Here is a 113,782-nt window from a genome sequence, read left to right on the forward strand (position 1 = left end):
GGCGGCATGGGCGGCTATGCGGAATATGCGTTCGGCAAGTCCGGCAACTTTATGGCGAACTACACCTATGGTGTGTCGCTGCTGATTGCTAACGTCGCCATCGCCATTTCCGCCGTCGGCTACGGCAGCGAGCTGCTCGGGGCCACGCTCAGCCCGATCCAGATCGGTATCGCCACCATTTGCGTGCTGTGGATCTGCACCGTGGCGAACTTTGGCGGCGCGCGCATTACCGGGCAGCTCAGCAGTATCACCATCTGGGGGGTGATTATTCCGGTGATCGGCCTGTCGGTGATCGGCTGGTTCTGGTTCAGCCCGGAGATGTACGCTCAGTCCTGGAATCCACATCAGGTGCCGTTCTTTGATGCGGTTGGCTCGTCGATTGCCATGACGCTGTGGGCCTTTCTGGGGCTGGAATCCGCCTGCGCCAACACCGACGTGGTGGAAAACCCGGAACGCAATGTCCCCATCGCGGTGATGGGCGGTACGCTGGGGGCGGCAGTGATTTACGTGGTATCGACTAACGTGATCGCGGGCATTGTGCCGAACATGGATCTGGCAAACTCCACCGCGCCTTTCGGGCTGGCGTTCTCGCAGATGTTCACGCCAGGCGTCGGGAAAGTGATTATGGGGCTGATGGTGATGTCCTGCTGCGGTTCGTTGCTCGGCTGGCAGTTCACTATCGCGCAGGTGTTCAAATCTTCCGCCGACGAAGGCTACTTCCCGAAAATTTTCTCGAAGGTGAGTAAAGCGGATGCGCCGGTGAAAGGGATGCTGACGATTGTCATCATTCAGAGCGGGTTATCGCTGATGACCATCAGCCCGTCACTGAACAAACAGTTCAACGTGCTGGTTAACCTGGCGGTAGTGACTAACATCATTCCGTATATTCTGTCGATGGCGGCGCTGGTGATCATTCAGAAGGTGGCGAAGGTGGATCCGCGTAAAGCGAAGATTGCCAACGTGGTGGCGCTGCTGGGGGCGCTGTACAGCTTCTATGCGCTCTACTCCTCCGGGCCGGAAGCGATGCTGTATGGCGCGATGGTAACGTTCATGGGCTGGACGCTGTACGGGCTGGTGTCGCCGCGCTTTGAGCTGAAAGATAAGCACGGCTGATAAAAAAAGCCTCCCGGTGTGGGAGGCTTTTTTTTCGCCCGGCGGCGCTGCGCTTGCCGGGCCTACAGGATGTTGCCATTCCGTAGGTCGGGTAAGGCGAAGCCGCCACCCGGCAAATCCTGAATCACAGGTCGGGTAAGGCGTAGCCGCCACCCGACAATACCATTACGCGTTTTTCAGCACTTCGCTGACAATCTCTACCGCTTCTTTCTCGATCAGCTTACGGTGATCTTCGCCGAGGAAGCTTTCGCAGTAAATCTTGTACGCATCTTCCGTACCGGACGGACGCGCCGCAAACCAGCCGTTTTCGGTCATCACTTTCAGCCCGCCAATGGACGCGCCGTTACCCGGTGCTGCGGTCAGACGTGCCGTGATCGGATCGCCTGCCAGGGTGTCTGCGCTGACCATTTCCGGTGACAGCTTGGAGAGCGCGGCTTTTTGCGCCGACGACGCAGATGCCTGCAAACGGTTGTAGCTCGGCGCACCAAAGCGCGCGGCCAGCTCGTCATAATGCTGCTGCGGTTTTTTGCCGGTCACCGCGGTGATTTCTGCGGCCAGCAGGCACATGATGATGCCGTCTTTATCGGTCGACCACGGCGTGCCGTCGAAACGCAGGAAGGACGCGCCCGCGCTCTCTTCGCCACCGAAGCCAAAGCTGCCGTCATACAGACCATCCACGAACCACTTAAAGCCCACCGGCACTTCCACCAGCTTACGGCCCAGCGCATCAACCACGCGGTCAATCATCGCCGAAGACACCAGCGTTTTACCTACCGCCACATCCTTGCCCCACTGTGGACGATGCTGGAACAGGTAGTTGATGGCAACCGCAAGATAATGGTTCGGATTCATCAGGCCCGCAGGGGTGACGATACCGTGACGGTCGTAATCCGGGTCATTGGCAAACGCCAGATCGAACTTATCGCGCAGTGCCAACAAGCCCGCCATCGCGCACTCGGAGGAGCAGTCCATGCGGATCGCACCGTCTTTATCGAGGTGCATAAAGCGGAAGGTCTGATCGACGTGATCGTTGACGATGGTCAGGTTCAGGTTGTAGTGGCTGGCGATACGTTTCCAGTATTCGATACCGGAGCCGCCCAGCGGATCGACGCCCAGCGTCAGGCCCGCTTTCTGGATCGCCGCCATATCCACGATCTCCGCCAGCCCTTCGATAAACGGCTGCACCAGATCCTGTTCGTTAATATGGCCCGATGCCAGCGCGGCATCCAGCGGGAGGCGCTTCACGTCTTTCAGGCCATCGGCCAGCAGCTGGTTGGCGCGATCTTCCACCACTTTGGTGACGTTGGTATCGGCCGGACCGCCGTTAGGCGGATTGTATTTGATACCGCCATCTTCCGGCGGGTTATGCGACGGGGTGATGACGATGCCATCGGCCTGAGCGCCACCCTTTTTGTTGTGCTCAAGGATCGCATTCGATACGGCAGGCGTCGGCGTGTAGCCGTTATTTTCCTGCACCACCACGTCCACGCCGTTAGCGGCCAGCACTTCCAGCACGGAGATAAACGCAGGCTCTGACAGCGCATGGGTGTCTTTACCCACAAAGCACGGCCCGGTAATGCCGTTTTTCGCGCGGTTTTCCGCGATCGCCTGGGCGATAGCCAGAATGTGCGGTTCGTTAAAACTGTGACGGGCAGCGCTGCCACGATGGCCTGATGTGCCGAATTTGACCGCATGTTCTGCATGACCCACTTCCGGCTTCAGCACGTAGTACTGCGAGGTAAGTTGGGCGACGTTAATCAGATCGCTCTGCTGTGCAGGTTGTCCCGCACGTGGGTGGTTAGCCATTGCCTGGTCCTTCTTATGCAAGGATTAAATTGTGCCGCAAACCTTTTCGATCAGTTCCGCCGGGAACTGCATCGACTGCATGATGTGTTCGATCATGCCGCATTTACGGCCCGTATTTGTGTTGGTGATAACCCAGTAAGGTGTGCCTGGCACTTGTTTGGGTTTGGTCTGGTTTCCGCTTTGCAGCAGCGTTTTCGAATCTGCGGCAAAGTAGACGCGCGTACGGCCATGTAATGACTCGGTGGCGTCGGCGAAGCCTTTTGCGTCCAGTGAATAGAGTGTAGACAGCACCAGCATAAAACGATTAACCGCGCGCTTCTGATCGGCATATTCGTCAGACAGCAGCAGTTCACGCATCGCGCGGACTTTATCTTTTACCGGGTTTGATGCGACGCCAGGTGCTGGGCTGACAGCGGTAGCCGGTGCGGCTTTGGTCGCGGGAGCCGCAGACTGCGCGGCGGCAGAAAACTTCAGCATGCGCCGTAAAATGTCGGATGCACTCTCGCCAATGTGTTTCGTGTGGCTGGCAATATAGGTATAGAGTTCATCATCAACTTCGATCGTTTTCATCTTAATCCAGTGAGGTCACTTTTCTGAATACAAGTCATTGAGATTATAGGGTCAAATCTCAACAGCGGATAGCGGCCAGGCTTCTCTGACGCAAAAGTCAGATAAAGATGATCCCTTGCAGCCGGGCGGCAGAATGGTCAACATGATACCCTAACCTGAGAGAGCGAAAAAAAGAACTTTGCCATGAAATTGAATAGCCGCGCGCAAACTGCACAACAATCGCACAACAATTCTCCCATCGTCCTCGTTCACGGTCTATTTGGCAGCCTCGACAACCTCGGGGTGCTGGCCCGCGATCTGGTGACTGACCACGACGTCATTCAGGTTGATATGCGTAATCACGGGCTTTCCCCGCGTTCGCCGGAGATGACCTACCCGGCGATGGCGCAGGATCTGCTGGATACGCTGGACGACTTGCAGATCGAAAAAGCCACCTTTATCGGCCACTCGATGGGCGGAAAAGCCGTGATGGCGTTGACCGCGCTGGCGCCTGAGCGCATCAATCAACTGGTGGCGATTGATATTGCCCCGGTGGATTACCAGGTGCGCCGCCACGACGAGATTTTCACCGCCATTAATGCGGTGACACAGGCGCAGGTGAGCACGCGCCAGCAGGCCGCCGCCGTGATGCGCGAGCATCTGGATGAAGAAGGCGTGATCCAGTTTTTACTCAAATCCTGGGCCGACGGCGAGTGGCGATTTAACGTACCGGTGCTGTGGGATCAATACGAGAACATCGTCGGCTGGACCACCGTGCCGGCTTTCCATACACCGTCGCTGTTCATTCGTGGCGACAATTCTCCCTATGTCACCGATGCGTATCGCGATGCGCTGCTTGCGCAGTTCCCGCAGGCGCGGGCGCATGTGGTGGCCGGTGCCGGGCACTGGGTACATGCGGAAAAACCCGATGCCGTGCTGCGGGCGATCCGCCGCTACCTGACTGACCGCGCTCATTGATTAAAAACCCGGCGACCGAGCGCCACGATGCGCCCGGTCGTTGGCGTGCCCCTCTCCCTGATGTATGATGGCGCGCTTATTGCGCAGGGCCTCCACCAGGCAGCTTGTTTTTCCCCCGACGTCACTCAAAATCATGGCTAAAGAACAAACGGACCGCACGACACTCGATCTGTTCGCGAATGATCGTCGCCCAGGACGACCGAAAACGAATCCGCATTCGCGTGACGAACAGTTGCGCATTAATAAGCGGAATCAGCTGAAACGCGACAAGGTTCGTGGCCTTAAACGCGTCGAGTTAAAACTGAACGCGGACGCCGTCGAAGCCTTGAACGAACTGGCCGATGCCCGCGATATTAGCCGCAGCGAACTCATTGAGGAGCTGTTGCTGGCCCAGCTACAGCTGCTGCATCGCCAGGGGATAGTCTGAAAATCCCGCTGAAAATGACTTTCATGTAGCACAGAGTGCAGTCTGAGGCGTTTGCTGTTTCCGCGTCCTTCTCAGTTCTGCTATGATTGCCCTTATCCGTGGGCATTGCGCCACCACCATATCATTAAGTTTCAAGAGGTTATTTTACTCATGGCAATCACAGGCATTTTTTTCGGCAGCGACACGGGTAATACCGAAAATATCGCGAAGATGATCCAAAAGCAGCTTGGTAAAGATATTGCGGACGTGCATGACATCGCCAAGAGCAGCAAAGAAGACCTCGAAGGTTACGACATTCTGCTGCTGGGTATTCCTACCTGGTATTATGGTGAAGCGCAGTGTGACTGGGATGATTTCTTCCCGACGCTGGAAGAAGTCGATTTCAACGGCAAATTAGTTGCCCTCTTCGGCTGTGGCGATCAGGAAGACTACGCAGAATATTTCTGTGACGCGCTGGGTACCATTCGCGACATCATTGAGCCGCGTGGCGCAACCATCGTCGGCCACTGGCCAACCGCTGGCTACCATTTTGAAGCTTCAAAAGGTCTGGCAGATGACGACCACTTTGTCGGTCTGGCCATCGATGAAGACCGTCAGCCGGAACAGACCGCTGAGCGCGTTGAAAAATGGGTGAAACAGATTTCTGAAGAACTTCATTTAGATGAGATCGTCAACGCCTGATTTTTGTGCGGCGTAAGCTGTTGGCTGCGCCGCATTAATAGATAATACCAATCGAAATAATTGCTACAATTTTTTAACTTTTTCACGCTTACCTGTACAATATCCCCTGTTCGAAGATGACCGCATTACGGGTTTGTTAGTGATACCACGTTTTATACGCATACTTTGCTTGAGGACTTGCAGTTTTCATTTAGACATGGCAGTTCTATAATGATACGCATTGCCTCAACGTCACTCTCATTAACTTCCATTTTGGAAGTGAATCGTTTAGCTACAGGACAGATTCCGCATGACTGACAATAACACCGCACTAAAGAAGGCTGGCCTGAAAGTCACGCTTCCTCGGTTAAAGATCCTTGAAGTATTGCAGGGACCTGACAACCACCATGTCAGTGCGGAAGATTTATACAAACGACTGATCGACATGGGCGAAGAAATTGGCCTGGCGACGGTCTACCGTGTGCTTAACCAGTTCGATGACGCCGGCATTGTGACCCGTCATAATTTCGAAGGCGGTAAATCCGTTTTTGAACTGACACAGCAGCATCATCACGATCACCTGATCTGTCTTGACTGTGGCAAGGTTATTGAATTCAGCGATGATTCCATTGAATTACGCCAGCGTGAGATCGCGGCGCAGCATGGCATCCGTCTGACTAACCATAGCCTTTATCTCTACGGCCACTGCGCCGCAGGTGATTGCCGCGAAGACGACACCGCGCACGATATTCGCAAGTAACGGTTTATTTGCCGGGTGGCGCTCACGCTTACCCGGCCTACCCAACGTCTTCAGGCCCGCCAGTTTCAAATCTCGATCAACCCACGCCCACGGATTACTCGCCAGACGTAGCATCACCCGTTAACCGTAGGCCCGGCAAGCCTGCGCCGCCGGGCAACGCCACCAGATTTAAATCTCGATCAACCCACGCCCACGGATTTACGCGCCAGACGTAGCATCGTCCGCTAACCGTAGGCCCGGCAAGCCTGCGCCGCCGGGCAACGCCACCAGATTTAAATCTTGATCACCGCACGGCCACGGATCTGTCCGTTCAGCAGTTTTTCCGCCACCCCAATCGCCTCATTCAGCGGATAGACGGCGCTCAGTTTTTCCAGCGCCGCAGGCGTTAAATACTGGCAGGCTTTCTCCCAGATCGCCGGGCGTTTTGCGCTGCTGACCATCACACTGTCGATACCGCGCAACGTAACCCCGCGCAGGATGAACGGTGCGACGGTTGCTGGCAGATCCATGCCCTGCGCCATCCCGCACGCCGCCACGATGCCGTCATAACGCACGCTCGCGCAGACATTGCTCAGCGTATGGCTGCCGACGGTATCAATCGCCGCCACCCAACGCTCTTTCTGCAACGGTTTACCCGGCGCGCTCAGTTCATCACGGTTAATGATGTCGCTGGCACCCAGCTGTTCACGCATCCACCCGGCTTCCTGGGGACGCCCGGTCGACGCCACTACCTGATACCCCATCGCGGCCAGAATGATCACCGCACAGCTGCCGACGCCGCCGCCCGCCCCGGTCACCAGCACCGGGCCATCTTCCGGCTTCACGCCGTGATCAAGCACCGCCTGCACGCACAGCATGGCGGTAAAACCCGCCGTACCGATGGCCATCACCTGTTTAGCATCCGCGCCCGCGGGCATTTTGGTCAGCCATTCGCTTTTCACCCGCGCCTTGCCTGCCAGCCCGCCCCAGTGACGCTCACCCACGCCCCAGCCGGTCAGCAGCACGCGGTCGCCCACCGCGTAGTCGGCGCTGTCGCTTGCCATCACGGTGCCGGCGAAATCGATGCCCGGCACCATCGGGAACTGGCGCACAATCGGGCCGCGACCGGTGATCGCCAGCGCATCTTTATAGTTAATAGAGGAATATTCCACCGCGACGGTCACGTCTCCTTCCGGCAACGCCTGTTCGTCCAGCGCCACCAGAGATGCCGTATAGTGTCCTTCCGGTTTATCAATCTGAATCGCTTTAAACATAATGGCCTCATTGCATTAATCAAACTTGCCCGTAGTGACGGTCCTCACAGACCATTCATCTACAATTATCAGCGACGTTAATCTTCACAGGCGCTGACGGCAAGCTTTATCAATCCGTTAGCCTGGAAATTAATTAATTATTAATTCATTAGCTGAGACTATTCTTAGATTGATGGGGTAATGATCATTCGCTACATTACCCTCCCAGTGGCGTAGCGGAACTCATATTGTGAAAAATAAATTAATACTCAGCAACTTATTAACAAATCACTTATGCAGATAATCATTAATAACTGGAAGGTCGAGCCATCCTTAAACGGCCTCGTACACCAGGAAACGGGAGAGATCCGTCGCCTGGGTGAATTCCATTTTGTGATGCTCGAAACGCTGGTCAATCATGCCGGGGAAGTGGTGTCGCGTGATTTTTTGATGAGAGAAGTGTGGAAGAATCGCGTCGTCGGAAATAACAGCCTGTTGACGGCCGTATATGCCCTGCGCGTCGCGCTGGGCGATGATGGCCGGGTGCAGGAGATCATCAAAACCATCCCCAAAAAAGGCTATCTGCTGAATAAAGACTTTCTTGTCCAGTTGCCGGATGCACCGTCGGATGCCGTGCAACCCCTTCCCCTGCCTGATACGCCGCCGGTTATCACCCCGAAAGAAACCCCGCAGGACAGCGCCCCTGCCGCCCCGCTAAACCGGGCGAAAGGGCGACATAAAAAGTGGTTTATCGCCCTCGCCACGCTTTTACTGCTGATGGGTGCAGGCCTGCTCTGGCAGCAATATCATATGGGTCAGACAATACCTGGGTCGCTGGATAAATCACGTTTATCGATTACAGAAGAGCTGTCGCCGCAAAACGATAAAATAAGTGTTTTCCGCCTGGTTCGCACCGGCGTGAATACCTCGAATCAGATATTGTCGTCCCATATTGCGGAGTCGCTCGACAGCATTAATACGCTGCTCACTGAGCATCAGTCACATCTGACGATTTATTATTATGGCGCGGTACAAAAAATGTCGGTGATCCTGCTGGTGCAAAATCAGTGCGGTAAAGAGTATCAGTTGTTAATGGAAATATTCAGTTGGCAACACGATGTTAAAAAATTAGGTCAGTTAATTCATCAGGAAACGGAGCGCACTCTTAATGACATGCCTGTCTGCCCGTAATATTGCCGTAGCACTGTTACTGCTCTGCGTAAATGCCGTTGCCGCGCCGACGGCACCGGTCGTTGGACGCACTCAGCTGGGCCTCTACGATCTGGCGAGGGAAAGTCAGGCAGTGTACGACCTCACCATGACGGCGGCTGAAGACGGCACCCACATCGACCTGACGCGGGCAGACGACCCGTCATTTGCTTTACAGCTGCAGCTTATCGCCTGCGCGTTACCGGACGGGATAAATAATGATGAAGGGTTACTGCGCGTCCAGAATACGCATGTTCGCGGAACGGATCCCCTGTTGCTTCCGGCGCTGGAGTTTATCAGCGCCAGCGATCTGCTCAGCGTCAACGTGCCGCTGCCGGACGGACGTCATCTGTTGTTCAATCATGACAGCACCACGCTGCTGATCGCCGATCGCGCCCTGCTGCAAAACAACGGGCAGCCCTGCCCGAAACGTTAATCCAGCAGGCTGCGCACCGTCAGTTTTGACAGATTCGCCTGACCGTTAATCGCCTGGGCCAGCACATCATAATTGTGGCTGGCCTCATCCAGGGTGCCCGCCAGCCGGGCAGAGGCGTCCACCGCGCTCTGTGACTGCGCAAAACGCGACATATCATCAATACGCTGACGAACTTTTTCCTGCTGCGCCGCCAGTTGCTGCCGCTGCCCGCTTATCTGGCTAAGCGTCTCCTGCACCACGCGCTGCGTCTGCTGACCGGTGGTCAGCGCCGTGGCGAGGGTATCGGCCTGCGCCGGATGTGCGGTCACTGACATCGCGATCTTCTGCCCCGCGCCGTCCCGCTGCACAGTGAAGCTGCTTTGCAACTGCGCCCAGTGCTGCTCGCTGGTAATAAAACCCTCCTGCCCTTTTAGCGGCTGCACCCCGACGCGGCGTAGCGCGGTGCTGATTTTCGTCGCCGCCTGCCCGGCATCGGCCTCTTCATCGATATTCAGCCCGGAGAGCATCGTTTTACGTCCGTTTTGCACGCTGAACAGCAGTTTCTGCGGGCCGCCCGCCGCCAGCGCCTGGCTCAGTTGCGGTGCCTGAAAGCTCACCTGCGCCTGCCCCTGCAACACCGGTTGCAACTGTCGGTCTACCGCGCCGCCGCTCAGGGCCAGACGCTTATCCAGCAGGGACTGCACGGTTGCGGCGGGATCCTCGCTGCTCGCCGCGTCCCGCCGCCCGGCATGGCGATAATCCACCAGCGCGCGCTCCAGTTGCCCCAGCCAGTGATCGGCCTGCTGTAACGTGGTGAGCTGATCGTTAAGCTGTACGCTGTAACGCTGGGGGCGCGTGGCGATCAGCGGTGACGCCGGATATTCACCGACGGCGGCTTTATCGCCGACGGGCGCGGTACGCTCGACGCCGGGCTGGCGAACGGTGGGCGACACCAGCCCGGCGGAGGTGGAACGTGTAGAAGTCTGTAAACCAACCTGCATGATGATCCTGGGACGACAATAAGTTAGATGACGCTAAAAAGACTCAGCTCACTCACTTTGGAGTAAGTTTTCATGGTCGCTTCCATCGCCATTTCCAGTCCGGTGAAGGTAATGCTGGCCGGGCCATAATCCAGATCGCCCAGTTGCCCAATCAGATCGGCATTAGAATCCGCAACGCCGGTCTGCGCCTCGCTCAACATGCTCATGGTATTTTGCCGCTCGCCGAGGCTGGCGATGGCGCTGTTAAGCGAATCGGCACTGTTATCAATCAGGTTGATGGCGCGGGTCATTTCATCCTGCATCGCCACCGGATCGACGGCCGGATCCTGCATCGCTTTGGCAAGATCATCCAGCGTGTTAAACATCTCCAGCCCCTGACCGAAAATCTCGCCCACCGACACATTGGTGTCCATGACCACGCCGTTTGATACCGTGGCGGTGCGGTGATTCATGTTGCCGTGGTAGACATACTCATCGCCTTCCCCGTCGCCGTCGGTGTCGTCATAGCTGATGGGCGGCGTGTCATTGATGGTGCCGCCGAAAATATAATGGCCGTCCTCATCCTGATAGTTGAGCGCCGCCACCATCGATTCGGTCATTGACTGGATCTCCTGGCCGTAGCTGGCCAGCGATTCCGCGGTATTGGTGCCGTTCGCCGCTTCCAGCAAATCGTCGCGGATCGCCAGCATACTGTTGTTAACGCCGTCGAGAACGCTCTCCTGCTGGCTCATGCTGGATGAGACAGTGTTGATATTGCTCTGATACTGCTCAATGGCGCTCTGCTGGCGATCGAGCTGGGTGATCCGCGCCGCGGCAATGGGATCGTCCGATGGCAAAAGAATGCGTTGCCCGGTCGCCATCTGCGTCACCACATGTTCCATCTGCGCCGACAGGTTCGTGAAGCGGGTGGTCATGGTGCTGTAGGATTGTTGAGTGCTTACGCGCATGGGTCTGTTTTCCGGTTAATCAGAAGATTTCCAGCATGGAATCAAAAATTTCCGCGCCGGTAGAAATCACTTTCAGGTTGGCCTGATAAATCTGCGTATAGGTGATGAGATTGACGGCTTCTTCGTCCATGCTCACCCCGCTGACGCTCATCTGCTGGTTTTGCGCTTCGTTGTAGACGTTGCTGGCAGATTGCGCTTCCGTCTGATTCTGGCGGCTGTAAATGCCGATATTGCTGATCAGCGTCGAACAGGCATTGCCGACGGTGACGCAGCCGAGGCCGGCAATGTCCATCGGCTCGGTCGAAATATCGATCAGCGCCTGTAAGTTATCGCTGTTGCCGGATTCGTCCGGGGAACTAGAGAACGCCAGCTCGTCCTCCGTGATGTCCGGGTTCACCAGCAGCGGGCCGTCGGGGCTGGTGGGATCGTAAATAAACAGCGGCGCGCCAGGGTTGCCGTTGAGATCGTAGCCCGCCGCCAGCTGGCCGTTGACCGCGTTCGTAAACTGTTCAGCGATGCTGTTAATTGAGGCGGTCATTGGATCCAGCACGTCACTCTGGTAGGTAAACAGCGCCCCCAGCGAGCCGCCGGTCTCTTCGCTCATGGTGTAGGTGGTGCCCGCAAAGCTCAGTTCCATGCTGGGGGAGCCATCGGCAGTGCTGCTCATGGCGATGGTCGAATAGTCCTGACCGCTGACCAGCGGCTGGCCATTCGGCAGGGAAATATTGTAATTACCCCGGTCGTCGATCTGCACCTGCACATCCACCATGCCGCTTAACTGCTGCACCATCTGATCGCGGGCGTCGTACAGCGCCGCAGCGTTATCGCCGTTGGCTTCCGCTTCGGCGATCTGCTGGTTATAGCCAGCGATACCGGCGGTCAGGCTGTTGATCTGCGAAATGGTCGCCTGCTCCTGGCTGACCAGTTCATCGCTCTGGGACTGGATGTAGTCGCAGGTATTGTTAAAACGCAGCGCCAGCGCACTGGATTCGCTGATCACCTGCTGGCGCAGGGCGGAGTCGTCCGGGTTGGCCGACGCCTCATTGAGCGCGGCAAAAAAGTTATCAAAACCGGCACTCAGGCTACTGTTGGGATCGCTTAACACGGTTTCCAGCTGCGTCAGATACTGCTGCTGGGTGCTGTAAAAGCCGTTGTCGCTGGCGGCATACCACACCTGATTCACCAGATACTGATTCGAGACGCGGCAGATGCTGTCCACCTGTACACCGTTGCCCGCGCTGTTGGCCGCCCCGCCACTCGCGCCGATGGTGCTGGTCATCGCCATCTGCCGGGTATAGCCCGGCGTCATGGCGTTGGCCGTATTCTGCGCCGTGACGTTCAGCTGCACCTGGGCGGCAGACGCCCCGCTGTAACCAATATTAATCATGTCCATCTGGTACTCCTCGTCGGGTCAGGCCCGGCTAAAAAATTCACCTTTGAGAGGTAAAGCGACCGGGCCGCGCCGTTTCTTAAACGTTAATCGTGATGCGGTGTCGACAACTGCCTGACCAGCATTTCGGCGATGCCGATCCCCTGGTGTTTCGTCAGCTCATCGCACAGGGCGTCGTCGTAAAAACCCTGCATCATGCGTACCGACTCGCTGTTAAACGGATTGTCTTTCGAATCGAACAGTTCATTCACTTTGCGCATCTCTTTCATCAGGCTGCGCATGAAAATCGCCTCAAACTGCGATGCCGCTTTTTGCACATCACTGGCGCGCACGGCGGCGGCATCCGGTTTTTCGGGGGTCCGTAGCGCCCCGCTTAACGCGGCGAGTTTATTCATTTAGATCACCTCCAGATCGGCATCCAGCGCCCCGGCTTCATGCAGCGCCTGCAAAATCGACATCACATCGTCCGGCGACGCGCCGAGGCCATTAAGCACGCTGACCAGCGTTTTCAGACTGGTGGACTCCGGCAGGGCGATCATCTGTGGACGCGCATGATCAACATTCACATTGCTGTCCGGCGATGCCACGGTGCGGCCACCGCCAAAGGCGTTCGGCTGGCTGACGCGGGTGGTTTCGGAAATCGACACCGTGAGATTTCCGTGAGACACCGCCGCCGCATGCAGCGCCACGCCGTCACCCATCACCACTGTGCCGGTACGGGCGTTAAACACCACTTTGGCGCGCACCCGCTCCGCCTGCACCTGCACATCTTCCAGCTGCGACATAAACGCCACCCGCGAACCGGCATCGGTAGGGGCGATGACTTCAACGTTAGTGGAGCTTTTCGCCGTCGCCCGACCGCCGCCAAAGGCGTTATTGATCGCCGCAGCAATGTTATTGGCATCTTTAAAGCTTGGCCGCTTGAGGTTGAGCATCACCGCATTGCTCATGCCGAAATCACTGGGGATTTCCCGCTCCACCGAGGCGCCGTTCGGGATGCGCCCGCTGGTCGGCGTATTGACCGTAACGCTGGATCCGCTGGCCCCGCTGGCGTTCATGCCGCCGACCACCACGCTGCCCTGCGCCAGCGCATACACCTCGCCGTCCGCGCCGTGCAGCTGCGTCAGTAGCAGCGTGCCACCGCGCAGGCTTTTTGCATCGCCAATAGACGACACCGTGACATCAATATTCTGCCCGCGCGCATACATCGGCGGCAGCGTGGCGCTGACCGCCACGGCGGCGACGTTTTTCACCTTTGGATCGATTTTCGACGGCAGCTGCACGCCGAACTGGCGCAGCATATTGGTGATGGTTTGATTGGTGAACTTCACCTGATTTTTATCGCCGGTGCCGTCAAGACCCACCACCAGGCTATAGCCGATAAGCTGGTTGCCGCGCACGCCCTGAATATCCACCAGCGACTCCAGCGACTGGGCCTGCGCGGTAAACCGCGCCAGCAACAGGGCGATCAGCAGTAAAGCGCGACCATAAAAACGGCCACGTCCTGTAAAACAATGCATAAAAAACTCCGGGTTACAGCGGGAACAGGGGGTGGTTGAACAGCCGCGTCAGCCAGCCTGCGGCATTGGCATCGCTGAGCGCCCCGCGCCCGGCGTAGGAAATGCGTGCGTTGCCAATACGCTGTGAGGACACGGTGTTGTCGTTCTGCACATCGTCGGCACGCACCAGACCGCTGAGGCGGATATATTCATCGCCCTGATTGAGGGTGAGCCACTTCTCGCCGCGGATCTCCATCACGCCATTTGGCAAAACCTGATGAACCGACACGGTGATCGAACCGTGCAGACTGTTTTGCTGCTGCGAACTGGCTCCGCCGTCAAAGCTACGGTCAGCGTCAGCAGAGGTTTCCAGATTGTCTTTGGTTTTGCCAAAAATCGTGGGGGCGGCCATGTTAATACTGCTGCTTTTGTCGAAATTAGTTTTCGCCTGTTTGCTCGACTGGGTGGATTCGTCGAGGATCACCGTCAGAATATCGCCCACCCGATAGGCGCGCCGATCGGCGGTCAGCGACCAGTTATACCCCGCCTGAAACACCCCACCCGCGCGCCCTTCCGGCGTCGGAGGCGCTGCCGCGGTGGGCGGCGCAAACGCGGCATCGTCTTTATTGACCAGCATCGCCTGCGACTCGCAGCCGCTTAACAGCGGCAATGCCATGATTAACCACAAATATTTTTTCACTGTCTTTCCTGTTACTTCACTCTGGCCGCGCGGTACGCGGCCCGTTAGCCCTACAAGTTCTGATTGATGTACTGCAACATCTCATCGGCGGCGGTGACCATTTTGGCGTTCATCTCATAGGCGCGCTGTACGGTGATCATCGCCACCATTTCGTTAACGATGTCGACGTTGGAGCCTTCCAGCGCCCCGGCTTTCAGCGTGCCGAGCGCCTCTTCTCCCGGCGTGCCCTCCGTCGGCTGACCGCTGGCGGCGGTTTCCAGATAGAGGTTGTCCCCTTCCGCCATCAGCCCCGCCGGATTGGTGAAATTCACCAGCGTGATCTGCCCAAGCTCGGTGGCTTCGGCGTCCCCCGGCATCATCGCCATCACCGTGCCGTCTTCGGCGATGGTGATGTCAGTGGCATTGGCGGGCACGTCGATTTCCGGCTGGATCGGCAGCCCCTGCGCGTTGGTCAGCACGCCGTCGGCGTTAACCTGCAAATTACCGTCGCGGCTGTAGGCGCTGTCGCCGTTGGCTTTCTGCACCTGGAAAAATCCCTGCCCCATAATGGCGACGTCCAGCGGGTTTTCCGTGGTCTGAATATTGCCTTCGGTGAAGGTTTTCTGCGTGCCGACCACGCGCACGCCGCTGCCGAACTGAATACCCGTCGGCGCAACGTTGTTCTGATCGAGCATCGCCCCCGGCGCGCGCTGATTCTGATAGAACAGATCCTGAAACATCACCCGGTCGCGCTTAAACCCGTTGGTGTTAACGTTGGCAATGTTGTTGGCGATAGCGCTCATTTCGGCGTCTTCCGCCGACAGACCGGTTTTACTGATCCATAAAGCTGCGTTCATTTTTTATCCTGATTACGCGGCCCCTCAGGAGCCACGGAGTAAACGGTTGCCGGATTCGCTCAGTTCTTCCGCCGCCTTCATCATTTTGATTTGCGCTTCGAACTGACGGTTTAACGACACGGAAGCCAGCATTTCCGAGATAGCGGAGACATTACTGCCCTCCAGAAAGCCGCCGCTGACCTTGATGTTTTCATCAGGCGCCGCAGGCTGGCCGTCGCGGGTGATCATCATGCCGCGCGCGTTCTTGCTGAGGTTGTTTTGCGCAATCGTCACCAGCTTCAGACGGTCAATATCCATGGTGGCGGTGACATCGCCATCGTCCGGGGTGATCGACAAGGTGCCGTCGCTGCCAAACGACGCCATGGCATTCGGCGGCAGCACAATCGGGCCGCCATCGCCGAGCACCGGATGCCCGTCGATGGTCAGTTCCCCCTGATCGTTCTGCTGAATATTGCCGTTGCGGGTGTAAACCTCCTGGCCGTCGTCATCCAGTACGGCGATAAACCCCTCGCCCTGAATAGCCACGTCCAGCGGTCGCCCGGTTTCCTGCGCATCGGCGGTGGCGCTGTTTACCCCGCCTGCCGTCTCCTCGCTCAGCACCCGCGTGGCAAAGCCACCACCGGTGACCGGCAGGCTTTGCGACAGCTCCAGATCGGCGCGAAAACCGTTGGTGTTGGCGTTTGCCAGGTTATTGGCGCTGATCTGCTGCCCCTGCAACGCATGGGTTGCTCCGCTCATGGCGGTGAAAAGTAAACGGTCCATGTCTTACATCGCCTGGAACAGCGCCTGATCCAGCTGGGTGCTGGTGGAGATCACTTTGGTGTTGGCCTGGTAATTACGCTGCGCCGACATCAGTGCCACCAGCTCGCTGGTAATGTCGACGTTAGAGTTTTCCAGCATCCCGGTGCTCAGAGTGCCGCAGGCGCCGGAGCCGGGAACGCCGAGCAGTGGCGTGCCGGACTCGCCGGTCTGTACCCAGGAGGTGCCGCTGACGGCTTCCAGCCCGTCTTCATTCGGGAAGGTCGCCAGCACCACCTGCCCCTGCAACATGCGCTCGCCGTTACTGTAGGTGGCGTAAACTTTGCCGTCGCTGTCCACCTGCACGCCGTTCTGTTCCGCCGAGGCGTAACCGTTGGCGCTGTTGGTGCTGACCGCAAATTCTGAGCCGAACTGGGTGCAACTGCTGTAATCCATCGTCATGGTGAGCGGATCGGCCCCCGGCACGTCAAAGCTCAGATCCACCGGCGTGGTCGGGCTGGTGAGCTGACCGGCGCTGTCAAAGGCCAGCTCGGTGGTGGTGCTTTGCGTTTCACCATCAAAGCTGTAATGCACCTGCCAGGTGTTATCGGCGGTTTTGGTGAAGTACTGGCTGACGGTGTGCTCGTTACCGAGCGAGTCATAGACCGTGGTGGTGTAAGTGTCGTTGTAAGACGCGGCATTGGTGGCATCGAACGGCATCGCGGCGGTGTCGATAGCCTCGTCGCTGGCGTCAAAGTTCGCGCCAAAACTCACGCCATCGGTGGCTTTCGCCGGAATATTGCCGGTCTGGATCTGCAAATCCGTCACGCTACCGGTTTGCAGCGTACCGCTGTCGTCAACCGGATAGCCCTGCAAATAGTCGCCGGAGGTGTTAACAAGGTAACCGTCTTTATCGGTGGTAAATGAACCGGCACGGGTATAGCAGACGTTGCCCGCGCTGTCGCAGGTGACGAAGAAGCCATCATTGTTGATCGCCAGATCCAGCGCGTTGCCGGTGGTGACCATCGAGCCACCACGGGAAATGCTCTGCGCGGTACCGCTGACGCTGACGCCCATCGCCTGGCTGCCGGCATACATGGCCGAAAACTCGGTGGTCATCGATTTGTAGCCTACCGTACCGGCGTTGGCGATATTGTTACTGATGCCGTCCAGCTGTTCGTTAACCGCGTTCAGGCCGGTCGCTGCAATTTCGTAACTCATAAAATAGTCCTGTGATCCTTGTAATCATTAAAATCAAACGTTGTCAGCAGGCGCGCTATCATCGTGCACGCCGAACTGGCTGATCATGGTGAACGGCACTTCGCCAATCCCCGCGACGTTGAGCACCGGGGTACTGCCATCGAGCGGAATACGCACATCGTTAACCACGCCCGCCACTTCAACCGGCACTTCTTCTTCGCCGGTATTGGTGACCACAGATACCTCGTAATCACCGGGCGGAATGTCGTAATCTGCCGGATCAATATCAAAGCTCACCTGACCTGGCGACTGCGTACCCAGCGGCACCACGTAGTCATTCCCCACGTCGTCGGTGAAGTGCAGATCAACGGTGGTACAGGCGTCATCAATGGTGACGCGGCCATGAATGGCGTTGTCGTCGACGCTGATGGTGGAGGTCTGCACCATGATCGGATCGCCCACCAGATTGCCGAGCGCCATCACCTGGATATTGCTCATCAGCACTGAATTGGTGTTCATCTGTACCGACATCTCTTCCGACATCGCCACCTGCGCCATCGACGACAACTGGGTGATGTATTCGGTCGGATCGGTCGGGCTTGTCGGATCCTGGTTCTGGATCTCCGCCACCAGCAGGGTCAGAAAGGTGTCGGACATGGAGGTGCTGGTCGACGTCGTGGTGGCTGGCGCGCTGACCGTATTGCTGGCGCTGACCGGCGGGGCGCTGTTTACCGCACTGTTTACCGCAGGCGTACTCATGCGTTTTCTCCCAGTCGCAGCAGGCTTTGCTGCATGCTTTTCACGTTATTGAGCACATCGACGTTGGTTTCAAAATCCCGCGACGCCGACATCATGTCTGCCATCTGTTCGACGACGTTGACGTCCGGATACCAGACGTAGCCGTCGCCGTCTGCCAGCGGATGATGCGGCTCATAGCGGCGTACCGCCGTGCCGGTTTCCACCACGTCTTCCAGCCGCACGCTGGCACCGGTCATCTCATGATGCCCTGCCGCCAGCTGGCTGTTGTGGTAGACCGCCGCAAACACCGGGCTGCGGGCTTTGTAGGTTGCAGCCTCGCTGGCGGCGGGTGATTCGGCGTTGGCGATGTTGCTGGCGACGGTATTCAGACGCACCGTCTGGGCGCTCATCGCGGAACCCGAAATCTGATAAATGTCAGCAAAAGACATGTTTACTTCCCTTCAATAGCGGCTTTCAGGCCGCTGATTTGCAGATTTAAAAAGGTCAGGCTGCTCTGATAATCCATACTGTTTTGCGAAAACCGCGCCTGCTCCGCGTCCAGATCGACGGTATTACCGTCCTGGCTCGGTTGCAGGGGCACGCGGTACATCGCCACCGCCCTTTCCGAAGGTTGGTGAAAATTTGCCCGTTGCATCTCGGCGGCAAAATCAATATCTTTAGCCTTGAAATTTGGCGTATCCACGTTTGCCAGGTTGGCGGTGATTAGCTCGGTCCTCTCAAGACGTAACGCCACTGCCTGCGGATGTACTCCAAACGCTTGCTGAAAACTGATCCCCATTCTTCTGCAACACTCCTTCAATAAATTCTGACGTGCTGGCCCTTTAAGCAATTGGCGTGCCAGTTTTTTAACTTATTGAAAGGTAGAGTTTTTATGAAGAATGATCGGTCACACCGGAAAGCCCTTTTCCGCCCTGCTTTTCCGCTGGCGGAAACCCTCGCGGTCACGTTATTGCTGCTGGCTTTTCCCGCATGCGCGGCGAAAACCGACAGCGCGCGCCAGCAAATCAACACGGGTGTGCTTAAACTTGCCGATCGGGCGGTAGAGGCGCAGGCCGCGCAGCGGCAGTGGCCCGATGTCCACTCCCATTTCACGGTTTTCATGCCCGCCGCCGTCGCCAGCGCCGCCCCCTGCCCACAAACCCCCGTCTTTACCGCCAGCGCGAAAACGCTGCCACGGCTCGGCTACAGCGTGCAGTGCCCCGCCGCCGGAGGCTGGCGCTTTACCGTCACCGTAAAAGCGGATGTATATGTGCCGGTGGTGATGCCCGCGCGGGATATTGAACGTGGCGAGGCGATCACCGCCGAGGCGCTGGTGCTGAAAAAATTCAATATCAGCAATCAGCGCGGCGACGTGGCGCTGAAAACAGATGAGGTGATCGGACTGACTGCCCGCCGGACGTTGCGGGCGTATGCGCCGGTGAAAGCGAACGATGTGGTGCGTCCGTTGTGGGTGAAGCGGGATCAGGCGGTGACGCTGGTGTCGCGCAACGGGGAGATCAGTGCGCAGACCAGTGGGCTGGCGCTGAAAAACGGGCATCAGGGCGAGGTGATTAAGGTGCAGAATGCGAGCAGTCAGCGGGTGGTGAGTGCGACGGTGGAGGCACCAGGGGTGGTGGTGGCGGTGCAGTAGCATTGGTTTTTATTTGTGCGGTGGTAAGTTCCGTTCACTTTGGGTTTCGCGTCAGGCGTGACGCCACTGACGGTGAACGTGCTAAGGGAGCCGCCGCGGCCCCCTTAGCAATCCCCGCGGCCCCGCAAAGAAACCGGTGCTGCGCACTGCGCTCCCCTCCCGCCCGTCTGCCCGCGGTCGGCTCGATTCGGCCTCCTGCCTCATGTCGCCTCTGGCCGCCATCCATGGCGGCCAGCCCTTGTCATCCGGCCTCCGGCTCGCCGGTTTCAGCGGGGACTCAACCCCTCGCGTTAATTACGATGACGGTTTGTTACGACTGAGTGGCTTTAGTTTTTTATGAACTTACAGGAACCTGTGAGTGGTGTTTTTTTAGAAATCTGGAAGTGTGTGGGGGTCGGCTGAAAATCGCTGAGGCGTTCACTTACGGCCGGGGCAGCCCGCATGGATGCGGGCTGAGGGCGCGAGTTGCAGGGACGCTGCATCGCGCCCGACCCGAAGCCGGAAGGGATAAGCCGAAGGCACCGCGCAGCGGCGATTTTCTTGCCGGAAGCCCGGGGGTGCAGGGGGCGGCGGCGACTGGCCGCCCCCTGCGCGCTCTGTGCCCAGGAAGCTAACGTTATTCCGCAACGTTAATAAGAGCGCAACCCACCCGTTACCAAACGAAATAGCCACAAGCGCGCAACCGCCTCAGAAAAAAATCCCCTCCCCCCATTTAAGTTTTCCCCGCTCCGCGCCGCTTTACACCAGTATCCAGGGCCATATACCGCCCGCCGTCAGGACAAAACCCTGCTTAATCAACGAGTAAAAACCATGACCATCACCAACGAGTCAGGTATGAAAATCAGACAGCTGCCGCTGGCATCACGCCCCGCGACCACGCCGTCGCAAAAAAAAACCGCCGACACGGCGGCGAACAGGCTCACCGCCCTGTCAGATGCCGATGACATCACCCAGCAAGGCCTGCACACCGCGCAGTCCAGCCTTGACGGTGATGACAGCGACAGCGTCGATACCACGCACGTCGCGCAGATGCAGGCGCTGCTGGCCGCCGACGATTTTACCGTTGACACCGACGCGCTGGCCGCCTCGATGCTGACCTTTTTCCAGTCGTAAGAGACACGCCCATGAGCACCCGACTTGAGCAGGTCAAAAACCTGCTGCGCGGCATTCGCCAGGATGAAGAAGATTACCGCCAGCTGCGCGCGCAGCTCGACGCCCAGCGGCTGTGCATGATCCGCCGCGACAGCGACGCCCTGCTCGCCGTCAACGACAGCATCCACCAGCGCTATCAGCGCCTGAGCGACAGCGCCCGCGCGCGCCGCGAGACGCTGATCAACCTTGGCGTCACCGCCGATCGCGACGGTATCGCCCAGGTGTTCAGCTGGCTGCCTGCCTTACAGAAAACCGCGGCGCAACACAGCTGGCAACAACTGGAGCGCCAGGCCACCTCCTGTCAGGCCTGTAACGAAAAAAACGGCGAACTGCTCACCATGCAGTACGAATTTGTCCAGACCTTCCTCGGCACCGGCCCCGATTTTATCTACCGGGGCTAGCTACAGCGTAAGAGAACCTTATGAGCAAGATTGAGTGTTACGAACCGGCGTTTATCCGCCACTACCAGGCGCAGCATCCTGCCGCCATCCGCCAGCCGCTGGTGATCAACTGGCAGCATGAAGTGCGCTGTAGCCTGCTGTTAGACGATCCCGCGTGCTGCGAAGCGGTGCTCGGCTCGCCGGAAGCGTTCGTCTTGCAGGTCAAAATGATCGAGGCGGTGCCGGACGTGGCGGCGCTGCCGGAAGAGGTGCAGGTGCTCAATCAGGCGGCGCTGGACATTGTCACCCTGCCGGATCTGAGCATTGACCTGCGCCTCTACGCCCTTGGCGTGATGCTCTCTTACGCGCAAAAACTGCCCGCCGGCAGTGAAGATACGCTGGAAACGCTGAAATCCCTGCCGCAGACGCTGGCCGGCTACGCCGCCAACGGGACGTTGCAGCAGATGTTTGCCCAGTTGCCGGAGGTGAGCGGGCCGCAACGCCAGCTGATCGTCGGGCTGGGGCGTCTGCCGTTCGACTGGGATCGCCTTATCGACTGCACGCGCAAAATGAGCCTGCCGTTGCAGCTCAGCCTGCTGGCGCTGGCAGACAGCAACAGCGAGGCATTGATGCAGCAACAGTTGCTGGATGTGTGGACCAGCAAAGGCCAGCAGGCGTTTGCCGGGCAGCCGTGGATGTGGACCAACTATCTGGTTTACCGCCTCTATCACGAGACGTTCCCGCGCCATGAACAGCACGACATGCAGACCTGCTATCTGCAACTGGTGAGCGACTATTTCCTGCTGCGTTCGCTGTTCAGCCTGTGGCTGATGGACGGCTCGCCCCTCAGCCATACGCAGGCCATCAGTCTGTTCAGCGTGTTTGAAGCCTGGCGTATTGATCCGGCAAACGCCGCAGCGCGCGAGGCGCTGCTGCCCTCAGGCCAGGATCCTTTGCTGTCGGCGATCGCGCTGCTGGTGGGCTGAGGTCGTGATGTCGAACCACAAACCGAGCCTTATCACTACGCTGCTCAACAACGCCGCCCCCCGTGCGGGGCGCGAGAAACCTTTTGTCAGCGTGGTGACGCCCACCTGGAACCGTGGGGCGTTTCTGCCTTATCTGCTGTATATGTTTCGCTATCAGGATTACCCGGCAGATCGGCGTGAGCTGATCATTCTGGATGACTCCGAAAACAGCCATCTCGCCATTATTAATACCCTGACGCACCAGGATCCGGAACGCTTTAACATCCGCTATATCCATCATCCTGAGCGGCTGGCGCTGGGCAAAAAACGCAATATGCTCAATGAACTGGCGCGCGGGGAATACATTGTCTGCATGGATGACGATGATTTTTATCCGGCGGATAAGCTGTCGTATACCGTAGAGATGATGCAGCGCCACGGCGCGCTGATTTCCGGCTCCGATCAGATCCCCATCTGGTACAGCCACATCAACCGCATCTTTAAAACCCACGCTTTCGGCGAGCAGCATATCCTTAACGGCACGTTCGCCTGGCACCGTAACTACCTGAAAAAACACCGTTACGACGATACCTGCAACCTCGGCGAAGAGCAGGCGTTTACCGATAATTTCACCGTCAGGCCGTTGCAGCTGCCGTGCGAACGCACCATTTTGTGTATTTCCCACAGCCACAACACCTTCGATAAAGATTTTATCCTCGGCAGCAACCAGCCGGTCGCACAGACGCTGGAAGCGGTGGTCAGCGATCCGCTGCTGCTGGCGTGGTATCAGAGCCTGCACAACGCCACCGCCAGCCAGCCGGTGCAGTGGCAGCAGGTGGATAAAATCGTGGTCATCAACCGCGATGCCCGCCCCGACCGCTGGCAGCAGATGCAACAGGAGCTGGCGGCGTTACAGGTTCCGGTCGAAAAAATCGTGCGCGTTGCCGCCTGCGAAGACGACACGCCCGCGCTGGGCCGGACACGCTCGCATCAGCGGGTGTTACAGATGGCGCAGGATCAGGGCTGGGAAAATATGCTGGTGCTGGAAGATGACGCTGTACTGCTCAAGCAGGAAAAACACGTCAGCGGGTTTAACGCGCTGCTGGCCGGGCTTGCGCATATCGCCTGGGAAGTGGTGCTGCTCGGCGCGCAGGTCAGACACGGGCAGCCGATGAAAAGCCTGCCGGGAATAATCCGCGCTGGCGACAGCGAAAAAGTCTGCGCGTATCTGGTTAACCGCCCCTATTACCCGGCGCTGCTCGCCCGGCTGCGCGAGGATCCTTCCATTGAACTGGAAGCACGCTGGCAGCCGTTGCAGGCACGCGGAAAGTGGCTTTCCTTTTATCCGTGCATCAGCTATCAGCGTCCTGGTTTTAGCGACATTGAGCAGCAGGAAACCGACCACATTCGCTTCTATTTCAACAAAGTGGGCACAAATCACGTGGCGGAAAAACGTAAAGCGCAACAGCCGCCGCTGGCGAACCGGCTCGAAAAAACCATCGGCTTTTTTATGGAAACCGCCTTCCATTATCAGCTTTACCAACCGATGATTACCCCGCTGCTGGAAGCCGGTTACCGCTGCGATCTGCTGATTAGCGATCAGGTGCCGGATGCCCTGCTTGAGGAAATGTGCCAACTGCTGGCGACGCTGGATGAGCCGCGTCTGAGCGGCAGCCGCCTGAGTGAAGCGAAAAATCGCCAACAGCAGTATGCCTGTCTGGTCAGCCCTTATTACACGCCCATGCTGAACTCGCTGGCAAAAGTCCAGGTCCGGGCGATGTATGGCCTGGCAAAAGAGTCGTGGAATCATGCATGGTGGAACGCTTTTTATCACACCATTCTCTGCTTCAGCCATCACAGCCAGCAGGCGCTGGACATCGGTGGCAGTGCAACGGTGGTCGGGAATCCGCGCTTCGATAAATGGCATCGGGGAGAGGTCGATGTTGCCGGGCTGGAGAGCCTGCGACTGGATGCGAGAAAACCGACGCTGCTGTATGCCCCCACGTTTGGGGCGCTAAGCTCGATCCCACACTGGGCGGCAGCGCTGTCACGTCTGAGCCGCGAGTACAACCTGGTCGTGAAGTTGCATCATGGTACGCAACACCACGCCGAAGAAGCGCCGATGCTGGCGCTACTTGAACATCATTTCAAAAAACGGGTGACCCGCCACGATTTAACCCTGCCGCTGCTCCAGTGTGCCGACTACGTGCTGACCGATAATAGCGGTTTTGTCTTCGACGCCATCCACGCCGGGAAGCGGGTCATTTTGCTCGACTGGGAGGGGATGGACGAACTGCTCATTCAGGACGCTACCTACAGTAATCCGCACAGCGCCGAGCAACAAATTCGCTCGCTGTTGCCAACCGCCCGCGATATGGCACAGTTGCGACAGCGACTGTCTGCACAGGACGACTGGTCAACGCGGGACGCGGCGCTGGCTGAGGTTCGCCATCATTATTGCGATCCGTTCCAGGATGGCCTTGCCGGACAACGCGCCGCCGAGTGTCTGATGGCCGCCGTTGATACGCCTGCTGATCCGCACGCCAACAGCCTGTTGCACAGTCTACAAAAGAAACTGTTCTGAGAATGCCGGGCGGCAATGCGCGCCCGGTTTTTTTTCGGCGTTATTGCGCCGCCAGGAAGGTTTGTATCCGTGCAAACACCGTTGCGGCGGATAAGGTTTGCAGGCAGTGATAGGGTGATGACGCCGGACACCAGTTGGCGAAATAGTCGCTGGTGATCAAGGGCATCGGGCGGTGCAGTTTGTCATGGTAAAAATCCACGTCCTGAATATATTGCCCGCAACCGGCATAGTCACAGTCCAGATTGATACCCAGCGCCTTCCACCCCGCTTCCCCGTGCCGGTAAGGCAAACGGTATGCCGCCTTGATTTGCGAATAGAGGCCGCAAATGGCAATGTCCGTTGCGCCAGCCAGCGCGATCGGCCCGGAGTCGCAGGAAACCAGCAGGTGGCTTTGGCGCATCAGGTACAGCGTTTCCATCACCGTAAACGTATCAACCGCATTGATAATCCCCGGCGTGGAAAGCGAAAACATCCCATAGTGATGTTTATTGGTGCCGTGCCCGATCACCACCACCGCCCATCCTTGCGCGATAAACCGCGCGGCTAAATCGGACCATGCCGCTGCTGTCCAGCGGCGGTTCGCCGCCCCACGGTTAGGATGCAGCAAGACGATCTTCTGCCCCGTTAGCTGATGCCTGCGCAAAAATTTATCCACGGCGTGACCATCGGCCTTGTTACTGGTCAGCTCGATATTTTTATGCGCAGCGGGCGCAGCAAGCGCAAACTCGCGTAAAAAAGCATCGGTCATATGCAGGGGATCGATAATATTTTTCCAGTCGGAAAAGTCGTGCGCCCTGCCCCACTCCAGCGCAACCGCGATCTGTTGCTGATCGGTGCTGGTCAGGGTTTCGATACTTAACACCTCATCCACCCACGGGCAGCGGCGGGCAATATCACGGTAAATATCATGTACCACCAGGGTAACAAACTGTGGCTGATGCTGTTTGAGGGCTTTGATTGCGCCGAGCGCATACAGCATGTCGCCCATAGACGCACTGGAATAGATAATGCGTTTACCGACGGCTTTTCTGGATTCGCCAAGAAACAGAATATCGCGCGGGTTGATCCTCAGGCTGTCGGCGATAAGCGCAACATAGTCGCGGGTTTGCGGGTGCGTGTCGTCTTCATTGAGCAATAAGAAGGGCACCTGTTTGTGGCGTAACGTCAGAAAAGAGACGCCGAAGCTCCCGGCGATCTGCTGCGGCAACAGGCCCAGGGACTCCAGAAACTCCACCGGAATATCCTCCGGGATCGTCGTCACCTCCTCCCCCAGAGCGGCGGCGATCTGCGCGTTATAGAGGCGGTTTTCCGGATGCCCTTTAAAGAGGATCAACGCCGGGGGCGGTAATTTCCCGGCGGCTTTCAGCTCGCTAATTTTTCGCAGTAGCGCCCGCTGGTGCAGCTCACTAAAGCAGCGGGGATAGCGGAAGGTCCCTAAAAACAGCAGCGCCTGCGGATGCTGTGCCAGCGGCGTGAGCCTGTCGCGCAGCGTCTCAGGCAGGGCAACAAGCTTTTGATAAAATGCAAACTGTCCGGCGTTGAGCCGGTCACTCACCTGGAAACGCATGGCGACGCAATGGCGCGCCACATTGGGGAACAGGCGATAAAACAGCGCGGGCGTCAGCGCCGGGCAAAGCAGATGCCAGGTGGTTGCCACCACCTCAGACCACAGATAGTTGAGAAACAGGTTCCCGCGCTGTGGCGTAATACTGTTCACCGGGGTCGTCAGCGTGTCGATAAGCATGGCCCGCATCGCATGTTTATCTTTTTGCAGGGTGTCATAAGGCTGTCCGACCAGGCGGCGTCGCTCCATGATGCCGGTTAAGCCGTCGTCCCAGAGATGCAGTTTTACCCGCGCTACATCGATGTGCTTAACCAGCTGACACAGTAGCGGTAAAACGATCTCCCCGGAGCGAAAGAGATTACTGTGGATCTCTATCCCTTCAGGTTGCAGGCGGGCGATAAACTGACCTATTTTTTCGATTTTTTGCGGCAGATTCAGGTTAACGCCCTTTGAAAAAAGCGTCTGAAAAGGCTGCAACGCCGCCCCGTCCAGCGTCATCCGCTCAAACATAATGATCTTAAAGGTGTCGGCGTGATCAAAGCAGGCGGCATAGTCTGCAAGCTGGTTAGTCAGCGGCAGCGACGCAGGTTCGATATAGATTTTTATTTTCATGACTCATCCCAGCCATAATTATTCAGTGCCAGCTGGCACAAGGGTTGCAGATAATTAACGCAGGGCGCGGTTTCAATATTTTTCAGCGCCTGCTCAAACGCCGGTTGCGTTTTTACCGCCAGCGGCAAACCTAAATCCCAGGCGACGGCATCAATTTTTAAGGTGTTGGACGGAAAATAAATTTGCCGGGTCGCCAGACACAGTGCCGCAATAAAATAGTGATAGCGTCCTGACACCAGCAATTCCGCATGCTGAATAACCGATAAAAAGTTGGCAAAGGTTTTTGCATCGTAAAGTTCGAGGGTCGGTAAATACTGTTTCAGATGATGAAATACCGCAGGCTCCTCACGATTCATGCCCTCTTTATATGAACCGACCAGATAGATAAAGCGGTAGCCGGGGTACTTCGCCAGCAGCCCGCGGGCAATATAGGGCGAGCGCGCCGGATCATAATTAACCGCCCCGGAAAGACAGATATACTGACTCTTAAAGAGATTGCCTGGCAGGCTGTTGCACAGAGGCAAGATGGACAGCGGCAGACTATCAAAGGCGCGCGTGCAGGGCTTACCCAGCAGGTTTTCAATGATTTTCTGCGAGGTGGATTCCCGTGCCGCGACAAAATCGCAGCAGTGATAAGCGGCCTTATAAAAATCGATAACCTCAGGCTGTTGCGAGCCGGGATAACAGGCATGATTAATTAAGTAGACGCGCTTATTAAACCAGGTTTTAGCCGCATACATAATATACAGCAGCGCACGCGGGCCATTCTTAAAATCATGCAGCGTCCCTTCACCGTTAACCACCACGTAATCGCAAAGCGCCAGGGCTTTTGACAGCGGAGGAAAGTGGGCGATGAAGTTCTCTTTTGTCGAAAATTCAGCGAGCGACTGCGGAACAGGAGTGAGGCGATGAATCACATTCACCGATAACGGAACAATATGCGCAATACCTTTACGCCGGAGCTGCTCTCTGATGGCATGGGAAGTCCCATAACAGCCCCAGTGATATACATCCATCGTATCGTTAAGTAATACGACCATTTTATTCGTCATACCTGATTTATCCTGAAATATACGCTTTATTTCAGTAAGCTCCCGGCTACTTCAATAAAGTAAGTGGTGGATACCGAAGGGGTACGCGGCAGGTAAATTACCTGACACATATCGCTGAGATCGTCAAAACGGCCTTGCCAGTCATCACCCATCACCAGAGTGCTGGCCTGATGCTGCTGAATGTAGGCACGTTTTAATTCAAGAGCCTGTTCGAGAAAGACCGCATCGACGCATTTTAACGCGGCCACGATGTGTAGCCGCGCCTGCTCGTGATAGATCGGCGTGCGCGCTTTTTTTTGCTGATTCAGCCGATCGGACGACACGCCAACCACCAGCCGATCGCCGAGCGTTCTGGCGCGGTTAAGCAGATTCAGATGACCGATGTGAAAGACATCGAAGGTGCCAAACGTGATGACGGTGCCCATGCTTTTACTCCGGCTGCTTACGCTGGCGCAGCCAGCACTGGCTGGCGATCTCGTCGAGGGTTTTTTGGGCATGGGTTTGCTGTTCCTGCTTCAGCGTCTGGCGCTGGTCGTCGAGGGTCAGCGCGACGATTTTTTCCTCGCAGGCGGCGCGCACGAGGTTCTTCTGGATGCGGTTGGCTTTGATTTTCGCCAGCGTTTTTTCCTGCTCCTGCCAGGCGATCACCCGTTGCAGGCTGCCTTTGTAGCCGTTGACGTTTTTCAGCACCTCCACCGACGGCGCGGCCTGAACATTAACCTGCGTTTTATCGAACAGGTAACCGAGCGCTTTGATATTGCTGTCGTAGCGGGCGCACAACTGCTGCTGTTCGGCGAGCTGCACGGTGATGTCTTTCACTTTGCGATCGCGCAGCCGCTGGAGCTGCGCGAGGGTGGCGATCATCGGATTCATTTTTTCACCTCTGGCGATGTAGCTGCGGGAAACAGCGCGTTCAGCTGCGTCTGTACGGCCTCAAGCGGCGCAGGCTCGTGCATCTCCTGGCGCAGAAAACGCTCAATGGCCGGGAACAACTTCACCGCTTTATCGACGGTGGCATCTGCTCCGGCAACGTAACCGCCGAGCGGGATCAGCGGTTTGATTTCCATATAGGCGGCGTAATGCTGCTTGAGCAGGCGGGCGGCGCGCTGGTGAGCGGCGGGGATAATCTGCGTCATACAGCGGCTGATGGACTGGCTGATGTCGATAGCCGGATAGTGCCCGGCTTCCGCCAGTTTTCGCGTCAGCACGATATGCCCGTCGAGCACCGCGCGGGCGCAGTCAACGATCGGATCCTGCTGATCGTCCCCTTCCGCCAGCACGGTATAGATCGCCGTCATCGATCCGCCGCTGTCGCTGTTACCGGCGCTCTCCACCAGGCGCGGAATAATGCCGAACGCCGACGGCGGGTAGCCTTTGGTGGCGGGCGGTTCGCCAAGCGAGAGGGCGATTTCCCGCTGCGCCATGGCGTAACGGGTTAGCGAATCCACCAGCAGCAGGACGTCATAACCCTGGTCGCGAAAAAAGGCGGCGATGGCGTGGCACAGCTCGGTGGCTTTCAGACGCATCAGCGGCGAAGCATCCGCCGGTGCCGCCACGACGATGGATTTCGCCAGCCCTTCGTCGCCCAGCGCGTGTTCAATAAACTCTTTCACTTCGCGGCCACGCTCGCCGATCAGCCCCACTACCACAATCTGCGCCTGTGTCTGGCGGGTGATCATACCGAGCAGCACGCTTTTGCCGACGCCGCTGCCCGCCATCAGGCCAACGCGCTGGCCTTTGCCGATGGTGAGCATACCGTTGATGGCTTTGACGCCCACATCCAGCGGTTGGGCCACCGACTGGCGCGTTAACGGATTGATCGCCGGGGCGAGCGGCGCTAACAGATGCGTGCCGCCGGTTTTGCCTTTGCCGTCGATCGGCTCGCCAAGACCGTTAACCACTCGTCCCAGCCAGCTTTCACCGATCAGGATCTCCTGCGCTTTCTCTTCGGGAAAAACCCGCGCTCCGGCCATCAGACCGGTGGGCGAGTTGAAGGGCATCAGGTAGGTGATGTCGCGGTCAAAGCCCACCGCCTGGGCGTCGATCAAGGTGTGATTGGCGCTCTCCACCCGGCAGAACTGGCCGGTGGCCAGCGGGCAGCCGACGCTCTCCAGCAGCAGGCCGTTCATGCGTACCAGTCGCCCGGCCACGCGGGCGAACGAGATGGATTCGATGGAGCGCAGAGCGCTGTCAAACAACGGATCGTCACGCATCCGGCGCATCCGGCACCAGCGTGTCGGTCAACACGCTCATGCACTGTTCAAGACGGTGTTCACAGCCGACGTCCAGTTCAGAGGTCGGCGTCACCACGCGGCACTCCCCTGGCGGAAGATCCGCTGACGGGGCAAGCCCCCACTCTTTCACTTTCGCCGGGGCGACGCGCTGAATGCGGGTAAACTCGTCGCTGTTTAAATAGACCTGGAGCGACTCAGGCACGCCAGGCAGCGCGGTGATCGCCTCCTCCACCAGCGCCAGCAATTGCGTGGGTTGCAGCGCCAGTTCGCAGCGGATCACCTGGCGGGTGACTTTTTCCACCAGCTGTAGCAGGTCGTCCCGCTGTTTGCGCTCGCTGTGCGCCAGATAGTCGTTCAGACGGCCGGCAATCGTCTCCAGCGGCGCGGCGGCCTGGGTAAACTGGCTTAGCCCCTCTTGTTGTCCGGCGAGGCTGCCTTCGGCAAAACCCTGCCGGTAGCCTTCCTGCTGCCCCTGTTGCCGCCCTTCGGCGTGCCCTTCTGCCTGGCCTTCACTGAGGCCCTGGGCAAAGCCTTTTTCCAGCCCTTCCTGAAAACCGTCCATCAGCTGACGCTGAAAGTCGGCGGCAGAAAGCCCGGTGGCGGCGGGTGCCGCACTGGAGAGCGTGTGGCGCGGCGGGAAACGGTGTACCCGGTAGCGGCCACGAAGCGTATCCATTGGCGTGGCTCCTATTCTGCGGTCTGTTCGGCGAACAGCTGAAGCTGGATGTCGCCCGCTTCTTCCATTTCGCGCGCCACCGCCATGATCTCCCGGCGTACCTGATCGATACGGCTGACCGGCACCGGGCCAAGGCGGGAAGTGATGGTTTCCAGCTGTTGCGCCTGGCGTTTTGGCATCACGGCGAAAATCGACCGTCGCAGCGCCGTTTCGGTGCCTTTCAGCGCCACCGCCCAGTCTTCCATCGGGATCTCTTCCAGCAGGCGGCGACGTACTTCTTCGCTCTGGCGGCTGAGGATAAAGAAGTCGTACATCTCATCCTGCAACTGCTCCAGCACCTCTGCATCCAGATCGCGAAGCTGTTCGAGGATCTGCTGCTGGTTGCCCTGGATACGGTTGACGATGTCGGCGGCCTGTTTGATGCCTTTGACCTTCGAGCCGTGCTCCGCCAGCACCGACAGGCCGCGCTCGATCAGCCGATCCAGCTCGTCCACCACGTCGCGGTTAACGTCGCTTAAACGGGCGATGCGGTAGAGGATCTCGTTCTGCACCGCGTCAGGCATAAAGGCGAGTACGGTGGCGGCGATCTCCGGCGTCAGAAAGGCGAGGAATACCGCCTGCAACTGTAAATGTTCTTCGGCAATCAGCGCCGCCAGCTGGCGCGGCTCCACCCATTGCAGGCGCGCCATCCGCGAGCGGATCTCATCGCCATAAATACCGTTGATCACGCTGCTGGCGATTTCGCCCCCCAGCGCTTTATTGAGAATGCCCTGCAACAGGCTACGGGATGCGCCGTTGATGCCGCTCTGCTCGCGGAATTCATCAAAAAAGTTGTTGATCACCCGCCGGGCGTGGCTGGTTTTCACGCCGGACAGACGCGCCATGTTTTCACTTAAGCGCACCACTTCTTCGCGGCTGAGTTTTTGCATCACCGTGGCGGCGGCTTCTTCCCCGAGGCACAGCAGCAAAATCGCCGCCTGCTCCAGATAGCTGCTGGCGCTGCCAGGCTTATTTATTGTCAATTCGCTCATTACTGGTAATCCACTGTCTGATCACTTCGGCAACGCGATCGGTGTCGCTGATCGCCAGTTTCTGGAGAAACTCCAGCTTGATTTCGAGGCCGGAACTCTGGGCCGGTAAGGCGTCGTCGCCGCTGAAGGTCGGCAGCTCAATGCTTTTACGCTCCTCTTCGCCGCTGGCGGTTAATACCGGCAAGGCGGCGTCCTCGTCCGGCTCGCTGACCGGATGCGCCGCCAGCTCGGCACGGCGTTTCTGGCTGGCGATGGCCTGACCCACCAGCGGGCGTACGCCGATCATCAGCAGTAACAGGCCGAGCAGTACCAGGCCGCCAAGTTTCGCCCAGCCGAGAATGCTGTCGTTCTGCCACCATTTTTCCGGCGTGATGACCGGCGCGGTCTGCGGGATAAAGCTCAGCATCGACAGCGACAGTTTGTCGCCGCGCGCGGGGTCGATCCCGGCGGCGTTATTGAGCATGGTGGTGACCTGGGCTATCTGTTGCGGCGTCCAGCTTTTAATGCTGGCGGCGTTCTGGTTGAGCACCACCGCCACGTCCAGGTGCTTCACGGTAAAGCCCGGATGCTGAATGTGCTGGATGGTGCGATCCCAGCCGTAATCGCGCTGGCTTTCGCTGCGCTCGGAACTTGCGCTGCTGCTTTTACTGGCGTCGGCACCCGGCGCGGCTGGCAGCGGCGGACGGTTGCTCAGCGAACCGGGAATGCCCACCGCCTGCGGATCGAGGGTTTTGTCGGATTCGATCCGTTCATGGCTGACTTTCGGCGTATCCCCCAGCCGTTCCTGGGTTTCATCCACGGTGCTCAGATCCAGCTCCGGCATCACGCTGATGCGGAAGTTATCTTTACCCACCAGCGAGGTCAGCACATTGGCGAGGCTGGCGTGGGTTTTATCCTGAATGTTTTTCAGCAGTTCGTTGTTTTTGCGCGTCATCGCCCCGGTGCGCGAGTCTTCCCCGACACCTTCCGACAGCAGCGTTCCCGCCTGATCGACCACGCTCACCTGCGAGGCTTTCAGCCCCGGCACGCTGCCGCTCACCAGATGCAGAATGGCGTTCACCTGCTCAGGCGTGAGCGTGCTGCCGTAATGCAGACGCAGCACCACCGAGGCGCTGTTTTGCGGTTCAGCGCTGACCACAAACGAACTTTCTTCGTTAAGCGCCAGATGCACGCGGGCGGTTTCCACCGCGTCGAGGGTCATGATGCTCTGCGCCATTTCCCCTTCGAGGCTGCGCTTGTAGCGGATGTTCTGCACGAACTGGCTGCTGCCCAGCACTTCGTCTTTGTCCATCAGCTCATAGCCGGTGGGACTTAGCGCCTGCACGCCCTTTCCGGCCAGCGTCATGCGAATTTTTGAGAGCTGCGTTTCCGGCACCAGAATTTGTCCGGAGCCGGGATCGATGCGGTAATCCACTTTTTCGCCGTCGAGCACGGTGATGATCTGCGACAGCGGCAGGTGTTCCTGCGCGCCATACAGCGCGGTGTAACCTGACTGGCTGTGCCACAACGTGCCGACGATCACCGCGGTCAGCAGCACCGCCGCGCCGCCGAGCAGCGGCCATTTTTTATTGCCGCCCGCCAGCGCCGCAAGCGCGGATAACGGGCCGGACAAACGCTCTGAGAGAGTGAGTTTCATCGGCTTATACAGACATGTTCATCAGATCGTTGACGCCGCTCGCCACTTTATTGCGCACCTGTACCAGCGCGGAAAAAGAGAGGGAGGCCTGCTGGCTGGCGATCATCGCGCCGACCAGATCGTCGCTGTCGCCCATTTCCACCGCGTTCTGCCGGATTTCGGCGTCCTGTTGCAGGTTATCCACGCGGGATAACGCCTGACTGAAAATTTGATGGAAGGAGACCTCGCTGCCCGGCTGCATGTCGCCTGCGGCGGCGGGAAGCACCGAGGCACCCGCCAGCGGGCCGCTCGCGAGATCCTTCATCCGGTTCATCTCCTGCATCATGGTGAGCGATGCGGCGTTCGGGGTGAGGCTGCTGATCGTATTCATTTCCTACTCTTGTTAATAAAAGGGAGGGGCTAAGGCGGTTAAAAGCAGAGGTCGATGCCCTGCTTACGCATGGAGGCGAGCCGGTAGCGTAATGCCCGTGGGGTGATGCCGAGAAAATCCGCGATTTTGCTGCGATTGCCCTGATACTGGCGCATCAGATCGGCGATGTACTGGTATTGCGCGTGGCGGCCATGCTGTTGCAGATTGTCCTGATTGAGACTGATGGCGTCGCCTGCCGCGCGCGGCATGGCGTGTTCAAACGCATGGTCGTCTGCCAGCGGAATACCCAGCGTGCCGGCATCGATCACCCCGTCGTGGCTCAAAATCATGCCGCGCTGAATGGTGTTCTCCAGCTGGCGCACGTTGCCCGGCCAGCGGTACTGCAACAGCGCGGTTTTCGCCCCTTCGGACAGGCGGATCGATTTTCCCACCATGCGGGAATATTTTGCGATAAACGCCTGCGCCAGCGGCAAGATGTCGCTGACGCGTTCCCGCAGCGCGGGCACGCTGATCGGCACCACCGAAATACGGTAAAACAGATCTTCGCGAAAACGCCCGGCGGCGACTTCCGCTTCAAGGCTTTTATTGGTGCAGGCGATCAGGCGGAAATTGAGTTTAATGGCGCGGTTACTGCCGAGGCGTTCCACCTGATGCTCCTGCAATACACGTAATAGTTTGGCCTGTAAGGCCAGCGGCATATCGCCAATTTCATCTAACAGCAGAGTGCCATTATTGGCCATTTCCAGTTTACCCGGCACGGCATTGACCGCCCCGGTAAAGGCGCCTTTTTCATAACCGAATAAAGTGGATTCGAGCATGGTTTCCGGGATCGCGGCGCAGTTAATACCAATAAAAGGTGCGTCTTTATCTTCACCAAAAGCCTGCGAGTGAATATATTTGGCGACACATTCTTTACCCGCGCCGGTTTCTCCCTGGATCAATACCGGGATATTAAAACTGGCTACGCGCTTTGCTAATGAAAAGGCTTTTATGCTTGCGGAGGCTTCAGCAATAAGAGTCTGCATATTTTCTCTCACAGTTACGGGTAAAGGGCGATAACGGAAGTCATATAAATGACGAATGAATAATAACATTGAGAGGAGTAAAAAGACTGATATTAATGAATGAAAAAAAGATTAAACAAGTTAAAACAACAAGTTAATTAAAAATAACCTGCCAGAGGCGGTACGACCAGTGCGGGTCAATAATAAGCGGCGCTGATTAATAATAGATTAATCATAATAATCCCTCTGGCGGCTATTGTGCTCCCTGATGCATTCCGGTTAAATGCAGCTTCTCTTTTATTCGCTGGCTGATAAATAAAGGCGGCCATCATAAAGAGAAAATTAAACGTCAGACTGTTTTTATTACCAGAGTGTGAGTTTGTTCTCAAAAACAGTTTTTCCAGTGCACCGATCTTTATCAAGAGATATAACACCAATGTTGAAGTACAGCCAAACCCGTGGAATATTCGCGCTGGAAGGAAACCGTCTGGGTCGCCCCTGGCATCGCCTGCCGAATATCTTCACCCGCCGCTTTGACATTATTGAGTCGCGCATCGGCAGCTACTTTCTGAAAAAACATCGCTCCAGCGTCAGTCTGAAAAAGATCGCCTGCAAAATGGATGTGAAAAATAAGCACGCGGATTTGCTGGCGTCGCCGGTGGGCAATCTGGCGTTTGATATTGATCGTCCGTTACTGCTCACCTTGCTGAATAATTTTTATGGGTTAGAGACGCAGCTGGAAAACGCCGACGGCGGCGAGCGGCTGCCGACCAAAACCGAAATTCGCCTGCGTAACCGGCTGGCACTGGATATTTGCCAGTTGCTGTTCAGCGATGACACCCTCGGGCTGCCGCTGGCCATAAAAGCTGATAACAGCAATATTTGCAGCCAGTGGGCGTGGCAAATCAGCTTCCAGCTGGATGATGAGGGGAAACGCAGTTTTCACCTGCTGCTGGATAACGCGCACACCGATTACCTGCTCAATATGCTGCGCAAGACCGAAACGCCGCCGCACGCCGACACCGTCACTGAGCGCCAGACCGCGCAGAAAGCGCTGATGCGCCAGGTGATCGACACCCTGCCGCTGTGCCTGAACGTGCGGGTGGTGGAGTTAACCCTCAACGTGGCGGATCTGACGACCCTCAAAGCCGGTGATATTTTGCCGGTTTCCTTGCCTGAAAAATTCCCGGTCTTCATCGGTCAGTCGCCGCTGTTTAACGCGCTGATCGTCGAAGATCACGACAAGCTTCTCTTATCTGACCTTCGTGAAACCCTCGCCGGAAAATCTTATGACTAACGAGATCGATTTACTTGAACAAGGCTTCGAGCTGGCTGACGACGCCGCTGAAACCGTCCCTGCACCGCTTGCCGCCGCGTCTTCTGCGCCGCTCAATGATTCCATCGGCCTGCTAAAACGCATCCCCGTCACCCTGACGCTGGAAGTGTCGTCGGTGGAAGTGATGCTGGCTGACCTGCTGAACATTGACGATGACACGGTGATTGAGCTGAACAAGCTGGCGGGCGAGCCGCTGGACATCAAAGTGAATAATATTCTGCTGGGAAAAGCAGAAGTGGTGGTGGTGAACGAGAAATACGGGTTGCGGGTGCTGGAGTTCAATACCCGCGACATCAACGATCTGACGCCATGAAAAAACCGTCCCTCTTTTTGCTGCTCGGCGGCGCGCTGCTGATGCTGGCCCCCAGTGCCTTTGCGCAGGGGGGCGACATTGCGCTGTTGCAGGTCGCCACCCACGGCGCGACCCAGGAGTTAAGCGTAAAAGTTCAGGTCCTGATCCTGATGACGCTGGTCGGGCTGCTGCCGACGCTGCTGCTGATGATGACCTGCTTCACCCGCTTTATCATTGTGCTGTCGCTGCTGCGCCAGGCGCTGGGCCTGCAACAGACGCCGCCAAACCGCATTCTGATCGGCATCGCCCTGTCGCTGACCCTGCTGGTGATGCGCCCGGTGTGGCTGAATATTTATGACCATGCGGTGGTGCCCTTTGAAAACGATCAGATCACCCTGCCGCAGGCGCTCTCCACCGCCGCCTCGCCGTTAAAACGTTTTATGCTCGCGCAGACCAACAAAAAGGCGATGGCGCAGATCATGACCATCGGCGGCGCAAAAGGCGACGCGGCGGATCAGGATCTGTCGATTGTCATCCCGGCGTATGTGCTGAGCGAGCTGAAAACCGCGTTCCAGATCGGCTTTATGATTTATATCCCGTTTCTGGTGATCGACCTGATCGTCGCCAGCGTGCTGATGGCGATGGGCATGATGATGCTGTCGCCGCTGATCGTCTCGCTGCCGTTTAAGCTGATGCTGTTTGTGCTGATCGACGGCTGGGCGCTGACCGTCGGCACGCTGACCAGCAGTATTCGTGGACTGGGGCTGGGCTAAAAATGATGACGGTGGATGTGGCGGCGGACATTGTCGCCAGCGGTATCAAAGTGGTGATTATTCTGGTGTCGGTGCTGGTGGTGCCGAGCCTGCTGGTCGGGCTGTGCGTGAGTATTTTCCAGGCGGTGACGCAGATTAACGAACAGACGCTGAGCTTTTTGCCGCGCCTGATCGTCACCCTGATCGTGCTTGGCGTTTGCGGCAAGTGGATGATCGTGCAGCTAAGCGATCTCTGTACGCACCTGTTTATGCAGGCCGCGCTGCTGGTGTACTGACATGCATACCCTCGACATCACGCAACTGATGAATCTGGTGCTGGGCCTGTGGTATCCCTTCGTGCGCATTATGGCGTTTTTGCAGTATGGACCGGTGTTTGACAGCAAAGCGTTCAGCGTGCGCATTCGCCTTGTGGTGTCGCTTTCGCTGGCGGTGATGATCACCCCGCTGGTGCCGCACCCGGTGCCGGAGGGGTTGCTCACCATGTCGATGCTGATCCTGACGCTGGAGCAGATCCTGTGGGGGATGTTGTTTGGCCTGATGATGCAGTTTGTTTTTCTGGCGCTGCAAATCGGCGGGCAGATCCTCTCTTTTAATATGGGGATGAGCATGGCGGTGATGAACGATCCCAATAGCGGCGCGTCCACCACCGTGCTGGCGGAGTTTATCTATATCTATGCCGCGATCCTGTTTTTCGCCATGGACGGGCATCTGCTGCTGGTGAGTATTCTTTATAAAGGCTTTATCTACTGGCCGATTGGCAATGCGCTGACGCCGCAAACCCTGCGCAGCGTGGCGCTGGGGCTGGGCTGGGTATTTGCCTCCGCCACCCTGCTGGCGCTGCCGACCACCTTTATCATGCTGGTGGTCCAGGGCGGTTTTGGCCTGCTCAACCGCGTGTCGCCGGCGCTGAATCTCTATTCCCTCGGTTTTCCGATCAACATGCTGGCGGGTCTGGTGTGCTTTGCCGCCCTGCTCTACACCCTGCCGGATCACTATCTGCATCTGGTGAATTACATTCTTAGCCAGTTTGATGCCCTGCGAGTGTCCCATGGCTGACGCGTCGCAGGATGAAAAAACAGAAAAGCCCTCGGCGCAAAAACGGCGTAAAGCGCGCGAGGACGGACAGCTTCCGCGCTCCAAAGATATGGGCCTGGCGGCCAGCCTGCTGGCGGCGTTTATCGTGCTGGTGAACAGTTTTCCCTGGTACTGCGATTTCGTGCGCGAAGGCTTTATTACCGTCCATCAGTACGCTCAGGAGATCAACAACCCGGACGTGCTGGGGCAGTTTTTACAGCATAACCTGCTGATCCTGATGAAGTTCATTCTGACGCTGACGCCGATGCCGCTGGCGGCGCTCGCCGCGTCGCTGGTGCCCGGCGGCTGGCTGTTCGTGCCGAAAAAGATCCTGCCGGACTTCAGCAAAATTGATCCGATCAAAGGCATCGGGCGGCTGTTTTCCAACGATCACCTGATTGAAACCGGCAAGATGGTGCTGAAAAGTCTGGTGGTGCTGGCGCTGCTGTGGTTCAGCGTGCGGCACAATTTTGCGGCGTTTATGGCGCTGCAATCGCAGCATTTTGCCAGCGCCGTGCAGCATGGGTTGTCGCTGTACGCCAGCGTGATGCAGAACATGGTGATGCTGTTTGTGCTGTTTGCCGTGCTCGATATTCCGCTGACAAAACATATGTTTACCCGCGGTCTGAAGATGACCAAACAGGAAGTCAAAGAGGAATATAAGAACCAGGAAGGGAACCCGGAGATCAAAGCGAAGGTGCGCCGGATGCAGCGCCAGATCGCCATGGGGCAGATCCGCCGCACCGTACCGGCCGCCGACGTGGTGATCACCAACCCGACGCACTTCGCCGTGGCGCTGAAATATGACACCGCCCGCGCCGCCGCCCCCTTTGTGGTGGCGAAAGGCACCGACGACATCGCGCTGTTTATCCGCGAGGTGGCAAAAGAGCACAAAATTGAGATCGTCGAATTCCCGACGCTGGCGCGCTCGGTGTACTTCACCACGCAGCTTAATCAGCAGATCCCCCATCAGCTTTTCCGCGCCATCGCCCACGTGCTGACCTACGTCCTGCAACTCAAATCCTGGCGCGCCGGGATGCAGGACAAGCCGCAACTCAACCGACACATGTCCATCCCTAAAGAGGTTCTGAAACAGGATGCAGAAAAACATTAAGCAACTTATGACGACCGTACGGGCCGCGCATTTTGGTGTGCCGCTGGTACTGTTGTGTATTCTGGCGATGGTGATTTTGCCACTGCCGCCGATGCTGCTGGATATTCTTTTCACCTTTAACATCGTGCTGGCGGTGCTGGTGCTGCTGGTCAGCGTCTCCACCCGACGTCCACTGGAGTTCAGCCTGTTCCCGACGGTGCTGCTCATCACCACGCTGATGCGTCTGACGCTGAACGTCGCCTCTACGCGCGTGGTGCTGCTGTTCGGTCATGAAGGGATTGGGGCAGCCGGTAAAGTGATCGAGTCCTTCGGTCAGGTGGTGATCGGCGGGAACTTTGTGGTCGGTTTTGTGGTGTTCATCATTCTGATGATCATCAACTTTATCGTTGTCACCAAAGGCGCAGAGCGTATTTCTGAAGTGTCGGCGCGCTTTACCCTCGACGCGATGCCCGGCAAACAGATGGCGATTGATGCCGATCTGAATGCGGGTCTGATCAATCAGGCCCAGGCGCAGGCCCGCCGCAAAGAGGTGACCAGCGAAGCGGATTTCTACGGCGCAATGGATGGGGCCTCGAAGTTTGTGCGCGGCGATGCCATCGCCGGGATGATGATCCTCGCCATCAACCTGATTGGCGGCGTGTGCATCGGCATCTTTAAATACAATTTAAGCGCCGACGCCGCGTTTTCGCAGTATGTGCTGATGACCATCGGTGACGGCCTGGTGGCGCAGATCCCGTCGCTGCTGTTATCCACCGCGGCGGCCATTATCGTGACCCGCGTCAGCGACAGCGGCGAGATCGCCGGCGAGATCAAAAAGCAGCTACTGGCCACGCCATCGGTGATCTACACCGCCAGCGGCGTAATGTTCGTGCTGGCGATTGTGCCGGGGATGCCGCACCTGCCGTTCCTCGCCTTTTCGGCGCTGCTGGCCTTCGCCGCCTGGCGACAGGGCAAACAGCCGACTGCCTCGGAAGCGGAAGTCAAAAGCCTCTCCACGCTGAGTAAAACCCTGACCGACACCCCGGAGCAGCAGGTAAGCTGGGAGACGATCCCCACCATTGAGCCGGTGAGTATCAGCCTCGGCTATAAGCTGGTGTCGCTGGTGGATAAGAGTAAAGGCAGCCCGCTGACCCAGCGTATCCGCGGCGTGCGGCAGGTGATTTCTGAAAGTAACGGCATGCTGTTACCGGAGATCCGCGTGCGGGAAAATTTCCGTCTCAAGCCCACCCAGTACGCCATTTACATTAACGATATTAAAGCCGACGGCGGGGATATTGTCGCCGACCGGCTGATGGCCCTGCCCTCCGGCGAAACCTATGGCGATATTGACGGCGTGCTGGGTAACGATCCGGCTTACGGGATGCCAGTCACCTGGATCACCCCGGCGCAGAAAGCGAAGGCGCTGAATCTGGGCTATCAGGTGATCGACTGCGCCAGCGTGATCGCCACCCATCTCAATAAAGTGGTGCTGAGCCATATTCCGGATCTGTTTAACTATGACGATGTGACCCAGTTGCACAACCGGCTGGCGGCGCAGGCACCGAAGCTGGCGGAAGATCTGAGCAGCGTGCTTAATTACAGCCAGTTGCTGAAGGTGTACCGCAGCCTGCTGATGGAGCGCGTGTCGCTGCGGGATATTGTCACCATTGCCACCGTGCTGGTGGCGAGCGGCGCCGTCTCGAAAGATCCGCTGTTGCTGGTCGCCGATGTGCGCCTGGCGCTGCGCCGCAGCATTACCCATAACCTGGCGCGCCATCAGGTGCTGGCGGTGTACACACTCACTAATGAGCTGGAAAATCTGCTGCAAAACGTGGTGAATCAGGCGCAGCAAGGCGGCAAGGTGATGCTGGACAGTGTGCCTGTCGAGCCGAATATGCTCAGCCAGTTCCAGGAAAATATGCCGAAGGTGCAGGAGCAGATGAAAGCCGCCGGGAAAGAGCCGGTGCTGCTGGTCGCGCCACAACTGCGTCCGTTATTAGCCCGCTATGCCCGGTTGTTTGCGGCCGGGCTGCATGTGCTGTCTTATAACGAAGTACCGGACGACATGGAGCTCACCATCCTGGGCCATCTTAATTAAAAATTAATTCGTGATTATTATCCGGGCCATGGCTATGGCCCCTAAGCTAAATCTGAGAGAATACTGATGAAGGAGTGTCAATAATATCAATCAAGGATGAAGATAATGTCGGACAAAAATAAAAAGCCACTCCCTGTCGATACGGAAAGTTACTATAAATCGATGGAAGAATTTGTCCGCGAGCAGGAAGTAAAACGGCTTCTGAAGCAGGCCCGCGCCGAAGAAGCAGCGCTCGCTGAGGCGGCGCACACGGTGACCTCGAGAGGGGTGATGAGTTTAGTTGACGTCGTGCTGGTGATTATCGTCATTATCTTGTTTCTGTCTCTGCTTACCGTTCTTGATTGTTAACGCCTTAGCGCACCGTATTATTCATAATGACCCGTCGCCCGCCCAGAAAATGCCGCTGCCAGTATTCCTCGTTCAGATAACTGATACGGATCCGCTCCCCCGTTCGCGGGGATTCAATAAATCGCCCGTCCCCCAGATAAACCCCCATATGATCCGCTTTGCGATCGCTGTGAATACGAAAAAAGAGTAAATCGCCGCGCTGTAAATCCCGGTCTGAAATATTTCGCGCCTGCGGGAAGTGGTACATCGCATCGGCGGTGCGCGGCAGTTTGGTCGCCAGCATGCTGTTATAGGCGTAATAGACCAGCCCGCTACAATCGAACCCCTCCTCCGGCGTCTCGCCGCCCCAGACGTAGGGTTTACCCAGTTGCTGTTGCAGGCGGTGGATGATGGTGTCGGTGACGTGCAGCAGATAGCGGTTGTTCACCAGCCCCGTGCCGTCCTGCAAATGCGTGCGCAGCGGTGTAAACCATTCCGGATGTTGCTCCAGCCGACGGCGGTTTTGCGCGCGCAGAGCGGCTTTTGCACTGGCGTCGCCGCGCACCACCGGCGTGGTGTGGGCGACTTTCAGTTGCTGCTTTAAGCGTAACAGTTCGCGGTTATGCTGGCGCTCACGCGCCGCATAGCTGAGCGTGCGGTTAACCGTCGCACCCTGAGGTGCGCAAACGGCATGGCTGCTGGCGACCAGGGTGGTCAGCAACATGATGGTGTTGAGTCTGAATAAAAACATAAGCGCTTAACGTGAAGGTGAGGGACCCGCGGGCAACTGCTGGTCGAGGCGCGTCGCCAGCGGTTTCACGACCTTCTCCCCTTGTGAGCCAAAGAACTGGTACAGGGTGTCGGCGGCGGAATGGGTGAGCACCATAATTTCGATACGACGGTTACTGGCACCGGCGGGATCGGCGGCATCGAGCAGCATCTGATCGGCCATGGCACTGACCTGCATGACTTTGTTGGTCGGCATACCCGCCTGCTCCATCACCCGCCGCGCGGAGAGCGCACGATCGCCGGAGAGATTCCAGTTGTTGTACTGCCGGGCGTCGCCTTTGTACGGCATGGCATCGGTGTGGCCGGTGATCATGATTTTGTTGTCCAGCGAGTCGAATACGGGCGTCAGTTCGCTGAGCAGCACCCGGAAGAACGGCATGATCTTCGCGCTGCCGCGCTCAAACATATTACGGTTCTGGTTATCTTTGATCAGAATGCGCAGCCCCTGGGGGACGATCTCCATTTCAAGATTGCTGTCCATATGCGCTTTCAGGGCGATTTCGTTGATGCTGTTGGCCAGCTCGCCCAGTTCGCTGGCGGATTTTTTCTTCATCTCCGCCATCTTTTTACTGCTTTCCTGCGCTTTCTCTTCACTCTTCTGATCAATGACCGCGTCGCGCTGGCCCGGATGCGGGATCGGTTTACTGTTGATTTTCTTCGCCAGGCTGCTTAACGGCGAAATACCGTTGCCGTTAAAAATCGAGTGGCCATGCAGCGCGGCGACGATATTTTCGCGATCGGTCTGGCTGACGCTGTTGACGATCCACAGCGTCATAAACAGCGCCATCATCGCCAGCGTGAAGTCGGCGAACGCCACTTTCCAGGCGCCGCCGTGGTGTCCGGCGTGACTCTTTTTGATCTGACGGCGGATAATGGTGGTTTGCGTGCCACGGTTGCGGCGGTTGGCAGCGCGCATTACTCCTCCTGCTCCAGCATGGCGTTCACCCACGCATCCAGATTGGCGAAGGTCGGTTTTGACGCCAGATGCAGCAGTTTACGCCCGGCGTCCACCGCCAGCAGGGTCGGTTTGCCGCCCGCCTGCGCGACCAGCACGGTACGCACGCACTCCAGCAGCGAGTGTTCGGCGCGCGCCTGCTGTTCCATGGCGTTTGCCAGCGGATCCATAAAGCAGTAACAGAAGAAAACGCCAAGAAAGGTGCCCACCAGCGCTGCCGCCACTTTCAGGCCGATCAGCGCAATGGAGCCGTCAATCGACTGCATGGTGATGATAATGCCGAGCACTGCCGCGCAGATGCCGAAGCCCGGCATCGCCTCGGCGGTACGTTGCAGAGAGCGGGACGGCGCCATCAGCTCGCCTTCAATGGTTTCCAGCTCCTGATCGAGAATGCCTTCCAGTTCGTGGGCGTCGATTTTGCCCATCGCCATCAGGCGGAAGTTATCGGCGATAAACATCACCAGCCGTTTTTGTTTGAGCACCAGCGGAAATTTTTGAAAAATCGTACTCTCTTCCGGCTGTTCGATATGCTGATCGAGGGTGCGCAGACCGCCGGTCTGTACGGCTTCCAGCAGTTCGTAGAGGCACATCAGCAACTGACGCTGGAATTCTGCGCCCATATTCTTTTTGCTGATCACGCCTTTAATTTGATGGACGATCTCTTTTAACACATGCAGCGGATTACCGATGATCATCGCGCCAATACCGGCCCCTAAAATAATCACGATTTCCGCTGGCTGCCAGATAGCAATTAACTGCCCGCCCGCTTCAAAATAACCACCGAATACACAACCTAAAACAATCAGTAAACCAAATAACTTTTGCATAACACCTCTGCGAACCCGCCGGGCAGGTTCTTATTACGTAAGAAACAATTAATGTGCGGCGAAATATTCTTTGAGTTTTTGCGCAATCTTTTTATTTAACTGGCAAATACGGGCTTCGGTCAGCCCGAGCACTAACGCAATCTCTTTAAAATTCATATCCTGCTGGTAATAGAGAAACAGGATCTGCTGCTCTTTTTCGCTTAACTGGGTGAGCGCTTTCGCCAGCATATGCTGGTTGATCACCTGCTCTTCCAGGCGGCGGCTTTCCAGCGGTACGGCGCTGTGATCGCCGTCCAGCAGTTCATCGAGGCTGGCGAGGCTGGCGGCCCCTTCCAGACTTAAGTATTCCCGGTAATCTTCCGCGCTGATGCCTTCAGCGGCCAGTTCGTGCGACTCAGGTTCACGGCCAAGGGTTTTCCGCACCGCGCGAATGGCATCGTTGACCTGATGGAATTTTTGCCGCAACTGGCGCGGACGCCAGTCGAGGCTGCGCAGTTCATCCAGTACCGCACCGCGTATACGCTGCACCGCATAGCCGCCGAAACCGTCATCCGGCGCACCATAACGGCGAATGGCTTCCAGCAAGCCCATTAGCGCGATCTGTTCCATATCCTGCTTGTCCATCACCGCGTTGCACTGTGGCGCGAGCTGACGAACGACCTTTCGCACCAACGGCAGGTAAGCCTGTAAATAGTGGCTCTCCTCCGCGGGTGTTAATGACGGCAGGGTCTGGAATTCCTGAATTTCCCAGGCGAGTGTCATGATGTTATTTCCGTTATTTTCCGCCGTTACTGATAAACCACTTTTTTCAGTAAGACGTCGCTGTAGGGCGCGGGAATATCCCGCGCCTTGAGTTGCGTTTTGAGGGCATTAAGCAGGGTTTGCTTTATTTCACTGATTTTTAATTTCCGCACGTCGCTATATTGCATATCGGATAACGTAGAGACGATGATGCTTTGATATAACGGTTCGTCGGCGAGAATTTTTTTCGAGGCTTTTTCATCGTCTGCCACCATCGCGACTTCCAGCAACATATAACGATCGTTGCCGGTATCGTCGTGCAGCGTAATCAACGATTCCGGCAGGGTGACAAAGACCTCATCGCCCTCCTTCTTCGCTTTCTTTTGAATGTTATTTTTTGCCGAGTGCGGATCGGGCGCGTGCGGCGCCTGATCTTTCATATAATAAATGACGCCGACAGCGGCACCGCCACCGACGAAAATCGCGAGCGTGGCGGCAAATAAGCCGACCATAATTGTTTTTTTCATGAGCCTCTACACTTTGATCAGGACAGCGTCATGCTGTCCGGCTAGGGTGGTTTCTTCTTCCAGTTCGACGGCAGAGCGGATCTGCGGCGACTGCTGTTGTGACTGCCTTTCCTGCTGCTGTTGCGACTGCCCCTCCTGCGAGACATTCACCTCAACGCCGACAAAGTTCTGCCCGGTGAGCTGCTGGCGCAGGTTGTCACTGAGCTGTTGCAACGAGCGGCAGACATCGGCCTGGCTGGCCCCGATATGCACCACCAGCTTGCCCGCCTCCAGATGGATGGCGATCTCAAGCTTGCCCAGCGACGGCGGATCCAGACGGATGGTCGAGCTTTGCTGCTGCTGACCAATTTGAAAGTGGATGCGATCTTTGAGCAGGCTGGTGAGTTTCTCACCCCATTCACTGGTGTCGGCGGGCAGACTGAGCGGCTGCGCCTGCGCGTGGGTCGTCTCCGGCTGTCGCATTTCACTGGCAAAGGTGGTGCTCGCCAGTACGGTGGGCGTCAAAGTTTCGCGACGCGGTGGCGTTGTGGCCTCGACGCGAGGGGCGGTGCGTATATCGCGGGGCGTCGCGCGGGGCTGGGTTGTGTCATGCTGACGCGGCGCGATGGCGTTCAGATCTTGCGCCGCGCTGCGGGCGAGCCGGGCCTGCTGCTGCGGGGTTTCACCGCTTACCGGCTGCGCGGCGAGTAAGCTCGCCATGACCGCCTGCAGTTTGGGCGAATCGGTGAGCAGGCTGGCGACCGGATCGGTGAGGGGTTGCGGGCGGCTTTCGGATTTAACGCCGATGCCCGCGTGGGCAACCGTCTGCATCAGCGGTTCGCTGAGTGGACTGGCCGTAACCGGCTCGCTGGCGGGCGGTGTTAAGAAGTGTGCCAGCAGTAGATCCAGCTGTTCGCGCGGATCGGCAATGATTTTCTCCGCCGGGCGCGCGCGTTCTGCCTGCTTAAGATGACGCAGATCCGGCAGCGTAAACCCGTCTGCGCTGCCGCCTGCCGACGGTTGCACCGGCAGCGCAGACAGCAGTTGTCCCATCGCCTCTGAGAGTAATGACAGTGTTTTCATTATTTTTGCTCCGCCACCAGATTCACCATTGAGTAAGCCAGCCGGCCTTCCTGCTGCCGACGGTGTTTTTCCATCCGCGCCTGTAGCTGTCCGGCCCGCGCCTGACGGCGGGCGATCATCTGCGCAAAACCGTCGCGCAGCCGGGTTTTCAGCGCGGCCAGTTCCGCAGGCGAAACCGGTTCGGCGGTGTATTGTTCAAACAGCATCATTAGCCGCCGGTGCAGCGCGGGCAGACGTCGCCAGCGCTGTTTGTCGAGGCTCTCGTTCATCGCTGCCAGCAGACTTTCAATCTGCTGGCGCAGTGCGTCCTGGCTCATGGGTTAGCCCAGTTTTTGCGACAGGCCTTCCCAGCCTTCGCGCAGGTTGGAGAGGATGACCACCACTTCGTCGATCTTCGCCGTCGACATTTGACCGCTGGCTTCGTACAGGCGGTAGACGCAGTGGTCGTAAAGCCGCGCGAGGTTGAGCACCAGATCGCCGCCGTTGTCGAACTCCAGCGAACTGGTCAGGGCATTAAGAATGTCGATGCATTTGTTTATGCTCTGCGCTTTGCGCTCGTAACGTTTGTTTTCGATGTGGCTTCTGGCGCGTTCCAGCTCGTCCATCAGTCCGGCGTAGAGCACCAGCACCAGATCCAGCGGCGAGGCTGACGCGGTGCGGGCAGCCAGATCCATCTCTTTGTATTGGGTGTAACCATTATCTGAAGCGTACATCTTGTCTTGACCTTTTCGGGTGGCGGCTTACATGAAGGCCGCCATGCTCATTTGCATATTTTCAATTTCAACTATCGTGGCGGTGAACTCTTCCAGATAGCGATCGTAAGAGGTGTTGTAACGGGTCTTGAGGTCATCAACGCTGCTGGTGACTTTTTCCTGTTTGTCGTCGAGGTTGCTCTGCCGCTGCGAGATGATGCCGTCGGTGTCGTCAAGCCAGGTTTCCATCAGGCTGTCGAGCTGGGCGGTCATGCTGTCAGGGCCGACGAACAGGGATGTCAGGCCATCCGGGTTTGCTTCCATCGCCGCGTCGAATTTTTCACTGTCGATTTGCAGATGCCCGTCAGAATCCAGCGTGATGCCGTAATCGACAATCGACACGCCGTTATAGGTGGCGTGCGTGATGTCCTCGATTTGCCGCTCCAGCGATGAGATCCCCGCGTCGCCTGCCAGTGGCCCGGCGGATCCCGTGCCGCCGCCGTTTGTGGTGAGCGCATCAAGGGTGTCCACCAGCGTGTTATAGGCATCGACAAAGGTCTGCACCTTGGTCTGGGTGGCGCTGGGATCGTTTTTGACGTTAAAGGTCAGCGGTTCGCCATCGGTGGACTCTTCGGCGAAGGTAATGCTGAGGCCGGGAATGAGATCGTTATAGGTGTTGCTGCCGCTGGTGATCATCACCCCGCTTTCCGGCGAGCTGCCGAGGTAGACCACCGAGTCCTGCGCCACCGCCAGATCTTTCTGGTTGCTGATGTCAGTGGCGAACGCTGAGGCCGGATCGATGCCGCTGGCGGAGACGGTAAAGGCGTTTTCCGCGCCGGTTTCATCGGCGGTGAGCATCAGGGTGGTGGCCCCATCGGTGTTGACAATGGTGGCGGTGATGCCCGGATTATCCGGCGAATCGTTGATCGCATCCGCCAGTTCTGCCACCGACACGCTGCCGTCAACGTTGGAATCGACCGTGCTGAGATCAATGTCCATTTCACTGTCACCCATGGTAATGGTGAAGGTGCCGCTGCCGGGTATGTCGCCATCGGCAAAGGCCAGCGTGGACTGCTGCGCGGTCGCCAGCTGATCGACAAAGAAGGTGTATGAGCCTTCCTCGGCGGTGGAGTCGGCGGTGATGGTCGCCGAGTCGTTGTTGGCGTTAACGGTGTTGACCACCGGACCGCCCGTCTCGCTGTTCAGCGCATCTGCCGCACTCTGGAACGCCGTCAGGGCGCTGTCGAGGTTGTCCAGCGCGCTGGTTTGCGTATTGATGTCGTTTTGCTGGCGCGTGAGCGATGACGCCTTGGTGGAGATGTCCATCAGGGCGAATTTTTTCGCAATCTGCTGCGGGTTAATCATGTGCTGCTCCGTTCAGATTTCATGGCTGATAATTAGCAATTGCCATGCCAATAATTTTTCGTATAAAAATCAACAAGATGAATTCCATGCGGAAGGCTATTTTCCGCCTGATGCGGAAGGGTTTTGTCTTTCCTGCCGCCCGGCGGCAAAAAAAAACACCGCCCTGGGGCGGTGCTTAACGTCAGCGTCGGGCCGATTACTGCAGCAGGCTGGAAACCATGCCTGACATGCTGTTGGACTGTTTCAGCATGGTGATACTGGTCTGCATCAGTACCTGCTCTTTGGACATGTTGGACGCTTCCGCCGCGTAGTCGGTATCCATGATGTTACCGATCGCCACGTTGGTGTTGTCCTGCATGCTTTGCAGGTTGTTGGCGGTGTCATTCAGACGGTTGATGGACGCACCCAGCGTGGACTGGATTTTACCGACTGAGCTCATCACGTTCTGGATGCTGTCGATGGCTGCGGTCGCGGAAGCAGAAGACATCAGTTCGCTGCCGCTTGCGCCAGTGCCGCCGCCGGCACCGTCAGTACCAAAGTCATCCGCGAAGGAGGCGCTGAGGGAGCTGAGAGAGGTGGTCAGCGCATCAACCTGAGAGGAGATGTTCACGGTCATCTGGTCAGTGGCTTCAGAACCGACCTGGAACGTCACGCCTGAACCCTGGGTGAACAGGCCGCTGGCGGATTTGTTGAACAGGTTGGTGCCGCCGTAGGTGGTGTTCTGCATCATGTCGGACATTTCCTGGCCCAGTTCATCGAACTCGGACTGCATAGCCGCACGGTCGTCATCGCTGTACGTTCCGTTAGATGCTTGTGTAGCGAGGTCTTTCATGCGACCCAGAATGTCATTCATTTCGTCAAAAGTGCCGTCAGCGGTTTGCAGCATGGCTGTTGCATCAGCGATGTTGCGTTGTGCAACTGCCATGCCGTCAGACTGTGCGGTCAGGCGGTTAGCAATCTGTTTGCCCGCCGCATCATCCGCAGAGGAGTTGATACGGTTACCGGTGGCCAGGCGCTCCATAGACTGGCTCAGAGAAGCGTTGCTTTTGTTGATGGCGTTGACAGCGGCCATTGAGGCGGCGTTGGTATTAATAGATAACATTTTCCTGCTCCTTGAATTTTATGGGTCTCAATCGAGATGTAGTGATAAAGCGACCACGGGGAGCAAAAATTAAATGGCCGGGAAAAAAATTTAAAAAAAACCCGCTCAGGTGAGCGGGTGAGCCGATGCGGGCAGAAATCAGAAAATGGTGAACGGCGCGATGACGATAAACTTCACGTCTCGCTCATCCTGGAAGATGTTGCCGTAGCCACCGCCGTAGCTGGGGATGTCGGAGTGGTTGTCGTACTGGGTGAAGTGCAGTTTAAACATCGTGCCTTTGGCGCGGCCATCCTGCAGGGTGTAGACCGCATCGAGGCTGTAGGCCGACTCTTTCAGGCGGTAATCGGGATCGTAGTACGCGTCCGGCGTCGCCATCTCTGCCGGTTTTGCATCCCAGGCGTAGACATAAGACGCGCCAACTTGCCAGCCCGGCAGGTTGAGATTTTTCAGATCGTACATCGCGCCAAAGAACACCGCTTTTTCGCCGTCGGCGTTGAAGTCGGAGCGGTTATCCCACCATACGTCCAGTCGACCGTTTGAGGAGGCGTAGGTCGGCGTCATACGTTGCAAGAAGTAGCCCTGCTGCCCTTCCGCTTGCACCCAGGTGCCTTCAAGACGCAGATCGACATCGCCCACTTTGTAGCCAAAGGTCAGCGCCTGTAGCCAGGCGGTGCTGTCATAGAGGTCGTTGACGCTGCGGTCGCTGACTTTATCGCGGGTGCCGTAGAACTGATAGGTGGTGGAGAGCGGGCTGCCGGCGACGTCAAACTTGTAGCTGGCTTTCGCGAAATATTGATCGATATAGCCTTCAGCCTGACCAAACGCCGCTTCCAGCAGCAGATCGTTTTTAAAATCGTACTTCGCGCCCAGCGAGTGCAGATAATCCACTTTGGTTTTCTGATCGTTCTGGTAGAAGTCGTCCATTTCCAGATGCCACGGCGCTTTGTATTCGTTGGTCCACATGTACGAGAAGCTCAGCGCGCCCGCCTCGCCGTAATCGAAGTTAGCGCCCGCTTCCGCCCCTTTATAAGTGCCTGGCATAAAGCTCCAGTGCGGGGCCAGCAGCGTCTGGCCGGTGGGCTGAATGTAGCCGCCGCGCGCCCAGACCGGGCCGTATTTGAATTTGGCCGCCGCTTTGTAGAGGCTGATGCCGCTTTTATCACCGGACCAGTCTTCGTCGTAGGCTTTGTTGCTGGAGGAGAACGCGATTTCGTTCGGGTGGCCGCTTTCGGCGCTTTCCGCCATTTCAATGGCCGTAAAGGCGGCAACGTCAAGGCCGAACATGTCGGCGACATAGCCTGACTGGAAATCTAAGTTGGCGTTCCAGGTGGAGTGCGAGAGGTTGGTTTTGTATTTACCGTCGTTAACGTCTTTCCGGTCGCGCTCACGCTGCCAGTAATAGACGCCGCCGGTCAGGGTGGAATCGTCGATAAATCCGGCGGCGTTAGCCTGCGCGGAAAGGCCCCAGCCCGACATTGCTGTGACACCGGCAACAGCCAGCGCCAGCGTACTACGTTTGCCACTGAACGTACGCATAATGGTTCCTCTTTGACTTAGTAAAATTCGCCTGCAAGTGCAGTAACGATAAATAAAAAAAGCTAAATATAACCGGTGCTTATGAGTTAAAAACTCATGGTTCCGGTGTCATCAAGATTATTTTTCGCGTCGCGAATTATCAACACAATTTAGCGGGGAAAAGATGAGACTATGACGCAGTGCACATAAAAAGTTACATCTGGCAACATGGGATTGAGCGGGGCTAAAAACGCGGGATGTTCAGGGCAGGTATAAGGGCATTATCCGCGGAAAAAATACATTTAATTCGCAGCGCGAATATAAGGATGGCGCGGCAGGCGAGGCATAAAAAATGCCGGTCAGTAGACACTGACCGGCATCAGAATTGCCTGCGGTTGACCTGCGATTACTCGCCGGCTTTCGCCCAGGTATCGCGCAGACCGACGGTGCGGTTAAACACCGGTTTGTCGGCGGTGCTGTGGCGACCATCAAGGCAGAAGTAACCTTCGCGCTCGAACTGGTACGCTTTTTCAGGCTGCGCGGCTTGCAGACTCGGCTCCGCAAAGCCCTGTTTGATCACCAGCGATTCCGGGTTGAGGGTGGTGAGGAAATCTTCCGCCGCCCCTGGGTTTGGTACGCTGAACAGACGATCGTACAGGCGGATTTCCACCGGCAGCGCGTGGGCCGCGCTCACCCAGTGGATCACGCCTTTCACCTTGCGACCATCCGCCGGATCTTTACTCAGCGTATCAGCATCGTAAGAGCAGAAAATGGTGGTGATGTTGCCTGCGGCGTCTTTTTCCACGCGCTCGGCTTTGATTACGTAGGCGTTACGCAGACGCACTTCTTTACCCAGCACCAGGCGCTTGTACTGTTTGTTGGCTTCTTCACGGAAGTCAGCGCGATCGATCCAGATCTCACCGCTGAACGGCACTTCACGGCTGCCCATTTCCGGTTTGTTCGGATGGTTCGGCATGGTAACCATTTCGCTGTCGTTCTGCGGGTAGTTTTCGATCACCAGTTTTACCGGATCGATAACCGCCATCGCACGCGGGGCGTTTTCGTTCAGATCTTCACGAATGCAGGACTCCAGCGACGCGATTTCAATGGTGTTGTCCTGTTTGGTGACGCCGATACGTTTGCAGAACTCGCGTACCGCAGCGGCGGTGTAGCCGCGACGACGCAGACCAGAGATGGTCGGCATACGCGGATCGTCCCAGCCTTCAACGTGCTTGTCAGTGACCAGCAGGTTCAGCTTACGCTTGGACATCACGGTGTATTCCAGATTCAGGCGCGAGAACTCGTACTGACGCGGGTGAACCGGAATGGTGATGTTATCCAGCACCCAGTCGTACAGGCGGCGGTTGTCCTGGAACTCCAGCGTACAGAGCGAGTGGGTGATCCCTTCCAGCGCATCGCTGATGCAGTGGGTGAAATCGTACATCGGGTAGATGCACCACTTGTTGCCGGTCTGGTGGTGTTCCGCAAACTTGATGCGATACAGCACCGGATCGCGCATGACGATAAACGGCGAGGCCATGTCGATTTTGGCGCGCAGGCAGGCAGTGCCTTCTGCGAAGCCGCCGGTGCGCATTTTTTCGAACAGCGCCAGGTTCTCTTCCACGCTGCGATCGCGGAACGGGCTGTTTTTGCCCGGCGCGGTCAGGGTGCCGCGGTATTCGCGGATCTGCTCAGGCGTCAGCTCGTCAACATAAGCGAGGCCTTTGTTGATCAGCTCAACCGCATACTGGTGCAGTTGATCGAAATAATCAGAGGAGTAGCGCACGTCGCCGGACCAGTGAAAACCGAGCCACTGCACGTCGTGTTTGATGGACTCTACGTATTCGATGTCTTCTTTTACCGGGTTGGTGTCATCGAAACGCAGGTTGCACTGGCCCTGGTAATCCTGGGCAATGCCAAAGTTCAGGCAGATGGATTTCGCGTGGCCGATATGCAGATAACCGTTCGGCTCCGGCGGAAAACGGGTGTGCACGGTGCTGTGCTTACCACTGGCCAGATCTTCATCAATGATCTGACGGATAAAGTTACTTGGGCGGGCTTCTGCCTCACTCATCGCGGATTCCTCAAAGCGTCAATAACGGATAACGGCGTATGATCTTATAAGCCGGACGCAGTGACAACCTTTAAGTTCAACAAAAAGCGGGAATACGGGAATGAGGGGCAAAAAAAAGCGGCGGGAAGATCCCGCCGCGGTATAGAGGCACTTTTTGTGATTAGCCTTTGATTTCAAACAGCGGCGTCTGACCTGCCACTACATGACCGTCGGCGTTAATCACCAGGCCACGGAAATCGTCGATGTTGCTGCACACCACCGGGCTTATCATGGAGCGCGCGTTAGCGTTCAGATAGTCCAGATCCATCTCCAGCACCGGCTGACCTGCTGTCACGGTAGCGCCCTCTTCCACCAGACGGGTAAAGCCCTGACCGCCCAGCGCCACGGTATCAATCCCCATGTGCACCACGATCTCGGCACCCTTCTCGGTTTCGAGGCAGAATGCATGGTTGGTATTAAAGATTTTCACGATAGTTCCGGCTGCCGGAGACACCACGGTTTTATCCGTTGGTTTCACTGCCACGCCGTCACCCACCGCTTTGCTGGCAAAGGCTTCATCCGGCACCTGATCCAGCGCCACAACGTCACCGGTTACCGGTGAAACCAGCTGTGCGATAGTCCCGGCATTCGCCACGACCTGAGGCGCGGCAACCGGTGCGGCAGCGGGTTCTGCTGCCACGGTAGCGATTGACGCCGCGACCGGACCACGCGCCACGACACGTTTCATGGCATCGCCCACGGATTCAGCTTTCGCCCCAACAATCACCTGGATACTTTGTTTATTCAGTTTAACGACACCGGAAGCGCCCAGACGTTTACATTGCGCATCGTTAACCCGTGAGGCATCAACGACCGTCAGACGCAGACGCGTAATGCAGGCGTCAATCGCTTTCAGGTTGTCAGAACCGCCTACTGCCGCAACGTAGCTGGTAGCCAGCTGCTCAAGACCTTCTTCCGTATTGCTGTTCGCCTCCGAAAGTACGACATCCTCTTCGGCGGGTTCACGGCCTGGCGTTTTCAGGTTGAATGCGCGAATAACGACGCTGAACACAATGAAGTAGATGGCAAAGAACACCACACCCATCACCAACAGCATCCAGACATTACTGCTCGCCGCTGGCAGGTTGTACATCAACGCGTAGTCGATAGCCCCGGCGGAGAAAGAGAAGCCCGCATGGATACCGAGTGAGGTGGCAATAAACAGGCTCAGCCCTGTCAGCAGCGCATGCAGGAGATACAGCAGCGGAGCCAGGAACATGAACAGGAATTCAAGCGGCTCGGTCACACCGGTCAGGAAAGCGGTGACGGCCACAGAGATCAGCATACCGCCAACCATTGGGCGACGCGCTTTCGGTGCGGCGAAGTACATGGCCAACGCGGCACCCGGCAGACCAAACATCATGATCGGGAAGAAGCCGGACATGAACATACCTGCCGTGCCATCACCCGCGTAGAAGCGGTTAATGTCACCGTGGAACACCGCCCCGGCGGCGTTGGTGAATTCACCAATCTGGAACCAGGCAATGGTGTTCAGTACCTGATGCAGACCGGTCGGGATCAGCAGACGGTTAACGAAGCCAAAGATACCGGATCCAATCGCGCCCATGGACACGATCCATTCACCACCAGCATGGATAGCGTTTTGCACCGGCGGCCAGACATAACCGAAGATGGCGGCCAGCACCAGGCAGAAGAAGCCTGTCGCGATCGGCACAAAACGTTTGCCGCCGAAGAAGCTCAGGAAGTCCGGTAATTTGATGTTGGACCAGCGGTTATAGACCGCGCCGCCCACCAGACCGGTAATAATACCCGCGAGTACGCCCATATTAATTGCCGGGTTAATCGTGACCATCGCTTTGGTCAGGACGAAATACCCTACGGCACCTGCCAGCGCGGCCGCACCGGCACTGTCTTTGGACCATGACGACGCCACACCGATAGCAAATATCAGCGCGAGGTTATCAAATATGGCCCCGCCCGCCTGTGCGATAAAGGCGACGTTCAGCAAATCAGGCTGGCCGAAGCGCAGCAGGAGTGCTGCCACTGGCAACACCGCGATCGGTAGCTGCAACGCCCTACCTAATCGCTGGAAAAAACCTAAAATATTCATGTATTCCCCCTATGAAACCCGTGAGTCTCACTCAAGCTGTTTTTATAATGTAATGAGGCCAGTCAAGATGGCCATCTTTCACTTACTGAATGAGTGTGTGAAAAATTAATTCGCCTCGCAAATTAAACACCGTTTTTTTGTGACTAAAATCACCAAATATCGTTATTCACTCTCCCTGCCGCTGGCTAACATGCAAAACTTATTTTATGATTCAAAAAATCAAGACGGATTGTTGCCACTTGCTGGCGATACTGCGTTACCCTTAAAGAGCAGGCAGCACATACAACCCGTCCACTTATTTATCTAAATTGTAGAGGTGAAACATGAGACTGATCCCCCTGGCAACCGCTGAACAAGTCGGAAAATGGGCTGCCCGTCATATCGTTAATCGCATTAACGCGTTTAAGCCCACCGCGGATCGTCCGTTTGTGCTGGGACTGCCGACCGGGGGCACACCGCTCACCGCCTACAAAGCGCTGGTAGAAATGCATAAATCGGGCCAGGTTAGCTTTAAACACGTCGTCACCTTTAACATGGATGAATACGTCGGTCTGCCGAAAGAACACCCGGAAAGCTATCACAGCTTTATGCACCGCAACTTTTTTGATCACGTTGATATTCCGGCAGAAAATATCAATTTGCTGAATGGTAATGCGCCTGATATTGACGCAGAATGCCGCCAGTATGAAGAAAAAATCCGTGCGTACGGCAAAATTCACCTGTTTATGGGCGGCGTGGGCAACGATGGTCACATCGCGTTCAACGAACCTGCGTCTTCGCTGGCTTCCCGCACCCGTATCAAAACGCTGACCCATGATACCCGCGTGGCAAACTCCCGCTTCTTTGATGGCGATGTGGATTTGGTACCAAAATATGCGCTGACCGTGGGCGTGGGTACGTTGCTGGATGCTGAAGAAGTGATGATCCTGGTGCTCGGCAACGTGAAGGCCCAGGCGCTGCAGGCGGCGGTTGAAGGTAACGTCAACCACATGTGGACCATCAGCTGTCTGCAACTGCACCCGAAAGCCGTGGTGGTGTGTGACGAGCCGTCTACCATGGAATTGAAAGTTAAAACGCTGAAATACTTCAACGAATTAGAAGCTGAAAATATCAAAGGTCTGTAATTGTTTCCGTCCTTGCCGAAAGAAAGGTGAAGGACGGAACGCCATTTTTACCCGGGGGTCGTTATGTATGCTTTAACCCAGTGTCGGATTTTCACCGGCCACGAAATTCTGGATGACCATGCGCTTATTGTCGCCAATGGCCTGATTGACAAACTGTGCCCGCTGTCGGACCTTCCGCCTGACATTGAGCAGCGTTCGCTGGCAGGCGCCATACTGGCCCCCGGTTTTATTGATGTGCAGCTCAACGGCTGCGGCGGCGTGCAGTTTAACGATACCGCAGACGCTGTCAGCGTGGAAACGCTGGAAATCATGCAGCGCGCGAATGAAAAATCGGGCTGCACCAGCTATCTGCCGACGCTGATCACCACCAGCGACGATCTGATGAAACAGGGCGTGCGCGTGATGCGTGAGTACCTGGCGAAACATCCGCATCAGGCGCTGGGTCTGCATCTGGAAGGGCCGTGGCTGAATATCGTCAAAAAAGGCACGCACAATCCGGAATTCGTCCGTAAGCCTGATGCCGCACTGGTGGATTACCTGTGTCAGAACGCCGATGTCATCACTAAAATTACCCTGGCGCCGGAGATGGCGGGCAGCGACACCATCCGCAAACTGGCGGACGCCGGGATTGTGGTGTCTGCCGGGCACTCCAATGCAACGCAAAAAGAAGCCAAAGCAGGTTTTCGCGCGGGCATCCGCTTTGCGACGCATTTATTTAACGCCATGCCGTACATTACGGGCCGCGAGCCGGGTCTGACCGGCGCGATCCTCGATGATGCTGATATTTATTGCGGTATTATTGTCGATGGTTTACATGTTGATTACAGTAACGTGCGTATGGCTAAGCGACTGAAAGGTGAGAAACTTTGCCTGGTCACCGACGCGACCGCGCCCGCAGGTGCAAATATTGAGCAGTTCATTTTTGCTGGTAAAACAATATACTACCGCAATGGACTCTGTGTTGATGAAAACGGCACGCTGAGCGGTTCTGCCCTGACGATGATCGAAGGGGTGAAGAATCTGGTGGAGCACGTCAATATTGCGCTGGATGAAGCCCTGCGCATGGCGACACTCTATCCGGCTCGCGCCATTGGCGTCGACAAGCAGTTAGGCAGTATCGCACCGGGGATGGTCGCTAATCTGACCGCCTTTACGCGCGATTTTAAAGTAATCAAGACCATCGTTAATGGTAACGAGGTCGTCACTGAGTAAGTAAAAAGAATGACATCAGGCGGACAAGCTCAAATTGGTAACGTTGACCTCGTTAAACAACTTAACAGTGCGGCCGTTTACCGCCTGATCGATCAGCACGGACCTATTTCACGCATCCAGATTGCCGATCACAGTCAGCTTGCTCCTGCCAGTGTCACCAAAATTACCCGCCAGCTCATTGAGCGCGGGCTGATTAAAGAAGTCGACCAGCAGGCCTCCACCGGGGGCCGCCGGGCGATTTCTATCATCACCGAAACCCGTAATTTCCAGGCTATTGGCGTCCGTCTGGGCCGCCACGACACCACCCTCACCCTTTACGATCTGAGCAGCAAAACGCTGGCGGAAGAACACTACCCGCTGCCGGAGCGCACGCAGGAAACGCTCGAACACGCGCTGCTTAACACCATCGCCTCCTTTATAGAGAGCAGCCAGCGCAAGATCCGCGAACTGATTGCCATCTCGGTGATCCTGCCGGGACTGGTGGATCCGGAAAGCGGCGTGATCCGCTATATGCCGCATATTCAGGTAGAGAACTGGGGACTGGTGGAGGCGCTGGAAAAACGTTTTAACGTCACCTGTTTTGTTGGCCACGATATTCGTAGCCTGGCGCTGGCGGAGCACTATTTTGGCGCAAGCCAGGACTGCGAAGACTCCATTCTGGTGCGCGTGCATCGCGGCACCGGGGCCGGGATCATCTCTAACGGGCGCATTTTTATCGGCCGTAACGGCAATGTCGGCGAGATTGGTCATATTCAGGTAGACCCCCTCGGCGAACGCTGCCACTGCGGTAACTTCGGCTGTCTGGAAACCGTGGCCGCCAACGCCGCTATTGAACAGCGCGTGCGCCATCTGCTGGAGCAGGGCTATCAGAGCCGCGTGACGCTGGATGACTGTTCCATTAAAGCGATCTGCAAGGCCGCCAATAAAGGCGATCCCCTCGCCTGCGAAGTGGTGGAGCACGTCGGCCGCCATCTCGGTAAAACCATCGCCATCGCGATAAATCTGTTTAATCCGCAAAAAGTGGTGATTGCCGGTGAAATCGTCGAGGCGGAAAAAGTGCTGCTGCCGGCCATCGAAGGCTGCATCAATACGCAGGCGCTAAAAGCCTTCCGCAAAAATTTGCCGGTGGTGCGCTCGACCCTCGACCATCGCTCGGCGATCGGCGCGTTCGCGCTGGTCAAACGTGCGATGCTTAACGGCATCCTGCTGCAACGGTTGCTGGAAAGTTAAGGCGATCATATAGTCGGGCCTTCATTTTTTATCCGGGTAGTCCATGACCATTAAGAATGTAATTTGTGATATTGACGGCGTGCTGATGCATGACAACGTTGCTGTGCCGGGCGCTGCTGAGTTTCTGACACGGGTGATGGAAAAAGGCATGCCGCTGGTGCTGTTAACCAATTACCCGTCGCAAACCGGGCAGGATCTGGCGAACCGTTTTGCTTCAGCAGGTATCGACGTGCCGGACAGCGTGTTTTACACCTCTGCCATGGCAACCGCTGATTTTCTTAAGCGTCAGGAAGGCAAAAAAGCCTACGTGGTGGGCGAAGGCGCGCTGATCCATGAGCTGTATAAAGCTGGCTTTACGATTACCGACATCAATCCTGATTTTGTCATTGTCGGCGAGACGCGCTCTTACAACTGGGAGATGATGCATAAGGCGTCGTTCTTTGTCGCTAACGGCGCACGCTTTATTGCCACTAACCCTGATACTCACGGGCGCGGTTTCTATCCGGCCTGTGGCGCGCTCTGTGCGGGCATCGAGAAAATCTCTGGCCGCAAGCCGTTTGTGGTGGGCAAACCCAGTCCGTGGATTATCCGCGCAGCGCTCAACACCATGCAGGCGCACTCAGAGCATACGGTGATCGTGGGCGATAACCTGCGCACCGATATTCTGGCCGGCTTCCAGGCCGGGCTGGACACCATTCTGGTGCTCTCTGGCGTGTCACAAATCGATGACATCGATAATATGCCGTTCCGCCCGAGCTGGATTTACCCCTCCGTGGCTGAAATCGACGTGATCTGATTGCACTCTTGCCCGGCGGCGCAGGCATGTCGGGCAAATAACCCCATTCAATAAAACCCCTCAAAAATTGCCGATCCGCTAATTATTACACCTTTTTCATGTGCCTTTTTCAGAGATCGGCAACGCGAATTACACTATTTCTTGCCGGTCCGTTAAAACGCTTGCGCCCCCTGCCCCTTTGCGGCATTTTCGTTAACAGGCGAGAAAACAACGCAACATTACAGGGTTAACGGAGAAGGGTTATGTGTTCAATTTTTGGCGTACTGGATATTAAAACTGACGCGGTTGAGCTGCGCAAAAAAGCACTGGAGCTGTCACGTCTGATGCGCCACCGCGGTCCGGACTGGTCTGGCGTCTATGCCGGCGATAAAGCTATTCTTGCCCATGAGCGTCTGTCGATTGTTGACGTCAACGCCGGTGCCCAGCCGCTGTATAACGAACAAAAAACCCATGCGCTGGCCGTTAACGGTGAAATCTACAACCATCAGGCGCTGCGCGCAGAATACGGCGAGCGTTATGCATTTCAGACCGGATCTGACTGTGAAGTGATCCTTGCGCTGTATCAGGAAAAAGGCCCGGAATTTCTCGACGAGTTACAGGGGATGTTTGCCTTCATCCTGTACGACACTGAAAAAGACGCGTACCTGATTGGCCGCGATCATATCGGCATCATCCCGCTGTACATGGGTTATGACGAACACGGCAACCTGTTCATCGCCTCTGAAATGAAAGCGCTGGTGCCGGTGTGCCGCACCATTAAAGAGTTCCCGGCAGGCAGCTACCTGTGGAGCAAAGACGGTGAGATCCGCAGTTACTATCAGCGTGACTGGTTCGACTATGACGCGGTGAAAGATAACGTCACCAACAAAGACGAGCTGCGTAACGCGCTGGAAGAGGCGGTGAAAAGTCACCTGATGTCTGACGTACCCTACGGCGTGCTGCTCTCCGGCGGTCTGGACTCCTCCGTCATCTCGGCGATTACCAAAAAATACGCCGCGCGGCGTGTGGAAGATCAGGAGCGCTCAGAAGCCTGGTGGCCGCAACTGCACTCCTTCGCCGTGGGCCTGGTCGGCTCGCCGGATCTGAAAGCGGCGCAGGAAGTGGCGAACCATCTGGGCACCGTGCACCATGAAATTCATTTCACCGTGCAGGAAGGGCTGGATGCGATCCGCGATGTGATTTATCACATTGAAACCTATGATGTGACGACGATCCGCGCTTCAACGCCGATGTACCTGATGTCACGCAAAATCAAAGCGATGGGCATTAAAATGGTGCTCTCTGGCGAAGGCTCTGACGAAGTGTTTGGCGGCTATCTCTATTTCCACAAAGCGCCGGATGCCAAAGAGCTGCACGAAGAAACTGTGCGTAAATTGCAGGCGCTGCACATGTTTGACTGTGCCCGTGCCAACAAGGCGATGTCTGCCTGGGGCGTGGAAGCCCGCGTGCCCTTCCTGGATAAAAAATTCCTCGATGTGGCAATGCGTATCAACCCGCAGGATAAAATGTGCGGCAACGGCAAGATGGAAAAACATTTGTTGCGTGAATGTTTTGAGTCGTACCTGCCGGCAAGCGTGGCGTGGCGTCAGAAAGAGCAGTTCTCTGATGGCGTGGGTTACAGCTGGATCGACTCGCTGAAAGAAGTGGCCGCGCAGCAGATAACCGATCAGCAACTGGCGACCGCGAGCTACCGTTTCCCGTACAACACGCCGTCCTCGAAAGAAGGCTATCTGTACCGTGAGATTTTTGAAGAACTGTTCCCGGTAGCAAGCGCCGCAGAATGCGTGCCAGGCGGCCCGTCAGTGGCCTGTTCGTCGGCAAAAGCCATCGAATGGGATGAAGCCTTCAAAACCATGAACGATCCATCAGGCCGCGCGGTGGGTGTCCACCAGTCAGCTTACAAATAAGTCGGTGTTATCATTACAGGCCCTGCGGGGCCTGTTTCGTTTAGTTGCTGAATAATGCGCCAGGCTGTTCACAACCCAACCAAACAGTCACAATCCGGCAATTTTCGATGAAAAAGGTATTGACCATCATCGGCCCAATACGCATAATGCGCCCCGCAACGCCGATAAGGTAACGCGAAAAAAAAGATGGCTACGTAGCTCAGCTGGTTAGAGCACATCACTCATAATGATGGGGTCACAGGTTCGATTCCCGTCGTAGCCACCATCTTTTTTTTGCGGGAGTGGCGAAATTGGTAGACGCACCAGATTTAGGTTCTGGCGCCGCAAGGTGTGCGAGTTCAAGTCTCGCCTCCCGCACCATTCCCAGTAAGCGTTGCACGGATGGGGTATCGCCAAGCGGTAAGGCACCGGTTTTTGATACCGGCATTCCCTGGTTCGAATCCAGGTACCCCAGCCACTTTTCTTCGACTCTTGTGTGTAAACACGTCAGTCGTTGGGGTATCGCCAAGCGGTAAGGCACCGGTTTTTGATACCGGCATTCCCTGGTTCGAATCCAGGTACCCCAGCCAGTCGATGGCTGGTAAAGCAGTAAAAATTTGGCTACTTAGCTCAGCTGGTTAGAGCACAGCACTCATAATGCTGGGGTCACAGGTTCGATTCCCGTAGTAGCCACCACATTCTGGAAAGTATTGTGTTACGATACTTTTAGTAAAAAAATTGTTGGGGTATCGCCAAGTGGTAAGGCTCTGGTTTCTGATACCAGCATTCCGAGGTTCGAATCCTCGTACCCCAGCCATTTTCAAAGCACGACCCTGTTGGGGTATCGCCAAGCGGTAAGGCTCTGGTTTCTGATACCAGCATTCCGAGGTTCGAATCCTCGTACCCCAGCCATAAAAAATAAAAAAGCTCGCTTCGGCGGGCTTTTTTGTTTTTGTCTTTTCATACGCATCCTGCACATTCCCGGCAACGTCCTGTCACCGGGCAGAAATTTATAACCCTAACGCGTACTTCAGCGCCTTTGTCTTCAGCACGCCTGCACGCTGCGCCGCCATCAGGCCAAGGTTACGCACCACCCGCAGCGGCCCGAGATTATTGCTGAATCCGGCATAAAACAGATCCATGCCGCTTTGCATAATGAAATTATCCGCCATGCGCCGCCGCTGGTAGCGTTTGAGAATAGCGTGACTGGCCCAGGGTTCACCGACACTGCGCGCGCCCACCAGCACGTCCAGCAGCGCGTCTACATCGCGATAGCCAAGGTTGACGCCTTGCCCCGCCAGCGGGTGAATGGTGTGTGCCGCATCGCCCACCAGTGCAAGACCGGGCTGCACATAGTCCAGCGCATGACGGCGGGTGAGCGGGAAGGCGCCCGCCTGCACCGGCGTCACTTTACCCAGTCGCGCCGGGAAGGTTTTTTCAATTTCCCGCTGTAATTGCATCATATTGAGCGATTTCAGCTGGCGAATGCGTGCCGGACGGTCATACCAGACCAGCGAGGCCCAGTTATCGAACAGCGGCAAAAACGCATGCGGTCCGTCAGGGGTAAACTGCTGCCAGGTGGCATCGCCCGGTTCGTTTTCACACTGCACGGTGATCAACATGCAGGATTGATGGTACTGCCAGGCGTGAATGCCGATCCCCGCCCACTGGCGCACCTGGGAATGCGCCCCGTCGGCGCCAATCACCAGCGTGGCGCGCAGGGTTTCGCCGTCGACAAACTCCAGTTCATGATGATCGCCTTCACGGTGCATTGCACGCAGGCAGGCAGGCGCGCGCAGCGTGATATTTGGATGCTGTTCCAGCGCCTCCCACAGTGCGCGTTGCAGCACGTTGTTTTCCACCATGTAACCCAGCAGCGGCAGCTTCAGTTCAGCCGCGTCGAACAGCACGTGAGCGCTCTCCCACTCCCAGGTTTCAAGCTGTCGGTACGGGTGAGAACGCATCCCCTGCACCGTATCCCACACGCCAAGACTGCGCAGCAGGGACACTGAGGCGGCGCTGATCGCCGAAATGCGCACATCCGGCGCGGCTGCCTTATCAAACAGCGGCGGCGTCGTCTGCTCTATCACCGTTACCTGAAAACCGTGCTGCGCCAGCCCCAGCGCCAGCGCGCTGCCGACCATCCCGCCGCCGACCACGGCCACTTCCGTTGGTTGATTCATCATGGTCATTTTTCCTTATTTTTAATTCCCTTAAGTTTACCGGATTTTTCATTTTCGTGGGGTGGGACATGAACTATGGTCAGCGCCGGATCAAAGCATTACAATACGCGGCCTGCATTCCTGGCGATAAACCGAGCAAGAGCAAGTCGATGACAAAAAAACTCCATATTAAAACCTGGGGCTGTCAGATGAACGAATACGATTCATCAAAGATGGCCGATCTGCTGGATGCCACTCATGGGTATCAGCTTACCGAGGTGGCGGAAGAAGCCGATGTGCTGCTGCTTAACACCTGTTCGATTCGCGAAAAAGCGCAGGAAAAAGTCTTCCATCAGTTAGGTCGCTGGAAATTATTAAAAGAAAAAAATCCCGATCTGATTATTGGCGTCGGCGGCTGTGTGGCCTCGCAGGAAGGCGATCTTATTCGTCAACGCGCCCACTATGTCGACATTGTTTTCGGGCCGCAGACCCTGCACCGCCTGCCGGAGATGATCAATTCCGTGCGCGGTAATCGCAGCCCGGTAGTGGACATCAGCTTCCCGGAAATCGAAAAATTCGACCGTCTGCCGGAACCCCGCGCCGATGGCCCGACCGCCTTTGTCTCTATCATGGAAGGCTGCAATAAATACTGCACCTACTGCGTGGTGCCTTACACCCGCGGCGAAGAAGTCAGCCGTCCGTGCGACGATATTCTGTTTGAAATTGCCCAGCTGGCCGCTCAGGGCGTGCGTGAAGTCAACCTGCTGGGGCAGAACGTCAACGCCTGGCGGGGGGAAAACTACGACGGCACCACCGGCTCCTTTGCCGAACTGCTGCGCCTGGTGGCGGCTATCGACGGTATCGACCGCGTGCGCTTTACCACCAGCCATCCGATCGAATTTACCGATGACATTATTGAAGTCTATCGCGATACCCCAGAACTGGTGAGCTTCCTGCATCTGCCGGTGCAGAGCGGTTCAGACCGCGTGCTGAATCTGATGGGCCGCACTCACACAACGCTGGAATACAAGGCGATTATTCGTAAGCTGCGCGCGGCGCGTCCTGACATTCAGATAAGCTCTGACTTTATCGTCGGCTTCCCGGGCGAAACCACCCAGGATTTCGAGCAGACCATGAAACTGATTGCCGAGGTCAACTTCGACGTCAGCTACAGCTTTATCTTCTCTGCCCGTCCGGGTACGCCCGCCGCGGATATGGTGGACGATGTGCCGGAAGAGGACAAAAAGCAGCGTCTGTACATTTTACAAGAGCGCATCACTCAGCAGGCGATGGCCTGGAGCCGCCGTATGCTGGGCACCACCCAGCGTATTCTGGTGGAAGGCACCTCGCGCAAGAGCGTGATGGAGTTATCCGGTCGCACCGAAAATAACCGCGTGGTGAACTTCGAGGGCACCCCGGACATGATCGGTAAATTTGTCGATGTGGAAATCACCGATGTGCTGACCAACTCCCTGCGCGGCGTGGTCGTGCGCACGGAAGATCAGATGGGCCTGCGCATCAGCGAATCCCCGGAATCGGTGATCGCCCGTACCCGTAAAGAAAATGAGCTGGGCGTGGGTGTTTACCAGCCTTAATCATTGCGGCCTGCCGTCACGGGCAGGCCTTGTTTTTCCCCTCCAGCCCCCCATATCTGTTGTCATGCTTGCGCCTTTTCTCCATGCCGTAAATACTTTCGGTAATGATGACGACATCACGCTGCTCAGCCCGTCGCTGACCGGCTCAAAGGTATAAGAGGATTAATTTGAATACAGAAACCCGCGAAATCAGCCTTGAACCCGCCGATAATGAACGTCTGCTGAGCCTGTGCGGCCCGTTTGATGACAACGTGAAACAGCTCGAACGCCGCCTGGGTATCGAAATCAACCGCCGTGATAACCACTTCAAATTGACCGGTCGCCCGATCAGCGTGAATGCGGCTGCCGATATTCTGCGTAGCCTGTACGTTGACACCGCCCCAATGCGCGGTCAGACGCAGGAGATCGAACCTGAGCAGATCCATCTGGCGATCAAAGAAGCCCGCGTGCTGGAACAGAGTGCGGACAGCGTGCCGGAATACGGCAAAGCAATCCACATTAAAACCAAGCGCGGCGTGATCAAACCCCGTACGCCGAATCAGGCACAGTACGTCGCCAATATTCTCGATCACGACATCACCTTTGGCGTGGGGCCTGCCGGTACCGGTAAGACCTACCTCGCCGTGGCCGCTGCCGTAGACGCCCTGGAGCGTCAGGATGTGCGCCGTATTCTGCTGACCCGCCCGGCGGTAGAAGCTGGTGAAAAGCTGGGCTTCCTGCCTGGTGATTTAAGCCAGAAAGTGGATCCGTATCTGCGCCCACTGTATGACGCGCTGTTCGAAATGCTCGGCTTCGAGAAAGTAGAAAAGCTTATTGAGCGCAACGTGATCGAAGTGGCACCGCTGGCGTACATGCGTGGCCGTACCTTAAACGATGCGTTTATCATTCTTGATGAAAGTCAGAACACCACCATCGAACAGATGAAGATGTTCCTGACGCGTATCGGCTTTAACTCGAAAGCCGTGATCACCGGTGACGTAACGCAGATTGACCTGCCGCGTAACCTGAAATCGGGCCTGCGCCATGCCATTGAAGTGCTGGCTGAGGTGGATGAGATCAGCTTCAACTTCTTCCACAGCGAAGACGTGGTGCGCCACCCGGTGGTAGCCCGTATCGTCAACGCCTACGAGGCCTGGGAAGAGGCCGACCAAAAACGTAAAGCTGAACTGGCCGCCGAGCGCAAACGCGAAGCCCAGCAGCAGGAGCAAAAATGAGTTCTGTGATACTCGATTTACAACTGGCCTGCGAGGATAACGCAGGCCTGCCGTCTGAAGCGCAGTTTCAGAGCTGGCTGAATGCGGTGATCCCCCAGTTCCAGGAAGAGTCGGAAGTCACCATCCGCGTGGTGGATGACGCCGAAAGCCATGAGCTGAATCTGACCTATCGCGGCAAGGATAAGTCCACTAACGTGCTGTCGTTTCCCTTCGAAGCGCCGCCGGGGATTGAAATGCCGCTGTTAGGCGATCTGATTATCTGCCGTCAGGTGGTGGAGCAGGAAGCCCGTGAGCAGGGAAAACCGCTGGATGCGCACTGGGCGCATATGGTGATCCACGGCAGTTTGCACCTGCTGGGGTATGACCATATTGAAGATGAAGAAGCAGAAGAAATGGAAGGCATCGAAACAGAGATAATGCTTGCTCTGGGCTATGAGGATCCGTACATTGCCGAGAAGGAGTAGTCTGTGCGCCGGTTTACCGGCTCGACTGCTTATCATGCCGTCTGGCGCTGAGTTTACGCGTGACGTGCGACGTTTTGACTAACATGAGATCCCACACGACGCCATGAGCGACGACAATTCCCACAGTAACGACACACTTAACAGCAAAAAGGGGTTCTTTTCCCTCTTACTGAGCCAGCTTTTCCACGGTGAACCTAAAAACCGTGATGAATTACTGGCGCTAATCCGTGATTCCGGGCAGAACGATCTTATCGATGAAGATACGCGTGACATGCTCGAAGGGGTAATGGATATTGCCGACCAGCGCGTCCGCGACATCATGATCCCCCGCTCGCAAATGATCACCCTCAAACGCAATCAAAAACTGGATGAATGTCTCGACGTTATCATCGAGTCTGCGCATTCGCGTTTTCCGGTGATCAGCGAAGACAAAGATCACATTGAAGGGATTCTGATGGCCAAAGATCTGCTGCCGTTTATGCGCAGCGATGCAGAAGCCTTTAGCATGGAAAAAGTGTTACGCCAGGCGGTCGTTGTGCCGGAAAGTAAGCGGGTTGACCGCATGCTGAAAGAGTTCCGTTCACAGCGTTACCACATGGCGATCGTCATTGATGAATTTGGTGGCGTTTCAGGTCTGGTGACCATTGAAGATATTCTTGAGTTGATCGTCGGCGAAATCGAAGACGAATACGACGAAGAAGAGGATATCGAGTTCCGCCAGCTTAGCCGTCATACCTGGACGGTACGCGCGCTGGCATCGATTGAAGACTTTAACGACACCTTCGGCACGAACTTCAGCGACGAAGAAGTGGATACCATCGGCGGTCTGGTGATGCAGGCGTTCGGGCACCTGCCTGCGCGCGGCGAATCCATCGACATTGATGGTTACCAGTTTAAAGTTGCGATGGCCGACAGCCGCCGTATTATTCAGGTTCACGTCAGAATACCGGATGATTCTCCCCAGCCAAAACTGGACGAATAAAATCATTACTGGATGAATAAAACCACTACTGGATGAATAAATGGTTTTTGCCCCATTGATGGAACGCCAGCGCTTTCGCCTGCTGCTGGCGCTGATCCTCGGAGCCAGCGGAACGCTGGCTTTTTCTCCTTATGATATCTGGCCCGCCGCGCTGCTGTCTCTGATGGGGCTGCAAGGGTTAACGCTTAATCGCCGTCCCTTGCAGGCCGCCTGGATTGGTTATTTCTGGGGGCTCGGGCTGTTTGGTTCCGGCATCAACTGGGTTTACGTCAGTATCGCCCAGTTCGGCGGTATGCCAGGCCCGGTCAATATCTTCCTCGTGGTGCTCTTAGCCGCCTACCTGTCGCTGTATACCGGTCTGTTTGCCGGCATCCTCTCGCGTCTGTGGCCGAAAACCAGCTGGCTGCGCGTGGCGATTGCCGCGCCTGTCGTCTGGCAACTGACGGAATGCCTGCGTGGCTGGGTGCTGACCGGCTTCCCATGGTTGCAGTTTGGCTACAGCCAGATCGACGGCCCGCTGAAAGGGCTGGCGCCGGTAATGGGCGTGGAAGCGATCAACGCCCTGCTGATGATCGTCAGCGGTCTGCTGGTGCTGGCGCTGGTGACGCGCAACTGGCGTCCGCTGGCGGTGGGCGTGGTGCTGTTCGCGCTGCCCTTCCCGCTGCGCTACATCCAGTGGTATACCCTGCTGCCGGAAAAGGCCACGCAGGTATCGCTGGTGCAGGGGGATATTCCGCAGTCGCTGAAATGGGATGAAAACCAGCTGGTGAATACGCTGGAGATTTACCTCAATAACAGCGAACCGGAGATGGGCAAATCGCAACTGATCATCTGGCCGGAATCTGCCATCCCGGATCTGGAAATTAACCAGCAGCGATTTTTAAGCTCGCTGGACGCGCAGTTACGCGCCAGAGATACCACGCTTATCACCGGCATTGTGGATGCGCGGCTGAACCCGCAAAATCGCTACGATACTTACAACGCCATCATTACGCTGGGCAAAGACAGTGCGTATCGTTATGACTCCACTAATCGCTACAACAAAAACCACCTGGTGCCGTTTGGCGAATTTGTACCTCTGGAATCGATCCTCCGTCCGCTGGCACCGTTCTTTGACTTACCGATGTCATCGTTTAGCCGCGGGCCGTACGTACAGCCACAGCTTCATGCCCACGGCTTTAACCTGACGCCCGCCATCTGTTATGAAATCATTCTTGGCGAACAGGTGCGGGATAATTTCCGCCCGGACACTGACTTCCTGCTGACCATCTCTAACGACGCCTGGTTCGGTAAATCCATCGGCCCGTGGCAGCACTTCCAGATGGCACGCATGCGTTCACTGGAGCTGGCGCGTCCATTACTGCGCAGCACCAATAACGGTATTACCGCCGTGATTGGACCGCAGGGCGAAATTCAGGCGATGATCCCGCAGTTTACCCGTCAGGTCCTGACGACAGAAGTCACCCCAACCCGTGGGCTCACGCCTTATGCCCGTACCGGCAACTGGCCGCTGTGGATCCTCACCGCACTGGCCGGTTTTGGTGCACTGGTGATGAGCCTGCGTCAGCGTCGTTAATAGCCCCTCCCCCTGGCCCGGTCGCGCACAGCGATCCGGGCCTGCAATATTCAAAACTGGCACACCTCTTGCTACTTGTTAACAGGTAATGGCGATTTTCTGCGGCATAGCGACGCCCCTGCACCACCAGCGATCGACGGCAGCACTAATATGGTGCATCAAGCGATTTATGCCTCTAAACGGTGCGGTGCGCCTCGCAAAAATAAACAATAACGCAGCAAAATCTTTACATTAAGCCAGACTAAATGTTAACAAACACGCATAACACTGCACGCTCAAGCAGCAGGATATAACAACACAATCACTCACACTGGGTATCACTGCGTCTCTGGCGCTGACGATGAAGGAGTTGGATATGCAATTACGTAAACTGGCCACAGCAATGCTGGTGATGGGAATGTCCGCCGGCGTGGCGCAGGCTGAAGATGCAGCCCCTGCGGCCGGGCAAAGCACACTGGAAAAAATCGCTAAAAACGGCGTGATCGTGGTCGGACACCGTGAATCTTCCGTACCGTTCTCGTATTACGATAACCAGCAAAAAGTCGTTGGTTATTCACAGGATTACTCTAACGCCATTGTTGAAGCGGTGAAGAAAAAGCTCAACAAGCCGGACCTGCAGGTAAAACTGATCCCTATCACCTCGCAGAACCGCATTCCGCTGTTGCAGAACGGCACCTTTGATTTCGAGTGCGGCTCCACCACCAACAACCTGGAACGCCAGAAACAGGCGGCTTTCTCTGACACCATTTTCGTTGTAGGCACGCGCCTGCTGGCGAAGAAAGGCGGTAACGTGAAAGACTTCGCTGACCTGAAAGGTAAAGCGGTTGTGGTCACGTCAGGTACCACCTCTGAAGTGCTGCTGCACAAGCTCAACGAAGAGCAGAAAATGGATATGCGCATCATCAGCGCGAAAGATCATGGCGACTCCTTCCGTACGCTGGAAAGCGGTCGTGCCGTGGCCTTTATGATGGATGATGCTCTGCTGGCAGGTGAGCGTGCGAAGGCGAAGAAACCGGACAACTGGGAAATCGTCGGCAAGCCGCAATCGCAGGAAGCCTATGGCTGCATGCTGCGTAAAGGTGATACCGAGTTCAAAAAGCTGATGGATGACACCATCGCGCAGGCGCAGACCTCTGGCGAAGCCGCGAAATGGTTTGATAAGTGGTTCAAAAACCCAATCCCACCAAAAAATCTGAACATGAACTTTGAGCTCTCGGATGAGATGAAAGCCCTGTTCAAAGAACCTAACGATAAAGCGCTTAACTAATTAAAACCATTAGGGGCAGGTCCTCCTGCCCTCTCGATTGATACGAAGCACGGACAGACTATACGTTGAAGGGTCGTTCCCCTTTCAGCGCGAATATTACAGCTTCTTATTAATCTTCGAGGGTAGCGCTGCTACCCTTTTTTTCAGAGGTACATTATGTCAATAGACTGGAACTGGGGAATTTTCCTGCAACAAGCCCCGTTCGGCAACACCACTTATCTTGGCTGGCTGTGGAGTGGTTTTCAGGTCACGGTCGCGCTGTCGATCACCGCCTGGATCCTCGCTTTCCTGGTTGGCTCGCTGTTTGGCATTCTCCGCACCGTACCTAACCGGTTCCTGTCGGGAATTGGCACGCTTTACGTCGAATTATTCCGTAACGTGCCGTTAATCGTGCAGTTCTTTACCTGGTATCTGGTGGTCCCTGAGCTGCTGCCGGAAGATCTCGGTATGTGGTTTAAGTCCGAACTCGATCCCAATATTCAGTTCTTCCTCTCATCGATGATCTGCCTCGGGCTGTTTACCGCTGCCCGTGTGTGTGAACAGGTGCGTGCGGCGATCGAATCACTGCCGCGCGGTCAGAAAAACGCAGGTCTGGCGATGGGCCTGACGCTGCCGCAAACTTATCGCTATGTGCTGCTGCCGAACGCCTATCGGGTGATCGTGCCGCCGATGACCTCTGAGATGATGAACCTGGTAAAAAACTCCGCCATCGCCTCGACCATCGGTCTGGTGGACATGGCGGCGCAGGCAGGTAAATTGCTGGATTATTCCGCGCACGCGTGGGAATCCTTCACCGCCATCACCCTCGCCTATGTCCTGATTAATGCCGTGATCATGCTGGTCATGAACCTGGTTGAACGTAAAGTCCGCCTGCCTGGCAATATGGGAGGCAAATAATGTACGAATTTGACTGGAGTTCAATTATTCCGGCGATGCCCTATCTGCTCGACGGGCTGCTGGTAACGCTAAAAATTACCGTCACGGCGGTGATTGTTGGTATCGTCTGGGGCACCATTCTGGCGGTGCTGCGCATGTCAACATTCAAGCCGCTGGCCTGGTTTGCCACCGCCTATGTCAACGTGTTCCGCTCCATTCCGCTGGTGATGGTGCTGCTGTGGTTCTACCTGATTGTGCCGGGCCTGTTGCAGGATGTGCTGGGCCTGTCGCCAAAATCTGACATCCGCCTGATTTCCGCGATGGTCGCGTTCTCCATGTTTGAGGCCGCCTATTATTCGGAAATTATCCGCGCGGGTATTCAGAGTATTTCACGCGGACAGTCAAGCGCCGCGCTGGCGCTGGGCATGACCCACTGGCAGTCGATGAAGCTGATTATTCTGCCGCAGGCGTTCCGCGCGATGGTGCCGCTGTTGTTAACCCAGGGCATCGTGCTGTTCCAGGATACCTCGCTGGTGTACGTGTTAAGCCTCGCGGACTTCTTCCGCACCGCCTCCACCATTGGCGAGCGCGACGGGACCCAGGTTGAGATGATCCTCTTTGCCGGCTTCGTCTATTTTGTTATCAGTCTCAGTGCTTCACTGTTGGTCAGCTATCTGAAGAAAAGGACAGTTTAATGATTTCCCTGAAAAACGTTTCAAAATGGTATGGTCACTTTCAGGTGCTGACCGACTGCTCCACCACGGTTAAAAAAGGTGAAGTAGTGGTAGTGTGCGGCCCGTCCGGCTCCGGAAAGTCGACGCTGATCAAAACCGTCAACGGTCTTGAGCCGGTGCAGAAAGGTGAGATTGTGGTTAACGGGACGACCGTAACCGACAAAAAAACCAATCTGGCGGCGCTGCGCTCCCATGTCGGCATGGTGTTCCAGCATTTCGAGCTGTTCCCGCACCTGTCGATCATCGAAAACCTGACGCTGGCGCAGGTCAAAGTGCTCAAGCGCGACAAAGTCGCTGCCCGTGATAAAGCCAGCAAACTGCTGGAGCGTGTTGGCCTGTCGGCACATGCCACCAAATTCCCGGCTCAGCTGTCCGGCGGCCAGCAGCAGCGTGTGGCTATTGCGCGCGCGCTCTGTATGGATCCGGTGGCGATGCTGTTTGACGAACCCACCTCGGCACTGGATCCGGAGATGATCAACGAAGTGCTGGACGTGATGGTCGAACTGGCGCAGGAAGGCATGACCATGATGGTGGTGACGCACGAAATGGGCTTTGCGCGTAAAGTTGCCAGCCGGGTGATCTTTATGGATGAAGGGAAAATCGTCGAGGATTCGCCGAAAGAGGAGTTCTTCGCGAATCCGGCGTCCGATCGCGCGAAAGATTTCCTCGCCAAAATCCTGCATTAATCCTTCCGGCGCGCAGAACATATCTGCGCGCCGCTTCACGTTTTATACCCGCCTCTGTCGTCTGCCTTGCGGTGACACGTTACCCTTGTCACAAAACATCACGTATAAGGAACACCAATGGCACTGCCCATAATAATTGATTGCGATCCGGGTCATGATGACGCCATCGCCCTCGTGCTCGCCCTTGCCTCCCCGGAACTCGACGTCAAAGCCGTCACCTCGTCAGCCGGAAACCAGACGCCGGACAAAACGCTCAATAATGTGCTGCGTATGCTGACGCTGCTTAAACGCAGCGATATTCCCGTCGCTGGTGGCGCGCTGAAGCCGCTGATGCGCGAGCTTATCATCGCCGATAACGTTCACGGCGACAGCGGTCTTGATGGCCCGACGTTGCCGGTCGCCGGTTTTGCGCCACAACCATGCACCGCTGTTGAGCTAATGGCGAAAACCCTGCGCGAGAGCACCAGGCCGGTCACGCTGGTGGCAACCGGGCCACAGACCAACGTGGCGCTGCTGCTAAACAGCCATCCGGAACTGCATGAAAAAATCGCGCGTATTGTGATCATGGGCGGTGCGATGGCTCCGGGTAACTGGACGCCCGCCGCCGAATTCAATATTTATGTCGATCCGGAAGCGGCAGAAATCGTTTTTCAGTCCGGTATTCCGGTGGTGATGGCCGGACTGGATGTCACCCATAAAGCGCAGATCCACGCCGCCGATGTGGCGCGTTTTCGTGCCATCGGTAACCCGGTTGCCGTCATCGTGGCCGAGCTGCTCGACTTCTTTATGGAGTATCACAAACAGGAAAAATGGGGCTTTGTCGGTGCGCCGCTGCACGATCCCTGCACCATCGCCTGGCTGCTGAAACCGGAAATCTTTACCACAGTGGAGCGCTGGGTCGGCGTGGAAACCCGCGGGCAGTACACCCAGGGCATGACGGTCGTGGATTACTATTTCCTGACCGGCAATACGCCGAATGCGACGGTGATGATGGATGTCGATCGCGGGGCGTTTGTGGATTTACTGGCCGAGCGGCTGGCGTTCTACGGGGAATGAGGCGTGATGGCCGGAGACGCCTGTGCGCCAGCCGGCCTGAAAGATTACGGCTCGAAGGGACGGCGCTGGAACTGATCATGACCGCACTTCGGACATAACGGCAGCACATCCGGGGTGTATACCGCGAGATGAAAATGGCACTTTTCACAGACTAAGTTACCCAGCCCCACGACTTCCCCGCTGTGATAAACCCCGTGGTGATTGAGATCGGAAAACACCTCCCGCCACTCCAGCTGGGTTTTGTCGGTAATGTCAGCCAGCTGCTGCCAGACGCTCTCTTTGATCACCCGCATAAAAACACTGTCGGTCAGTTCGCCCTGGCTTTCCCCGTAGCTGCGGGCAAATTCTTCCAGATCGCGACGGATGGCGCGCAGCAACTCATCGATTTCGGTTCGCGTCAGCTCCCCGGTCTGGGTGGCGCGTAGTCTTGCCTGCTCCACAAGCGCATCGATGTCGCGCTCGCCGTTTTGCAGGCGTTCGGTCAGCGTGCCGACCAGTTCACGGTAGTATTGAGCAACCTTGTTCATCCTTTCGCCTCCGGGCTTAGTAACACCTTCTAATAATAGACGTTATTTCCGGCATACTTTGCCTGCCGCCGCACAGAGTGTGTAAATTCCTGCAAGGATCGACGTCCCTCGTTTTATGCGAAAGGCTGTTTTGAGACGGGCGTTTGGGCTATGCTATGCGGATCTGAGACATCACATCTAATGCTACGCTTGTAGCTGTATTGAAAACAGGATCACTGGCTGCCATGCAAGAGCAATACCGCCCGGAAGAGATAGAATCGAAAGTCCAGCAGCACTGGGACGAGAAGCGCACATTTGAAGTAACCGAAGACGAGAGCAAAGAGAAGTATTACTGCCTGTCGATGCTTCCCTATCCTTCTGGTCGACTACACATGGGCCACGTCCGTAACTACACCATCGGCGACGTTATTGCCCGTTACCAGCGTATGCTGGGCAAAAACGTCCTGCAGCCGATCGGCTGGGATGCTTTTGGCCTGCCGGCTGAAGGCGCGGCGGTAAAGAATAAAACCGCACCGGCCCCGTGGACGTACGACAACATCAATTACATGAAAAACCAGCTCAAAATGCTGGGCTTTGGTTATGACTGGAGCCGCGAGCTGGCGACCTGTACGCCGGAATACTATCGCTGGGAACAGCTGTTCTTCACTGAGCTGTATAAAAAAGGCCTGGTCTATAAGAAAACCTCTGCGGTGAACTGGTGCCCGAACGACCAGACGGTGCTGGCGAACGAACAGGTTATCGACGGCTGCTGCTGGCGCTGCGATACCAAAGTTGAGCGTAAAGAGATCCCGCAGTGGTTCATTAAAATCACCGCCTACGCCGAAGAGCTGTTAAACGATCTGGATACCCTTGACCACTGGCCAGACACCGTTAAAACCATGCAGCGTAACTGGATTGGTCGTTCCGAAGGCGTGGAAATCACCTTCAACGTAGAAAATTACGATCAGACGCTGACGGTTTACACCACCCGCCCGGACACCTTTATGGGTGCCACCTATCTGGCAGTGGCAGCCGGTCACCCGCTTGCGCAGAAAGCGGCAGAGAACAATCCAGACTTGGCTGCCTTTATCGACGAATGCCGCAACACCAAAGTGGCCGAAGCCGACATGGCGACCATGGAGAAGAAAGGCGTTGCTACCGGTTTCTACGCCACGCACCCGCTGACGGGCGAAGCCATCCCGGTATGGGCCGCAAACTTCGTGCTGATGGAGTACGGTACCGGCGCAGTCATGGCCGTTCCGGGCCACGATCAGCGTGACTATGAATTTGCCACCAAATACGGCCTGACCATCAAGCCGGTTATTCTGAACGCAGACGGCAGCGAACCGGATCTGTCTGCACAGGCGCTGACGGAAAAAGGCACCCTGTTTAACTCTGGCGAATTCAGCGGTCTGAGCTTTGAAGAGGGTTTTAACGCCATTGCCGACAAGCTGACGGCGCTGGGCGTCGGCGAGCGTAAAGTGAACTATCGTCTGCGCGACTGGGGCGTTTCCCGTCAGCGTTACTGGGGCGCGCCGATCCCGATGGTGACCCTGGAAGACGGTACGGTGATCCCAACCCCTGCCGATCAACTGCCGGTGATCCTGCCGGAAGATGTGGTCATGGATGGCATCACCAGCCCGATCAAAGCCGATCCGGAGTGGGCGAAAACCACCGTCAACGGTCTGCCTGCGCTGCGTGAAACCGATACCTTCGACACCTTTATGGAGTCGTCCTGGTACTATGCGCGCTACACCTGCCCGCAGCACACCGACGGCATGCTGGATCCGAAAGCCGCGAACTACTGGCTGCCGGTCGATATTTATATTGGTGGTATTGAACACGCCATCATGCACCTGCTCTATTTCCGCTTCTTCCACAAACTGATGCGCGACGCGGGTATGGTCACCTCCAGTGAACCGGCGAAGCAGTTACTGTGTCAGGGGATGGTGCTGGCGGATGCTTTCTACTACGTGGGCGCGAACGGCGAGCGTAACTGGGTTTCTCCAAAAGACGCCATCGTTGAGCGCGACGAGAAAGGCCGTATCGTGAAAGCGAAAGACGCCGACGGTCATGAGCTGGTGTATACCGGCATGAGCAAAATGTCCAAGTCGAAAAACAACGGTATCGACCCGCAGGAAATGGTTGAACGTTATGGCGCGGACACCGTACGTCTGTTTATGATGTTCGCCTCTCCGGCAGACATGACGCTGGAATGGCAGGAATCCGGCGTGGAAGGTGCGAACCGCTTCCTGAAACGCGTCTGGAAACTGGTATACGAGCATACCTCACAGGGTGAGGTTGCTCCGCTGGATGTGGCAAGCCTGAGCGACGATCAGAAAGCGCTGCGTCGTGATGTGCATAAAACCATTGCTAAAGTGACCGATGATATTGGTCGCCGTCAGACCTTCAATACCGCAATTGCGGCTATTATGGAACTGATGAACAAGCTGGCGAAAGCGCCGCTGGACGGCGAGCAGGATCGCGCTCTGATGCAGGAAGCACTGCTGGCAGTGGTGCGTATGCTGAACCCGTTCACGCCGCACGCCTGCTTCACGCTGTGGCAGGAACTGCATGGCGAAGGCGATATTGATAATGCGCCGTGGCCGCAGGCTGACGAAAACGCGATGGTGGAAGATTCCACCTTAGTGGTTGTGCAGGTCAACGGCAAAGTCCGCGGTAAAATTACCGTACCTGTCGATGTGACTGAACAACAGGTTCGCGAACGCGCGGGTCAGGAACATCTGGTCGCGAAATATCTTGAGGGCGTTACCGTGCGTAAAGTGATTTATGTTCCGGGCAAACTGCTCAATCTGGTCGTTGGCTAAGCGCGGGAGGAAGCGTGCGATATCTGGCAACAGTATTACTTTCTCTGGCGGTGCTCGTCACCGCCGGATGCGGCTGGCATTTACGGAATTCCACCCAGGTTCCTGCCGAAATGAAAACCATCATTTTCGATTCCGGGGATCCTTATGGTCCGTTAAGCCGGGCGGTACGTACTCAGTTGCGTCTTAACGGTGTTGAAGTAGCCGATAAAGACTCGACGCGTCAGGACATTCCGTCACTGCGTCTTGGCGGAGCCACGGTGACGAAGGATACGGCCTCGATTTTCCAGAATGGACGCACGGCGGAATATCAGATGGTGATGAGCGTATCGGCAACGGTGATGATCCCAGGTCAGGGTATTTATCCGCTGAACACCAAGGTTTATCGTTCTTTCTTCGATAACCCGCAAAATGCGCTGGCAAAAGATGCCGAGCAATCCATCATCATCCAGGAAATGTACGACAAGGCGGCGGAACAGCTGATCCGTAAGCTGCCGAGCGTGCCTGCCGCCAGCAAAGATGCCGATGTGGTCGTCACAACGCCTGATGTGGCGCCCAGTGCCCCAACATCTTTAGGTAACTGATGCTGAAGCTGTACCCTGAACAACTCCGCGCGCAGCTCAATGAAGGGCTGCGCGCGGCGTATCTGCTACTTGGTAATGATCCGCTGTTATTGCAGGAAAGTCAGGATCTGGTGCGCGCTGCGGCGGTCGCCCAGGGATTTGATGAACATCACAGCGTAACCATTGATGCCAGCACCGACTGGTCTACCCTCTTTTCGCTGTGCCAGGCCATGAGCCTGTTTGCCAGCCGTCAGACGCTGCTATTACAGCTTCCCGACAACGGCCCCAACGCCGCCATCAATGAACAGCTCGCCACGCTGGTCAGCCTGCTGCATGACGATCTGCTGCTAATGGTGCGGGGCAACAAACTGACCAAAGCGCAGGAAAATGCCGCGTGGTTTACCGCGCTGGCGGATCGTTCAGTTACGGTCACCTGTCAGACGCCGGAGCAGGCGCAGCTGCCCCGCTGGGTAGCGAACCGCGCCAAACAGCATAATCTTCAGCTTGATGACGCCGCCAGCCAGCTGCTCTGCTATTGCTACGAAGGCAACCTGCTGGCGCTGGCGCAGGCACTGGATCGTCTGGCGCTGCTGTGGCCTGACGGCAAACTGACGCTGCCGCGCGTAGAACAGGCGGTGAATGACGCGGCGCACTTTACGCCGTTTCACTGGGTGGATACGCTGCTCGCCGGGAAGAGCAAACGTGCGCTGCATATTCTCCAGCAGTTGCGGCTTGAAGGCTGCGAGCCGGTGATCCTGCTGCGGACGCTGCAACGGGAACTGCTGCTGCTGGTGACGTTAAAGCGTCAGTCGGCCAGCACGCCGTTGCGTACGTTATTTGATAAACATCGTGTCTGGCAGAACCGCCGCGCGGTGACTACCGACGCGCTGAACCGGCTCAGTAATGAGCAGTTGCGTCATGCGGTCCATCTGCTCTCGCGCACCGAATTAACGGTGAAGCAGGACTACGGACAATCGGTCTGGGCGGAGCTGGAAGGGCTTTCTCTGCTACTCTGTCATAAAGCACTGGCCGATATTTTTATAGATGGTTGAGATGAATCAGTTACAGGCACTGTTTGGCGGCACCTTCGATCCGGTTCATTACGGGCATCTTAAGCCCGTGGAAGCGCTGGCGAACCTGATCGGTCTGTCGCGCGTCATTATCATGCCGAATAACGTGCCGCCGCATCGCCCGCAGCCGGAAGCCAGTGCACTGCAACGTAAGACGATGATCCAGCGGGCCATTGCCGATAAGCCGCTGTTTACGCTGGATGAGCGGGAACTGCAACGCGACACGCCCTCCTGGTCATCGCAGACCCTGCAGGCGTGGCGCGAAGAACAAGGCCCGACGCGGCCGCTGGCTTTTATTATCGGTCAGGATTCCCTGCTCTCTTTCCCGACCTGGCATCGCTATGAAACCATCCTCGATAACTGCCATTTACTGGTCTGCCGTCGTCCCGGCTATCCGCAGCAGATGGCGGACGAGACACATCAGCAGTGGCTGGAGCAGCATCTGACGCACCGTATCGACGATCTGCATGCCCTGCCCGCCGGAAAGATTTTCCTCGCGGAAACGCCGTGGCTGAATATCTCCGCCACGCTGATCCGCGAGCGGCTGTCCCGCGGCGAAGCCTGCGACGATTTGCTGCCGGAAAGCGTGCTGGATTACATCACAGAGCAGGGTCTGTATCGTTAAGCACCGCCCGCAACGGGGCGGTCAACCGATTGTTTTCTTCTTCACTCTGCACCGCCACGCGGCTAAAGATGCCTGCTGCCTCGCTGTGGCATTTCCGCGTTGAACAGGGGGGCGTGGCGCGCTATCGATTGTAATGAGGATTTTGCCACCCTGAGCGTGCTAAACAGCCGTTCGGCCTGGCAACCAGGCGCCGGATAATCGTCCAGCGCGTCATTCCATGATTGACACGCCCGGCAAGGCTGTTATCCTCCGCTGCCGGACTTGCCCCGCCATGCAAAATCTTACAGAAATTGTTTTACAAAAATGGCGATGCAATCTCCTGCCGTGGGTGGGATGATAGCCCACTTTCAAAAATCTTACTGGCGGCATGTGTCCCGCCAGAATGACAGTTCAGTTATACTGTCATACCTTCATTAATGACTATATGTACGCTCCCAGGGGGAACACTTGCAGGGTAAAGCACTCCAGGATTTTGTTATCGACAAAATTGATGACCTGAAAGGCCAGGACATCGTAAAAATTGACGTTCAGGGTAAGTCCAGTATCACTGACTGCATGATTATTTGCACCGGCACCTCCAGCCGCCATGTGATGTCCATTGCCGACCACGTGGTGCAGGAATCGCGCAAAGCGGGCATGCTGCCGCTGGGTGTGGAAGGTGAAAACGTCGCCGACTGGGTGGTGGTCGATTTAGGTGATGTGATTGTTCACGTCATGCAGGCAGAGAGCCGCGCGCTGTACGAGCTGGAAAAACTCTGGAGTTAATGCGTGAAGCTGCAACTGGTCGCCGTCGGCACCAAAATGCCGGACTGGGTACAAACCGGCTTTACTGAATATCTGCGTCGTTTTCCGAAGGACATGCCGTTCGAGCTGGTTGAAATTCCGGCCGGAAAACGCGGTAAGAACGCCGATATCAAACGCATTCTCGATAAAGAGGGTGAGTTAATGCTGGCTGCGGCTGGCAAAAACCGCATTGTCACCCTCGATATTCCAGGCAGACCCTGGGATACGCCGCAACTGGCTCATGAACTGGAACGCTGGAAGCAGGACGGCCGCGACGTCAGCTTGCTTATCGGCGGGCCAGAAGGGTTATCCCCCGCCTGTAAAGCGGCAGCTGAACAAAGTTGGTCCCTCTCTGCACTGACGCTCCCCCACCCGCTGGTTCGGGTCCTGGTGGCTGAAAGTCTCTATCGTGCATGGAGCATTACTACCAACCATCCTTATCACCGAGAGTAATGAGACCAGGTAGATTACGCAGCGGATGAAATTACAGAATTCTTTTCGCGATTATACGGCTGAGTCCGCGCTGTTCGTGCGCCGGGCAGTGGTCGCCTTTACGGGGATTTTGCTGCTTTCTGGTGTCCTGATCGCCAACCTTTATAATCTGCAAATTGTCCGTCATACCGACTACCAGACGCGCTCTAACGAAAACCGCATAAAACTGGTGCCTATCGCCCCCAGTCGCGGCATTATTTACGATCGTAATGGCATCCCCCTGGCGCTCAACCGCACCATTTATCAGGTGGAGATGATGCCGGAAAAAGTCGATAACGTGCAGCAGACGCTGGATGCGCTGCGTGGCGTCGTCGATCTGACCGATGAAGACATCGCCAACTTTAAAAAAGAGCGCGCCCGCTCGCACCGCTTTACCTCTATCCCGGTGAAATCAAACCTCTCGGAAGTGCAGGTCGCGCGCTTTGCCGTTAACCAGTACCGTTTTCCTGGCGTCGAAGTCAAAGGTTATAAACGCCGCTATTACCCCTATGGATCTGCCCTCACTCATGTGATTGGCTATGTGTCCAAAATCAACGACAGCGATGTCAAGCGCCTCGATAAAGACGGCAAGCTGGCTAACTACGCCGCGACTCATGACATCGGTAAACAGGGTATCGAACGTTATTACGAAGACGTTTTGCACGGGCAAACCGGTTACGAAGAGGTTGAGGTGAACAACCGTGGCCGCGTGATCCGCCAGCTCAAGGAAGTGCCGCCGCAGGCCGGGCATGACATCACCCTGACGCTGGATCTGAAGTTACAGAGCTATATCGAAACCCTGCTGGCAGGCAGTCGTGCGGCAGTGGTAGTGACCGATCCACGCACCGGTGGCATTCTGGCGCTGGTTTCCATGCCGAGCTATAACCCGAATTTATTCGTCGACGGCATCTCCAGCAAAGATTACAGCGCACTGCTTAATGATCCGAATACCCCGCTGGTCAACCGTGCCACCCAGGGCGTGTATCCCCCGGCATCGACGGTTAAACCTTATGTGGCGGTATCCGCCCTAAGTGCAGGGGTGATCACCCGCAATACCAGCCTGTTTGACCCCGGCTGGTGGCAGCTGCCTGGCTCCGAGAAGCGTTATCGCGACTGGAAAAAGTGGGGCCATGGTCATCTGAACATCACTAAATCGCTGGAAGAATCCGCGGATACCTTCTTTTATCAGGTCGCCTATGACATGGGTATCGACCGCCTGTCCGAGTGGATGAGCAAGTTCGGCTACGGCAAATATACCGGTATTGATCTCTCTGAAGAGCGTTCCGGCAATATGCCGACCCGCGAATGGAAGCTGAAGCGCTTTAAAAAACCGTGGTATCAGGGTGATACCATTCCGGTGGGAATCGGCCAGGGTTACTGGACAGCGACGCCGATCCAGATGAACAAAGCAATGATGATCCTGATTAACGACGGCGTGGTCAAAGTCCCGCATCTGTTAATGAGTACGCTGGAAAATGGTCAGCAGGTGCCGTGGAAACAGCCGGAACAGCCGCCGGTAGGCGATATTCATTCCGGTTACTGGGAAATCGCCAAAGACGGTATGTATGGCGTGGCGAACCGCCCCAACGGCACCGGACATAAGTACTTCGCCAATGCTCCGTACAAAGTGGCGGCAAAATCCGGTACCGCGCAGGTCTTCGGCCTGAAGGCGAATGAAACCTATAACGCGCACAAAATTGCTGAACGTCTGCGTGACCACAAACTGATGACGGCCTTTGCGCCGTACGATAACCCCCAGGTCGCGGTGGCGATTATTCTGGAGAACGGCGGCGCCGGCCCTGCGGTCGGTACCATCATGCGCCAGATCCTCGACCACATAATGCTGGGCGATAACAATACCGAATTGCCTGCTGAAAACCCGGCAACCGCGGCAGCAGAGGACCAATAATCATGACGGATAATCCGAACAAGAAATCGTTCTGGGATAAAATCCATATCGACCCGACGCTACTGCTGATTATTCTGGCCCTGCTGACCTACAGCGCGCTGGTGATCTGGAGCGCCAGCGGCCAGGATATTGGCATGACCGAACGCAAGATCGGGCAGATCGCTATGGGTCTGGTGGTCATGGTGGTGATGGCACAAATCCCGCCGCGCGTGTATGAAGGCTGGGCGCCCTATCTCTATATTTTCTGCGTCATTTTACTGGTGGCAGTAGACGCCTTTGGTGCGATTTCAAAAGGCGCGCAGCGCTGGCTGGATCTGGGGATCGTGCGTTTTCAGCCGTCGGAGATCGCCAAAATCGCCGTGCCGCTGATGGTAGCGCGCTTTATCAACCGCGACGTTTGCCCGCCGTCCCTGAAAAATACCGCCATTGCGCTGGTGCTGATCTTTATGCCGACGCTGCTGGTGGCGGCGCAGCCGGATCTGGGAACCTCGATCCTCGTGGCGCTCTCCGGGCTGTTCGTGCTGTTTCTTTCCGGTCTGAGCTGGCGTCTGATTGGCATCGCGGCGCTGCTGCTGGCGGCCTTTATCCCGATCCTGTGGTTCTTCCTGATGCATGATTATCAGCGACAGCGCGTCATGATGCTGCTCGATCCGGAAACCGATCCGCTGGGGGCAGGCTATCATATTATTCAGTCGAAAATTGCGATTGGCTCCGGCGGGCTAAGGGGTAAAGGCTGGCTGCACGGCACGCAGTCGCAGCTGGAATTCCTGCCCGAACGCCATACGGACTTTATCTTTGCGGTGGTGGCGGAAGAGCTGGGGCTGGTCGGCTTCCTGGTGCTGCTGGCGCTCTATCTCCTGCTGATCATTCGTGGGCTGTATATTGCCGCCCGCGCGCAGACCACCTTTGGCCGTGTGATGGCCGGTGGCTTAATGCTCATTTTGTTTGTTTATGTCTTCGTAAATATTGGTATGGTGAGCGGTATTCTGCCGGTGGTGGGCGTTCCGCTGCCGCTGGTCAGTTACGGAGGCTCCGCTCTCATCGTACTCATGGCCGGGTTTGGTATTGTGATGTCCATTCATACCCACCGGAAAATGTTGTCAAAAAGCGTATAAGAGGTGCGCAATGCGTAAGCAATGGCTTGCAGTCTGCATAGCAACAGGATTACTGGCAGCATGTACAAGTGACACTCAGCAACAACCCGCCCCCGTTGCGCCGCAGCCTGCGGTGTGTAACGGCCCGGTTGTTGAGATCGGCGGGGCTGAGCCACGCTATGAGTCACTCAACCCTGCCGTGAATCAGGATTACGAGCGCGATGGCAAGCGTTACAAAATCGTCCAGGATCCGTCACGCTTCAGTCAGGCGGGTCTGGCGGCCATTTATGATGCCGAACCGGGCAGCAACCTGACCGCATCCGGCGAAGCCTTTGATCCGATGCAACTTACCGCCGCGCACCCGACGCTGCCGGTGCCGAGCTATGCGCGGATCACCAACCTGGCAAACGGCCGCATGATCGTGGTGCGCATCAACGATCGCGGGCCTTACGGCAACGATCGCGTGATTTCGCTCTCCCGCGCCGCCGCAGACCGGTTGAACAATTCGAATAACACCAAAGTGCGCATCGATCCGATTATCGTGGCACAGGATGGTACGATGTCCGGGCCAGGCACCGCCTGTACGACGGTGGCGAAACAGACCTACGCTCTGCCGGCACGTCCTGATCTGACCGGCGGAATGGGCAGCGCGACCAGTATCCCGGAGCCGGCACAACCGCAGGCCGACGTGCAGCCGATCAGCAACGACACGCTGAAAAGCGATAACGCCATGGGCGCTCCGGTCAGCAGTGGCGGTTTCCTTGGCGCGCCGACCACCCTCGCTAACGGGGTGCTGGAAGGTAATGAACCGCCCGCCACACCGACAGAGCCGGTTGCTGCAACGCCCGCCCCTGCACCGGCTGCCACGGCGGTGACGCCTGCCGCGCCGGTTACCGCGCCCGGCTCGGTCCAGGGTAACGTCCCGGCACCCGCCACCGCGGGTGCCGCCAGCGGCTATGTTGTGCAGGTAGGCGCGGTCAGCGATCAGACGCGCGCCCAGCAGTATCAGCAGCGCCTGGCGCAGCAGTTTTCCGTGCCGGGTCGTGTTGTGCAAAACGGCGCAGTATGGCGTATTCAGTTAGGGCCGTTTGGCAGCAAGGCTGACGCCAGTGCGTTACAGTCTCGCTTACAAAGCGAAGCACAGCTGCAATCGTTTATTGCCAGCGCGCAGTAAATAACACACAAGGCATCTTACTTTGTCAGTTTGTGTAAGTTTCATTCACAAATCATGCGGAAAGTCGGATGCCTGCCATTATAGCTTTTGCTATAGTAAGGCACTTTTTTTCACTCCATCACGGATGTCGCTGTTCTGACCATGAAGACCACTTTTTCCGTTCGTTTCGTGAAGCGCCTGGCGCTCACCACCGCGCTGACAGCCGCAACCCTGTCTGCTGCCCATGCCGATGACCTGAACATCAAAACCATGATCCCCGGCGTGCCGCAGATCGATGCCGAGTCTTACATCCTGATCGATTACAACTCCGGTAAAGTGCTGGCTGAGCAAAATGCTGATGCCCGCCGCGATCCGGCAAGCCTGACCAAAATGATGACCAGCTACGTCATCGGCCAGGCCATGAAAGCCGGTAAGTTCAAGGAAACGGACCTGGTAACCATCAACAATGATGCCTGGGCGACCGGTAACCCGGTGTTCAAAGGCTCCTCGCTGATGTTCCTGAAGCCTGGCATGCAGGTGCCGGTATCACAGTTGATACGCGGGATTAACCTGCAATCCGGTAACGACGCCTGCGTGGCGATGGCCGATTTTGCCGCCGGCAGCCAGGATGCGTTTGTGGGCCTGATGAACAGCTACGTGAACGCGCTGGGTCTGAAAAACTCCCATTTTGAGACGGTACACGGTCTGGATGCGGAGGGGCAGTACAGCTCCGCGCGCGATATGGCGCTGATCGGCCAGGCGCTGATCCGTGATGTCCCGAACGAATACACCATCTATAAAGAAAAAGAGTTCACCTTTAACGGCATCCGTCAGACCAACCGTAACGGCCTGCTGTGGGATAACAGCCTGAACGTTGACGGCATTAAAACCGGTCATACTGACAAAGCGGGCTATAACCTGGTGGCCTCGGCAACAGAAGGCCAGATGCGCCTGATTTCTGCCGTGATGGGCGGGCGTACCTTTAAAGGCCGTGAAGCAGAAAGTAAAAAACTGCTCACCTGGGGATTCCGTTTCTTTGAAACCGTCAACCCTATCAAAGCGGGTAAAGAGTTCGCCTCTGAACCAGCGTGGTTTGGCGACAGCGATCGCGCCTCTCTCGGCGTGGATAAAGATGTTTATCTGACGATTCCCCGTGGCCGCATGAAGGATCTAAAAGCCAGCTACGTGCTGACCAGCACCGAACTGCACGCGCCGCTGCAAAAAAATCAGGTGGTCGGCACCATTAACTTCCAGCTTGATGGTAAAACCATTGAACAGCGTCCGCTGGTCGTGCTGCAGGAAATTCCCGAAGGCAATTTCTTCGGCAAAATCATTGATTATATTAAGCTGATGTTCCACCACTGGTTTGGTTAAAAATTCAGCACTTGAAAGTCTGAATTTCATCCCCATATACTATGCATCAATAAAACTCCCGCCCCGTGGCGGGAGTTGTTCTTTTCTGTAACGCCGGAGCTGACATGAAAACCAAACTTAACGAACTGCTTGAATTCCCGACTCCCTTTACTTACAAAGTAATGGGTCAGGCGAAACCGGAGCTGGTTGATCAGGTGGTGGAAGTGGTACAGCGCCATGCGCCTGGTGACTACTCTCCGCAGGTAAAACCGAGCAGCAAAGGCAATTACCACTCGGTCTCTATCACTATCACTGCGACGCATATTGAGCAGGTTGAAACGCTGTACGAAGAGCTCGGCAATATCGACATCGTGCGTATGGTGCTGTAACTGATCGGCGTGTTACCTGACCTCTCAGGTAACACGTCATTGTGATATACTCCTGCCACTCTTCCCTCTCTCCGGAGATGCTGTTTTGCTTCAGGATACGATCCTTATCCGCCATCTGGGTTTACAACCTTACGAGCCAGTCTCCCTGGCAATGCATGACTTCACCGATACCCGCGACGACACTACGCCTGACGAAATCTGGCTGGTGGAACATCATCCCGTGTTTACGCAAGGCCAGGCCGGCAAAGCTGAGCACGTGTTAATGCCGGGCGATATTCCGGTGATCCAAAGCGATCGCGGTGGCCAGGTGACCTATCACGGGCCGGGCCAGCAGGTGATGTATGTGTTATTAAACCTCAAACGCCGCAAGCTGGGCGTCCGTGAGCTGGTGACCCTGCTTGAGCAAACGGTGGTAAACACGCTGGCGGAGTCGAATATCGAGGCTTATCCCCGCGCGGACGCGCCGGGTGTGTATGTGGGCGGGAAGAAAATCTGCTCGCTGGGGCTGCGCATTCGCAAAGGCTGCTCATTTCATGGACTGGCATTAAATATCGCGATGGATCTTGCCCCTTTCCAGCGTATTAATCCCTGCGGTTATGCGGGAATGGAAATGGCGCAATTAAGCCAGTGGGCTCCCGACGCCACTACCGATAATACTGGCCCGCGGCTGGTCGCTAATTTCCTAAATTTACTAAATAATCCCCCGCATCAACATATTAACGTCTAATATATTTTACAGGCTGACCATTTCATCTGGGGTCAGCATGTATATCAAAAGCGTAAGGCATTCATTTGTGGATGAGTGCCGGTCTAGCACGCTTATAATCATCATACTAATTGATCATATTATATTCATCCCATGAATAAGTTCGGAGTTTACGCGTGGATTATAATGACCCGTCGGAAAATCGAATAACAGAGCGTCCCGAGGACGAAAAACCGCAGATCTTCCGCACATTGCGCAATATAGATCTTAATTTATTGACCATTTTTGAGGCTGTATACGTTCATAAAGGGATAGTTAACGCCGCGAAAGTGCTTAACCTCACCCCTTCGGCCATCAGCCAGTCGATTCAGAAACTCCGCACTATCTTTCCTGATCCTCTGTTTATCCGTAAAGGCCAGGGGGTAACACCCACGGCCTATGCGACCCATTTACACGAATATATCAGCCTGGGCCTGGAGTCGATTCTGGGGGCGCTGGATCTCACCGGCAGCTATGATAAACAGCGCACTATTACGCTGGGTACCCCGCCCTCACTTGGCGCGCTGGTGATCCCGACGATTTATCAGGCCATTAAAGAACAGACGCCACATCTGCTGTTGCGCAATATTCCGATTAACGACGGTGAGAGCCAGCTTAGCCAGTTCCAGACCGATCTCATTATTGACACCCATCTGCCAAGCACCCGTGCTCTCAATCAGCATGTGCTCTATTCAGACCGGCTGGTATTGATGTGCCGTAAGGGTCATCCTTGCTTAAAACAGCCCATTACGGAAGCGGCGCTGCGCCAGTACGAACATACGATGCTGATGCTGGAAGGGCAGAATCTCAGCGTCCTGCGTCAGCGCGTACAGGAGCTGTTTCCGGAGCGTCAGGTCAGCTTCAGCAGTTACAATATGTTTACTATTGCCGCACTCATCGGCAACAGTGATCTGCTGGGCTTAATGCCATCCCGGTTGTTCACCTTATTCAGCGCCTGTTGGCCGTTGCAGGAGATCGATTTCCCAGCAATCAGCAACGAGTACATCGAAATTTCGCTCTATTACAACAAGTTGAGTATGCGGGACCCGGTGCTGGAGAATGTTATCAATGTCATATCCCGTTCATTCTGACGGGATAGTTATCCTCACCTCACAGCCCGGTGCCCCGGCAGCAATGGCACAATTCAACAACTATTTTACAATTTGCCGGGCCGTCAGGCTGCTTTATCACCCTTATCAATGGTATACTGCGGCGCAGCTAATTCAAAAATAGTTGATAAATACAACATTCCCTTGAATTGAAAAGTTTTCCTTCGTTATTCGCAACTGGAACACGCACGCTATGAGTAAACCCATTGTGATGGAACGCGGTGTTAAATACCGCGACGCCGATAAGATGGCTCTTATCCCGGTCAAAAACGTGGTAACAGAGCGTGAAGCCCTGTTAAGAAAACCGGAGTGGATGAAAATCAAACTCCCGGCAGACTCCACCCGTATCCAGGGTATCAAAGCGGCTATGCGCAAAAACGGCCTGCACTCTGTCTGCGAAGAGGCCTCGTGCCCGAACCTTGCGGAGTGTTTCAACCACGGCACCGCCACCTTTATGATCCTCGGCGCGATTTGTACCCGCCGTTGCCCGTTCTGTGACGTTGCTCATGGTCGTCCGGTCGCCCCTGATGCGAATGAACCCAATAAACTGGCGCAGACCATCGCTGACATGGCACTGCGTTATGTGGTGATCACCTCCGTGGATCGCGACGATCTGCGTGATGGCGGCGCACAGCACTTTGCCGACTGCATCAGCGCAATCCGCGAGAAAAACCCGACCATCAAAATTGAGACGCTGGTTCCCGATTTCCGTGGCCGTATGGATCGTGCGCTGGATATTTTGACCGCCACCCCGCCGGACGTGTTTAACCACAACCTGGAAAACGTGCCGCGTGTTTACCGTCAGGTTCGCCCTGGCGCAGACTACAACTGGTCGCTGAAGCTGCTGGAGCGTTTTAAAGAAGCGCACCCGGAGATCCCAACAAAATCCGGCCTGATGGTCGGGCTGGGTGAAACCAACGCTGAAATCATTGAAGTGATGCGCGATCTGCGTCGCCACGGCGTCACCATGCTGACGCTGGGCCAGTATCTCCAGCCAAGCCGCCATCACCTGCCAGTGCAGCGCTACGTCAGCCCGGATGAATTCGACGAGATGAAAGCCGAAGCGCTGGCGATGGGCTTTACCCATGCCGCCTGTGGCCCGTTTGTTCGCTCGTCCTACCACGCCGATATGCAGGCGAAAGGTCTGGAAGTGAAGTAAGCACGACATACTTGCTTACAGATGTGCATAAAAAAACCGGCCTGATAAGCCGGTTTTTTTGCAAGCCTGAGGCATTGCTATCACTCTTTGTGAGTGAGTTTCTCTGCGGTGATGTCACCGTCTACGGTTTTCTTCGCGCTGGCGTCATCATCGTTCATGGCTTTTTTGAAGCCTTTGATGGCTGCGCCCAGGTCACCGCCGAGCGTACGTAACTTTTTGGTACCAAACAGCAGCACAACCAGTGCGGCCACAACCAGCAGTTTGGTAATACTAATCTCACCCATAAATACCTTCTTTCATAAAACAGGCTGCGAAATGCGTCCTAAAACCTGACGTTATTAACGGTCATTTGACGCGCGCACACAATAGCAATCTGTAACAAGGTGAATCAAGTGTTGTTTAAAAAAACATCACATTAATTGCGGAGGCGCAAACCGTCGATTTTTTAGCACCGGCAGTTTTTCGCGTGTCTGCATTATACGCGCTGCCGTTAACTCCGCAAAAATCAACTGCGGCTCTTCTGCTGCGGCGGCCAGCGTCACCCCTTGCGGATCGATAATACGACTTTGCCCGATATTCCTGTTACCACACTCACCGGCGGCAACCAGATAGCAGGTGGTATCCAGCGCGCGGGCCGACAGCAGCGTTGCCCAGTGTTGCTCTTTCAGCGGGCCACGCACCCAGGCGGCGGGCAACACCAGCACATCGGCACCCTGTAATGCCAGCGTCAGTGCCAGCTCCGGGAAGCGCAAATCGTAGCAGGTCATCAGTCCGACATTCATGCCGTCAATTTCTATCAGCTGAGGGATGGCATTACCGGCATCCACCTGCGCCGACTCCTGCATGTTAAAGGCGTCATAGAGATGCAGTTTGGCGTAGTGAGCGATAATCTCGCCGTCGCGGATCACCACAAGCGTATTCACCGCCCTGCCTGACGTCGATGGTACATGAACCGTCAGCACGGTGGTCATGTTATTGCTGCGGCTTTCGCGCAGCAGACACGTCAAAAAGTTCCCCTCCAGCGGCTGTGCAGATTTCACCGACAGGGCAGGATCCTCATCGCTGCGCGCCAGCAAGGCCTCCGGCAGCACCAGTAATCGGGCTTGCTGCTCCGCGGCCTGTGCCATTAACTCAACACAGGTTTGCGCATTAGTTTCCCACTGTGGCGTCACCGCAAACTGCCCCGCTGCTACCCGCATAGCCTTTCCTCACATTTTTACGATAGTCATATCATTCTGACAGCATTACACTCATTCCCCTGACAAATCAAATAGCGGAAAAAGGCTGTGGGACAACTTCTTTTGGCGGTATTTATTGGCGGTGGAACCGGCAGCGTTCTGCGCTGGTTTCTGAGTCTGCGTCTGAATCCTGCCCACCAGATCATTCCCCTTGGTACGCTGACCGCGAACCTGATCGGCGCCTTTATAATTGGCGCAGGGCTGGCGTGGTTTAATCGTATGACGCATATCGACCCGCTGTGGAAGCTACTGATCACCACCGGCTTTTGCGGCGGGTTGACCACCTTTTCCACCTTTTCGGCAGAAGTGGTGTTCCTGTTGCAGGATGGTCGTTTTGGCTGGGCATTTTTGAATATGGCGCTGAACCTGTGTGGCTCTTTTGCTATGACCGCGCTGGCGTTCTGGATCTTTTCATCCGTTAACGCTCACTGAGCGTCTGACGACGGACGAAAAAAAACCCGCTTCTCAGCGGGTTTTTGAATTCTGTCTTATCGCTAACTTAGATAGGCATTACGTTAGCAGCAGAAGGGCCTTTGGCACCGTTAGTGATTTCAAACTCTACACGCTGACCTTCAGCGAGGGTTTTGAAACCATTGCTCTGGATTGCAGAGAAGTGTACGAACACATCTTTGCTGCCATCTTCCGGAGTAATGAAACCGAATCCTTTGGACTCATTAAACCACTTAACGTTACCTTTAATCTTAGACATCTAAATTACCTTTACATGAAAATACGACACAAATGCTGTGTCGGGTATCAGTACAACAATTGTCGTGGGTTTTGTCCAGTCGAGATTTGCGAAAAAGTGATAAATGTCGCGAACTTTTGCGCCCCTGCGGGGTTATCCCCTTTTGCATCACGCGCAAAGAATGCGCTTCTTTTTACTGGAGAAAATACCGCCGTTAAAACTGAAAACGCATCCAGGCGAAGTAGACATTGCCATTATTATAGGTCCCTGGAATGTATGTCATCTGAAACGTCGCCGGGCCATAACCCACCGACGCCAGCGGCAGAATAACCGGCACCGGGATGTACTTCCAGTTATCGCGCGCCGTAGCGCCTGCCGTAAAACCAAGTCCCATATGGAATTTATCATCAGCCAGCGGACGCCAGGTTTTCTCCCAGCCGTAGCCGCCGATGGGCTCCCATTTGTTATACGAATCTTTGAACGCCATCAGATAAAGACCATGCCAGTTACCCTGCTCATCCCAGCGGGACTGACCAAAACCCGCGCCCCACGGACGTTCATTATACCGATCGGTTTTTTCTTTATCGTAGGCAAAGCGCGCATGCCAGGTGATGGCCGGAACATATAAATCATAGTGCTCCGGTGCCTGCCAGGTCTGCCCAACGTTATCGCTAAAGGTATTGAGCCATGATTTTACGGAACTCCCCGCGGTCGCTGTCTGCGTCAATAAGAATAATACTAGCCAAACATATTTATTTAAAAAGGACACGTTCTCATTACCACTATTATGTATCAACGTTTATGGTGGCATAGATTATCTTAATGAAAGCTTAACAACATGAGGAAGGTCCGAATCAGAAAAGCCTGACAGCCATTTGTTATCAGAATGTACTTACTATAGAAACACATTCCGGCATAGCGAGTATTCAGGCCATATAAATTTATCCTGGTGCGCGGTGAAATAAGAAAGCGATTTTCCGTCGCTGCGCTGCGGGCTACCACTCTGCGCCTTTCCACCTCGCGTCCAGTACCTCCCGACGTGTGAAAATGTCTGACCTGGCGATGCTAATTATCACGTCATTATCATTACATTTTATGAACCTACCAAAATCCCACCCGAATATATTCCCTCCGTTTTACGGCCAACCTCGAAAATAAATAACAGCACCTTCCAAAACAAGGGAAAATAAGCAGAAGCCTGTATCTCCTCTTACCAGAATTTTCGTTAACTACATTTGCTTATGCGGATCCGTAGCACCTGTTCTCGATCAGTGAAACGGGGAAAGGTAAAAGAAGCCATTTTACTCATCAGTTTATTGATTTTAATCAGCAACTTTTGCCCATTAATTCGGCACATTGCGTCTTTGTTTTTCCACTCACTTATTTTTCACAGAATGCTTTTGCCGCGTTCTGTCTCTCCGGGGATACCATGTTTACGTTTATTGAACTGCTGATCGGGATTGTGGTGATAGTCGGCGTGGCGCGCTACATCATTAAGGGCTATTCCGCGACGGGCGTGCTGTTTGTCGGCGGCCTGACGCTGCTGATCATTAGCGCCCTGATGGGCCATAAGGTTCTGCCTGCCAGTGCCACCAGCACGGGCTATAACGCCACTGACATTGTCGAATACATTAAAATCCTGTTGATGAGCCGTGGCGGCGACCTCGGTATGATGATCATGATGCTGTGCGGTTTCGCGGCTTATATGACGCATATTGGCGCCAACGATATGGTGGTCAAGCTGGCATCCAAACCGCTGCGCTATATCAACTCTCCCTACGTACTGATGATTGCCGCTTATTTTGTGGCCTGCCTGATGTCGCTGGCCGTCTCTTCCGCCACCGGTCTTGGCGTACTGCTGATGGCGACGCTGTTCCCGGTGATGGTCAACGTGGGTATCAGTCGTGGCGCAGCGGCGGCAATCTGCGCCTCACCGGCGGCCATTATTCTCTCCCCCACCTCCGGCGATGTGGTGCTGGCAGCGAAAGCCGCAGAAATGCCGCTGATTGATTTTGCGTTTAAGACCACATTGCCTATTTCTATTGCCGCCATTATCTGCATGGCGATCGCGCACTTTTTCTGGCAGCGTTACCTGGATAAAAAAGAGAACATCACCGCGGAAATGCTGGATGTGAACGACATTGTCACCACCGCACCGTCGTTCTACGCCATCCTGCCGTTTACGCCGATTGTCGGCGTGCTGATTTTTGACGGTAAATGGGGCCCGGAACTGCACATCATCACCATCCTTGTGATCTGTATGTTGCTGTCCGCCATTCTGGAATTCCTGCGCGGCTTTAATACGCAAAAAGTCTTTTCCGGTCTTGAAGTGGCATACCGCGGCATGGCCGACGCCTTTGCTGGCGTGGTGATCCTGCTGGTTGCCGCAGGCGTTTTCGCTCAGGGCCTGAGCACTATTGGCTTCATCCAGAGCCTGATTTCCATTGCCACCTCGTTCGGTTCCGCGAGCATTATTTTGATGCTGGTGCTGGTGATCCTCACCATGCTGGCCGCCATGACCACCGGTTCCGGTAACGCACCTTTCTATGCCTTTGTGGAGATGATCCCCAAACTGGCTCATGAAGCGGGCATTAACCCGGCCTACCTGTCTATTCCGATGCTGCAGGCCTCAAACCTTGGCCGCACCATTTCACCGGTTTCCGGCGTCGTGGTTGCCGTTGCCGGGATGGCAAAAATCTCGCCGTTCGAAGTGGTAAAACGCACCTCTGTGCCGGTACTGGTTGGCCTGATTGTGGTGATCGTCGCCACGGAAATTCTCGTGCCCGGCATCGCTGGTTAATCTTTCGTATCTTCACGGCGCAGCGTGACCACTACCCTGCGCCATCACCTCCCCCTTTTCCTGTTAACGCCTCCTGTCTCTGACAAATCCCTGTTCGCGATGCTCGTCACACTTCGCCCTCTGCGCATCAAAAATCCAGTCAATGCATTATTTATCCGGTAACCCGCCTGCAAAACCACCACCATAATCCCTTTCAGTCCTTCACTAACGGAGTTCATCATGACCAAAAAACTCATCGCGCTGTGCGCCTGCCCTATGGGGCTTGCCCATACTTTTATGGCGGCCCAGGCGCTGGAAGACGCCGCGAAAGCCGCAGGTTACGACGTCAAAATCGAAACCCAGGGGGCGGACGGCATTCAGAATCGCCTCACCGCCCAGGACATTGCCGAGGCGACCATCATCATTCATGCCATCGCCATCACACCGGAAGATAACGAACGTTTTGAATCCCGCGATGTGTACGAAATCACGCTCCAGGACGCCATCAAAAATGCCGCCGGAACGCTGAAAGAAATCGAAGACATGATCGCCGCAGAACAATAATCCCTCTCTAAGGATCAGCCCATGGCCATTAAAAAACGCAGCGCGACCGTGGTCGCCAGCCCTTCCGGGGCGGCAACCGTGGCGAACAACACTGTGGCCACCCGTCGTCGCTTTTGGGGTGAGTTACCGCAACATATTATGTCCGGCATTTCACGCATGGTGCCAACGCTCATTATGGGCGGCGTTATCCTCGCGTTTTCACAACTTATCGCTTACAGCTGGCTGGATATTCCCGCCGATACCGGCATCATGGATGCCCTGAATTCCGGGCAGTTCACCGGCTTTAATCTTTCGCTGCTGAAATTTGCGTGGCTGGCGCAGTCCTTTGGCGGCGTGCTGTTTGGCTTTGCGATCCCGATGTTCGCCGCCTTTGTGGCCAACTCCATCGGCGGCAAACTGGCGTTTCCGGCAGGGTTTATCGGTGGGCTGATGTCCACCCAGCCCACGCAGCTGCTCAGCTTTGATCCGACGGCGTTGCAGTGGGTGACCACCGCGCCGGTGCCGTCGACCTTTATCGGTGCGCTGATTATCTCCATTGCCGCGGGCTATCTGGTGAAGTGGATGAACCAGACCTTTCGTATGCCGGATTATCTGCTGGCGTTTAAAACCACCTTTCTGCTGCCCATCCTGTCGGCGATCTTCGTCATGCTGGCGATGTATTACGTGATCACGCCGTTTGGCGGCTGGATCAACGGCGGCATCCGCACCCTGCTGACCGCCGCCGGGGAAAAAGGCGTGCTGATGTATGCCATCGGCATTTCCGCCGCGACGGCCATCGATCTCGGCGGGCCGATCAATAAAGCCGCCGGATTTGTCGCTTTCAGCTTTACCACCGATCATGTTTTGCCGGTGACCGCCCGCTCCATCGCCATTGTCATTCCGTCGATTGGCCTCGGCCTTGCCACGCTGCTTGACCGCCGTCTGACCGGTAAACGCCTGTTCAGCGCCCAGCTTTATCCGCAGGGCAAAACCGCGATGTTCCTGGCGTTTATGGGTATCAGCGAAGGCGCGATCCCCTTTGCGCTGGAAAGCCCGCTCACCGCCATTCCGTCCTATATGATCGGCGCCATCGTCGGCTCCACTACCGCTGTGTGGCTTGGCGCGGTGCAGTGGTTCCCCGAATCGGCGATCTGGGCCTGGCCGCTGGTGACCAATCTGGGCGTCTATATGTTCGGTATCTTGCTGGGCGCGGTGATCACCGCCCTGCTGGTGATCGTCTCGCGTAATATGCTGTATCGCCGCGGAAAACTGCTGATCGACAGTCTGTAACCATAAGGATGACCACCATGACACTGCTTGATCGCCTGCGGAACTGGCTGGCGGAAAATGCGCTGGATGCGGTACTGATCGCCTCCCGGCAAAATAAGCTGCCGCATCTGGGTATTGCGACCGGCTCAGGCTATGTGCTGATCACCCGTCAACAGGCGCATATTCTGGTGGATTTTCGCTACTTTGCCGACATCGCTAACCGGGTGAAGGGCTACCAGCTGCATCTGCTGGATGCCACGCAAAGCATGCCGCTACAGGTTAACCGTCTGCTGGCGGCGGAAAACCTCACCACCCTTGGTTTTGAAGGCGAGCACGTCAGTTGGCAGACCGGTAATCAGTGGCGCGAGGGGTTCAATGCCAGGCTGGTCAGCGTGTCCCTCGATCCATTACGGCAGATAAAAACCGCGCCGGAAATCGCGCTGATCCGCGAAGCCTGCCGCATTGCGGATGCCAGCGCCGCCCACATTCGCCGCTTTATCGCGCCCGGTATGCGCGAACGGGAGGTGGCTGCGGAGCTGGAGTGGTATATGAGACAACAGGGTGCAGAAAAGCCTTCGTTTGACACCATCGTGGCCAGCGGCGCACGCGGCGCGCTGCCGCACGGTAAAGCCTCGGAAAAAGTTATTGTCGCAGGGGAGTTCGTCACCCTCGATTTCGGCTGCCAGTACCAGGGATACTGTTCGGATATGACGAGGACCTTCCTTGTCGCCGGACGCGCTACGCCGGCGGACCAGACGCCGCTTTACGACATCTATCAGACTGTCTTACGCGCGCAGCGGGCGGCCATTAGCGCCATCCGCCCCGGCGTACTGTGCCGGGAGGTGGATGCCGCCGCGCGGCGGGTCATCGCTGATGCAGGTTTTGGCGATAACTTCGGGCATAACACCGGGCACGCCGTCGGCATCGATGTTCATGAAAATCCGCGCTTCGCCCCTGGTGACGCCACGCCCTTGCAGCCGGGCATGGTGCTGACCGTCGAACCGGGCATTTACCTGCCGGGTGAAGGCGGCGTGCGCATCGAAGATATGGTGCTGGTCACCGACAGCGGGAATGACGTGTTGTATCGCCAGCCAACGGCGCTGCAACTGACGGGAGAATGCTGATGGATGTGGCGTTACTGAAAGCACTGAGTGAAGCTGATGCCATTGCCGCCGCCGAGCAGGAAGTACGCGCGATTATCCTTCACGAAGCGGAAAAGCACGGCAAGACAGTCCAGTTTGACGGGCTGGGTTCGGTGCTGATCCGGCTGAATAAAAGCGACGGACCTAAAGTCATGATCTACGCTCACATGGATGAAGTGGGCTTTATGGTACGCAGCATCAGCCGGGAAGGCGCCATCGCCGTATTGCCCATCGGCAACGTGCGCCTGAACGCGCGTACCCTTCAGCCGGTACGTATCACCACGCGCGACGGACAAAAAATTCACGGCCTGCTGGACGGTGACGCGCAGGGTGAGAATCTGCGCGTTGACATGGGCGCGAGCAGCCAGCAGGAGGCGATCGACGCAGGCATTGCCCCCGGCGATCGCGTCACCTTTGACAGCACATTTCAGCTGCTGCCAAACCGCCGCGTGATGGGCAAAGCGTTTGACGATCGTCTCGGCTGCTGGCTGTTGCTGTCGCTGTTAAGCGAGCTGCACGACAGGCCGCTGCCCTGTGAAGTCTGGCTGGTCGCCAGTTCCAGCGAAGAAGTTGGCCTGCGCGGCGGGCAGACCTCGGCGCGGGCCGTGCAGCCGGATGTGGCGATTGTGCTCGATACCGCCTGCTGGGGGAGTAATTTTGATTTCAGCAGTGCCAATAACCGGCAGATCGGCAAAGGGCCAATGCTGGTGCTTTACGATAAATCTATGATCGCGCCGCCAAAACTCGCAGCCCAGGTGCTGGAGGTAGCGCGCGAGCATGGCATTGCGCTGCAAAAGGATATGTTCAGTAACGGCGGCACCGATGGCGGCGCGGTACATCTCGCAGGCACCGGTGTACCGACCATTGTACTGGGGCCGCCCACCCGCCACGGCCACTGCGCGGCCTCAATTGCCGATCTGGCCGATCTTCAGGAAACCCATCGCCTGCTGGTCGCGCTGATCAACACCTTTACCGCTGCGGCGGTCAGCGACCTGACGGATTTCAGGTAAGGTTATTTCAGGGAGTCATCTATGTTAACCATCCCTTTTTACTGCCCATTGCCTAACGGTCTGCATGCGCGTCCCGCCTGGGCGCTGAAAGAGCAGTGCGCCGCCTGGCACAGTGATATTCGCTTTATCAATCTGCGGCTTAATACCCAGGCCGATGCCAAAAGTTCACTGGCGCTGGTGAGCACCGGCACGCTGTTTAACGACAGCTGCCAGCTGGAAATTAACGGCAGCGATGAAGACGCGGCTCGTCGTGTGCTGGAACACTATCTTGAACACCAGTTTATTGACAGCGACAGCCTGCCGCCGCCGGAGGCCGCTCCCACCGCCTCGCCGTTGCCCCGCTCGCTGGCACGCCTCAATCCCACGCTCCTTCACGCCACCGTACTGGCGGGCGGCATCGGCACAGGCCGCCTGACAATCTGGCAGCACGATAATCTGGATCGGTATCGACAGCTACCCGCCCGCGCGGAAGATAACGCGCGGCTGGAGCACAGTCTGGCGGCGCTGGCGGAACAGCTCAACGGGCAGTTACAGACGCTGGATGGCGAGAGCAAAACCATCCTCAGCGCCCATCTGTCGCTGATCCAGGATAGCGAATTCAGCGGTAATATCCGCCGCCTGATAAGTGAGCAGCGTCAGGGACTGGCGCAGGCGATCATCAGCAATATGGAGCAGGTATGCGCCAAACTGGCGGCGTCTGCCAGTGACTATCTGCGCGAGCGGGTCAGCGATATTCGCGACATCAGCGAACAGTTGCTGCATATCACCTGGCCGGAGGTACGGCAGGGCAACAGCCTGACGCTAAACCAGCCGACGATTCTGGTCGCGGAGGATGTCACCCCCAGCCAGTTCCTCGGCCTCAATTTGCGCTACTTAACCGGGATGGTGCTGGAAAAAACCGGCCGCACCTCGCACACGCTGATCCTCGCCCGTGCGCATGCCATTCCGGTATTAAGCGGCCTGCCACCCGCCTCCCTCAGCCAGCATGAGGGCGCAGCCTGTACCCTCGACGGCGAGTGCGGCGTACTGGTGATAAACCCGGACGAGGCGGTGAACGGCTATTATGCACTGGCGCAAAAGCTGGCGTTAAAGCGCCACCAGCAGCAAATTAATGATGCCGGGCTGCCGGCGATCACGCGCGACGGTCACGCTATTGATATTGCCGCTAATATTGGCAGCGCGCTGGAGGCACCCGCCGCCTTTGCCAGTGGGGCGCAGGGCGTCGGCCTGTTCAGAACGGAAATGCTGTTTATGGATCGCGACAGCGCCCCGGACGAGCAAGAGCAGTTCGAAGCTTATCAGCAGGTGCTGGTCAGCGCGGGCGAGCAGCCGGTAATTTTCCGCACCATGGACATCGGCGGCGATAAGCCTATCCCTTACCTTTCGATCCCCCACGAGGAAAATCCGTTCCTCGGCTATCGCGCAGTGCGCATTTATGCCGAGTTTGCCGATCTGTTTCGCACGCAGCTACGCGCTATTCTGCGCGCCAGCGCCTTCGGCAATGCCCAGCTGATGATCCCGATGGTGCACAGCCTCGATCAGATCCTGTGGGTAAAAAACCTGCTCGCTACCGTGCGCGCCGCACTGAAAGCGGAGGGGCTGCGCATGGCCCCCACTCTGCCGCTGGGCATCATGGTTGAAGTGCCGTCGGTCTGTTTTATCATCGATCACTTTTGCGAGGAGGTGGATTTCTTCAGCATCGGCTCGAACGACATGACGCAGTATCTGTACGCGGTGGATCGCAATAATCCGCGTGTCTCAGCGTTATATAACCCGATCACGCCGTCGTTTTTACGCATGCTACGCCAGATTGTCACCACCGCCCACCGTCACCATAAACGGGTCGGTATTTGTGGCGAGCTGGGCGGTGAAAGCCGTTATCTGCCGCTGCTGTTGGGGCTGGAGCTGGATGAACTCAGTATGAGCGGGCCGCGTATCGCACCGGTGAAAGCGCTGGTGCGCCAGCTGGATCAGGCAGCCTGTCGTGAGCTGGCAAACCGTGCCTGCGAGTGCCGCAGCGCCGACGAAATAGAACAGGCGTTAAATAATGTGCTGGTCCATGAAGCACCGCGCCCGCTGCTGGCGCTGGAAACCATTTGTTACGGCGAACCGCTCACCTCCCGCGAACAGGTGATCCAATATTTGTGCGGCAATCTGGCGCTGCACGGGCGTACCGATGCGCCGCAGGCGCTGGAGGAGGATGTCTGGCAACGGGAAGATATTGTCTCTACCGCCATCGGCTTTGGCGTGGCGATCCCGCATACCAAATCCCCCTGGGTACGTCACTCGAGCGTCAGTATTGCCCGTCTGCCGCAGCCCATCACCTGGGGCGCGGATGGGGGCGAGGTAGAGATAGTGATTATGCTGACTCTCGGCGAGAGCGAAGGTATCAGTCACGTGAAGGTGTTCTCGCAGCTGGCCCGCAAACTGATGAATACCGCGTTTCGCGAGGCGCTGTTTGCCGCTGAGGACGCGCCAGCCATTCTGACGCTATTGCAGGCGGAGCTGGAACTGTAACCTTACTGGAAACGCGTCCGGTATTCGCCCGGCGTCAGCCCAAACTGACGCCGGAACACGCGACAGAAATAATCGCTGTCGCGAAATCCGCAGCGCCCCGCCACTTCGCTTATCGGCAGGTGGTATTTCTGCAACATCATCCGCGCTTTCGCCATGCGTACCCGGCGTACATAGTCCACAAAACTCATGGTGCCCTGTTGCGAAAACAGCCGCGACAGATGATTCGGCGTAATGTTAAACAGCGCGGCGACGCTCTCGCGCGTCAGCGGTGAGGCGTAGTGATCTTCGATCCAGTTGCACAGGCTTTGATAGAGAAAATCCGCCCGTGGCACGGTGTGACCCGGCAGGCTGTTGACCACCTTCCGGCACAAATGCAGCAGGCTAAACACCAGCGGCTGGATGATCGCCTGATCCTGCGGCGTACGGGCAAGGTGCGTCAGCGCCATCAGCATCGCCTCCCCTTCGCCGCGCTGCGGATGGGGTAATTTGAGGTTGCGCAGCGGCTGCCGCCCTCGGCTGTCGTGAAAGGTCAGCCCAAGCCACGCCGGAGCAAATAACAGGCTTAATACCATCGCCGGTTTTTCGCCCGGCGGGCTGATGGCGGCCCGCGCCGGGATAAAGCGCATTTCGCCTTCACTTAGCGCGCCGTATTCGCCGCGCAGCACGATCTCCAGTTGTGGCCATTCCGGGACGTTGCCGCCGGGTGCCGCGTCAGCAAACCAGACGCGGCCCAGCCGCTGAGGGTTAAGTACCAGACCACTAAGCAGGTCGGCAAAGAACTGCTGATCGGCGGGTAAGGGATTCGCTGACATGGGCACTCCGCTAAAAATCCGTCTGTTATCTTAGCGAATGCGGCGTGGCAGGAAGGCGATGATGCTCAAAAAACCGGGGCGGAAAAACGCGGGTGTGAGCTATATCACTTCAATGATCGGGCAAGAATGAGTATCATCGGATGTGCTAAACCCTCGCCGTCTGACGGTGAGGGTTTTTCTTTGGATTAATTCGGTGAATATCACCGGGAACGACATGGAGTAAGAAATGTCCAGACCTGCCATTATCATTAATGAAATTGACGCCGAGCGCATTGATCGGCTGCTGGAGCAGGCGCCTTATGCCGGGCTGCCCGTTGCCAGCGCGCTGACTGCGGAACTGGATCGCGCGCAGATGTGCGCCCCGGAAGCGATGCCGGCCAATGTAGTCACCATGAACAGTGAAGTGAAGTTTCGCGATCTCACCACCGGTGAAACCCGCGTACGTACGCTGGTTTACCCGTCGCAAATGACCGACAGCGCGCAGCAGTTATCCGTGCTCGCCCCGGTGGGTGCCGCATTGCTGGGCCTGCGCGCCGGTGACAGCATCCAGTGGGAATTGCCCGGCGGCGCGTCCACCCACCTTGAAGTGATTGAGATCCTCTGGCAGCCTGAAGCGGCCGGTGAATTCAATCGCTAACTCTTCTGATTAAGCCCCGCGCTTTGTCTTGCAGAGGATGCCTGTGCATCCTCTTTCCGGCTTCTCTTCCTTCGTCACACTCCCCTCCTGGTTACGCCTGACTTTTACAGGATGCATGACAAACCTTACAAAAACTGTGGGTGAGTTATGGTTGAATAGGCGCAGGCAAACAACAGGGAGACGCACTTATGTATCATTCCATCATTATGCCGGTCGATGTTTTTGACATGGAGCTGAGTGAAAAGGCCATCCGTCACGCCGAATTTCTGGCCCAGTCTGACGGTATTATCCATCTGCTGCACGTGGTTCCCGGCTCGGCGCATCTGAGCTTATACCGTTTTGCCGCAGATATTCGCCGCTTTGAAGAGCATGTTATGCAGGAAGCCGAAGCGCGCCTGCAAACCCTGCTCAGCCATTTTTCACTGCCGCCTGAGCGGCTGAAAACTTACGTACGCGTCGGCAGCGTACGGGATGTGGTGAATGAGCTGGCGGAAGAACTGCAGGCGGATGTGGTGGTGATCGGTTCGCGCAATCCGTCAATGACTACCCACTTACTCGGCTCCAACGCCTCAAGCATCGTCAGCCATGCGCATGTGCCTGTGCTGGTGGTACGTTAAAAAAACAAAGGCCCGGTAGCTGACGCCGCCGGGCCTTTTGTTGCAGGTGTGTCTTACGTTCTGATTATGCTTTCGTACGGATCAGGTGATCAAAGGCACTGAGCGACGCTTTGGCCCCTTCCCCGGTGGCAATAATAATCTGTTTGTATGGCACGGTAGTACAGTCACCCGCCGCAAACACGCCTTTCACGCTGGTTTCGCATTTGGCATCAATGATGATTTCGCCCATACGATTGCGCTCGACAGCGCCTTCCAGCCAGTTAGTGTTCGGCAGCAGACCAATTTGTACGAAGATGCCCGACAGCGCCAGCTGGTGCGTATCGCCGCTCACACGGGCACGATACTCAAGACCGGTCACTTTTGTGCCGTCGCCTTTCACTTCGGTGGTCTGCGCATTCAGAATAATGTCGACGTTTGGCAGGCTGCGAACTTTATTCTGCAATACCTGATCCGCTTTCATCTCTGGCGCAAATTCCAGCAGCGTCACGTGCTCAACAATACCTGCCAGGTCAATGGCCGCTTCCACGCCGGAGTTACCGCCGCCGATCACCGCCACGCGCTTGCCTTTAAACAGCGGGCCGTCACAGTGCGGGCAATAGGTCACGCCTTTGGTACGATACTGTTCTTCGCCCGGCACGTTCATGTTGCGCCATTTTGCGCCGGTCGCGATGATTACGCTGTGTGCTTTCAGCACGGCACCGGAGGCAGTTTCGATCTGATGCAGACCGCCTTCTTCTGACGCTGGCGTCAGTTTAGTGGCGCTTTGCGTGTCGATAACATCCACATCGTAGTCGTCAACGTGCGCTTTCAGTGCGCCCGCCAGCTTCTGACCTTCGGTTTTCGGCACAGAGATATAGTTTTCAATATCTACCGTATCGAGCACCTGACCGCCGAAACGCTCACCCATCAGGCCGGTACGGATGCCTTTACGTGCAGAGTACACGGCCGCTGCTGCCCCCGCCGGGCCGGAACCGACGATCAGCACGTCGTAGGCGTCACGTTTGTTCAGCTCATCGGCGGCGCGTTTTTCGGCACCGGTGTCCACTTTGGCAACGATTTCGGTCAGCGTCATACGCCCCTGACCGAACTCTTTACCGTTCATATATACGGCCGGAACGCCCATCACGTTACGATCGGTGATTTCATTCTGGAACGCACCGCCATCAATCGCCGTATGTTTAATGCGTGGGTTCAGCACCGCCATCAGGTTCAGCGCCTGTACCACGTCCGGGCAGTTGTGGCAGGTCAACGAATAGTAAGTTTCAAATTCGAAATCGCCGTCGATGTCGCGGATCTGCTCCAGCAGAGATTGCGCTTCTTTTGACGGGTGGCCGCCGGTCCACAGCAAGGCCAGCACCAGCGAGGTAAATTCGTGACCCAGCGGCGAGCCAGCAAAACGCGGCCCTTGATCCGATCCTGGGTTGGCAATACGGAACGACGGCTTGCGCACCGCCAGCGTGTTGTCTTCAACAAAAGTCACTTTGTCGGACAGTTCCGCGATTTCGGTCAGCAGTTCCCTGATTTCCGCCGATTTAGCGCTGTCATCCAGCGTGGCAGTCAACTCAACAGGTTTGGTCAGACGCTCAAGGTAGGCCTTAAGCTGGGTTTTCATTGTGGTGTCGAGCATTGTTAATCTCCTGCTAAAAAACATCATCATGCAAGCTGCCTTGTCCGGGCTGCCTGAATGCAACTTGAATCATGGTGTTGGGGGAAAACGGGTGCAAAGCTGCACCCGTTGATTGCCGGGTGGCACTTCGTTTACCCGGCCTACGTAGAGTAGGCCCGTGCAAGCGCAGCGCCGCCGGGCTTTGCAGACTTAAATCTTGCCAACCAGGTCCAGGGACGGAGCCAGAGTCGCTTCGCCTTCTTTCCACTTAGCCGGGCACACTTCGCCTGGGTGGGAAGCAACGTACTGCGCGGCTTTGATTTTACGCAGCAGGTCAGAGGCGTCACGGCCAATGCCTTCAGCAGTCACTTCGATTGCCTGGATGATACCCTGCGGGTCAACGATGAAGGTGCCACGGTCAGCCAGGCCTTCGTCTTCACGCATGTTTTCGAAGTTACGGGTCAGTGCGCCAGTCGGGTCGCCGATCATCGCGTATTTGATTTTTGCGATGGTTTCGGAGCTGCTGTGCCACGCTTTGTGGGTGAAGTGGGTGTCAGTAGAAACGGAGTACACGTCTACGCCCAGTTTCTGCAGTTCTTCGTAATGATCCGCAACGTCACCCAGTTCAGTCGGGCAAACGAAGGTGAAATCAGCCGGATAGAAGAAGAATACGCTCCAGCGGCCTTCGGTATCTTTCTCGGTAACTTCGATGAATTCGCCGTTTTTGAACGCCTGGTTTTTAAAAGGTTTGATTTTGGTATTAATTAAGGACATCTATACTTCCTCCGTGGTTTCGTTGAGGGCTACGTTACGCAAGTTTTACGGCCACGGCTAATGCGTTTACGTTATCAACTCAATAGGCAATATCTAACAACCTGCCTCGCTGCAGCGTAAAACTCACTTTTACCGTTACTTTTCAAGGCCCTGATATGTTAAAGCGTGTAGTCCTGATGACCCTTTTACCTGTTTTCGCGCATGCGGAAGACCTGCCGGATGCGGTTAAAGCGATTGAAAAGCAAGGTATCACTATCATTAAGCCGTTTGATGCCCCCGGCGGCATGAAGGGGTATCTGGGAAAATATCAGGATATGGGCGTAACGATTTATGTGACGCCGGACGGTAAACATGCCATTTCAGGGTACATGTACGACAGCGCGGGTGCCAATCTCAGCGAAAACCTGATTGAGAAAGAAATTTACGCCCCTGCCGGGCGCGATCTCTGGCAACAAATGGAAAAAGCGGACTGGATCCTGGATGGCAAAAAAGACGCGCCTCGCGTGGTGTACGTCTTTGCCGATCCCTTCTGCCCGTATTGCCACCAGTTCTGGCAGCAGTCACGTCCGTGGGTGGATGCCGGGAAAGTGCAGCTGCGCACCCTGCTGGTAGGGGTGATCAAACCGGAAAGCCCGGCGACCGCCGCCGCGATAATGACCTCCGCCGATCCGGCAAAAACCTGGCATGATTATGAGCAGTCAGGCGGCAAAATAACGCTTAACGTACCGGCGAAACCGACCGATAAGGCAGCCCGCTCGCTAAATATGCATCAGCGGCTGATGGATAACCTGGGCGCGAGCGCCACGCCTGCTATTTACTACATGAATAAAAACAATGTGCTGCAACAGGTCGTCGGCCTGCCGGATGAGCAAAAGCTTAAGGTGATTATGGGCGAAGAATGAGGCTCCCCCGGTAACAATACGGTATTCAGATGAGGGCCACAGTTTACGGCTCTCAACTTATTTTATGGCGTCTCTTTCAAATATCGGTTTTCATGATATATTCATCTAGTCAAACATAAAGAGGTTTGGTATTTACAAAGGATTGTACTTATTTGTTTCTTTACTATCGTTAAACAATCATCAGATAAATAAATCATAGTCAATAAATCAGGATGACCTAATGGCTAATCTTTATGATCTCAAAAAGTTCGATCTCAATCTGCTGGTGATTTTTGAGAGTATTTATCAACATCAAAGTATCAGCAAGGCGGCTGAAACTTTATTCATTACGCCCTCTGCCGTCAGTCAGTCGCTACAGCGCCTGCGTGCGCAGCTCAGCGATCCGCTATTTGTTCGCTCCGGGAAAGGGGTTACGCCTACGACAGTGGGCATAAACCTCCATGCGCACCTGGAAAAAAATCTCAATGACCTTGAGAATACTATTAACGTAATGAATAGTAGCGATCTGCTAAAGACCATTGTGATCTATAGTCCACAAATATTGATTTCCAATGGCATGATCCATTTAATTAAACGTTTACGTGAAAATGCTCAGTACAACATTGTGCATCACGATAGTTTTCTCGCTCCGGAAACGGCGGAAGATCTGCTGAACTATCGTAAAGCCGATCTCGTCCTGTCTCTGCTTCCTGTTACCAGTCATTCTATTGTCTGTTCCCTTTACAGGACAGAACCACTGGTGTTGATTTGTAGTAAAGCACATCCACGCGTAAACAACGACACTAGCCTTAATAGTCTTTTGGAAGAAGGCTTTACCGCCTTCTCCACGGTGGCGCATGGTTCAAAAGAGCTTTTCACCTCCATCGATAAGGCCTTACCGCAACGCAAAATTTTATTCCATAGTGATTCAAATATTTCCATTCTTAATATGATTAGCCATACTGATTTAATAGGTATTGCCACAATGCAATCATTTAAGTATTACGAGCACTCACTCAATCTGAAATTGATCGAGATAGGGGTGACATTACCCCCGATTGAAATTTTCATGATGTATAATCGGTCCTCAATGAGTAGCACTATATTCGCGCAACTTATGGAATGCATTGATTCTGAGCGGTAACCCCCTTCTTTTTTATTAACGACGATGCGTAAGTCTCGTTGTTATCTTCCTCTCTACGCAAGAAAAATTGCAGCTATTACTTACACTAACAACATTGACGAGCATGCCGTCAGCCAACAGAATATCTTTCCTTTGCAGAAACTTTCTGCCCATCCAGACGCACGCTTTTAATCATTGTCTATATTGCTGGATTAAAAATCATGTCTATAAAGAAGATTGTATTACCGGAAAACGTACTTGAAGCCAGCGTGGTGCGAATACGCTGGACGCTAGAAAATCTCCCCCGCGTTTGCGTTTCTTTTTCTGGTGGAAAAGATTCAACCGTCATGCTGCACCTTACCGCGCAGCTTGCACGGCAGTTAAATAAAAAAATCCATGTATTATTTATCGACTGGGAAGCGCAGTTCGCCTTTACCATAAATCATATTAATCGAATGCGTGAAGAGTATCAGGACGTCATTGATACGTTCTGGTGGATTGCCCTGCCGCTGACCACCCAAAATGCGTTGTCGCAATTTGAGCCTGAATGGCAATGCTGGCAGCCAGGAAAAGCCTGGGTCCGGCAGCCGCCCGCCTGCGCCATTACCGACCCTGACTATTTTCCGTTTTATCAGCAGGGAATGACCTTCGAAAGCTTTGTCTGGCTCTTTGCTGACTGGTTTTCACAGCAACGCCCTGCCGCCATGATGATTGGCATTCGAGCGGATGAATCTTACACGCGCTTTCTGGCCATCGCGTCCTCACGCAAGCAGCGTTTTGCCGATGATAAACCCTGGACCACCCGCACCCAGCGCGGCAACAGCTGGTATGTCTATCCGATTTACGACTGGAAAACCGCCGACATCTGGACCTGGTTTGCGAAATCGAAAGCCGCTTATAACCCGCTGTACGACCTGATGCACAAAGCGGGCGTGCCGTTACGCTATATGCGCATCTGCGAACCGTTCGGCCCGGAGCAGCGTCAGGGGCTGTGGCTGTATCACGTGCTGGAGCCCCAATCCTGGGCGCGTATGTGTGAACGGGTTAGCGGGGCGCAAAGCGGCGGCCTGTACGCCGGGCAGGATAATCAGTTTTATGGGCATCGAAAAATGCCTAAACCCGAAGGCCACAGCTGGCGATCTTATGCACTCTTTATCCTCGACAGTATGCCCGCCTCTACCGCCGAACATTATCGCAATAAAATCGCCGTCTACCTCCGCTGGTATGAAAAACGGGGCATGAAAGATATACCGGACAGCCAGGAGGGCGACATTGGCGCGAAGGATATTCCGTCCTGGCGGCGTATCTGCAAAGTGTTACTCAATAATGACTACTGGTGTCGTGCTTTGTCATTCAGCCCGACAAAAACCAGCAGCTACCATCGCTATAACGAACGGATGAAAAACAAACGCAAGGAGTGGGGGATTTTATGCGGCAACGAATAATCAATGAACTAAAGGATTACCTGTCCTCAGTCGCGGAAGACGATCGCATCGACGCTATCAACGCTTTCCGTCTGGCACTGCATGAGCTGAGTCCATTTCGCGAACAACCGATAGACTGCGTGCTGTGGATCAAGCACGAGGCTATCGAGCCAAATAACTACAACCCTAACAACGTGGCACCGCCGGAAAAACGTCTGCTGCTGAAATCCCTTGAGCTGGATGGCTTTACCCAGCCAGTGGTCGTCATCCGTAATAGCGTTCATCACTATGAGATTATCGACGGCTTTCACCGGCATGAGCTGGGAAAGAGCAAACCAACGCTGCGAAAGCAGTTGAAGGGCTATCTTCCTGTAACCTGTCTGCGCGCGTCAAAAACCCGCAAATCCGAGCGTATGGCGGCGACTATCCGCCACAATCGCGCCCGCGGGCGGCATCAAATCCAGGAAATGTCAGAGATCGTACGTGAACTGGCGCAGCAGGGCTGGGACGATGCACAGATCGGTAAAGAACTGGGAATGGACGACGACGAAGTGCTGCGCCTGAAGCAAATCAACGGCCTGCTGGAGATGTTTGCCGGCCGTCGATTTTCCAGTGCCTGGACCGTGGAGTAGCTACAGCTTACATAGACGCGCTGCAGCGTCGAGCAGGGTCTGACTCTGCTTGGCAAAGCACAGGCGGATCAGCTTGTGCGGAAAGGGATCGGCGCAAAATACCGATAACGGAATGGCGGCTACGCCCGCCTCTTTCGTCAGCCACTGGCAGAAGCTGACATCATCCAGATCGGAAATGGCGCTGTAATCCGCCAGCAGGAAATAGGTGCCTTCGCAGGGCAAAATCTCCAGTCGGCTATGACTCAGGGCGTCCACCAGCAGATCGCGCTTTTGCTGATAGAAGGCAGGCAGCTCGCGATAATGCTCTGGCGCTTCACGCAGCATGTCAGCCAGCGCCAGCTGCGCCGGAGTATTGACCGAAAAGGTCAGATACTGATGCACTTTGCGCAGTTCAGCGCTGATGGCTGCCGGGGCGACACAGTAGCCCACTTTCCAGCCGGTCATATGATAGGTTTTACCGAAGGATGATACTGCCACGGCGCGTGAACGTAACTGCGGATGAGCCAGTACGCTGGCGTGGCCCCCGGCAGCAAAGCAGATATGCTCATAGACTTCATCGCTGATCACGTAAATTTCCTGCCCGGCAATGGCGTCCCACAGGGCGGCAAAATCCGCTTTTTCCCAGACGGTCGCCGACGGGTTATGCGGCGTATTTAGGATCACCAGCCGGGTTTTATCGCTCAGCAGCCCCGCGAACGCCTGCCAGTCGACGCGAAAATGCGGCGGCTGTAAGGCAATACGTTTTAACACCCCGCCGGACAGCTCCACCGCAGGTGCGTAGCTGTCATAGCTCGGATCAAAGCAAATCACCTCATCGCCGTGGCGCACCAGCGCGGTAATAGCGGCATACAGCGCTTCGGTAGCCCCGGCAGTCACCGTCACGTCGCTGTCCGCATCCGGCTTATAGCCATAAAGCGCGTCGGTTTTATCGGCAATCGCCTCCCGCAATGCCTGAACCCCGGTCATCGGTGCGTACTGATTCGCCCCCTGCGCCACGTGATGCGCCAGTCGCGCCTGTAAATAGTGCGGGCCGTCGTAATCCGGGAAGCCTTGCGACAGGTTGATCGCCTGATACTGCTGGGCCAGTGCGCTCATTTGCGAAAAGATGGTGGTGCCAAGGGCGGGAAGTTTGCTTTGGGGGATCAGCGGGTTATTGCTCATGAGTCCATGCCTGCCTGTGATACTTGTGTTGCTGCCACTATAACACGATGTTAGTATTTGGCAATCAAGACGCTTAGACGTCTAAACCATAACGATATTCCTGCCGCCAGGCTCATCCTCTACGGCCATAAAGGAAGACACTGCATGACCGACAACCTGCAACTCTCTGCCCTCGTCGACACCTGTCACTGGATCGGCGCAAAAGGCTGGGCCCCCGCCACCGGCGGCAACATGTCTGTACGGGAAGACGCTGACTGGTGCTGGCTCAGTGAATCCGGCAAGGACAAAGGCAGCCTGACCGCCGATGATTTTCTGCGCGTGGAGATCGCCACCCACCGCGTACCGTCCGGGCGCACACCGTCGGCGGAAACCGGCCTGCATACACTGATCTACCGCCTGTTCCCGGAAGCAAACGCCGTCCTGCATGTGCACACGGTGAACGCCACCGTGCTGTCGCGAGTAGAGAAAAGCACGCTACTGACGCTGCACGGCTACGAAATGCAAAAATCCCTCAGTGGACAGCGTAGCCATCTGGACAGCGTGCCGGTGGCAATTTTCGATAACGACCAGGATATTGACGCCCTCGCCCGCCGTATTGAGGCGTTCGCCCAGGATCATACGCTGCAATATGGTTTCCTCTTGCGCGGCCATGGTTTAACCTGCTGGGGACGCAGTGTGGCGGAAGCTCGCCGTCACCTGGAAGGTCTTGAGTTCTTATTCGAATGTGAAATGCAGCGCCGCCTGCTGGAGAGATAATGATCCGCGCGATAGTTACCGATATTGAAGGCACCACCAGCGATATTCGCTTTGTGCATGATGTCCTGTTCCCGTATGCCCGCGAGCGACTCGCCGCGTTCATCACCGCGCAGCAATATGGTGAACCGGTCTCCTCCATTCTCGACAATCTGCGTGACGAAATTGACCAGCCGGATGCCACCACGGCAGAGCTTATCGACACGCTGTTGCGCTTTATGGATGAAGATCGCAAATCCACGGCGCTGAAAGCGCTCCAGGGCATTATCTGGCGCGAAGGGTATGTGCACGGTGACTTCACTGGCCATCTCTACCCGGATGTGCTGCCGTCGCTGGAAAAATGGAAGGCGCAGGGTATTGATCTCTATGTTTATTCCTCCGGCTCCGTCGCCGCGCAGAAACTGTTATTTGGCTACAGCGACGAAGGTGATATTACTCATCTGTTCAGCGGCTATTTTGATACGCACATCGGCGCGAAACGCGAGGTGAGTTCCTATACCAGTATTGCTGAACAGCTGGGCCTGTCCCCGTCGCAGATTTTGTTCCTGTCGGATGTTCATCAGGAGCTGGATGCCGCAGCGGAGGCCGGGCTGCGTACCGTGCAGCTTATTCGCGGTGATGACGATGCCGCCAGCCATCATCACCAGGTTCATCGTTTTGATGTTATCAATCCGGAGCAGATCCCTTCATGAGCGCCCTGACGATTTTTTCAGATACCGACGCCAGTCAGCACACCTGGCACAGCACCGATGCCGCTGAGATCCAGCAGCAGCTCAACGCCAAAGGCGTGCGTTTCGAGCGCTGGCAGGCGGATCGCGACCTGGGAGACAACCCCTCTTCCGACACGGTGATCAACGCCTACCAGTCGGCGATTGATAAGCTGGTGGCCGAAAAGGGCTATCAGAGCTGGGATGTGATCAGCCTGCGTGCAGATAATCCGCAGAAAGACGCGTTACGCGCAAAGTTTCTTAATGAACATACGCATGGCGAAGATGAAGTGCGCTTTTTCGTGGAGGGGGCGGGGCTATTCTGCCTGCATATCGGTAACGAGGTGTATCAGGTGCTGTGCGAGAAAAACGATCTGATTTCGGTCCCTGCCGGCACGCCGCACTGGTTTGACATGGGTTCAGAACCGAATTTCACCGCCATTCGTATTTTTGATAATCCCGAAGGCTGGGTGGCGCAGTTTACCGGTGATGCCATTGCCGATGGCTATCCGCGCCTCGCATAGCATTTTCCCCTCACCCCGGCCCTCTCCCGCAGGAAGAGGACGTACGTCGGACGGCAGGGTGAGGGGGAAGCGTTAACCTTTCGCCTGGGTAAACAGCGTGTCCCACATGCCCAGTACCAGCGCCTGATCGCGCGGGGAAAGCTCACCGGCCTGAATGGCTTTTGACAGGCTGGCGCTGACGTTAGCGTGCACGGCTTCCGGGGAGTGGTCATCGCCATGCTCCAGTTCCGCGACGGCCAGCGTCAGGTGCCCACGCAGATAACCGCTGGCAAACAGCTCATCGTCTCCGGCCGTATCTACCATGTCATCAATTAACGCCAGAATGCGTGCTTCAAACTCCGCGATCATCTTCTTTCCTCTTTAATTCGTGGCTTCAGTTCAGATCTTCCGGCCACGGAAACTGTGCTGCCGTTAACGGCGGCGTATGATAATAATCCTGTAGCGCCTGGATGAAACGCGCCGGACGCGGG

The 113,782-nt window shown here is 56.1% G+C and carries 115 protein-coding genes, 7 tRNA genes and 1 pseudogene (2 of these 123 only partly in view); 73 read left to right on the top strand and 50 right to left on the bottom strand.

The features are described from left to right. On the top strand, positions 1 to 1,113 hold the 3' portion of the coding sequence (potE, locus tag KW828_RS03810; RefSeq protein WP_218335041.1) for a putrescine-ornithine antiporter. Its footprint begins 201 nt before the window's first position; 1,113 of the gene's 1,314 nt are visible here — the last part of the coding sequence; its start codon lies beyond the left edge, outside the window; it ends in the stop codon at positions 1,111 to 1,113. 165 nt (positions 1,114 to 1,278) lie between these two features. Here potE and pgm read toward each other — a convergent pair whose 3' ends face one another. Beyond that, complete coding sequence (pgm, locus tag KW828_RS03815; protein ID WP_218335042.1) at positions 1,279 to 2,919, bottom strand: phosphoglucomutase (alpha-D-glucose-1,6-bisphosphate-dependent); 1,641 nt, start codon at positions 2,917 to 2,919, stop codon at positions 1,279 to 1,281. 24 nt (positions 2,920 to 2,943) lie between these two features. After that, a complete protein-coding gene (gene seqA / locus KW828_RS03820) occupies positions 2,944 to 3,489 on the bottom strand; it encodes a replication initiation negative regulator SeqA (protein ID WP_218335043.1) in 546 nt (181 codons plus the stop codon). A 183-nt stretch (positions 3,490 to 3,672) separates the two neighbouring features. Between seqA and ybfF the strand changes: the two genes are divergently transcribed. The 4 genes from ybfF (at position 3,673) to fur (ending at position 6,293) form a co-directional block, all read left to right on the top strand. Continuing rightward, on the top strand, positions 3,673 to 4,446 hold the full coding sequence (gene ybfF, locus KW828_RS03825) for an esterase (RefSeq protein ID WP_218335044.1): 774 nt from the start codon (positions 3,673 to 3,675) through the stop codon (positions 4,444 to 4,446). A gap of 133 nt (positions 4,447 to 4,579) precedes the next feature. Beyond that, positions 4,580 to 4,873: a LexA regulated protein gene (gene ybfE, locus KW828_RS03830; RefSeq protein WP_088219970.1), complete on the top strand. Its 294-nt coding sequence runs from the start codon at positions 4,580 to 4,582 to the stop codon at positions 4,871 to 4,873. Positions 4,874 to 5,023: 150 nt separating this feature from the next. Continuing rightward, positions 5,024 to 5,554: a flavodoxin FldA gene (gene fldA, locus KW828_RS03835; protein ID WP_218335045.1), complete on the top strand. Its 531-nt coding sequence runs from the start codon at positions 5,024 to 5,026 to the stop codon at positions 5,552 to 5,554. 289 nt (positions 5,555 to 5,843) lie between these two features. Then, a complete protein-coding gene (gene fur, locus KW828_RS03840) occupies positions 5,844 to 6,293 on the top strand; it encodes a ferric iron uptake transcriptional regulator (protein WP_218335046.1) in 450 nt (149 codons plus the stop codon). Between the two features lie 272 nt (positions 6,294 to 6,565). On the opposite strand, the gene KW828_RS03845 is transcribed toward fur, so the two are convergent. Continuing rightward, a complete protein-coding gene (locus tag KW828_RS03845; protein ID WP_218335047.1) occupies positions 6,566 to 7,546 on the bottom strand; it encodes an MDR family oxidoreductase in 981 nt (326 codons plus the stop codon). 273 nt (positions 7,547 to 7,819) lie between these two features. Here KW828_RS03845 and KW828_RS03850 point away from each other — a divergent pair, with 273 nt between their 5' ends. Together KW828_RS03850 and KW828_RS03855 are read left to right on the top strand one after the other, a co-directional pair. After that, complete coding sequence (locus KW828_RS03850; RefSeq protein ID WP_218335048.1) at positions 7,820 to 8,716, top strand: winged helix-turn-helix domain-containing protein; 897 nt, start codon at positions 7,820 to 7,822, stop codon at positions 8,714 to 8,716. Continuing rightward, positions 8,694 to 9,170 (top strand): hypothetical protein, encoded by a 477-nt coding sequence (locus tag KW828_RS03855; RefSeq protein ID WP_218335049.1) that lies wholly within the window; start codon positions 8,694 to 8,696, stop codon positions 9,168 to 9,170. Before KW828_RS03850 ends, KW828_RS03855 begins: the two co-directional genes overlap by 23 nt. Here the strand turns inward: KW828_RS03855 and KW828_RS03860 are convergent. The 12 genes from KW828_RS03860 to flgB form a co-directional block, all read right to left on the bottom strand. Beyond that, a complete protein-coding gene (locus KW828_RS03860; RefSeq protein WP_218335050.1) occupies positions 9,167 to 10,150 on the bottom strand; it encodes a flagellar hook-associated protein in 984 nt (327 codons plus the stop codon). The two genes, KW828_RS03855 and KW828_RS03860, sit on opposite strands and share 4 nt — an antisense overlap. A 23-nt stretch (positions 10,151 to 10,173) precedes the next feature. Then, positions 10,174 to 11,097 carry a flagellar hook-associated protein FlgL gene (gene flgL, locus KW828_RS03865; RefSeq protein ID WP_218335051.1) on the bottom strand — a complete coding sequence of 308 codons (924 nt, stop codon included), beginning with the start codon at positions 11,095 to 11,097 and terminating at the stop codon, positions 10,174 to 10,176. A gap of 19 nt (positions 11,098 to 11,116) precedes the next feature. After that, complete coding sequence (gene flgK / locus KW828_RS03870; RefSeq protein ID WP_218335052.1) at positions 11,117 to 12,490, bottom strand: flagellar hook-associated protein FlgK; 1,374 nt, start codon at positions 12,488 to 12,490, stop codon at positions 11,117 to 11,119. Positions 12,491 to 12,573: 83 nt separating this feature from the next. Continuing rightward, a complete protein-coding gene (locus KW828_RS03875; RefSeq protein ID WP_218335053.1) occupies positions 12,574 to 12,882 on the bottom strand; it encodes a rod-binding protein in 309 nt (102 codons plus the stop codon). Further along, the gene (locus KW828_RS03880) at positions 12,883 to 13,962 is read right to left on the bottom strand and encodes a flagellar basal body P-ring protein FlgI (protein WP_305730771.1); all 1,080 of its coding nucleotides are present in this window, start codon (positions 13,960 to 13,962) and stop codon (positions 12,883 to 12,885) included. A gap of 58 nt (positions 13,963 to 14,020) precedes the next feature. Beyond that, a complete protein-coding gene (gene flgH / locus KW828_RS03885; protein WP_218335055.1) occupies positions 14,021 to 14,686 on the bottom strand; it encodes a flagellar basal body L-ring protein FlgH in 666 nt (221 codons plus the stop codon). A 50-nt stretch (positions 14,687 to 14,736) separates the two neighbouring features. Then, positions 14,737 to 15,522: a flagellar basal-body rod protein FlgG gene (gene flgG, locus KW828_RS03890; protein ID WP_218335056.1), complete on the bottom strand. Its 786-nt coding sequence runs from the start codon at positions 15,520 to 15,522 to the stop codon at positions 14,737 to 14,739. Positions 15,523 to 15,546: 24 nt separating this feature from the next. Further along, positions 15,547 to 16,284, bottom strand: coding sequence for a flagellar basal body rod protein FlgF (locus KW828_RS03895; protein ID WP_218335057.1), 738 nt, complete (start codon positions 16,282 to 16,284; stop codon positions 15,547 to 15,549). Positions 16,285 to 16,287: 3 nt separating this feature from the next. Next, complete coding sequence (flgE, locus tag KW828_RS03900; protein WP_218335058.1) at positions 16,288 to 17,481, bottom strand: flagellar hook protein FlgE; 1,194 nt, start codon at positions 17,479 to 17,481, stop codon at positions 16,288 to 16,290. A 33-nt stretch (positions 17,482 to 17,514) separates the two neighbouring features. After that, positions 17,515 to 18,219 carry a flagellar hook capping FlgD N-terminal domain-containing protein gene (locus KW828_RS03905; protein WP_218335059.1) on the bottom strand — a complete coding sequence of 235 codons (705 nt, stop codon included), beginning with the start codon at positions 18,217 to 18,219 and terminating at the stop codon, positions 17,515 to 17,517. Beyond that, on the bottom strand, positions 18,216 to 18,647 hold the full coding sequence (flgC, locus tag KW828_RS03910) for a flagellar basal body rod protein FlgC (RefSeq protein ID WP_218335060.1): 432 nt from the start codon (positions 18,645 to 18,647) through the stop codon (positions 18,216 to 18,218). Before flgC ends, KW828_RS03905 begins: the two co-directional genes overlap by 4 nt. A gap of 2 nt (positions 18,648 to 18,649) precedes the next feature. Beyond that, positions 18,650 to 18,997 (bottom strand): flagellar basal body rod protein FlgB, encoded by a 348-nt coding sequence (gene flgB, locus KW828_RS03915; protein WP_218335061.1) that lies wholly within the window; start codon positions 18,995 to 18,997, stop codon positions 18,650 to 18,652. A 93-nt stretch (positions 18,998 to 19,090) separates the two neighbouring features. On the opposite strand from flgB, the gene flgA reads away from it, so the two are divergent. The 5 genes from flgA to KW828_RS03940 all read left to right on the top strand — a co-directional run bounded on the left by flgA (position 19,091) and on the right by KW828_RS03940 (position 24,930). Beyond that, positions 19,091 to 19,849 (top strand): flagellar basal body P-ring formation chaperone FlgA, encoded by a 759-nt coding sequence (gene flgA, locus KW828_RS03920; protein WP_218335062.1) that lies wholly within the window; start codon positions 19,091 to 19,093, stop codon positions 19,847 to 19,849. Positions 19,850 to 20,683: 834 nt separating this feature from the next. Then, positions 20,684 to 20,962, top strand: a complete 279-nt coding sequence (locus tag KW828_RS03925; protein ID WP_218335063.1) for a flagellar biosynthesis anti-sigma factor FlgM — start codon at positions 20,684 to 20,686, stop codon at positions 20,960 to 20,962. Between the two features lie 11 nt (positions 20,963 to 20,973). Beyond that, positions 20,974 to 21,402: a flagellar protein FlgN gene (gene flgN / locus KW828_RS03930; protein ID WP_218335064.1), complete on the top strand. Its 429-nt coding sequence runs from the start codon at positions 20,974 to 20,976 to the stop codon at positions 21,400 to 21,402. A gap of 20 nt (positions 21,403 to 21,422) precedes the next feature. Continuing rightward, positions 21,423 to 22,367, top strand: a complete 945-nt coding sequence (locus tag KW828_RS03935) for a lysine-N-methylase (RefSeq protein ID WP_218335065.1) — start codon at positions 21,423 to 21,425, stop codon at positions 22,365 to 22,367. Positions 22,368 to 22,374: 7 nt separating this feature from the next. Next, positions 22,375 to 24,930: a glycosyltransferase gene (locus KW828_RS03940; RefSeq protein ID WP_218335066.1), complete on the top strand. Its 2,556-nt coding sequence runs from the start codon at positions 22,375 to 22,377 to the stop codon at positions 24,928 to 24,930. Positions 24,931 to 24,970: 40 nt separating this feature from the next. Here the strand turns inward: KW828_RS03940 and KW828_RS03945 are convergent, their stop codons facing one another. The 10 genes from KW828_RS03945 to KW828_RS03990 are packed head-to-tail and all read right to left on the bottom strand — an operon-like array spanning position 24,971 to position 35,130. Beyond that, entirely contained in the window at positions 24,971 to 27,106 is a 2,136-nt protein-coding gene (locus KW828_RS03945) for a glycosyltransferase family 9 protein (RefSeq protein WP_218335067.1), read from the bottom strand. After that, positions 27,103 to 28,158: a polysaccharide pyruvyl transferase family protein gene (locus KW828_RS03950; protein WP_218335068.1), complete on the bottom strand. Its 1,056-nt coding sequence runs from the start codon at positions 28,156 to 28,158 to the stop codon at positions 27,103 to 27,105. Before KW828_RS03950 ends, KW828_RS03945 begins: the two co-directional genes overlap by 4 nt. Before the next feature lie 26 nt (positions 28,159 to 28,184). Beyond that, positions 28,185 to 28,583 carry an adenylyltransferase/cytidyltransferase family protein gene (locus KW828_RS03955; RefSeq protein WP_218335069.1) on the bottom strand — a complete coding sequence of 133 codons (399 nt, stop codon included), beginning with the start codon at positions 28,581 to 28,583 and terminating at the stop codon, positions 28,185 to 28,187. Between the two features lie 4 nt (positions 28,584 to 28,587). Then, a complete protein-coding gene (gene fliJ / locus KW828_RS03960; RefSeq protein WP_218335070.1) occupies positions 28,588 to 29,031 on the bottom strand; it encodes a flagellar export protein FliJ in 444 nt (147 codons plus the stop codon). Continuing rightward, positions 29,028 to 30,371, bottom strand: a complete 1,344-nt coding sequence (gene fliI / locus KW828_RS03965; protein ID WP_218335071.1) for a flagellar protein export ATPase FliI — start codon at positions 30,369 to 30,371, stop codon at positions 29,028 to 29,030. The genes fliJ and fliI overlap by 4 nt, the downstream gene beginning before the upstream one ends. Then, positions 30,364 to 31,068, bottom strand: coding sequence for a flagellar assembly protein FliH (gene fliH / locus KW828_RS03970; RefSeq protein ID WP_218335072.1), 705 nt, complete (start codon positions 31,066 to 31,068; stop codon positions 30,364 to 30,366). Before fliH ends, fliI begins: the two co-directional genes overlap by 8 nt. Positions 31,069 to 31,079: 11 nt before the next feature. Beyond that, on the bottom strand, positions 31,080 to 32,099 hold the full coding sequence (locus tag KW828_RS03975; protein ID WP_218335073.1) for a flagellar motor switch protein FliG: 1,020 nt from the start codon (positions 32,097 to 32,099) through the stop codon (positions 31,080 to 31,082). Next, positions 32,077 to 33,735, bottom strand: a complete 1,659-nt coding sequence (gene fliF / locus KW828_RS03980; RefSeq protein ID WP_218335074.1) for a flagellar basal-body MS-ring/collar protein FliF — start codon at positions 33,733 to 33,735, stop codon at positions 32,077 to 32,079. The genes KW828_RS03975 and fliF overlap by 23 nt, the downstream gene beginning before the upstream one ends. Positions 33,736 to 33,739: 4 nt before the next feature. Further along, a complete protein-coding gene (locus KW828_RS03985; RefSeq protein WP_256349965.1) occupies positions 33,740 to 34,105 on the bottom strand; it encodes a flagellar hook-basal body complex protein FliE in 366 nt (121 codons plus the stop codon). Positions 34,106 to 34,143: 38 nt separating this feature from the next. Beyond that, a complete protein-coding gene (locus KW828_RS03990; protein WP_218335075.1) occupies positions 34,144 to 35,130 on the bottom strand; it encodes a sigma-54-dependent Fis family transcriptional regulator in 987 nt (328 codons plus the stop codon). Positions 35,131 to 35,545: 415 nt separating this feature from the next. On the opposite strand from KW828_RS03990, the gene KW828_RS03995 reads away from it, so the two are divergent. From KW828_RS03995 to KW828_RS04030, 8 genes are all read left to right on the top strand, one after another. Next, positions 35,546 to 36,406 carry a FliM/FliN family flagellar motor switch protein gene (locus KW828_RS03995; RefSeq protein WP_218335076.1) on the top strand — a complete coding sequence of 287 codons (861 nt, stop codon included), beginning with the start codon at positions 35,546 to 35,548 and terminating at the stop codon, positions 36,404 to 36,406. Further along, a complete protein-coding gene (locus KW828_RS04000; protein WP_218335077.1) occupies positions 36,399 to 36,758 on the top strand; it encodes a FliM/FliN family flagellar motor switch protein in 360 nt (119 codons plus the stop codon). Before KW828_RS03995 ends, KW828_RS04000 begins: the two co-directional genes overlap by 8 nt. Further along, the gene (fliP, locus tag KW828_RS04005; RefSeq protein ID WP_218335078.1) at positions 36,755 to 37,510 is read left to right on the top strand and encodes a flagellar type III secretion system pore protein FliP; all 756 of its coding nucleotides are present in this window, start codon (positions 36,755 to 36,757) and stop codon (positions 37,508 to 37,510) included. The genes KW828_RS04000 and fliP overlap by 4 nt, the downstream gene beginning before the upstream one ends. A 2-nt stretch (positions 37,511 to 37,512) precedes the next feature. Next, positions 37,513 to 37,785, top strand: coding sequence for a flagellar biosynthetic protein FliQ (locus KW828_RS04010; protein WP_218335079.1), 273 nt, complete (start codon positions 37,513 to 37,515; stop codon positions 37,783 to 37,785). A 1-nt stretch (position 37,786) separates the two neighbouring features. Continuing rightward, positions 37,787 to 38,566 carry a flagellar biosynthetic protein FliR gene (gene fliR / locus KW828_RS04015; protein ID WP_218335081.1) on the top strand — a complete coding sequence of 260 codons (780 nt, stop codon included), beginning with the start codon at positions 37,787 to 37,789 and terminating at the stop codon, positions 38,564 to 38,566. Continuing rightward, a complete protein-coding gene (gene flhB / locus KW828_RS04020) occupies positions 38,559 to 39,698 on the top strand; it encodes a flagellar biosynthesis protein FlhB (protein ID WP_218335083.1) in 1,140 nt (379 codons plus the stop codon). The genes fliR and flhB overlap by 8 nt, the downstream gene beginning before the upstream one ends. Beyond that, entirely contained in the window at positions 39,682 to 41,775 is a 2,094-nt protein-coding gene (locus tag KW828_RS04025; protein WP_218335085.1) for a flagellar biosynthesis protein FlhA, read from the top strand. Before flhB ends, KW828_RS04025 begins: the two co-directional genes overlap by 17 nt. A 105-nt stretch (positions 41,776 to 41,880) precedes the next feature. Continuing rightward, positions 41,881 to 42,123 carry a hypothetical protein gene (locus KW828_RS04030; protein ID WP_218335087.1) on the top strand — a complete coding sequence of 81 codons (243 nt, stop codon included), beginning with the start codon at positions 41,881 to 41,883 and terminating at the stop codon, positions 42,121 to 42,123. A 4-nt stretch (positions 42,124 to 42,127) separates the two neighbouring features. On the opposite strand, the gene KW828_RS04035 is transcribed toward KW828_RS04030, so the two are convergent. From KW828_RS04035 to nagE, 13 genes are all read right to left on the bottom strand, one after another. Further along, positions 42,128 to 42,853: a C40 family peptidase gene (locus KW828_RS04035; RefSeq protein ID WP_218335089.1), complete on the bottom strand. Its 726-nt coding sequence runs from the start codon at positions 42,851 to 42,853 to the stop codon at positions 42,128 to 42,130. 6 nt (positions 42,854 to 42,859) lie between these two features. Then, positions 42,860 to 43,807 carry a putative lateral flagellar export/assembly protein LafU gene (gene lafU, locus KW828_RS04040; RefSeq protein ID WP_218335091.1) on the bottom strand — a complete coding sequence of 316 codons (948 nt, stop codon included), beginning with the start codon at positions 43,805 to 43,807 and terminating at the stop codon, positions 42,860 to 42,862. After that, positions 43,807 to 44,673 (bottom strand): flagellar motor stator protein MotA, encoded by an 867-nt coding sequence (gene motA / locus KW828_RS04045; protein WP_218335093.1) that lies wholly within the window; start codon positions 44,671 to 44,673, stop codon positions 43,807 to 43,809. Before motA ends, lafU begins: the two co-directional genes overlap by 1 nt. A gap of 48 nt (positions 44,674 to 44,721) precedes the next feature. Next, positions 44,722 to 45,435, bottom strand: a complete 714-nt coding sequence (locus KW828_RS04050) for a FliA/WhiG family RNA polymerase sigma factor (protein WP_256349967.1) — start codon at positions 45,433 to 45,435, stop codon at positions 44,722 to 44,724. Between the two features lie 26 nt (positions 45,436 to 45,461). Then, on the bottom strand, positions 45,462 to 45,941 hold the full coding sequence (locus KW828_RS04055) for a flagellar basal body-associated FliL family protein (RefSeq protein WP_218335095.1): 480 nt from the start codon (positions 45,939 to 45,941) through the stop codon (positions 45,462 to 45,464). A 6-nt stretch (positions 45,942 to 45,947) separates the two neighbouring features. Next, a complete protein-coding gene (locus KW828_RS04060; protein WP_218335097.1) occupies positions 45,948 to 47,003 on the bottom strand; it encodes a flagellar hook-length control protein FliK in 1,056 nt (351 codons plus the stop codon). Continuing rightward, positions 47,003 to 47,320, bottom strand: a complete 318-nt coding sequence (locus KW828_RS04065; RefSeq protein WP_218335099.1) for a flagellar protein FliT — start codon at positions 47,318 to 47,320, stop codon at positions 47,003 to 47,005. The genes KW828_RS04060 and KW828_RS04065 overlap by 1 nt, the downstream gene beginning before the upstream one ends. Positions 47,321 to 47,323: 3 nt before the next feature. Next, on the bottom strand, positions 47,324 to 47,716 hold the full coding sequence (gene fliS / locus KW828_RS04070) for a flagellar export chaperone FliS (protein WP_218335101.1): 393 nt from the start codon (positions 47,714 to 47,716) through the stop codon (positions 47,324 to 47,326). Between the two features lie 27 nt (positions 47,717 to 47,743). Continuing rightward, positions 47,744 to 49,060 (bottom strand): flagellar filament capping protein FliD, encoded by a 1,317-nt coding sequence (gene fliD / locus KW828_RS04075; protein ID WP_218335103.1) that lies wholly within the window; start codon positions 49,058 to 49,060, stop codon positions 47,744 to 47,746. Positions 49,061 to 49,256: 196 nt separating this feature from the next. Next, positions 49,257 to 50,162, bottom strand: coding sequence for a lateral flagellin LafA (gene lafA, locus KW828_RS04080; protein ID WP_218335105.1), 906 nt, complete (start codon positions 50,160 to 50,162; stop codon positions 49,257 to 49,259). Positions 50,163 to 50,300: 138 nt separating this feature from the next. Next, positions 50,301 to 51,698 (bottom strand): chitoporin, encoded by a 1,398-nt coding sequence (gene chiP, locus KW828_RS04085; RefSeq protein ID WP_218335107.1) that lies wholly within the window; start codon positions 51,696 to 51,698, stop codon positions 50,301 to 50,303. Between the two features lie 385 nt (positions 51,699 to 52,083). Further along, entirely contained in the window at positions 52,084 to 53,751 is a 1,668-nt protein-coding gene (gene glnS / locus KW828_RS04090; protein WP_218335108.1) for a glutamine--tRNA ligase, read from the bottom strand. A 160-nt stretch (positions 53,752 to 53,911) separates the two neighbouring features. Then, positions 53,912 to 55,861, bottom strand: a complete 1,950-nt coding sequence (gene nagE, locus KW828_RS04095; protein ID WP_218335110.1) for a PTS N-acetyl glucosamine transporter subunit IIABC — start codon at positions 55,859 to 55,861, stop codon at positions 53,912 to 53,914. A 323-nt stretch (positions 55,862 to 56,184) separates the two neighbouring features. Between nagE and nagB the strand changes: the two genes are divergently transcribed. The 12 genes from nagB to KW828_RS04155 all read left to right on the top strand — a co-directional run bounded on the left by nagB (position 56,185) and on the right by KW828_RS04155 (position 63,021). Continuing rightward, a complete protein-coding gene (nagB, locus tag KW828_RS04100; protein ID WP_218335112.1) occupies positions 56,185 to 56,985 on the top strand; it encodes a glucosamine-6-phosphate deaminase in 801 nt (266 codons plus the stop codon). A 63-nt stretch (positions 56,986 to 57,048) separates the two neighbouring features. After that, the gene (nagA, locus tag KW828_RS04105) at positions 57,049 to 58,197 is read left to right on the top strand and encodes an N-acetylglucosamine-6-phosphate deacetylase (RefSeq protein WP_218335114.1); all 1,149 of its coding nucleotides are present in this window, start codon (positions 57,049 to 57,051) and stop codon (positions 58,195 to 58,197) included. 9 nt (positions 58,198 to 58,206) lie between these two features. Then, on the top strand, positions 58,207 to 59,427 hold the full coding sequence (locus KW828_RS04110) for an N-acetylglucosamine repressor (RefSeq protein ID WP_218335116.1): 1,221 nt from the start codon (positions 58,207 to 58,209) through the stop codon (positions 59,425 to 59,427). A 43-nt stretch (positions 59,428 to 59,470) separates the two neighbouring features. Then, entirely contained in the window at positions 59,471 to 60,223 is a 753-nt protein-coding gene (locus KW828_RS04115) for an HAD-IIA family hydrolase (protein WP_218335118.1), read from the top strand. Between the two features lie 242 nt (positions 60,224 to 60,465). Beyond that, a complete protein-coding gene (gene asnB / locus KW828_RS04120) occupies positions 60,466 to 62,130 on the top strand; it encodes an asparagine synthase B (RefSeq protein ID WP_218335120.1) in 1,665 nt (554 codons plus the stop codon). Between the two features lie 188 nt (positions 62,131 to 62,318). Next, positions 62,319 to 62,395 (top strand) — tRNA-Met (locus tag KW828_RS04125). Between the two features lie 10 nt (positions 62,396 to 62,405). After that, positions 62,406 to 62,490: transfer RNA gene (locus KW828_RS04130), tRNA-Leu, on the top strand. A gap of 22 nt (positions 62,491 to 62,512) precedes the next feature. Then, positions 62,513 to 62,587: transfer RNA gene (locus KW828_RS04135), tRNA-Gln, on the top strand. Between the two features lie 37 nt (positions 62,588 to 62,624). Further along, positions 62,625 to 62,699: transfer RNA gene (locus KW828_RS04140), tRNA-Gln, on the top strand. A 29-nt stretch (positions 62,700 to 62,728) separates the two neighbouring features. Continuing rightward, positions 62,729 to 62,805, top strand: a tRNA-Met gene (locus tag KW828_RS04145). 46 nt (positions 62,806 to 62,851) lie between these two features. Further along, positions 62,852 to 62,926 (top strand) — tRNA-Gln (locus KW828_RS04150). Positions 62,927 to 62,946: 20 nt separating this feature from the next. Beyond that, positions 62,947 to 63,021 (top strand) — tRNA-Gln (locus KW828_RS04155). Between the two features lie 98 nt (positions 63,022 to 63,119). On the opposite strand, the gene ubiF is transcribed toward KW828_RS04155, so the two are convergent. After that, complete coding sequence (ubiF, locus tag KW828_RS04160; RefSeq protein WP_218335122.1) at positions 63,120 to 64,295, bottom strand: 3-demethoxyubiquinol 3-hydroxylase; 1,176 nt, start codon at positions 64,293 to 64,295, stop codon at positions 63,120 to 63,122. 146 nt (positions 64,296 to 64,441) lie between these two features. Between ubiF and miaB the strand changes: the two genes are divergently transcribed. From miaB to rihA, 10 genes are all read left to right on the top strand, one after another. Further along, on the top strand, positions 64,442 to 65,866 hold the full coding sequence (miaB, locus tag KW828_RS04165; RefSeq protein WP_218335124.1) for a tRNA (N6-isopentenyl adenosine(37)-C2)-methylthiotransferase MiaB: 1,425 nt from the start codon (positions 64,442 to 64,444) through the stop codon (positions 65,864 to 65,866). A 167-nt stretch (positions 65,867 to 66,033) separates the two neighbouring features. Beyond that, positions 66,034 to 67,080, top strand: coding sequence for a PhoH family protein (locus KW828_RS04170; protein WP_218335125.1), 1,047 nt, complete (start codon positions 66,034 to 66,036; stop codon positions 67,078 to 67,080). Next, positions 67,077 to 67,544 carry an rRNA maturation RNase YbeY gene (gene ybeY, locus KW828_RS04175; protein WP_218335127.1) on the top strand — a complete coding sequence of 156 codons (468 nt, stop codon included), beginning with the start codon at positions 67,077 to 67,079 and terminating at the stop codon, positions 67,542 to 67,544. The genes KW828_RS04170 and ybeY overlap by 4 nt, the downstream gene beginning before the upstream one ends. Before the next feature lie 103 nt (positions 67,545 to 67,647). Continuing rightward, positions 67,648 to 68,526, top strand: coding sequence for a CNNM family magnesium/cobalt transport protein CorC (gene corC / locus KW828_RS04180; protein ID WP_218335129.1), 879 nt, complete (start codon positions 67,648 to 67,650; stop codon positions 68,524 to 68,526). A gap of 40 nt (positions 68,527 to 68,566) precedes the next feature. Next, entirely contained in the window at positions 68,567 to 70,102 is a 1,536-nt protein-coding gene (lnt, locus tag KW828_RS04185; protein WP_218335131.1) for an apolipoprotein N-acyltransferase, read from the top strand. A 355-nt stretch (positions 70,103 to 70,457) separates the two neighbouring features. Then, the gene (locus tag KW828_RS04190) at positions 70,458 to 71,369 is read left to right on the top strand and encodes an amino acid ABC transporter substrate-binding protein (protein WP_165304062.1); all 912 of its coding nucleotides are present in this window, start codon (positions 70,458 to 70,460) and stop codon (positions 71,367 to 71,369) included. A 156-nt stretch (positions 71,370 to 71,525) separates the two neighbouring features. Further along, positions 71,526 to 72,266, top strand: coding sequence for an amino acid ABC transporter permease (locus KW828_RS04195; RefSeq protein WP_088220031.1), 741 nt, complete (start codon positions 71,526 to 71,528; stop codon positions 72,264 to 72,266). Then, positions 72,266 to 72,940, top strand: coding sequence for a glutamate/aspartate ABC transporter permease GltK (gene gltK / locus KW828_RS04200; RefSeq protein ID WP_088220032.1), 675 nt, complete (start codon positions 72,266 to 72,268; stop codon positions 72,938 to 72,940). The genes KW828_RS04195 and gltK overlap by 1 nt, the downstream gene beginning before the upstream one ends. Then, the gene (locus tag KW828_RS04205) at positions 72,940 to 73,665 is read left to right on the top strand and encodes an amino acid ABC transporter ATP-binding protein (protein WP_218335133.1); all 726 of its coding nucleotides are present in this window, start codon (positions 72,940 to 72,942) and stop codon (positions 73,663 to 73,665) included. Before gltK ends, KW828_RS04205 begins: the two co-directional genes overlap by 1 nt. Before the next feature lie 117 nt (positions 73,666 to 73,782). After that, positions 73,783 to 74,721 (top strand): pyrimidine-specific ribonucleoside hydrolase RihA, encoded by a 939-nt coding sequence (gene rihA / locus KW828_RS04210; RefSeq protein ID WP_218335135.1) that lies wholly within the window; start codon positions 73,783 to 73,785, stop codon positions 74,719 to 74,721. A gap of 44 nt (positions 74,722 to 74,765) precedes the next feature. Here the strand turns inward: rihA and KW828_RS04215 are convergent, their stop codons facing one another. Then, entirely contained in the window at positions 74,766 to 75,248 is a 483-nt protein-coding gene (locus KW828_RS04215; protein WP_218335137.1) for a zinc ribbon-containing protein, read from the bottom strand. 224 nt (positions 75,249 to 75,472) lie between these two features. On the opposite strand from KW828_RS04215, the gene leuS reads away from it, so the two are divergent. From leuS to lipA, 15 genes and pseudogenes are all read left to right on the top strand, one after another. Then, on the top strand, positions 75,473 to 78,055 hold the full coding sequence (leuS, locus tag KW828_RS04220) for a leucine--tRNA ligase (protein WP_218335139.1): 2,583 nt from the start codon (positions 75,473 to 75,475) through the stop codon (positions 78,053 to 78,055). A 14-nt stretch (positions 78,056 to 78,069) separates the two neighbouring features. Continuing rightward, complete coding sequence (gene lptE / locus KW828_RS04225) at positions 78,070 to 78,636, top strand: LPS assembly lipoprotein LptE (protein ID WP_218335141.1); 567 nt, start codon at positions 78,070 to 78,072, stop codon at positions 78,634 to 78,636. After that, the gene (gene holA, locus KW828_RS04230; protein ID WP_218335143.1) at positions 78,636 to 79,667 is read left to right on the top strand and encodes a DNA polymerase III subunit delta; all 1,032 of its coding nucleotides are present in this window, start codon (positions 78,636 to 78,638) and stop codon (positions 79,665 to 79,667) included. Before lptE ends, holA begins: the two co-directional genes overlap by 1 nt. A 1-nt stretch (position 79,668) precedes the next feature. Further along, positions 79,669 to 80,310 carry a nicotinate-nucleotide adenylyltransferase gene (gene nadD / locus KW828_RS04235; RefSeq protein ID WP_218335145.1) on the top strand — a complete coding sequence of 214 codons (642 nt, stop codon included), beginning with the start codon at positions 79,669 to 79,671 and terminating at the stop codon, positions 80,308 to 80,310. 41 nt (positions 80,311 to 80,351) lie between these two features. Further along, positions 80,352 to 80,508, top strand: a pseudogene (locus KW828_RS04240) (alpha-ribazole phosphatase); the annotation flags it as partial. A 249-nt stretch (positions 80,509 to 80,757) separates the two neighbouring features. After that, positions 80,758 to 81,075, top strand: a complete 318-nt coding sequence (gene rsfS / locus KW828_RS04245; protein WP_088220041.1) for a ribosome silencing factor — start codon at positions 80,758 to 80,760, stop codon at positions 81,073 to 81,075. A 3-nt stretch (positions 81,076 to 81,078) separates the two neighbouring features. Beyond that, a complete protein-coding gene (gene rlmH, locus KW828_RS04250; RefSeq protein WP_218335147.1) occupies positions 81,079 to 81,546 on the top strand; it encodes a 23S rRNA (pseudouridine(1915)-N(3))-methyltransferase RlmH in 468 nt (155 codons plus the stop codon). A 25-nt stretch (positions 81,547 to 81,571) separates the two neighbouring features. Continuing rightward, positions 81,572 to 83,473 carry a peptidoglycan DD-transpeptidase MrdA gene (gene mrdA, locus KW828_RS04255; RefSeq protein ID WP_218335148.1) on the top strand — a complete coding sequence of 634 codons (1,902 nt, stop codon included), beginning with the start codon at positions 81,572 to 81,574 and terminating at the stop codon, positions 83,471 to 83,473. A gap of 2 nt (positions 83,474 to 83,475) precedes the next feature. Continuing rightward, positions 83,476 to 84,588, top strand: a complete 1,113-nt coding sequence (gene mrdB, locus KW828_RS04260; RefSeq protein ID WP_088220043.1) for a peptidoglycan glycosyltransferase MrdB — start codon at positions 83,476 to 83,478, stop codon at positions 84,586 to 84,588. Positions 84,589 to 84,598: 10 nt separating this feature from the next. Beyond that, positions 84,599 to 85,741, top strand: coding sequence for an endolytic peptidoglycan transglycosylase RlpA (rlpA, locus tag KW828_RS04265; RefSeq protein WP_218335150.1), 1,143 nt, complete (start codon positions 84,599 to 84,601; stop codon positions 85,739 to 85,741). A 141-nt stretch (positions 85,742 to 85,882) separates the two neighbouring features. After that, positions 85,883 to 87,094, top strand: coding sequence for a D-alanyl-D-alanine carboxypeptidase DacA (gene dacA / locus KW828_RS04270; protein WP_218335152.1), 1,212 nt, complete (start codon positions 85,883 to 85,885; stop codon positions 87,092 to 87,094). Between the two features lie 104 nt (positions 87,095 to 87,198). Then, positions 87,199 to 87,462 carry a DUF493 family protein YbeD gene (gene ybeD, locus KW828_RS04275; protein WP_072567737.1) on the top strand — a complete coding sequence of 88 codons (264 nt, stop codon included), beginning with the start codon at positions 87,199 to 87,201 and terminating at the stop codon, positions 87,460 to 87,462. A gap of 85 nt (positions 87,463 to 87,547) precedes the next feature. Further along, positions 87,548 to 88,189, top strand: a complete 642-nt coding sequence (gene lipB / locus KW828_RS04280) for a lipoyl(octanoyl) transferase LipB (RefSeq protein WP_218335154.1) — start codon at positions 87,548 to 87,550, stop codon at positions 88,187 to 88,189. Positions 88,190 to 88,344: 155 nt separating this feature from the next. Continuing rightward, a complete protein-coding gene (locus tag KW828_RS04285; RefSeq protein WP_218335156.1) occupies positions 88,345 to 89,298 on the top strand; it encodes a YbeF family transcriptional regulator in 954 nt (317 codons plus the stop codon). 211 nt (positions 89,299 to 89,509) lie between these two features. Continuing rightward, positions 89,510 to 90,475: a lipoyl synthase gene (lipA, locus tag KW828_RS04290; RefSeq protein ID WP_218335159.1), complete on the top strand. Its 966-nt coding sequence runs from the start codon at positions 89,510 to 89,512 to the stop codon at positions 90,473 to 90,475. 80 nt (positions 90,476 to 90,555) lie between these two features. Here lipA and tatE read toward each other — a convergent pair whose 3' ends face one another. Beyond that, on the bottom strand, positions 90,556 to 90,759 hold the full coding sequence (gene tatE / locus KW828_RS04295; RefSeq protein ID WP_218335161.1) for a twin-arginine translocase subunit TatE: 204 nt from the start codon (positions 90,757 to 90,759) through the stop codon (positions 90,556 to 90,558). 126 nt (positions 90,760 to 90,885) lie between these two features. Continuing rightward, entirely contained in the window at positions 90,886 to 91,674 is a 789-nt protein-coding gene (locus KW828_RS04300) for a deaminated glutathione amidase (protein WP_218335162.1), read from the bottom strand. Between the two features lie 87 nt (positions 91,675 to 91,761). On the opposite strand from KW828_RS04300, the gene crcB reads away from it, so the two are divergent. Then, positions 91,762 to 92,145 (top strand): fluoride efflux transporter CrcB, encoded by a 384-nt coding sequence (gene crcB / locus KW828_RS04305; RefSeq protein ID WP_218335164.1) that lies wholly within the window; start codon positions 91,762 to 91,764, stop codon positions 92,143 to 92,145. Positions 92,146 to 92,212: 67 nt separating this feature from the next. On the opposite strand, the gene cspE is transcribed toward crcB, so the two are convergent. Together cspE and pagP are read right to left on the bottom strand one after the other, a co-directional pair. Continuing rightward, on the bottom strand, positions 92,213 to 92,422 hold the full coding sequence (cspE, locus tag KW828_RS04310; protein ID WP_004100146.1) for a transcription antiterminator/RNA stability regulator CspE: 210 nt from the start codon (positions 92,420 to 92,422) through the stop codon (positions 92,213 to 92,215). A gap of 193 nt (positions 92,423 to 92,615) precedes the next feature. Next, on the bottom strand, positions 92,616 to 93,128 hold the full coding sequence (gene pagP, locus KW828_RS04315) for a lipid IV(A) palmitoyltransferase PagP (protein ID WP_256349968.1): 513 nt from the start codon (positions 93,126 to 93,128) through the stop codon (positions 92,616 to 92,618). A gap of 702 nt (positions 93,129 to 93,830) precedes the next feature. Here pagP and dcuC point away from each other — a divergent pair. From dcuC to ptsP, 6 genes are all read left to right on the top strand, one after another. Beyond that, the gene (gene dcuC, locus KW828_RS04320) at positions 93,831 to 95,201 is read left to right on the top strand and encodes an anaerobic C4-dicarboxylate transporter DcuC (protein WP_218335168.1); all 1,371 of its coding nucleotides are present in this window, start codon (positions 93,831 to 93,833) and stop codon (positions 95,199 to 95,201) included. Positions 95,202 to 95,420: 219 nt separating this feature from the next. Further along, positions 95,421 to 95,744 (top strand): PTS fructose transporter subunit IIB, encoded by a 324-nt coding sequence (locus KW828_RS04325; protein ID WP_218335170.1) that lies wholly within the window; start codon positions 95,421 to 95,423, stop codon positions 95,742 to 95,744. A gap of 21 nt (positions 95,745 to 95,765) precedes the next feature. Next, positions 95,766 to 97,013: a PTS fructose transporter subunit IIC gene (locus KW828_RS04330; protein WP_218335172.1), complete on the top strand. Its 1,248-nt coding sequence runs from the start codon at positions 95,766 to 95,768 to the stop codon at positions 97,011 to 97,013. Between the two features lie 17 nt (positions 97,014 to 97,030). Next, positions 97,031 to 98,116, top strand: coding sequence for an aminopeptidase (gene ypdF, locus KW828_RS04335; RefSeq protein ID WP_218335173.1), 1,086 nt, complete (start codon positions 97,031 to 97,033; stop codon positions 98,114 to 98,116). After that, positions 98,116 to 99,144, top strand: coding sequence for an aminopeptidase (gene ypdE / locus KW828_RS04340; protein WP_218335175.1), 1,029 nt, complete (start codon positions 98,116 to 98,118; stop codon positions 99,142 to 99,144). Before ypdF ends, ypdE begins: the two co-directional genes overlap by 1 nt. Before the next feature lie 21 nt (positions 99,145 to 99,165). Next, positions 99,166 to 101,661: a phosphoenolpyruvate--protein phosphotransferase gene (ptsP, locus tag KW828_RS04345; protein WP_218335177.1), complete on the top strand. Its 2,496-nt coding sequence runs from the start codon at positions 99,166 to 99,168 to the stop codon at positions 101,659 to 101,661. 2 nt (positions 101,662 to 101,663) lie between these two features. On the opposite strand, the gene KW828_RS04350 is transcribed toward ptsP, so the two are convergent. Continuing rightward, positions 101,664 to 102,473, bottom strand: a complete 810-nt coding sequence (locus tag KW828_RS04350) for a helix-turn-helix transcriptional regulator (protein ID WP_218335179.1) — start codon at positions 102,471 to 102,473, stop codon at positions 101,664 to 101,666. A gap of 226 nt (positions 102,474 to 102,699) precedes the next feature. On the opposite strand from KW828_RS04350, the gene rnk reads away from it, so the two are divergent. Together rnk and uspG are read left to right on the top strand one after the other, a co-directional pair. Further along, positions 102,700 to 103,110: a nucleoside diphosphate kinase regulator gene (rnk, locus tag KW828_RS04355; RefSeq protein ID WP_218335181.1), complete on the top strand. Its 411-nt coding sequence runs from the start codon at positions 102,700 to 102,702 to the stop codon at positions 103,108 to 103,110. A 188-nt stretch (positions 103,111 to 103,298) separates the two neighbouring features. Next, the gene (gene uspG, locus KW828_RS04360; RefSeq protein WP_218335182.1) at positions 103,299 to 103,727 is read left to right on the top strand and encodes a universal stress protein UspG; all 429 of its coding nucleotides are present in this window, start codon (positions 103,299 to 103,301) and stop codon (positions 103,725 to 103,727) included. A 64-nt stretch (positions 103,728 to 103,791) separates the two neighbouring features. On the opposite strand, the gene ahpF is transcribed toward uspG, so the two are convergent. Together ahpF and ahpC are read right to left on the bottom strand one after the other, a co-directional pair. Next, positions 103,792 to 105,354 carry an alkyl hydroperoxide reductase subunit F gene (gene ahpF / locus KW828_RS04365; protein ID WP_218335184.1) on the bottom strand — a complete coding sequence of 521 codons (1,563 nt, stop codon included), beginning with the start codon at positions 105,352 to 105,354 and terminating at the stop codon, positions 103,792 to 103,794. A gap of 189 nt (positions 105,355 to 105,543) precedes the next feature. Next, positions 105,544 to 106,107: an alkyl hydroperoxide reductase subunit C gene (gene ahpC / locus KW828_RS04370; RefSeq protein ID WP_072567721.1), complete on the bottom strand. Its 564-nt coding sequence runs from the start codon at positions 106,105 to 106,107 to the stop codon at positions 105,544 to 105,546. A gap of 155 nt (positions 106,108 to 106,262) precedes the next feature. Between ahpC and dsbG the strand changes: the two genes are divergently transcribed. The 4 genes from dsbG (at position 106,263) to KW828_RS04390 (ending at position 110,167) form a co-directional block, all read left to right on the top strand. Next, a complete protein-coding gene (gene dsbG, locus KW828_RS04375) occupies positions 106,263 to 107,009 on the top strand; it encodes a thiol:disulfide interchange protein DsbG (RefSeq protein ID WP_218335186.1) in 747 nt (248 codons plus the stop codon). A 220-nt stretch (positions 107,010 to 107,229) separates the two neighbouring features. Next, positions 107,230 to 108,132: a LysR family transcriptional regulator gene (locus KW828_RS04380; protein ID WP_218335188.1), complete on the top strand. Its 903-nt coding sequence runs from the start codon at positions 107,230 to 107,232 to the stop codon at positions 108,130 to 108,132. A gap of 200 nt (positions 108,133 to 108,332) precedes the next feature. Further along, entirely contained in the window at positions 108,333 to 109,556 is a 1,224-nt protein-coding gene (locus KW828_RS04385) for a phosphoadenosine phosphosulfate reductase (protein WP_218335190.1), read from the top strand. Beyond that, the gene (locus KW828_RS04390; protein ID WP_218335191.1) at positions 109,541 to 110,167 is read left to right on the top strand and encodes a ParB/RepB/Spo0J family partition protein; all 627 of its coding nucleotides are present in this window, start codon (positions 109,541 to 109,543) and stop codon (positions 110,165 to 110,167) included. Before KW828_RS04385 ends, KW828_RS04390 begins: the two co-directional genes overlap by 16 nt. Here the strand turns inward: KW828_RS04390 and KW828_RS04395 are convergent, their stop codons facing one another. Further along, complete coding sequence (locus KW828_RS04395) at positions 110,168 to 111,328, bottom strand: pyridoxal phosphate-dependent aminotransferase (RefSeq protein WP_218335193.1); 1,161 nt, start codon at positions 111,326 to 111,328, stop codon at positions 110,168 to 110,170. Between the two features lie 144 nt (positions 111,329 to 111,472). Here KW828_RS04395 and KW828_RS04400 point away from each other — a divergent pair, with 144 nt between their 5' ends. Genes KW828_RS04400 through KW828_RS04410 form a run of 3 tightly spaced genes read left to right on the top strand, consistent with a single transcriptional unit; the run spans position 111,473 to position 113,312 of the window. After that, a complete protein-coding gene (locus tag KW828_RS04400; RefSeq protein WP_218335195.1) occupies positions 111,473 to 112,084 on the top strand; it encodes a methylthioribulose 1-phosphate dehydratase in 612 nt (203 codons plus the stop codon). Further along, positions 112,084 to 112,773, top strand: a complete 690-nt coding sequence (gene mtnC / locus KW828_RS04405) for an acireductone synthase (protein WP_218335197.1) — start codon at positions 112,084 to 112,086, stop codon at positions 112,771 to 112,773. Before KW828_RS04400 ends, mtnC begins: the two co-directional genes overlap by 1 nt. Then, positions 112,770 to 113,312 (top strand): acireductone dioxygenase, encoded by a 543-nt coding sequence (locus tag KW828_RS04410; protein WP_218335199.1) that lies wholly within the window; start codon positions 112,770 to 112,772, stop codon positions 113,310 to 113,312. Before mtnC ends, KW828_RS04410 begins: the two co-directional genes overlap by 4 nt. A gap of 72 nt (positions 113,313 to 113,384) precedes the next feature. Here the strand turns inward: KW828_RS04410 and KW828_RS04415 are convergent, their stop codons facing one another. Both KW828_RS04415 and KW828_RS04420 read right to left on the bottom strand, forming a co-directional pair. Continuing rightward, positions 113,385 to 113,660 (bottom strand): YfcL family protein, encoded by a 276-nt coding sequence (locus KW828_RS04415; RefSeq protein WP_072567712.1) that lies wholly within the window; start codon positions 113,658 to 113,660, stop codon positions 113,385 to 113,387. Positions 113,661 to 113,685: 25 nt separating this feature from the next. After that, positions 113,686 to 113,782, bottom strand: partial view of an elongation factor P hydroxylase gene (locus KW828_RS04420; protein WP_218335201.1) — the final stretch only. The gene runs 452 nt beyond the window's last position; 97 of the gene's 549 nt are visible here — the last part of the coding sequence; its start codon lies beyond the right edge, outside the window; the stop codon is at positions 113,686 to 113,688.

Origin of the sequence: Enterobacter sp. ENT03, from assembly GCF_019218745.1 — a bacterium.
Lineage (GTDB): Bacteria > Pseudomonadota > Gammaproteobacteria > Enterobacterales > Enterobacteriaceae > Enterobacter_D.

Coding starts and splice junctions, on each gene's coding strand:
- mtnC (WP_218335197.1), top strand. CDS start 112,084: ATGATCCGCGCGATAGTTACCGATATTGAAGGCACCACCAGCGATATT.
- ybeY (WP_218335127.1), top strand. CDS start 67,077: ATGAGTTCTGTGATACTCGATTTACAACTGGCCTGCGAGGATAACGCA.
- KW828_RS03895 (WP_218335057.1), bottom strand. CDS start 16,284: ATGGACCGTTTACTTTTCACCGCCATGAGCGGAGCAACCCATGCGTTG.
- nagE (WP_218335110.1), bottom strand. CDS start 55,861: ATGAATATTTTAGGTTTTTTCCAGCGATTAGGTAGGGCGTTGCAGCTA.
- dacA (WP_218335152.1), top strand. CDS start 85,883: ATGAAGACCACTTTTTCCGTTCGTTTCGTGAAGCGCCTGGCGCTCACC.
- flhB (WP_218335083.1), top strand. CDS start 38,559: ATGGCTGACGCGTCGCAGGATGAAAAAACAGAAAAGCCCTCGGCGCAA.
- KW828_RS04390 (WP_218335191.1), top strand. CDS start 109,541: ATGCGGCAACGAATAATCAATGAACTAAAGGATTACCTGTCCTCAGTC.
- gltK (WP_088220032.1), top strand. CDS start 72,266: ATGTACGAATTTGACTGGAGTTCAATTATTCCGGCGATGCCCTATCTG.
- pgm (WP_218335042.1), bottom strand. CDS start 2,919: ATGGCTAACCACCCACGTGCGGGACAACCTGCACAGCAGAGCGATCTG.
- KW828_RS04115 (WP_218335118.1), top strand. CDS start 59,471: ATGACCATTAAGAATGTAATTTGTGATATTGACGGCGTGCTGATGCAT.
- asnB (WP_218335120.1), top strand. CDS start 60,466: ATGTGTTCAATTTTTGGCGTACTGGATATTAAAACTGACGCGGTTGAG.
- flgC (WP_218335060.1), bottom strand. CDS start 18,647: ATGTCTTTTGCTGACATTTATCAGATTTCGGGTTCCGCGATGAGCGCC.
- KW828_RS03845 (WP_218335047.1), bottom strand. CDS start 7,546: ATGTTTAAAGCGATTCAGATTGATAAACCGGAAGGACACTATACGGCA.
- KW828_RS04385 (WP_218335190.1), top strand. CDS start 108,333: ATGTCTATAAAGAAGATTGTATTACCGGAAAACGTACTTGAAGCCAGC.
- KW828_RS04415 (WP_072567712.1), bottom strand. CDS start 113,660: ATGATCGCGGAGTTTGAAGCACGCATTCTGGCGTTAATTGATGACATG.
- KW828_RS04035 (WP_218335089.1), bottom strand. CDS start 42,853: ATGTTTTTATTCAGACTCAACACCATCATGTTGCTGACCACCCTGGTC.
- ptsP (WP_218335177.1), top strand. CDS start 99,166: ATGTTAACCATCCCTTTTTACTGCCCATTGCCTAACGGTCTGCATGCG.
- KW828_RS04330 (WP_218335172.1), top strand. CDS start 95,766: ATGGCCATTAAAAAACGCAGCGCGACCGTGGTCGCCAGCCCTTCCGGG.
- KW828_RS04395 (WP_218335193.1), bottom strand. CDS start 111,328: ATGAGCAATAACCCGCTGATCCCCCAAAGCAAACTTCCCGCCCTTGGC.
- KW828_RS04350 (WP_218335179.1), bottom strand. CDS start 102,473: ATGTCAGCGAATCCCTTACCCGCCGATCAGCAGTTCTTTGCCGACCTG.
- KW828_RS03950 (WP_218335068.1), bottom strand. CDS start 28,158: ATGACGAATAAAATGGTCGTATTACTTAACGATACGATGGATGTATAT.
- seqA (WP_218335043.1), bottom strand. CDS start 3,489: ATGAAAACGATCGAAGTTGATGATGAACTCTATACCTATATTGCCAGC.
- miaB (WP_218335124.1), top strand. CDS start 64,442: ATGACAAAAAAACTCCATATTAAAACCTGGGGCTGTCAGATGAACGAA.
- fliR (WP_218335081.1), top strand. CDS start 37,787: ATGCATACCCTCGACATCACGCAACTGATGAATCTGGTGCTGGGCCTG.
- KW828_RS04300 (WP_218335162.1), bottom strand. CDS start 91,674: ATGCGGGTAGCAGCGGGGCAGTTTGCGGTGACGCCACAGTGGGAAACT.
- fliI (WP_218335071.1), bottom strand. CDS start 30,371: ATGCGTGACGATCCGTTGTTTGACAGCGCTCTGCGCTCCATCGAATCC.
- fliF (WP_218335074.1), bottom strand. CDS start 33,735: ATGAAACTCACTCTCTCAGAGCGTTTGTCCGGCCCGTTATCCGCGCTT.
- fldA (WP_218335045.1), top strand. CDS start 5,024: ATGGCAATCACAGGCATTTTTTTCGGCAGCGACACGGGTAATACCGAA.
- KW828_RS03850 (WP_218335048.1), top strand. CDS start 7,820: ATGCAGATAATCATTAATAACTGGAAGGTCGAGCCATCCTTAAACGGC.
- rlpA (WP_218335150.1), top strand. CDS start 84,599: ATGCGTAAGCAATGGCTTGCAGTCTGCATAGCAACAGGATTACTGGCA.
- dsbG (WP_218335186.1), top strand. CDS start 106,263: ATGTTAAAGCGTGTAGTCCTGATGACCCTTTTACCTGTTTTCGCGCAT.
- lafU (WP_218335091.1), bottom strand. CDS start 43,807: ATGCGCGCTGCCAACCGCCGCAACCGTGGCACGCAAACCACCATTATC.
- ybeD (WP_072567737.1), top strand. CDS start 87,199: ATGAAAACCAAACTTAACGAACTGCTTGAATTCCCGACTCCCTTTACT.
- nadD (WP_218335145.1), top strand. CDS start 79,669: ATGAATCAGTTACAGGCACTGTTTGGCGGCACCTTCGATCCGGTTCAT.
- tatE (WP_218335161.1), bottom strand. CDS start 90,759: ATGGGTGAGATTAGTATTACCAAACTGCTGGTTGTGGCCGCACTGGTT.
- flgE (WP_218335058.1), bottom strand. CDS start 17,481: ATGAGTTACGAAATTGCAGCGACCGGCCTGAACGCGGTTAACGAACAG.
- KW828_RS04065 (WP_218335099.1), bottom strand. CDS start 47,320: ATGAGCCAGGACGCACTGCGCCAGCAGATTGAAAGTCTGCTGGCAGCG.
- flgK (WP_218335052.1), bottom strand. CDS start 12,490: ATGGACATGATTAATATTGGTTACAGCGGGGCGTCTGCCGCCCAGGTG.
- fliS (WP_218335101.1), bottom strand. CDS start 47,716: ATGTACGCTTCAGATAATGGTTACACCCAATACAAAGAGATGGATCTG.
- KW828_RS04010 (WP_218335079.1), top strand. CDS start 37,513: ATGATGACGGTGGATGTGGCGGCGGACATTGTCGCCAGCGGTATCAAA.
- rihA (WP_218335135.1), top strand. CDS start 73,783: ATGGCACTGCCCATAATAATTGATTGCGATCCGGGTCATGATGACGCC.
- KW828_RS04055 (WP_218335095.1), bottom strand. CDS start 45,941: ATGAAAAAAACAATTATGGTCGGCTTATTTGCCGCCACGCTCGCGATT.
- KW828_RS03925 (WP_218335063.1), top strand. CDS start 20,684: ATGAAAATCAGACAGCTGCCGCTGGCATCACGCCCCGCGACCACGCCG.
- KW828_RS04190 (WP_165304062.1), top strand. CDS start 70,458: ATGCAATTACGTAAACTGGCCACAGCAATGCTGGTGATGGGAATGTCC.
- motA (WP_218335093.1), bottom strand. CDS start 44,673: ATGCAAAAGTTATTTGGTTTACTGATTGTTTTAGGTTGTGTATTCGGT.
- KW828_RS04110 (WP_218335116.1), top strand. CDS start 58,207: ATGACATCAGGCGGACAAGCTCAAATTGGTAACGTTGACCTCGTTAAA.
- KW828_RS04060 (WP_218335097.1), bottom strand. CDS start 47,003: ATGAAAACACTGTCATTACTCTCAGAGGCGATGGGACAACTGCTGTCT.
- fur (WP_218335046.1), top strand. CDS start 5,844: ATGACTGACAATAACACCGCACTAAAGAAGGCTGGCCTGAAAGTCACG.
- KW828_RS04410 (WP_218335199.1), top strand. CDS start 112,770: ATGAGCGCCCTGACGATTTTTTCAGATACCGACGCCAGTCAGCACACC.
- holA (WP_218335143.1), top strand. CDS start 78,636: ATGCTGAAGCTGTACCCTGAACAACTCCGCGCGCAGCTCAATGAAGGG.
- nagA (WP_218335114.1), top strand. CDS start 57,049: ATGTATGCTTTAACCCAGTGTCGGATTTTCACCGGCCACGAAATTCTG.
- KW828_RS03855 (WP_218335049.1), top strand. CDS start 8,694: ATGACATGCCTGTCTGCCCGTAATATTGCCGTAGCACTGTTACTGCTC.
- cspE (WP_004100146.1), bottom strand. CDS start 92,422: ATGTCTAAGATTAAAGGTAACGTTAAGTGGTTTAATGAGTCCAAAGGA.
- ypdF (WP_218335173.1), top strand. CDS start 97,031: ATGACACTGCTTGATCGCCTGCGGAACTGGCTGGCGGAAAATGCGCTG.
- KW828_RS03985 (WP_256349965.1), bottom strand. CDS start 34,105: ATGAATACGATCAGCAGCCTCACCCCGAACGCCGCATCGCTCACCATG.
- lafA (WP_218335105.1), bottom strand. CDS start 50,162: ATGTTATCTATTAATACCAACGCCGCCTCAATGGCCGCTGTCAACGCC.
- leuS (WP_218335139.1), top strand. CDS start 75,473: ATGCAAGAGCAATACCGCCCGGAAGAGATAGAATCGAAAGTCCAGCAG.
- chiP (WP_218335107.1), bottom strand. CDS start 51,698: ATGCGTACGTTCAGTGGCAAACGTAGTACGCTGGCGCTGGCTGTTGCC.
- mrdA (WP_218335148.1), top strand. CDS start 81,572: ATGAAATTACAGAATTCTTTTCGCGATTATACGGCTGAGTCCGCGCTG.
- KW828_RS04205 (WP_218335133.1), top strand. CDS start 72,940: ATGATTTCCCTGAAAAACGTTTCAAAATGGTATGGTCACTTTCAGGTG.
- KW828_RS04400 (WP_218335195.1), top strand. CDS start 111,473: ATGACCGACAACCTGCAACTCTCTGCCCTCGTCGACACCTGTCACTGG.
- nagB (WP_218335112.1), top strand. CDS start 56,185: ATGAGACTGATCCCCCTGGCAACCGCTGAACAAGTCGGAAAATGGGCT.
- KW828_RS04380 (WP_218335188.1), top strand. CDS start 107,230: ATGGCTAATCTTTATGATCTCAAAAAGTTCGATCTCAATCTGCTGGTG.
- KW828_RS03905 (WP_218335059.1), bottom strand. CDS start 18,219: ATGAGTACGCCTGCGGTAAACAGTGCGGTAAACAGCGCCCCGCCGGTC.
- KW828_RS03955 (WP_218335069.1), bottom strand. CDS start 28,583: ATGGGCACCGTCATCACGTTTGGCACCTTCGATGTCTTTCACATCGGT.
- KW828_RS03860 (WP_218335050.1), bottom strand. CDS start 10,150: ATGCAGGTTGGTTTACAGACTTCTACACGTTCCACCTCCGCCGGGCTG.
- flgB (WP_218335061.1), bottom strand. CDS start 18,997: ATGGGGATCAGTTTTCAGCAAGCGTTTGGAGTACATCCGCAGGCAGTG.
- mrdB (WP_088220043.1), top strand. CDS start 83,476: ATGACGGATAATCCGAACAAGAAATCGTTCTGGGATAAAATCCATATC.
- KW828_RS03935 (WP_218335065.1), top strand. CDS start 21,423: ATGAGCAAGATTGAGTGTTACGAACCGGCGTTTATCCGCCACTACCAG.
- lnt (WP_218335131.1), top strand. CDS start 68,567: ATGGTTTTTGCCCCATTGATGGAACGCCAGCGCTTTCGCCTGCTGCTG.
- ahpF (WP_218335184.1), bottom strand. CDS start 105,354: ATGCTCGACACCACAATGAAAACCCAGCTTAAGGCCTACCTTGAGCGT.
- ahpC (WP_072567721.1), bottom strand. CDS start 106,107: ATGTCCTTAATTAATACCAAAATCAAACCTTTTAAAAACCAGGCGTTC.
- ybfE (WP_088219970.1), top strand. CDS start 4,580: ATGGCTAAAGAACAAACGGACCGCACGACACTCGATCTGTTCGCGAAT.
- KW828_RS03875 (WP_218335053.1), bottom strand. CDS start 12,882: ATGAATAAACTCGCCGCGTTAAGCGGGGCGCTACGGACCCCCGAAAAA.
- fliH (WP_218335072.1), bottom strand. CDS start 31,068: ATGGATACGCTTCGTGGCCGCTACCGGGTACACCGTTTCCCGCCGCGC.
- ypdE (WP_218335175.1), top strand. CDS start 98,116: ATGGATGTGGCGTTACTGAAAGCACTGAGTGAAGCTGATGCCATTGCC.
- glnS (WP_218335108.1), bottom strand. CDS start 53,751: ATGAGTGAGGCAGAAGCCCGCCCAAGTAACTTTATCCGTCAGATCATT.
- KW828_RS04215 (WP_218335137.1), bottom strand. CDS start 75,248: ATGAACAAGGTTGCTCAATACTACCGTGAACTGGTCGGCACGCTGACC.
- fliP (WP_218335078.1), top strand. CDS start 36,755: ATGAAAAAACCGTCCCTCTTTTTGCTGCTCGGCGGCGCGCTGCTGATG.
- flgN (WP_218335064.1), top strand. CDS start 20,974: ATGAGCACCCGACTTGAGCAGGTCAAAAACCTGCTGCGCGGCATTCGC.
- KW828_RS04000 (WP_218335077.1), top strand. CDS start 36,399: ATGACTAACGAGATCGATTTACTTGAACAAGGCTTCGAGCTGGCTGAC.
- KW828_RS03990 (WP_218335075.1), bottom strand. CDS start 35,130: ATGCAGACTCTTATTGCTGAAGCCTCCGCAAGCATAAAAGCCTTTTCA.
- KW828_RS04025 (WP_218335085.1), top strand. CDS start 39,682: ATGCAGAAAAACATTAAGCAACTTATGACGACCGTACGGGCCGCGCAT.
- KW828_RS04195 (WP_088220031.1), top strand. CDS start 71,526: ATGTCAATAGACTGGAACTGGGGAATTTTCCTGCAACAAGCCCCGTTC.
- KW828_RS03945 (WP_218335067.1), bottom strand. CDS start 27,106: ATGAAAATAAAAATCTATATCGAACCTGCGTCGCTGCCGCTGACTAAC.
- KW828_RS04325 (WP_218335170.1), top strand. CDS start 95,421: ATGACCAAAAAACTCATCGCGCTGTGCGCCTGCCCTATGGGGCTTGCC.
- ubiF (WP_218335122.1), bottom strand. CDS start 64,295: ATGATGAATCAACCAACGGAAGTGGCCGTGGTCGGCGGCGGGATGGTC.
- corC (WP_218335129.1), top strand. CDS start 67,648: ATGAGCGACGACAATTCCCACAGTAACGACACACTTAACAGCAAAAAG.
- dcuC (WP_218335168.1), top strand. CDS start 93,831: ATGTTTACGTTTATTGAACTGCTGATCGGGATTGTGGTGATAGTCGGC.
- flgL (WP_218335051.1), bottom strand. CDS start 11,097: ATGCGCGTAAGCACTCAACAATCCTACAGCACCATGACCACCCGCTTC.
- lipA (WP_218335159.1), top strand. CDS start 89,510: ATGAGTAAACCCATTGTGATGGAACGCGGTGTTAAATACCGCGACGCC.
- KW828_RS03975 (WP_218335073.1), bottom strand. CDS start 32,099: ATGAGCGAATTGACAATAAATAAGCCTGGCAGCGCCAGCAGCTATCTG.
- rnk (WP_218335181.1), top strand. CDS start 102,700: ATGTCCAGACCTGCCATTATCATTAATGAAATTGACGCCGAGCGCATT.
- flgA (WP_218335062.1), top strand. CDS start 19,091: ATGAAGAATGATCGGTCACACCGGAAAGCCCTTTTCCGCCCTGCTTTT.
- KW828_RS03995 (WP_218335076.1), top strand. CDS start 35,546: ATGTTGAAGTACAGCCAAACCCGTGGAATATTCGCGCTGGAAGGAAAC.
- fliD (WP_218335103.1), bottom strand. CDS start 49,060: ATGATTAACCCGCAGCAGATTGCGAAAAAATTCGCCCTGATGGACATC.
- KW828_RS04050 (WP_256349967.1), bottom strand. CDS start 45,435: ATGACACTCGCCTGGGAAATTCAGGAATTCCAGACCCTGCCGTCATTA.
- KW828_RS03940 (WP_218335066.1), top strand. CDS start 22,375: ATGTCGAACCACAAACCGAGCCTTATCACTACGCTGCTCAACAACGCC.
- flgG (WP_218335056.1), bottom strand. CDS start 15,522: ATGAACGCAGCTTTATGGATCAGTAAAACCGGTCTGTCGGCGGAAGAC.
- uspG (WP_218335182.1), top strand. CDS start 103,299: ATGTATCATTCCATCATTATGCCGGTCGATGTTTTTGACATGGAGCTG.
- fliJ (WP_218335070.1), bottom strand. CDS start 29,031: ATGAATCCGATGATCGCCACCCTCGCGCAGCTCCAGCGGCTGCGCGAT.
- KW828_RS04030 (WP_218335087.1), top strand. CDS start 41,881: ATGTCGGACAAAAATAAAAAGCCACTCCCTGTCGATACGGAAAGTTAC.
- ybfF (WP_218335044.1), top strand. CDS start 3,673: ATGAAATTGAATAGCCGCGCGCAAACTGCACAACAATCGCACAACAAT.